Genomic DNA, 113,393 nt, shown 5'->3' on the forward strand with positions numbered 1-113,393 from the left:
AACCTTTCAGATGTGATCTGTGGGACCAGGGTGTGCATTCGGCGCACAAGAATCGTCCAGAACCGATACAAAAGGTGGTCAGGCCTCCAAAGAGGAGCTGATGCGGTCATGTCGGTCACCTTTCATGTACTTGGGCCGTTGGAAGTCCGATCGTCGGGACGGTCCGTCCGGATCTCCGGTAAGAAGCCGAAGATCCTGCTCGCCACGTTGTTGCTGGACACAGGCCGGATCGTCGGCGCCGACCAGCTGGTCGAGGTGCTCTGGCCCGACCGGCCGCCACGCTCCGCACAGGCGAACTTACGCACGTATGTCAGCTCACTGCGGACGGACCTCGGCGCCGAGCACTTACGCGGCGACGGTTCCGGCTACGCCATTGACGTGCCCGACGGAGCGCTGGACCTGTTGACGTTCGAGGAACTGGTCGCGCAGGCCCGCTTCGCCGACGCGCTCGCGCTCTGGCGCGGCGCGCCGCTGGCCGACCTGCCGGGCAGCCCGTTCTGGGACCGCCGCCTCGAACCGCTCAACGAGGTGCGCTTACGCGCCGCCGAGGAGCTGATCGGCCAGCGGATCGAGTGCGGTGACCACGCCGGGGCGATCACCCAGTTACGCGGGCTGCTGGTGGAGCATCCCTACCGCGAAGACCTGTGGAGCCGCCTCGTCCTGGCGCTGAATCGGGCCGGTAGGAAGGCCGAGGCGCTGCGGGCCTACGCCACGATCCGGGCCCAGCTCGTCGACGAGCTCGGCGTGGAGCCGGGCGCAGACCTGCGCCGCGCCCACGAGTCGATCCTGGCCGACGAGGCCCCGCCGGCCGCGCCCCGGCAGCTCCCGCCGCACTTGCCCGACTTCACCGGCCGGGCCGACGAGCTGGCCCTGCTGGCCAAGCCGTTCTCCATCGCGGTCATCTCCGGTTCGCCGGGGGCGGGGAAGTCGGCGCTGGCCGTACACGCCGCCCACGCCCTGCGGGACGACTTCCCCGGTGGGCAGCTCTACCTCGATCTCGACGGCAGGGAGCCGGCCGACCTGCTGGCGGAGGCGCTGCGGGCGCTCGGCGTCGAGACGGCTCCGCCGACGATCCACGAGCGGTCCGCGTTGTTCCGGTCGATGCTCGCCGAGCAGCCGATGCTCGTGCTGCTCGACGACGCGCTCGACGCGGCCCAGATACGACCGCTGCTGCCCGGGAACGACAGCGCCGTCATCGTGACCAGCCGGCGCCGGATCACGGAGTTACCCGGCGCGGTCCAGGTCGACCTCGGCGAGCTGTCCGCATGCGACGCGCTGACGCTGCTCGGCCGGATCATCGGTACGGACCGGGTGTCCCGCGAGCATGACGCGGCCCTGGCGATCGTGGAGGCGTGCGGACGTCTGCCGGTGGCCGTGCGGAGCGCCGGGTCGCGGCTGGCCGGCCGGCCGGGCTGGTCGCTCTCGGTGCTCAGGGAGCGGCTGGAGGACGACCGGCTGAGCGAGCTGAAAGAAGTCCGGGTCTGCTTCGACCGCAGTTACCGCCACCTGCCCGACGAAGCCGCCCGTACGCTGGGCACTCTCGGCCTCCTGGGCGCCCTGGCCCAGCCCGGCTGGGTGGTCGACGCCGCACTCGGCAGGCACCGCGCCGACGACGTCACCGACCTGCTGGTGGACGTCAACCTGCTGGAGCTGGTCGGCACGGACCCGGTGGGCCAGCCGCGTTACCGGGTGCCGGAGCTGATCCGCCGCCACGCGCTCGAACGCGGCTCCGACCGTACCGGCCTGACCAGGGTGCTGGCCGCCTGGACCGCGACCACCGAGCATGCCATGGCCCGCCTGCCCACCACCGTCTTCAGCCTCACCGCCGCCCGGGCCCCGCGCTGGCGGCTGCCCGAGCAGACGCTCGACCGCCTGACCTCGGACCCGCTGGGGTGGTTCGAGGCCGAGCACGAGACGCTGGTCGGCGCCGTGAGCGTGGCGGCTGAGATGGGACTGGCCGAGTCCGCCTGGGGACTGGCCGCCGCGATGGTCCCCTACTTGGACCTGCACTGCCATCTCGACACATGGGAGCGTACCCACACCGTCGCTCTCGGTGCTGCCCGCGCCTCGGGCGACACGTACGGCGAGGCCGCCATGCTGCGCGGCCTGGCCCAGGTCTCCCTCTACCAGGACCGCTACGAGGAGTCCATCGACGGCTTCACCCGATCCCGCCGGCTGTTTCACGAGCTGGGCGATCTGCGGGCGGAGGCGACCTCGATCTGCGGGCTCGGCGCGGTGAGCCAGTTCCGGGGCAGGCACGCCCAGTCGCTCGGGCACTTCAAGCGCGCCCTGGCCATGTTCCTGGCGGCGGACGACCCGCACGGCGAGGCGTTCGCCAGGCAGGCCATCGGCCGGGTCTGCCTCAAGTCGGGCGACCTGGCCCTGGCGTCGGAATCGCTGGGCCAGGCCATGCGGCTGGCGCAGGAGCTCGGCGACGCCCACCGTGAGGGCTGCGTCTGCCTGCAGATGGGCAACCTGCACAAGGCCATGTCCTTCCACCGGCACGCGCTCGACATCTTCGAGTCACTCGGGGACAGGCACTGCGGCGCGTACGCCCTCCAGAGCCTCGCTGGACTGCAGGCGGCCCGCGGGGAGTGGGCGCCGGCCTCCGCCGGGCTGGAGCGGTCGCTGGAGATCTTCCAGGCCCTCGGAGACCGGAGCGGGGAGGTGTCGAGCACGCAGATGCTGGGCGAGGTGCACCACTCGGCCGGGCGCACCGGGCTGGCCCTGGACTATCTCAACCACGCCAACGTGCTGCGACGCAGCCTGCCGGCCTAGGACTGAGGGCTGATTCCCGGTCTGAGAGCGCGGGGTTAGATCCGCGTGTCCAGGTCCGCGCGGATCACGGCGTACATCACGCCGTCATGCCACTCGCCCGCGCGGAAGCCGACTCCGCGCAGGACGCCCTCCCGGGTGAACCCGGCCTTCTCCAGCGCCCGCTGCTCGCCCAGGTTGCTGATCTCGGTCGTCGCCTGGACCCGGTTGACCGGCGAATGGTCGAAAAGGTAGCGCACCAGGAGCCGCTGGGCCCGCGTGCCGTTGCCCTTGCCGCGGAACTCGGGCGCCACGATGATCCCCATCTCCCAGCAGTAGGCGACCCTGGAGGTCAGCTGCTTGCTCCAGGTCACCAGGCCCACACGGTCGTCGCCATCGGCGACCAGCAGCAGGCCGCCATCGTCGTGGAGCATCCCGTTCTCCTCCCACCGCCTGCGCATGCCGTGGGGGTCCTGAAAGCCGTACCACTGATGGAGGCCCGTGCTCTCCGGATCGCTGATCAGCCGGTTGAGAAAGGGAAGATCGTCCTCAGTGGCGGGACGAAGCTTGATCGTCATGATCCAGACACTATGCGACGGACAAATCGCTTGAGGCGTGATCGCTGCGGTACTTCAGACAGTGCCTCCAGCGACTCCGCCGCGGTCGGGCGCTTGGCGGGAGAGTGGTCGAGCATCCGGCGCACCACGTCGGGAACGGCGGGCCCCTGGGTGTCGGCGCTGGTCGGCAGCTCACCGGAGAGCAACTGGTAGGCGATCACCCCGGCCGCGTAGACGTCGGAGGCGGTCGTCATCCTGTCGGGCCGCTCATGGCACTCGGGGGCCACGTAGTGGGCGTCGAGCACGTTGCCCAGCTCGTGGGCGACCGTGTAGTTGCGCGCTCCGGGCTTGGCGTAGTCGAACCCGGTCAGCACCGCGTGCCCGTCGGTCACCAGCACGCACGCCGGGCTCAACGCCCGGTGGATGACGCCGTTGGCGTGCGCGTGGGCCAGTCCGCGCAGCAGGTCCTGGATCACGCCGAGCCGCACGCCGGTGCCCAGGCGCCGGTGCAGCGCCTCGCCGTGCACGTCGTCGAGCACCAGCACGAACCGGCTCTCGTCGTCGATGGCGAAGAAGTCGCGCGAGCGCACCACGCACGGGTGCGGCGGGATGCGGGCCAGCGACTGGTAGGCGTTGGCGATCCGCTGCCGCTCGGCCGCCCGCGACGCCTGGTCGGCCAGCGGGTCGGCCTGGTAGACCCGGAGCAGCACGGTCTCGCTGCCCGGCAGCGTGACGTTGAAGGCCCGGTATTCGGTCACCTTCGCGTCGCCGCCGAGCTGCTCCTCGACCTCCCAGTTGCCGAACCTGGGCGGCGCGGTGCTCCGGCGTACCGTCTGGTTGAGGGCGTCGAGTATCGCGGTGAGGTACGGCTTGATGCGGGGGCTGCACCCGCGCCTGACCCGCGAGACGTCGCTCAGCGTGGCGAGCAGCCCGTCCAGGGTGGTGACGTTGACCGCGTCGCGCCCGGCCGGGTCGACCAGCTCGGCGTCGGGCGAGGTGAGGACCACGAGGCTGTCGACGTAGACGCGCTCCAGCTGCGTGTTCTTGGAGACCAGCAGCCCCTTCAGCGCCTTCGCGATGCCCCGCAGCTTCGTCGCGGGAGAGCCGAACGCCTCCCTGCGCGGCGGGAACCAGCGCGTCCCCGACACCTCGATCCGGCCGCGGGTGCCCTTGACGTCGACGACGACCAGCGAGTGGCCGGTCAGGACGAGCAGATCCACCTCGAAGACGTCGTCGCCGCGCGGCAGCTCGACGTTGTGCAGCAACAGCCAGTCGGCGGGCGCGTGGTCGCGCAGGTAGGAGATCACCCGACGCTCGGCGTCGTTGACCGGATGCCCGCCACCGACGATCTCTGCCATGGGCCAATCCTCCCACGTAACGCGTTGACAACCGCGCTGACGGCCTTCCGGCTCAGCGGGCGTGGCCAGGATGACGCCGGAGCCGCCCTCCGGCACGACCGCGACCAGCCAAAATTCGCGGACGGAACCCAAGCCCGGGGTGATCCTTGCTCAACCGGCTCGTTCGATCTGCCAATCATTCTCGATGCCTGGATAAATGAAACTCAGTTGACCGTGTACGGCGCACGTATATATGCCCTTCACCGGCGGGTGGCCGTGGAAAGTCGAATGCCAAGAAAATCAGATGCCCCCTTGACCCCGGCCAGGCGTTCTTGGGTTGCGATATCGACGGGCTGCCACGATGGTTATTGGCGGCACCTCACAGCCCTGCACAAACGACTAAGGCGCCGGGAATTCCGCGCCCATCAAACGGAGGAAAACAAACATGATCCGTCGTATTCTCGCCGGTGCAGCCATCGCGAGCGTCGCTTTCGGCTTCTGCGTCTCCGCGGCCTCGGCCGACGTCGACCCCACCCCCGGCAACAGCGGTCAGTCCGTCATGGGCCAGGCCACCCTCCTCGACGACATCACCGCGCTGAACGACTCGGCCAAGTACACGAACATCCCGGCCACCGCGAACATCCCGGCCACCGCGAACGTGGGGGACGTCAACCTCAACCTGCTGAACAACCACTGACGTCGCCCGCCGGACCGACGTCCGTGCGATCCGCATGAACCAGCTCCGTGGACACTCGCGAGGCCACGGAATCCGCTCGGATGCGCACCGAGCCGGAACGCCGAGCGGCCCGGGTCGCGATCACGACCCGGGCCGCGAGGTGCTCACTTCACACCATCGCCCACTCTTGGGGATAAAACGCCCTTTAGTCGTGCGAGGCAAAAGGCGCTTGATTCATCGGCGCCGACAATTAGCGACGTGATCATTGCGCACCCGCTTGGCAGCGCCTTTCTCGCCGATTATCGCGTGAACAAGTCGATCAAACTCCCGATGCGTACCCCCGCCTCGGCGGGGTGCCGGAATCCCTCGTCGGCTCCGATGCTGTAATGATTACGCCGGCCCACCCGGACACGGGTGAGATAGCCGGCCGCTTCCAGATCGGCCACGATGCCCTGGGCCGTCCGCTCGGTGATCCCCGCGGTGACGGCCACGTCCCGCAGTCGCTGGCGCGGATCTCTGGCCAGCTCCAGCAGCACCCGCGCGTGGTTGGTGAGGAACGTCCAGCGGGCGGCGGGGGAGGACTCGGGGCGGTTCATGACTTCACTGTAATACGCCTATTTTTTCGTGAATATCAGATGATGAAACATATTTCGTGTAATGTGAGACCGGGTTCCTGTCACATGCGGTGACGGTCATGACAAACCCCCAAGCGTGAGGTCTGATTGGGGGTGCGATGACAGCGAACGGCGAGACGGCCGACACGACGGAGCGCCTGCTGTACGAGGACGGCCAGCTGCGGGTCTTCCTGCGAGCCAGGTGCGAGGTTCCGGCGTTGGCACTCCGCGGTGAGATCGACATCACCAACAGCTGGGCCCTCGCCCAGACCCTGGCCAAAGCCCGCGAGAGCGGCGGCACGCACATCGTGGTCGACACGAGCGAGCTCACCTTCATCGACCTGTCGGGCCTGCGCGTGCTGGCCCTGCCCACACTCGACCCCGGCGAGCGCTGGATCCAGCTGCGCAACCTCACACCCTTCCAACAGCGGCTCCTGAGCCTGCTGGGCTGGTACTGACGCCGGGTCAGACGATCATCGCCGCCGAGGTGCCCAGGCCCCTCGGCCCGCCCAGCCGCCACTCGGGCGGCCGGTGGTGGCGGCGCACCGACACCTCGTCGTAGCGGCGGCAGCCGCGATGCCAGGCGAGGATGCCCGACATCCAGTTGCGCAGCTCCTCCGCGTAGCCGTTCAGAGCCGTGCGCGTCTCCTCGTCCAGGCCGTAGTCGTCGTACATGACCGGGAACTCGTGCGCGAAGACGTGCTCGAACTCCTTCATCCGGGACGTCATCAGGTCGGTGACGATGTCGAGCGCCGCCGGGTAGTCACAGCCGAAGAACTTCTGGACGACCAGCACGCAGTTGTGCACCTCGCCCTCGAACTCGATCTCCTTCTGGTACGAGAAGACGTCGTTGACCAGGGTGGCGTAGTCAGAGGCCGCGTGCTCCAGCGAGATCATCGGCCCGGCCCGGTAGACCTCTTCCGGGATCGCCTTCTCGCGGGCCAGGCGGCACAGGCTCATGGTCAGGTCGGAGCCGAAGGTCAGCCGCCGCATCTCGATGTAGTCGATGGGATCGGGCACGCGGTTCAGCAGCTGGTTGTCCAGCTCCCAGAGCCAGGAGGCGCACATGTTCTCGATGGTCAGGCGGAACTTGCGGCGCGCGTTCATGCTCATCTCCCCCGCCGTACGGGCCCACAGACCGGACAGACCGCGCTCCAGGGCGGTCATCGGCGACGGAGGGGCCGAGCCGTCGAGCGGCATGAAGGCGCCGAACCGGTCGACGGTGGCCCGGGCGGCGGCCAGGTTGCGGGTCCTGCCGAAGACGATGGGGAAGTAGTCGTCACCGTAGGTCCCCCAGGCCAGCCAGGCCGAGGCCAGATCCAGCTCCTCCGGCGTGCCGTCGGGATGGAGCCCGGAGGCGCACAGCGGGAGGTCGTAGTCGACCAGCTTCTCCTCGTCCCAGACGGCCGAGCCGGTGACGCCCGGCTGCGCTTCGAGTATCCCCATCTCGTGCGCCCAGACGACCAGGTTCCGGCGGGCGGCCTCCAGGTGGGGCGAGCTCCTGGCCTCGAAGGGCATGTAGAGGTCGGGGATCCGCGACGGGCCGACCGGCGTGCAGGGCACGTGCGTGTAGTTGCGGATCCGCTTCGCGCCCAGCAGGTCGATGATCGACGTCGTGCCCAGCGGCCGGCGGGTCGCGCGGTCGTTCATGTAGCGGCTGGAGCGCAGGTGCCACTCGTGGCCGCCCGACTGCCAGTCCTGCAGCCCCTTGACGTAGGCCAGCACACCCGCGCAGGAGAGCGGGTCCAGTCCCTGCTCGACGAAGAGCGGGCCGAGCTCGGTGAACACCGTGTGCTCGAACTGCTGCAGCCGCGAGGTGAGCAGGTCGTTGACGGTGTCGGCGGCCTCCTGCGTGCCGCAGCCGAGGAACTTCTCCAGCACGAGCACGCAGTTGCTGAGCTCGCCCTCGTCCTGGATCTCCCGCTGGTAGGAGAACAGGTCGTTACGCAGGTGCACCCCGTCGGCGAAGGTGTCGCGCAGCACCCGCATCGGCCGGGAGCCGGCGATGCGCGCCGGGACCTCGGCTCCCACGGCGTGCTCGACCAGCCCGGCCGACCACGGCGCCCCGCCGACCTTGCGCCGCATCTCGATGTACTCGATGGGATTGGGCACCCGGCCCGCGTTGATGTTGGACAGCTCCCAGAGCGACTCGTTCAGCAGGTTCCTGGTGCTCTCGGCGAAGCGCGCCCGCCAGTCGAGCGACCTGGCGGGGACCGTACGGGCCCACAGGTCGGCCAGCCCCGCCTCGACCGGATTGGTCGGCTCCGGCGTCGCGCACGACAGGTCCATCGGCATGAAGGCGGGCAGCCGGTCCAGGTACTGCTTGCCGCCCACGCGGTCGTGGCCGCGCTTGAAGGTCTCCAGGAAGTGGTCGTCGAAGAAGAAGACCCAGACGTACCAGTCGGTGATCAGCGAGAGCTGGGGGCCGTCGCAGTCGGGATGGGTGTTGCCGCACAGCAGCGCGTAGTCGTGGGCGTCGAGGTCGGCCTGCTCCCAGACGCCCGAGCCCTCCAGCATGCCCATGCCGCGCGCCCACTGCCTGGAGTGCGCGCGTGCCTCCTCGACGTGCGGGTTGAGCCGGGCCGGATAAGGCACATAGAAGTCCGGCAACTCGAACGGCTGCGCCATGGATCGGCTCATGAGCCCATCACCTCGGCGTTCTCGAGCAGGCCGAGCGCGTCGGGCACCAGGACCGCGGCCGAGTAGTAGGCACTGACCAGGTAGGACATGATCCCCTTCTCGTCGATGCCGGACAGGCGGACGCTGAGCCCCGGCTGGTACTCGTCCGGGATGCCGGTCTGGTGCAGGCCGATGACGCCAGAGTCCTCCTCGCCGGTCCTGAACGCGAAGATCGAGCTGGTGCCCTGCCGGCTGATCGGGATCTTGTCGCAGGGCAGGATCGGCACGCCACGCCAGGCCGTCAGCCTGCTGCCGTCGAGCTGGACGGTGTCCGGGTAGACGCCTCTCGCGGTGCACTGCCGGCCGAAGGCGGCGATGGCGCGGGGATGGGCCAGGTAATAACGGGTCTTCTTCCGGCGGCTGAGCAGTTCGTCGAGATCGTCGGGGGTAGGCGGTCCGCCGCGCGTGGAGACCCGCTGCCGGGGATCGACGTTGTGCAGCAGCCCGAAGTCCCGGTTGGTGATCAGCTCGTGTTCCTGGCGTTCGCGTAGTGCCTCGACGGTCAGCCGGAGCTGCTGGTCGAGCTGGTTCATCGGCTGGTTGTACAGGTCGGAGACCCTGCTGTGCACCCGCAGGACGGTCTGGGCCACGCTCAGCTCGTACTCGCGGGGGCTGAGCTCGTAGTCGACGAACGTGCCGGGGAGCACAGGCTCGCCGCGGTGGCCGGCGGCCAGCTCGATCGCGGCCTCGCCGTACTTGTTCTGCGGCCGGGCCCGCCGGCGCAGATGGGACTCGACCTGCGCACGGAAGGCCGGCGAGAATTCCATGACCGCGCGGAAAGCCGCTCTGGGCAGGACCAGCACCGTGCAGGCGGTGCCGGCCCTGAGCGTGTACGTCCACCGGTTCTCCGGTCCGGGTAGGTCGTTGCCCGTGTGGTCGCCGTCGGCCAGCGTCTCCCGCACGACGCTGGTGCCGTACGGGCCGCTCTGGAGCTTGTCGGCCTTGCCGTGCGCGATGAGCAGGAGGTCGGCCACCGGGCTGCCCTCCCGCACGATCGTCTCGCCCCGTGTGTACTCCCGCTGCTCGAACAGCCCCGCCAGCCTGGCGAGCAGCGGGCCGTCGGCAAAACCCTGCAGAAACGGCAGCTCGGTCAGGCTTGGCGGAAACACCTGATACTCCGCACCCGCGCTGATGAAGCCGACCTGGCCGCCGCCGAGCCGGTAGGTGAGCCGGCGGTTCACCCGGTAGGTGCCGGCGGCGGTCTGTACCCACGGAAGCGCCCGCAGCAGCCAGCGTGACGAGATCTCCCGCATCTGCGGAGCAGTCTTGGTCGTGGTGGCGAGCCGGCGTGCCGCCTCCGTGTCCAGGCTCTGCCTTGAGTCCCGCTGGTCCAATTCCGTCAACCGAAACACCGCCAATCATGAGGCCGGGCGAACCGATCCGCTCTCAGCTGCCGAGCGCGACGTCTTCGAGGATGCCGAGCGCGTCGGGCACCAGCACGGCCGCGGAATAGTAGGCGCTGACCAGGTAGGAAATGACGGCTTGCTCATTGATACTCATGAATCGCACCGACAGGCTGGGCTGGTACTCGTCCGGGATGCCGGTCTGGTGCAGGCCGACGACGCCCTGGTTCGCCTGCCCGGTGCGCATGAGCAGGATGGAGGTCGTCCGGGCGCCGGTGATCGGGATCTTGTTGCACGGGAAGATCGGCACACCGCGCCAGGCCGGGATGCGGTGCCCGTTCACCTCGCTGGCCTGCGGATAGATGCCACGCTTGCTGCACTCCCTGCCGATGGCCGCGATGGCCTGCGGGTGCGCGAGGAAGAAGGCGGGCTCCTTCCAGACGGTGGCCAGCAGGTCGTCGAGATCGTCGGGCGTGGGCGCGCCGTCGCGGGTGCGGATGCGCTGGCTGAGGTCGGCGTTGTGCAGCAGCCCGAACTCGCGGCTGTTGATCAGCTCGTGTTCCTGGCGTTCGCGTAGTGCCTCGACGGTCAGCCGGAGCTGCTGGTCGAGCTGGTTCATCGGCTGGTTGTACAGGTCGGAGACCCTGCTGTGCACCCGCAGGATGGTCTGGGCCACGCTCAGCTCGTACTCGCGGGGGCTGAGCTCGTAGTCGACGAACGTGCCGGGGAGCACGGGCTCGCCGTTGTGGCCGGCGGCCAGCTCGATGGCGGCCTCGCCATAGTCGTTCTGGGCCAGCCCTTCAGCGGCCCGCGTGCTCTGCAGGTGGGCGCGGAGCGCGGGGGACCGGTCGAGGACCGTCTGCAGGTCCCGCTGTGACAGCGTGAGCACGGTGCAGGCGGTCTTGGCCTTCGCGGTGAACTTCCACTGGCCCGGCTCGCCCAGCAGCTCCTCGCCGAAATGGTCGCCGTCGGCCAGCACACCGAGGGCCTGGTCGTCGTCGTACGCGCCGTGGCCGATCTTGACCACCCGGCCATGGGCGATCAGGATCAGCTGGTCGAGGGGGGTGCCCTCGCGGACGATCTCCTCGCCGGCCTCGCACTCGCGCTGGCTGAACCGGTCGGCGAGAGCCTGGAGGACCTCGCTGTCGTCGAAGCCGTGCAACTGGCGCAGCTCGGTGAGCTCCGCGGCGATGACATGGACGTCCGCGCCGCTGGTGGTGAACGTGATGCGACCGTCTCCCAGCGTGTAGGTCAGCCGGCGGTTGACACGGAAGACGCCACCGGAGGTCTGCACCCAGGGCAACAGCTTGAGCAGCCAGCGGGAGGTGATCTCCTGCATCTGCGGGGCGGTCTTCGTGGTCGTCGCCAGGTTCTTGGCGGCATCGGTGCTGAGGCTGAGCTGCTGGCCGTTGGCCTCGGTCGACTCGGTTGTTTCGGTCATGGTGCACCACCAATCTTCAGGGGTTTGCTAGCCGGGGTGTCGAGCGGCTCGGAGTTCGTGCGGGAGGGAGAACGTGAGGGTCTCTTCGGTCAGCGTCACCGGCTCCACGTCGGCGTAGCCGCGGGTGGCGAGCCAGTCCAGCAGCTCGGTGACCAGCCCTTCCGGGACCGACGCGCCCGAGGTGACGCCGACGGTCTCGACGCCGTCGAGCCACCGCTCGTCGGCGTCGCCGGACCGGTCGACCAGGTGGGCCGCCCGCGCGCCAGCGCTCAGGGCCACCTCGACGAGACGCCGCGAGTTGGAGGAGTTGGCGGAGCCGACGACGACGACCAGGTCGCACTTGGCGGCGATCCTGGTGATCGCCTCCTGGCGGTTCTGGCTGGCGTAACAGATGTCGTCGCTCGGCGGGTCGATGAGCTGGGGGAAGCGCTCGCGCAGCCGGGCGACGGCCGCCATGGTCTCCTCGACCGCCAGCGTGGTCTGCGACAGCCAGCTCATCCTGGCCGAGCCGCCGGTCGTCAGCTCGTCGAGCCGGTCCGGGTCGACCACGTGGATGTGGTCGGGCGCCTCGCCGACGGTGCCCTCCACCTCCTCGTGCTCGGCGTGGCCGATGAGCACGATCTCGTAGCCCGTGCCGGCCAGCCGTGCGGCCTCCTTGTGCACCTTGGTGACCAGCGGGCAGGTCGCGTCGATCGTGCGCAGACCGCGACGGTCCGCCTCCCCTTTGACCGCGGGCGAGACGCCGTGCGCCGAGAAGACGACCAGCGCGCCCTCCGGGACCTCGTCGAGCTCGTCGACGAAGATCGCGCCGCGACCGGTGAGGTCGTCGACCACCTGGGTGTTGTGCACGATCTGTTTGCGCACGTAGACGGGCCGGCCATAGCGTCTGAGGGCCTCCTCGACGGTGAGGATGGCACGTTCCACACCCGCGCAGTAGCCGCGCGGAGCCGCCAGAAGAACTCGTCCCATGATCTTCGCCCCTACCGGTCCCGGTGTGCGAGCTGGTCGGCCAGTACGGTCAGCGCCTCGCGCGCCTCGGAAGTGATCGGTGCCGCGTCGAGCGCCTTGGCGGCCTCGCGCACCCGCTGGTCGATCATGTCCTCGACCTCGGCCACCGCGCCGGTGGCGAGCAGGATCCCGCGTAGCTCGTCCGCCTGCTCCTCGGTCAGCTCCTGGTTGCCGTGCCAGCTGCGCAGGTACGCGAGCTGCGCGGGCGTCGCCCGGTGTACGGCATGCGCGAACAGGACCGTGTGCTTGCCCTCGCGCAGGTCGTCGAGGGCCGACTTGCCGGTGTCGGACGAGGAGCCGAACGTGCCGAGCACGTCGTCGCGGAGCTGGAACGCCTCGCCGAGCGGCAGGCCGAAGCTCGAGTAAGCGTCGAGCAGCGCGGGACCCGCCCCGGCCAGGGCCCCGCCGATCTGCAAGGGACGCTCGACGGTGTACTTGGCCGTCTTGTAGCGGATCACCGTCAGCGCCGCCGAGACCGTGGCCCCCGCTCGGAGCTGGCCGAGGATGTCCAGGTATTGGCCGCTGATGACCTCGGTCCGCATGGCGTCGAACACGTGGTGGGCGCCGTGCAGCCGGTCCGGCTCCACGCCGCACGACGACAGTAACGCGTCGGACCAGGCCAGGCTGAGCGCGCCGAGCAGGATCCCGCCGGCCTGGCCGAACGCCTCGGCACCCGGCCCCTCGTGCAGGTCGGCCAGGCTGCGGTGGATCGTGGAGCGGCCCCGGCGCAGGTCACTGCCGTCCATGATGTCGTCGTGGATGAGCAGCCCGGCGTGGCAGAGCTCGAGCGCCGCCGCCGCGCTGATGATCTCTTCGCAGTCGTCGCCGCCGGCTCCCCGCCAGCCCCAGTAGCACAGCTGCGGGCGGATCCGTTTTCCGCCGCTGAGGATGAAGCTCGTCAGCAACTCATAGGCCGCCACCACGTCGGGATCGGAGATGGGCGCGCGCCAGTCGTCCAGGAATCCATTGAGCCGTCTGTCGATGCGAGGTCCCACGGGGTCTTGCCATCCGCCGACCGCCATGCTGCTGGGCTCCTTCGGTAGAGCGTTCGCTACCAACAGTTAGTCATCGAATACGTAGGGTGTAAAGGGTCTTTTTGCTGGTTCCCCTCGGCCCGGTGCGACGGTGTAATGCCCGGCGGAGCGGGCAGGGCGAAGAGTTGTCATGGGTCCAGAAGCGCGGCCCGCGTGTTGACGTGGTCAACCCCGCGAAGACGAGGAGCTTGTGATGCGCACTCTGCTGGCCCAGTCCTTCACCCTCGATGACGTGACCGCGCTACGAGGTTCCGTGGCGGAGCGGGCGGCCGACTCCGGGCTGAGCGGAGCGCGACTGCAGGACTACGTCCTCGCCGTCCACGAGAGCCTCATCAACGCTGTGGAGCACGGCGGCGGGCGCGGCTACTTCACGTTGTGGACGAGCGACCGGATGCTCCGCTCGGAGACCAGCGACCAGGGCCCCGGCATCCCCGACGAGTACGTCGACGTGCGGCGGCGGCCCTCCGACGTCGCCTACGCCGGCCGGGGCATCTACCTCATCCGCACCCTGTGCGACGGCGCCGGCTTCCACACCGGCCCTACGGGCACCACGGTCCAGCTCACCATGTGGCTGCCGCGACTGGCCCACCGGGCGCCGCAGCGTGCGCCGCTGAGACGGATCAGGGTCACGGTCGCGAGCACGAGGGATCGGCACAACGGTTTTCGGGCGTAACTATTTATCGGACATCAACCAAATTTCAACCATGACCCAGCATGGTCATGCATCGTGGATACGCAACAACTCTCTCAAGAGTCAACCGATATCCCGGCTTCCCCTCCGGAGCCGGGGCTGGAGCCGGACCCGTCCGGCAGTGTCGTGAGCGTGCTGGAGCGCATCGGCTCCGTGGTCGTTCCCGTGGGCGTCGGGCTCTACGCGATGCTGCACCTGGGCATCGAGCAGATGTACTGGGTCTTCGACATCAATCCCGAGCAGGCGGGCATCGACCAGTCCGTCCTGCTCGGGCGGCTCATGGGCACGCTGATCATGCTGCTGCTCGTGCTGCTGCCCACGCTCGGGATCCTGGTGGCGGTGAGCTGGCTGCTCGACAAGGTGACGCGCGGTGCGGTGAACCGGGTCGTTCAGGGCCTCAGGCGACGGCCGTGGATCGCGGCGGTCATCGCTGCTGCCTGGTGCGGGGCGAGCTATCTGGGCATCATCTACCTGTTCACGTTGGAGATCTCGCCGCTGTACGTGCTGGGCGCCCTGGTGTTCGGGATCCTGGCGTTCGTGGTGCCGTTCCGGCTGCTGCGCCGCAAGCCGGTCGGGCGGGCCGGGATGAAGGTGCTCGTGGGCGCGTTCACCGGCATCGGGCTGGGCATGGTGCTCGTCGTCGGGCTCGTGCTGGGCGCGGGGGACGTGCGTAACACCGGCCAGGCCAACGACCTGCTGGGCTTGGTGGGGTTCCAGGACCAGTGGGTGGTGGTGAAGGACGGTGACGACAAGCCGCTGTACGACGGGCGCGACCTCATGCTGCTCGGCGAGAGCGACGGCGTGTACGTCTTCTACGACTGTGACTACATGACGACGTTCAGGCGGCCGGCGGAGTCGACGAACCTCGGGGACATCCGTCTCGATCCCGAGCGGGAGCCGGGCTACACCTGCGGGAGCCTGGTCAAGGACGAGGAGGCCAAGCCGAAGAAGGGTTGATCGGCCGGTCCGGTTTCATGCCGCGCCGGAGCCGCCGTTGCCCGTGAGGGGGCGGCGGTGGGGAGGCTCCGGCGGGGTCAGCGCGGCGGTGAGCGCGTCCTGGAGTGTGGGGTACACCGGCAGGTGCTCACCGATCCGGGTGATCTCGACGAGCCTGGCCGGCATGGACTGCAGTGCCGCCAGGCGGACGCTGCCGCCGTGCTGCCGGGAGTAGGTGTAGGTGCTGAGCAGCACCCGGAGCCCCGCGCTGTCGATGAACTGCACTTCCGCGAAGTCGAACACGAGGTGGTCGCCGGGCCGCTGGCGGCACTCCCGGACGAATTCGTCGAGCCTGCTCCAGTTGGTGGCGTCCAGCTCGCCGCCGACGGCGATCACCGTCACGCCGGGCAGGTGCTGGCAGGCGTACGTCAGCCAGGACATAAGGCGTTCCACCGGCGAGGTAAGTCTGCGATCAGCCGCGGCTGCAAGGGAGGATGGCTCGCCATGCCTGCACGATAGTCGTTTCGTCGCGGGATATCGCGGTGCGACGGATCGAACCCTTCCCTTTTTTCGAACGGCAATTTTAGCTATTTATCCGTTCAAAGCGGTGTCCAAGGCGACCCCAAACCTCGCGTAGAAAGCGTGTTTTGCGGAGATGCGGGGTATTTGTCCACTTTAAGCCCGGTCGGCGCGCCGGCCGGGCGGCGGACGAGACTCGGGGGGATCGCCGTGGCCATGCAAACAGAGATCCGCAGCCTGCTCGACAGTCGCGTCTTGGGCGCGGACGGTGAGGAGATCGGGAAGGTGGGGCAGGTCTATCTCAGCGACAGTACGGGCGAGCCCGAGTGGGTGACCGTACGCACGGGGCTCTTCGGGATGAAGCAGACGTTCGTACCGCTGATGAACGCCCGCCGGTCGGGGGCCGAGATCCGCGTTCCCTTCGACAAGGAGACGATCAAACAAGCGCCGAACATCGACGTCGACGGCCGTCTCTCGCTGGCGGAAGAGGCCAGGCTGTACCGCCACTACGGCATCCGGGCGTCGGGCATACCGTCCCAGCGCACGCCTGAGGCGCACGTCAGGGTGGAGAAGCGTCACGTACATCTGTACAAGTACGTGGAGCCCGAGATCGCCCAGGAGGGCATGCCGCTCGAAAGGGCCGCGACGGAGCCGACGCCCGTCGACTACCTGCGCAGCCTCAAGAGGAAGACACGGCCCCCCGAGAGGGGCCGGGGCCACCGGGAGCAGTTCGACGTGGAACAGGTCGACGTGGAACGGGGCGAGGCGGAGAAGGAGCGCATGCCGCTCGACAGCGGCGACGACCTCGGCGATCAAGACGAGCGCGACGACCTCGACGGCTTCGACGACCGGCCACCGCTGCGGTGACGACACGAAGGCCCAGGCCGGAAGATCGGCCTGGGCCTTCGTCATGTCCGCCGGGGAGACGGACGGGCAGGCGTTCGTCAGGAGACCGGCGGAAGTGTGGCCGTCAGTTGACGGGCGGGTAGGCGTTCCGGACCAGCTCCTGGAACTGGGCGGAGAACCACTGGCCGGACAGCGGCGCGTTGGGCAGCGCGCCCGTCAGGTTGTTGCCGTTGAGTTGGTTGCCGGTGTACGTGGGGTCGCACATCCGGTCGAACTTCTTGCCCTCGTCGTTCGGGATGTCCGTGCTGGCGCCGTCCGACTCGCCAGGCGGCTTGATCCACACGTAGGCGTCCAGACCGGCTTCGGGGTTGGCGGTCGGCCGCGCGCCGAGGCCCGCGCCGCTCTGGTTGCACCAGTTGCCGGCGTGGATGCGCCGGTCGATGCGTGACTGGTTGACGAAGGTGTCGAGGACCGTCGAGGTGCTCGGACCGGTCGGGCGGGCGCTGCCGCCCCAGCCGTTGCGCGAGGTGTCGATCAGCATGCCGAGCCCCGACCTGAAGCCCTTGGCGATCAGCGCGGTACGCAGGGCCTGGGCGAAGGACGACTCGTCCACGTACCAGTTCCAGTCGACCCACTTGGACTGCCGGATCGAGGTGCCGTTCACCGTGGTGTTGATGGTGAAATACAGCTCCTTGGTCGCGGAGGTGTTCGCGGTGTTGGTGATGAAACCGTCAACGCTGTCCACCCCGGCGCTGGCGCCGGCGACGGTGGAGTAGAAGAGGTTGACCGACGGGTTGAAGTTCGAGTCCCAGCCGAGCCAGGCGTGGTGGGCGGCGTCGATGTAGGTGTAGACGTTCGACATCGCGTGCAGCTTGTTCAGCGCGTACTGGACGCCCTGGACGTAGGCGCCGGTGGAGTTGGCCTCCGCGCACTTGGCGAAGCTCAGGTTGGTGACCAGGTTGGGCAGCGAGTCGGGCTCGATGATCGTGACGATCCGCAGGTTCGCGTACTTCGAGTCGCTCATGATGGCGGCGATCGGGTCGATGTACTCGCTCTTGTAGCGGTTGAGCCCGTTCTCCGCGACGAGCAGCTCGCCGTTGGAGGCCAGCGCCGAGCAGTCGCGGTTGGGCAGGTCGTAGATGACGAACTGGATGGTCAGCGGCGCGGAGCCGTTGGCGGCGTCCTGGGTGACGGCCGCGTCCAGGTGCGCCCGCAGGCCCATGACGGACGAGCTGCCGGCGATGGCGGCGATGCGGTCCAGCCACACGGCGGTGGAGGTGTTGGACACCGCGGCACCGCCCGGCTCGGCGGCGGCCTTGGCCTTCCAGTTGGCGTTGACGTAGCCGGTGGCGCCCGCGTACGGGTTGTCCACATGTCCGGCGGGCGGCGGGCCGTCGTCGTCGGCCTCGGTGGCGGTGACCGTCTTGCTGGTCAGGCCGGTGGAGGCGACGGTGAAGGTCCGCGTGCCGTTGGTGGTGTCGGAGTCCTGGGCCGCGGCGATGGTCACGGTCTGGGCGGTGTTCCAGTTGGCGGAGGTGAAGGTGAGCGAGCCGCCCGAGGACACGGTGAGGTCGGCGTCGCCGCTGCCGGCCGTGGAGGTGACGGTCAGGTTCGCGGACGGCTGGATGGCCGGCTTGACCGTGTAGGTGGCGGTGCCGCCTTCCGGAACGGTCACCGCGGCCGGGGTCACGACCAGCGACTGCGTCTGCGTCGTGTCGTCGTCGACCTCGGTGGCGTTGACGGTGGCGGAGGTGACGCCGGTCCCGCCGACGGTGAAGGCGGCCGTGCCGTTGGTGGTGTCCGCGTCCTGGGCCGCGGCCAGGGTCACGGTCTGGGCGGTGTTCCAGTTGCTCGGGGTGAAGGTGAGCGAGCCGCCGGAGCTCACGGTCAGGTCGGTGTCGCCGCTGGACCGCGTGGTCGCGACGGTCACGTTGGCGGTGGGGGCGGACGACAGCCTGGCGGTGAAGGTCGCCGTGCCGCCCTCGTTGACGGACACCGAGGTGGCGGAGGTGACCACCGAGGGTGTCTGTCCGTTACCGCCGCCACAGGTGACGTTGTTGACGGTGAAGGCGGCCGGGTTCGGGTTGGTGCCGCTCCACGTGCCGTTGAAGCCGATGTTGGTCGAGGCGCCGGTGGCGAGGTTGCCGTTGTACGACAGGTTCTGCCCGGTGACACGGGTGCCGGTCTGGCTCCAGTTGGCGCCCCAGCCGGTCGGGGTGTACTTCTGGGTGGTCGTGGGGAAGTCGAAGGCCAGCGTCCACGCGGTGAGCGGGTCACCGAGGTTCTTGAGTGTGATGTTCGCGGTGAAGCCGCCCTGCCCCGGACTCGTCGTCCACGTGTTGGGCGTGTAGGCGACGTCGCAGGCGACCGCGGCTTGCGCTGCCGTGGTCTGGCCGGCGACGAGCCCTAAGGCCGCCAGGCAGGCGGCGGTCGCGGTCACGGCCCATCTGCGCAGGCCGCGGTGGAGTTTCACGAGCAATCATCTCCAGGGAGCTAGGGCTGACGTAATGGGAGCGCTCCCATATTGAGCCGTGCTCACGGGTGTGTACAGGGTGTGGTGAAGCTCGGCGGGGTCGCTTACCCCGGCATGCTCGCCGAACGCCCCGGAAGGTCCATGAAACTTTCATGCCACGGCGCCAGGTGAGAGGAAATATGCGGGTTACCGGGACGGCATTCCGTTGACATCTCCATACAGCCACCCACAATCCACTTTGGGAGCGCTCCCATCCACTACTCCCATGGAGACCTCGTGTCGTACACAATGTTCGCGCGCCTGAGGAGGCGGCTCGCACCCGCTTTCCTCCTTGTCCTCATCGCCGGGGTGACCACCACGCTGACCGCCGCGCCCGCCAGTGCGGCCGTCGCCTGCGATGTGACCTACACCACCAACGACTGGTCGGGCGGCTTCACCGCCAGCGTCACCATCAAGAACGTCGGTGACCCGATCAACGGCTGGACGCTCGGCTTCACCTTCCCCACGACCACGCAGAAGCTCAGTCAGGGCTGGAGCGCCACCTGGGCGCAGACCGGCCAGGCCGTCACCGCCAAGAACCTCGACTGGAACGGCAACCTCGCCACCGGAGCCTCCACCAACATCGGCTTCAACGGCACGTGGAGCGGCACCAACCCCAAGCCGACCGCGTTCACCGTCAACGGGGTCACCTGCGCGGGTGCCAACCAGCCGCCGACCGTGGCGCTGACCTCGCCGACCGCCGGGCAGACGTTCGTGGCGCCCGCCACGGTGCCGCTCGCCGCGACCGCCTCGGACCCCGGCGGCTCGATCGCCAAGGTCGACTTCTACCAGGGCACCACGCTGCTGAACAGCGACACCGTCGCGCCGTACGCCTACAGCTGGCCGAACGTGCCCGCGGGCAGCTACTCGATCACCGCCAGGGCCACCGACAACCTCGGCGCCACCACCACCTCCGCGCCCGTCGGGATCACCGTGACGGCCGACTCCACGCCGGCGCTCGTGGTGAGCCCGACGAGCCTGGCCGTGCCGGAGAAGGGCACCGCGGCGTTCGGCGTGCGGCTGTCGCGGGCGCCCACCGGCAACGTGACCGTCGCCACCGCGCGGACCAGCGGTGACACCGACCTCACGGTCTCCTCGGGCGGCAGCCTGACCTTCACCACCGCCAACTGGAACACCGCGCAGAACGTCACGCTGGCCGCGGCCGACGACACCGACACGACCGCCGGCTCCGCCACGTTCACGGTGAGCGCCACCGGCTACGCCTCGGTCGCGGTCGCCGCCACCGAGGCCGACGACGACCTGCCGGGCGGCGACAACGAGTACGTCAGACGGTTCACCGAGCTCTACAACGAGCTGCACGACCCGGCCAACGGCTACTTCTCACCCGAAGGCGTGCCGTACCACTCGCTGGAGACCTTCATGGTCGAGGCGCCCGACCAGGGGCACGAGACCACGTCCGAGGCGTTCAGCTACTACCTGTGGCTGGAGGCGGTCTACGGGCAGGTCACCGGTGACTGGGCCAAGTTCAACACCGCCTGGGCCACGATGGAGAGGTACATCATCCCGGCCACGGCCGACCAGCCGACCAACTCCTTCTACACCCCGTCGAAGCCGGCCACGTACATCCCCGAGTCCACCTCGATCAACAACTACCCGTCACCGCTGGACACCAGCGTGAGCGTGGGCAGCGACCCGATCGCCAACGAGCTGAAGAGCGCGTACGGCACCGGCGACATCTACGGCATGCACTGGCTGCTCGACGTCGACAACACCTACGGCTTCGGCCGCTGCGGCGACGGCACCACCAAGCCCGCCTACATCAACACCTACCAGCGCGGCCCCGAGGAGTCGGTCTTCGAGACGATCCCGCAGCCGTCCTGCGACATGTTCAAGCACGGCGGGCCCAACGGCTACCTCGACCTGTTCGTCAAGGACAGCTCGTACGCCAAGCAGTGGAAGTACACCAACGCCCCCGACGCCGACGCGCGGGCCGTCCAGGCGGCGTACTGGGCCGAGACCTGGGCCAAGGCGCAGGGCAAGGAGTCGCAGATCTCGGCGTCGGTCACCAAGGCCGCGAAGATGGGCGACTACCTGCGGTACTCGATGTACGACAAGTACTTCAAGAAGCCCGGCTGCACCAGCCCGTCCTGCGCGGCCGGCACCGGTAAGGACGCCTCCAACTACCTGCTGTCCTGGTACTACGCCTGGGGCGGCGCGACCGACGCGAGCGCCGGCTGGGCGTGGCGCATCGGCTCCAGCCACAACCACTCCGGCTACCAGAACCCGCTGGCCGCCTGGGCCCTGTCGAACGTCGCCGAGCTCAAGCCCAAGAGCGCGACCGGCGTCACCGACTGGAGCACCAGCCTGACCCGCCAGATCCAGTTCTACAAGTGGCTGCAGTCGTCCGAGGGCGCCATCGCCGGCGGCGCGACCAACAGCTGGGAAGGCCACTACGGGACGCCGCCGACCGGTCTGCCCAAGTTCTTCGGCATGACCTATGACTGGCAGCCCGTCTACCACGACCCGCCGTCCAACCAGTGGTTCGGCTTCCAGGCGTGGACGATGGAGCGGGTGGCCGAGTACTACTACGCCACCGGCAACGCCGATGCGAAGGCGCTGCTCGACAAGTGGGTCACCTGGTCGCTGGCCAACACCACGATCAACGCGGACGGCACGTACCAGATCCCGTCCACGCTGCACTGGACCGGTCAGCCCGCGGGCGACTTCAGCTCGGCGAGCGGCATGCCCGCCGCCAACCCGGGCCTGCACGTGACGGTCGCGGACTACACCCAGGACGTCGGCGTGACCGGCGCCTACGCCAAGGCCCTGATGTATTACGCCGCCAAGGCCAACCACACGGCGGCCAGGACCACGGCCAAGGCGCTGCTCGACGGCGTCTGGAAGTACCGCGACGCCAAGGGCGTGTCGGTGCCGGAGACCAAGACGGACTACAAGCGGGTCGGTGACCCGGTGTACGTCCCGGCCGGGTGGAGCGGCACCATGCCGAACGGCGACCCGATCAACGCCAGCTCGACGTTCCTGTCGATCAGGTCCTTCTACAAGAACGACCCCGACTACGCGAGGGTCGACGCCTTCCTCAAGGGCACGGGGCCGGCCCCCGTCTTCAACTACCACCGGTTCTGGGCGCAGGTGGACGTGGCCGTGGCCCTGGCCGAGTACGGACGGCTCTTCCCCTGAGCCGTCGCTCCTGATCGCCCCGCCCCGCCGCGTCCTGCCACGTCGGCGGGGCGGGTCCCCATCGAAAGGCCGCCCATGAGAACACGACTCGCGGCGCTCGCCGCGGTATGTCTGCCTCTGCTCTTCCTCTCGGCGCCCGCGCACGCAGCCACCGGCATCCACGTCAGCGGCACGAAGATCCTCGAAGCGGGCGGCCAGGAGTTCGTCATGCGCGGCACCAGCCACGCGCACACCTGGTACCCCACGCAGACCAAGGCGTTCGCCGACATCAAGTCGCTGGGCGCGAACACCGTCCGGGTGGTGCTCAGCGGCGGCCGCTGGACCGCCAACGGCGTCTCCGACGTGGCCGACGTGGTCTCCCGCTGCAAGGCCAACCGGCTGATCTGCGTACTGGAGAACCACGACACCACCGGCTACGGCGAGCAGAGCGGCGCCTACACCCTCGACCAGGCGGCCGACTACTGGATCAGCGTCAAGAGCGCCCTGGCCGGCCAGGAGAACTACGTCATCGTCAACATCGGCAACGAGCCGGTCGGCAACAACGCCGTCACCCCCGACTGGACCACCGCCACCGCCAACGCGATCAAGAAGCTGCGCGCCAACGGCTTCGACCACGCGCTCATGGTGGACGCGCCCAACTGGGGCCAGGACTGGCAGAACGTCATGCGCAACACCGCCAGGACCGTCTTCGACGCCGACCCGAGCAAGAACACGATCTTCTCCGTGCACATGTACGGCGTGTACGACACCGCCGCGGAGATCACGTCCTACCTGGACGCTTTCAAGACCGCCGGGCTGCCGCTGGTGATCGGCGAGTTCGGCTTCAACCACTCCGACGGCGACCCGGACGAGGACACGATCATGGCCCAGTCAGTGAGCCGGGGCCTCGGCTACCTGGGCTGGTCGTGGAGCGGCAACGGCGGCGGCGTCGAGTACCTCGACCAGGTCACCAACTTCGACGTCACCCAGCTCACCTCCTGGGGGCAGCGGCTCTTCAACGGCGCCAACGGCATCGCCGCCACCTCGCGCGAGGCGTCGGTGTACGGCGGCACCACCACCGACCCGACCCCGCCCAGCGTGCCCGGTACCCCGGTCGCCTCCGGCGTCACCTCGACCGGGGCCACGTTGAACTGGACCGCCTCCACCGACAACGTCCGGGTGACCGGGTACGACGTCTACCGGGCGCCGGGCACGCTGCTCGGCCAGTCGGCGACCAACTCGATCACGCTGAGCGGGCTGACCCCCGCGACCGCCTACCAGGTCTACGTGCGGGCCAGGGACGCGGCGGGCAACGTGTCGGGCCAATCGGGCCAGGTCACCTTCACCACCCTCACCGGTGGTGGTGGCGGGGGCTGCACGGCCGTCGCGACCGTACAGAGCCAGTGGAGCAGCGGGTACGTCGTGCAGCCCGTGACCGTGACCAACACCAGCGGCGCGGCCAGGACGGGCTGGACGGTGACGTTCACGCTGCCCGCCGGGCACGTGCTCACCGGCTCCTGGAACGCCGCGGTGACGGTGAGCGGGCAGACCGTGACGGCCAGGAACCTGAGCTACAACGGCGCGCTCGGGCCGAACACGAGCACCGCCTTCGGCTTCCAGGCAAGTCGCCCGAACGGCCAGACGACCGTGCCGTCCGGCTACACCTGCGCGAACTGACCCCCGGACCGGCCGGTGCGGCGACCTCGCCACACCGGCCGGTCGACGCCGCGAATCGACCGGTAGACATCGACCGGTAGATGAGGAGGTGGTGCTTCAACCGTCACTGACGCAACCGTTCCATGACACCATCCCGCCCGGATGGCGTGGACGCGGCCGGCCGCGAGATCTCCTGCCCTGCCGGCCGCGTCCGCATGTGAGGCGACACCACCCGTCAGGCCGCCACCCGTCAGGCCGTCACTCATCGGGCCGCCACTCATCGGGCCGCCACTCATCGGGCCGTCACTCATCGGGCCGTCACCAGGGCGAACCTCCGGCGGGCCGCCTCGATCGCGTCGTCGTCGGCGAACTCGCCGAACGCCTCCTCGTGATACCGCTCGGGTATCACCTGCCGGACCCGCTCGGGGTAACCGGCGCCCGGCGTGGGCACCTTCACCAGCGGTGAGTCGCCGAGCCGGACGGCGATCGGGCCCGAGGCGCGCACCGACATGGCCCACCCGGTCCCCGGGCCGGTGATGGCGCACATGTGGCGGGCATAGACCCACTTCACCTGCGCCATCGTGGTCGCGTCCGCCGGGTCGTAGCCGAACGGGTCGACCGCGCACACGACGCGGCCCGCCTGCTCGCCGAACTCGTGCCCGTGTTCGTGGTGCTCGGCCGGCGTGGATCTCTCAAGGAGGTCCGTCACCTGAGCGCCGAGCTGAGCGCGCAGCTCGGACCGCCCCGCCTGGTGCAGCCCCGCGAACAGGGCCACACCGGCGACGGGGATCAGGGCCACGACGGCGATCGCCGCGGCCCTTCTCGTCCGCACTTCGTCAAGCATCCGCATGACCTACGGGCTGGTGCAGGTCAGCGTGGGCGCGGGGCTGGGGACGGTGCCCGTGGCGTTGAACCCGAACGAGGTGGTCGCGTTCGCCGCGAGCTGCCCGTTGTAGGAGGCGTTGGTGACCGCGACGTTGGGCGGTTGCCCGGTCAGCACGCCGTTCCATGGAGACCCGTCGAAGCCCTGTCCTCCGGTGTAGGTCCACTTGACCGTCCAGCCGTTGATCGTGCTGGTGGCGGTGTTCTTGACGGTCACGGTGGCCTGGAAGTGCCCCGGCCAGCCGGGGTTGGCGGTCGCGCTCCAGGTCGCCGCGCAGGCGCCGGGAACCGGGGTCGGGGTGATGGTCGGAGTGGGAGTGCCGCCCCCGCCGCCGGGGCCCACACCGGTGACCTCGCCGTTGCCGCCGTCGAAGACGACGTCGGCGCAGCTGAAGAAGTTCTCGGCGCTGTCGGAGCGGACCCAGCGGGTGTAGATGATGTGCCGTCCGGTCTTGCCGGACGGGAGCTGGGCGTTCCAGTAGTAGTAGTTGAGCGCGCCGGGCCCGCCGGTCTTCGGCGGGTTGGAGACGCTGCCGAACGACTCCAGATCGGACCACTTGAGCGGGGCGTCCGGGTTCCAGCCGTTCTTGGTGACGTAGTAGTAGAACGTGCCGGGGTGTTCGGCCCAGTTGCTGTGGCGCATCGTGATGGAGGCGCCCGAGGTCAGATGGGTCTGCGGCCAGTCGGAGCGGACGGCGTTGTAGGCGGTGAAGTCGTACGGGCCGCCGGTGCCGCCGCTGCACAGTTGCCCATCGGGGATGTAGCCCGTGGTGCGGCCGGCGGCGTCGGAACGGAGCACGGCGAACCAGTTGTACAGAGGCGTGGCGCCGCTCTGCGCGACGGCCGCCCCGCAGGCCGGGTTGTAGGAGATGATCTGGCCGTTGTCCCTGAGCCCGTCCTGCCAGCACAGGAACGTACGGGCGCCGGGGAACATCGTGACACCGTGCGCCTGCGCCTGGGGAGCCATCAGGGCCGAGGCGAGCAGGGTCGCGACCAGAGCGGCGGCGAAGGCCGCCGACCGGATGAATCTCATGGGGAATCCCTTGTTCGGTGCGACAGAGACCCCGCCCACGACCTGCCCGCCCGGCAGCTAAGCGGATTGAACCACGCGACCACCGGGCCGACAACGCGGCGTGAAACTTTCACGCCGTCGCGGCCGGGGTTTGCCTGGTCGCTCGGCTCGACGCGGACTGCGGTGCGGGCAGGTGCTTGCCGGGGGACCGCACCGGCCGTGATGCTGCGTGTGGGAGCGCTCCCAATCCTCCTTGTCAGAGAAGCGGGAGCAACATGCCATGAGGCGCGTGCACATCCACCTGATCATCGCGGCCATCGGTTCGATCCTCGCCGCGGGACTGTTCGCCGTTCCGGCCCAGGCCGCCCCGGTGATCTGCGGAAAGCTGGACTCCATCGGCATCCAGGGCGACAAGTACATCGTCCAGAACAACGTCTGGGGCGCCGACACGGCGCAGTGCCTCGACGTCAACCAGACCGCCCCCGGTTTCACGGTCACCCAGGCGGCGCACAACAAGCCGACCAACGGGGCGCCCGCCTCCTACCCGTCCATCTACGCGGGCTGCCACTACGCCCTCTGTACGACCGGCAGCGGCCTGCCCATGCGGACCAACGCGAGCGGCTTCGGCAACCTGCGGACCAGCGTCAGCATGAGCTACCCGAGCGCGGGCACCTGGGACGCGGCCTACGACCTGTGGTTCGACCCGACCCCGCGCACCGACGGGCAGAACACCGGGGCCGAGATCATGGTCTGGCTCAACAAGCAGGGCTCCATCCAGCCGGTCGGCTCGCCCGTCGGCACCGTGAGCCTGGCGGGCGGCACCTGGCAGGTCTGGTTCGGCAACACCGGCTGGAACGTGATCTCCTACGTCCGCACCTCGGCGACGTCCTCGCTGGACTTCGCCATCGACACCTTCTACGCCGACGCGGTCAGCCGGGGGTACGCCCAGCGGGCGTGGTACCTCACCAGCGTGCAGGCCGGGTTCGAGCCCTGGGTCGGCGGGACGGGGCTGGCGGTCAACGCGTTCTCCTACACCACCTCGGGCGGCGGCACAGACACGACGCCGCCGACCGCGCCGTCCGGCCTGACGGCGTCGGGCACCACGTCGAGCGGCACGAACCTGTCGTGGACCGCCGCCACCGATTCCGGCGGCAGCGGGCTAGCCGGGTACGACATCATGCGGGCGACCGGCACCGGCGCCTTCGCCACGGTCGGCACGAGCACCACCACCTCCTACGCCGACAGCGGCCTGAGCCCGAGCACGACCTACCGCTACCAGGTGCGGGCCCGGGACGGCGCGAACAACGTGTCACAGGTGTCGGGCACGATCAGCGTGACCACCCTGTCCGGTGGCGGCGGGGGCGGCTGCTCGGCCGTCGCGACCGTACAGAACGCCTGGGGGAGCGGCTACGTCGTGCAGCCCGTGACCGTGACCAACACCGGCACGGCCGCGAAGAGCGGCTGGACGGTCACGTTCACGCTGCCCGCCGGGCACACCGTCACGGGCTTCTGGAACGCGAGCCTCACGGTCAGCGGGCAGACAGTGACGGCCAGGAACCTGGCGCACAACGGCACGCTGCCGCCCGGCGGGAGCACCGCCTTCGGCTTCCAGGCGAGCCGGCCCGACGGGAACACTCAGGTGCCGTCGGGGTACGGCTGCGGCTGAGCGCACGCTGAGGGGTACGGCCCGGCCGTACCCCTCAGCCGTGGGCGGTGGCGATCTCGTCCAGGCGGGCCTGGAGCTCCGTACGGCAGGCCGGTGTGAGGCGGCCTTCGCGTTCGCGGTCGGCGAGTTTGCGCTTCAGTTCCGCCATGCCCGGCTCGATGGGGCCGGGAGTGTCGAGCACCCGCCGCAGGACCTGCTGGAGGTCCAGCGTGACGTCCTGGTCTGTGGCGCGACAGGTCTCGCCGCCCGCCAGCGTTCCGTGGAACCCGTCCACCGCCTGCCGGATCGTGGCCGAGCGCCGGCCGGACGGGCGCTCGGTGGGGGTGGCTTTCACGTACGGCCCCGTCGTGACGGCGGTATCGCCGGGTGATCGCGTGGCAGCCGTGGCGTTGGCCGAGAGTTGCGGGCCGGTCGTGGTGTCGGCCGAGAGCTGCGGGTCGGTCGTTGCGTCGGCGGATAATCGCGGCGCGCCCGTGGTGCTGGGGGAGAGTTGCGGGCCGGTTGTGGTGTCGGCGGACAGCCGGGGGGCGTCCGTGGTGCCGGGGGAGCGTCCGAGGGTGGCCGTGGCCTCGGTGGAGGAGCGGGGGGTGACCGGGATCCCGGCGGAGGGCCACGGTGGCGTGGGCAGCACGCCGACCGGGCGGTTGAGCCACAGCAGCGAGGACAGCACGATCACGCCCGCCCCGGCGACGGCGAGGCCGCGCCGTACCTGCCGGCCGAACGCGGCGTTCGCGAGCGCGGTGGCCAGGGAGTCCGCGATCGCCGCCGCCGTCGGCCGCCGCTCGGGGTCGTGCGCCAGGCAGTGCCGGCACAGCGTGGCGATGCCGTGCGGCGCGCCGGTCACCCGTGGCGGCGGCGACGTACGGTGGGCGGCCTCGATCTGCTCCCAGGTGGTCTCCGGGTAGGGCGTACGGCCGGTGAGCATGGCGAACAGCAGCACCCCGAGCGCGTACACGTCGACCGCCGGGTGGGTGGGGGCGCCGGCCAGCCGTTCGGGGGCGACGTAGGGCGGGGTGCCCCGGTCGTCGTCGGGGTCGCCGGCCGAGGCCGCGATCCCGAAGTCGAGCAGCTTCGGCCCGGACGCCGTGAGCAGCACGTTGTCGGCGGTGACGTCCCGGTGGACCAGGCCGCGGGCGTGCCCGTCGCGCAGCGCCCGCGCCAGGCGCAGCGCGATGGCGGCGGCCTCGGTCCAGGGCAGTGGCCCCTCGTCGATGCGCTCGCCGAGCGTGGTGCCGTCGAGCAGCGGCATCACCACGTACGCCGCCACCTCGCCGTCCTCCGTCACGGTCTCGCCGTAGTCGTAGATCTCGATCACGTCCGGGTGGAGGAACCGGGCGGCGGCGCGGGCCTCGCTGCGTACGCGGACGCGCTCGCCGAGCCCGGCCTGGAGCGAGGCGGTCAGCACCTTGACCGCGACCAGCCGGTGCAGCGACTGGTCGAAGGACCGCCAGATCACCGACATGCCACCGTAGGCGAGGGGGTCCAGCAGCAGGTATCTGCGGGCCAGGACGTCCCCCGGGTCAAGCCGACTCACGGATGACCAGTTCCGTGGGGAGGACGGGGTCGATGCCGGTCGTCCCGGCCAGCAGCAGCCGGGTGGCGACCATGGCGAGCTCCTCGACCGGCTGCCGGACCGTGGTCAGCGCCGGGACGGTACGCCGGGCGACAGGGGCGTCGTCGAAGCCGATCACCGCGACGTCCGCGGGGACCCGGCGACCGGCGCGGCGCAGGGCCTGGATCGCGCCGGCGGCCATCAGGTCGGAGGCGGCGAAGACCGCGTCGAGCCCGGGGGCGTGGCGCAGCAGCCACTGCATGGCGTGCGTGCCGGAGGCGGCGGTGAAGTCCCCGTAGGCGACGGGCACCTCCGTCGCCCCGGCGGCGCGCAGCGTACGGGCCAGCCCGTCGAGCCGATCTCGGGCCCCCGGAAGCGACGGCGGGCCGCCGATGGCGGCGATCGCCCGGCGGCCCGACAGCAGCAGGTGTTCGGCTGCCTGCCGGCCGCCGTCCTGGTTGTCCACGTCGACGTAGGGCAGCTTGAGGTCGTGCGGGGGGCGGCCGATGTTCCGCACCGGCACGCCCGAGGTACAGAGCTTGATGGCCAGGGGATGGCGTTCCCTGGCGCCGATGAGGAGCACCGCACCGCCCAACTCGGGGAGCGTGGACGCGGTCGGGGTCACCGTCGTCACCATGAGCTGCGTGCCGTCCTCGGCCAGTACGGCACCGGCGGCCGACAGCAGTCTGGCGTAGTAGGGCTCGGAGAACAGGCGGGGTAAGTGGTCGCAGACCACCGCCGTGACCCCGGCGGCCGGTCCCCTGGCCACCGATCCCCTGGGTGCGCGATGGCGCACGTATCCCATGCGGGACACCGCGTCGTAGACCTGCCGGCGGGTCGAGGTGGCGACCCGTACGGAGCCGGTGAGGACCCTGGAAGCCGTCGCGGGCGATACCCCCGCTTCGGCCGCTACCTGTGCCAGTGTGGGCTGCTCAAACATGGGAGCACCTCGCGGAAGATCCTGGGAGCGCTCCCACGTTACCAATGTTTCGCCGCTGTTAACAGGGCGATTTGACAGTGTTGTCAGCACGAGGCCCGCGAGCACTGCGTGCGCGCGGGCCTCGGAACGACGTATCGGCTAGTGGGGGAGGGTGTCGTCGATGATGGGGTTCTGCGGGTCCGTCTCGGTGTCTTCGTCCGGCGTCTGCCGTACGGGAGCGCAGCCCTGGCCGCAGCCGCCGAAGCGAGCGGAGTTGATCGGCGTGAACGGGGTGGGATCGATGTCCTTCAGCGCCACCAGCATGGTGTCCTTCCAGATCGGCCCCGGCACGCTCGCGCCGAACACCTCGCCGAAGTGTTGACCGCCGATGGTGACGTTGTTGAGCTTGTACTTCTGGGCACCCCGGATGTCGCCGATGCTCACCGCGCCGGCCAGGTCGGGGGTGAACCCGGCGAACCACGCGGTGGCCTGGGCGTCGGTGGTGCCGGTCTTGCCCGCGGCGGGCCGGCCGATGCCGCCGACCTTCGACATCGTGCCCTTGGTGAACACCCCGCTCAGGACGTTCGCCGTGGCGTCCGCGACCTCGGGGTCGAGCGCCTGGCGGCACTGGGGGTCGTACTTCTTGACCTTGCCGTCGCGGTCGGTGATCTGGGTGATGGCCATCGGCGCGCAGTATTTGCCGCGGGCCCCGATGGCGGCGTAGGCGTTCGCGACCGTGATCGGGTCCATCTCGTTGATCCCGAGCGTGAAGGTCTCGTATTCCTGCAGCCTGCCGCCGTCTGCCCGCTTGATGCCCAGCGACTGGGCGGTCTTGATGGTGTCGCAGAGACCGACGCGCTGCTCCAGCGTCAGGAAGAAGGTGTTGACCGAGCCCCAGGTGCCGGTCTGCAGTGACTTGAAGCCGGTGCCGCCCTCGTCGTTGGTGACGGTGTGTGACGGGTCGCCGATGTTCTCGCCCTTGCAGTTCTTGAACGAGGAGTAGTAGGGGGCCCGGTAGCCGCTGCCGACGGTGAAGCCGTCGTTGATCTTCATGCCCTTCTTGAGGGCGGTGATCAGCGTGAACGTCTTGAAGGTCGAACCGGGCTGGAAGCCGGTGCCGCCGCCGTGGGCCACGTCGGCCACCACGTTGAGCGACAGTTGGTGCTTCCGCTTGGACGTGCCGTACTGCCTGCTGACCGCCATCGCCTTGATCGCCCCGGTGCCCGGCTGGATCAGGGCCTCGCTGGCGATCGGGTTGTCGGTGGCGAAGACGTGCTTCTTGATGGCCTTGTCGGCCGCCGCCTGCATCTTGGGGTCGATCGTGGTCTTGATCTGCAGGCCGCCCCGGCTGAGCAGCGCGGTGCGGATCTTCTGTGTCTTGCCGAAGATCTTGTTCTTGATGATCTCGTTGCGTACGTACACGCAGAAGTAGGGGTATTTGCTGGCCTCGCAGCCGCCGGGCAGCGGGGTGCCCTTGTACCCGAGCTTCTTGGCCTTGGCCTCCTCGGCCTCCGCCGGGGTGATCTTGCCCAGCTCGGCCATCCGGGCGAGGACGACGTTACGCCGGTCCAGCAGGCGCTGCCGGTACTTCTTGCCGAGGTTGGGGTCGGTCTGGTTGGGGTCCTGCACGGCTCCGGCCAGGGTCGCGGCCTGCGCCAGGCTGAGCTCGGAGGCGTGCACGCCGAAGAACCGCTTGGCCGCGGCCTCCACCCCGTAGGCGCTGGCCCCGAAGTAGGCGATGTTCAGGTATTTCTCAAGGATCTGGTCCTTGGTGTACTTCTCCTCGATCGCCATCGCGTAGCGCAGCTCGTTGAGCTTGCGGCCGTAGGTGGCCTCCAGCGCCTTGTTCTTGTCTTCCTCGGTGGTGGCGTTGTTGAGCAGCACCTGCTTGACGTACTGCTGGGTGATGCTGGAGCCGCCCTGCGCGACCCGGCCCGTCCCCAGGTTCTTCGCCAGGGCGCGGATCGTGCCCTCGATGTCGATCGGGCCGTGTTCGTAGAACCGGTAGTCCTCGATCGAGATGATCGCCTTCTTCATGACGTCGCCCATCTCGGCCAGCGGGATGACGTCACGGTATTGCTCGTAGAACTGGGCGATCTCGTTGCCCTTGGCGTCCAGGATCTCGGTCTTCTCGGCAGGCGGGGGCTCCAGAAGCTCGGCGGCCTTGAGATTGAGCTCTGCGGAAGCGGTCTTGAACAGCGCCCCCGCGCCGCCCACGGCCGGCAGAGCGATGGCGGCCACCAGCACACCCGCGGCCGCTCCCGCTCCGGCCAGCCGCGCGATACTCCTGGTAATCACGTGGATCCCCCTATTGCTATTAGGATTCATCCTATAGGCATTAGGTAGCGGGGCGGACGATGCGTAAGAGACTAACGCGGCAAACGACGATAGACGGCGCGATCGCCTATGCCGACGAGCACGGCATCGACGCGCTGTCCATCAGCGCCCTGGCCCGCCACCTGGGGGTGGCCGCGCCCAGCCTGTACGTCCACCTGCCCGGCGGGCTGCGTGACCTGCGGATCGCCCTGTCCGTCAAGGGCCATCGCGACCTCGCCGACCGCTGCCGCCGCGCCGCCACCGGCCGGTCGGGAGCCGATGCCCTGCGTGCTCTTGCCCACGCCCAGCGAGCATATGCACGCGAGCACCCGGCCCTGTACGCGGCCACCACCTTCGCCGTGGACGGCTACGACGACGATGAGGTACGCACCGCCGCCGACGAGGCGGCGGCCGTCACCACCGACATCCTGGCCGTCGGCGCGCTGACCGGAGCGGCCCGCGTGCACGCCGCCCGGGGCATCCGCAGCGCGGTCCAGGGGTTCTGCGCGCTGGAGGCGGCCGGGCTGTTCGCGCTGCGGGTCTCGGTGGACGACAGCTTCGCCTGGCTGGTGGACGCGCTGGTGACCAAGACCATGGAGGCCACCGCGCTGTCCACGGGGGCCACCGCCGTTTGGGAGAGTGGGCCTCAGTCGACCTGATGGGAGCGGCGGTGACGGCCCCCGTCGCGAGCTCCCCTGGTAGGAAAGTTTGGGGTGGTCAGGGGTGCTTTGTCGAGTATTTCGAAGATTCTGAAAGTGCTGCCACCCGCCCTGGCCGGTGTGTGACACCTGAGGCTTGATACTGGGGAGATGGCGATCCTCATCCCGGTCCGGCGCATCGGCCGCCGCGAGTTCGACTTCGCGCGCCAGGTGGCCGTCATGGCGATCGTGAACAGGACGCCCGACTCCTTCCATGACCGGGGCCGGACGTTCGAGCTCGCCAGAGCCGTCGAGGCGGCGCGGGCGGCGGTCACGGCGGGTGCCGACTGGGTGGACGTCGGCGGTTTCGCGTTCCGCGGGGACCAGGACGGCATCGGCGTCGGCGAGGAGATCGACCGGGTGGTCCCCGTCATCGCCGAGATCAGGGGTGTGACGGACGCCGTCATCTCGGTCGACACCTACCGCGCCGAAGTGGCGCAGGCGGCCCTGGCGGCCGGCGCCGACGTCATCAACGACACCAACGGGCTGCGCGAGCCCGGCATGGCGCGGGTCGCGGCGGAGAGCGGCGCGACCGTGATCGTGACCCACAGCCTCGGTGGCCCGGGGAAGGCGGTCGCCAAACCGTCGTACGGGGACGTCGTGGCGGAGGTCGCGGCGTTCCTGCGCGAGCGGGTCCGGTTCGCGCTCGACGCCGGCATCCACGCCGAGCGGATCATCATCGATCCCGGGCACGACCTGAACAAGAACACCTTCCACTCGCTGGAGCTCACGCGCAGGCTCGACGAGATCACCGCGATCGGCTACCCCACCCTGGTCGCCCTGTCGAACAAGGACTTCATCGGTGAGACCCTCGGCCGCCCGCAGCAGGAGCGGACAGAGGGCACGATCGCCGCGAACGTGATCGCCGTCCTGCGGGGCGCCCGGATCCTCCGCGTGCACGACGTGCCCGCGGCGGTCGCGGCCGTGCGGATGACCGAGGCCATCCTCGGCTGGCGCGCGCCGATCGCGCCCCGGCATAACCTGTGAAGGTGGAGGGCCTCACATGACAGAGCGCAAACCAGGCGGAATGAGCTTCGAGTCGTGGATCGACCGGCAGATCCGCGAGGCGACCGAGCGCGGCGAGTTCGACAACCTGCCCGGTGCCGGCAAACCCCTTCCCGACCTCGACAAGCCGTACGACGAGATGTGGTGGATCAAGCAGAAGGTGCGCAGCGAGGGCCTGTCGATGCCGCTGCCCCCGACGCTCGCCCTGCGCAAGGCCGCGGAGGAGGCGCTCGCCGAAGCCGCTGGCGCCAGGTCGGAGACCGAGGCGCGGCGGATCGTCGAGGAGATCAACGCCAGGATCCGCGAGGCCATCAGGACCGGACTGCAGGGCCCGCCGCTCAACCTGATGCCCTACGACGTCGAGCGCGTCGTCTCCGAGTGGCGGGACCGTCAGGGCCGTTAGCGCGTCCAGTAGCTGTCGTTGATGGGCTCGCGGCTCAGCAACTCGGCGAACAGGTCCTCCCATAAGGGCATCACCGAGTCGGCCTCGTAGTTCCCGGCCGTCCGCCTGGCCGCCGCGCCCATCCGCAGCCGCAGCGCCTTGTCGGACATCAGCCGGTCGAGGGCGCGGGCCAGCGCGCCGACGTCCCCGGGCGGCACCAGCAGCCCGTCCTTGCCCGAGGTGAGCACGTCGGCGGGCCCGGTGGGGCAGTCGAACGCGACGACCGGCAGCCCGTGCCCCATCGCCTCGATCATCACCATCGGCAGCCCCTCGAAGCGGGACGAGAGCGCGTAGATCGAGGCCCCGGCCAGCTTCTCCGCCAGGCGATCCGTCCGGCCCATCAGCTGCACCCGGTCCTCCAGGCCGAGCTCGGAGACGAGCGCGACCAGCTCGGCCTTCCTGGGACCGCCGCCGTAGACGCGCAGCCGCCAGTCGGGATGCCGCTCCGCCGCCTTCTGGAAGGCCGGGATGAGCAGGTCGAAGCCCTTCTGCTTGACCAGCCGCCCGGCCGCCACCACGACCGGGTTCACCTGCTCGGAGACCTGCCCTGTCGCCTGCACGGCGTTGGGGATGCGCACGATGGGCGTGCCGGGCAGCAGGATGCGGTACTCGACCTGGTTCGTCTTGGTCAGCACGACGATCGCCTCGAACCGGCCGTAGTAGCGGGCGATCTCCCGCTTGATCGTCTCGGGGTAGGCGCTCAGGTTCATGTGGTCCTGGGCGACGCATATGACGCTTTTGGGGGTACGGCGGGCGGAGATCAGGTTGAGCGCGGGCCGGGTCGTGACCAGGATGCCGCCTTCGAGGCCCGAGACGTAGTCGATGACCGCTTTCTCCACCCGTTCGGTGAAGTAGTCGGCGGCGAACTCCCCGAAGGGCACGATCTTGCCGCGCATCCGCCGCCACAGCCTGCGGCCCAGCGAGTCGGCCGGGACGCCGGCCCGCTGGTCGGCCAGGGGCACCAGCGTCACCCGGGGGTCGACGGGGAATTGCGGCCTGTCCTTCCGCCGCACGGCACTGGCGATCTCCACCTCGTGCCCGAGCGCGGCCATCGCGTTGGCCTGGGTGATCACGGTGCGGATCGTGCCGCCCTGACCGTAGGCATGCAGCAGCAGATAACGGATCTTCATGAATATCCCCAGCTCCGGCACATGGCCCGGAGCGTCTCGGGCACCTCCTCAGGTGCGGGAAGGTCGCGGCCCGGCTGCACGCTGCCGGAGCGGATCTTGTCCTGCCAGTCCCCGAGGCCCTTCTTGAGCACTCCGGGCCGGCCGTAGGCGAGCATCTCCCGCTCCCACGGGACGCTCAGGAACTCGCAGATGGATCTCGTCTCGCGTTCGGGGTCCGCGGTCAGGTCCTCATAGCGCACGGTCAGGCCGGTGAGCCCCTTCCTCGCCCGCTGCACCGCCTTCATGTAGCGCAACGCGTCGGCCGCGGCCTGTTCGCGGTCGCGTTTGTCCGGGTCGGCCTCGTACCAGGAGGCGGCGATGGAGGCCGGATGGCGCAGCAGGAAGATGAAGCGCGCGTCGGGCCAGCAGGTGGCGATGCGCTGGTAGGCGAAGGCGTTGGCCGGGGTCTTGTCCGCGATGTGCCGCTTGCCGCTGCGGACCAGCTCGCGGTGGAGCACCCGGTCCCAGAGCAGATGCTCGAGATCGCACCGGTTGTGACCGAGCGCCGCCATCGACCGCTCCGCCAGCGACGTCCCGAACTCCACCGCGAGCCGGCGCACGTGCAGTTCGTGCGGGGCGTGGATCAAGGAGTGGGCGTCGAGCATCGAGCGCAGCAGGGTGGAGCCCGATCTGACCGGAGACAGGATGAACACCGGCTCGCGCAACAGCCTGTCGGCGGGGTCTGCGGGCGGCCGCGCCGGGCTCTCCGGAGCCGCCTTTCTGACCCGCGAGAACTGGACGCCGGCGTATTTGCCGAGCGCCTCGTTGAACTTGTGCTGCCAGGTCATGCGCTTGGAGGTTACCCAGCGTTCCTGGCAATTGGCTGGCAGCGGGCGTGGCGTTCCTTGGCAGGTAAACGACTGTTACCTACAGTAGTCGAGCAAGATCGCTGATCCGGCCCTAACCGCGGCGATGCCGGCGGGTCCCTCTGGGACGACTGAACGTCCGGCGGCCAATACCGGCCCGATGTCCGCACCGCGGGCACCGGGCCGGTGGTCTTCGCGCAGGGTGAAGAGCGCGTTAACTCCGGTGCAGCAGCGGATGATCGCCTGTGGGCGGGCTGGTGAGCGGGCCCGGCGAAGGTACGTACGCGCCATAGGGTCGCATCCGCAGGCGGACGAGGAGGAACCCGATGGCGCGCGATTACCCCACATCGGTGCCCTACCGGGCGGGCACCGACGGCTACCACACGTTCCGGATCCCGGCGGCGGTGGTGACCCGGGCGGGCACGATCCTGGCGTTCGCCGAGGGGCGGCACGGCTCGGCCGGAGATTCGGGCCACATCGACATCGTGCTCAAGCGGTCCACCGACGGCGGTGCCACCTGGGACGGGCCGCGGGTGGTCGCCGCGGAACCGCACAAGGGCACAGCGGGCAACCCGGCCCCCGTCGTGACCCGCGACGGGCGGATCGTCCTGGTGTTCGTGCGCAACGGGCCCGCCGCCACCGAGGAGAAGATCAGGCGCGGCCAGGTCGCCGCCGCCGACGGCCGCCGCGTGTACGTCCAGTCGAGCGACGACGACGGCGTCACCTGGTCGGCGCCCCGCGAGATCACCTCCAGCGTGAAGCAGCCGAAGTGGCGCTGGTACGCCACCGGCCCCGGCCACGCCCTGGAACTCGGGCGCGGGCCGCACGCGGGCCGCATCGTGGTCCCCGCCAACCACTCCCTGCCCCCGGCCGGCGCCGACAACGGCACGGAGGGCAAGTACAACGGCGGCCACTCCCTGCTGAGCGACGACGGCGGCGCCTCCTGGCGCATCGGGTACGTCGACGGCAACCCCGACGGCTACCTCAACATCAACGAGTCCACGGCCACCGAGCTGCCGGACGGCCGGGTCTACGTCAGCTCCCGCACCGACTCCACCGCTCCCGGCAACCGGGCCGACGCCTACTCGGCCGACGGCGGTCAGACGCTCGACGCCCCGTTCCGCCCGCAGGCCGGACTGGTCTGCCCGGTGGTGGAGGGCAGCGTGCTGCAATGGGATGAGCCGGATGTCCTGCTGTTCTCCGCCCCAGGGGTGCCTGACGCCCGAGCGGTGATGACGGTGCGGGCGAGCACGGACGGCGGTGTCACCTGGCGGGCCGTGCACACGGTGTCGGGCCTGCCCGCGGCCTACTCGGACCTGGTCAGGGTGGACGCGGACACGGTCGGGCTGCTGTACGAGACCGGCGACACCAGCCCTTACTCCACCATCGCCTTCCGCCGCGTCCCCATCGGCGAGCTCACGACCCCGTGACCCAGCTCTCGAGCCAGGGCCGCAGGATCGGCAGGACGTTGGGGGCCTGCATCGCCTGCGTGTGGTCGAGGCCGTCGAGCACGCGCACCTCCCAGCCGAGCGATTCGAGCTCGGCCCGCCGGCCGATGATCGGTCCGGCGATGTCCACGGTCACGCCGCCCCACCGCTCGCTGTATTCGATCTTGTCGGCCGAGCCCGCGAAGCACAGGCGCGGGCAGCTCAGGTTCGCCTGCGCCGCCTGGTCGTCGAAACCCCGCAGCTCCTCGTAGAGGGTGACGAACTGCCGGGTCTGGGCCTCCGTCAAGGTCACCTCGACGGAGTCCCAGTCGAACACCTCCGTCGGCTCTTTCTTTTGCTGTGGCGCCGGGCTCTGGCCGGACATCTCGTGGGTGACCATGGTCACGCGGAGCATCTCCGCGTAGGGTCCGCCGAGCGGCGGGTAGCCGCCCATGACGAGCGCCGACAGCCGGTCGGTCCTGATCGCCAGCTGCAACCCGCTGAGCGCGAGCCACGAGTAGCCGTAGTAGGTGAACCGGGCCGCGTCCACGGCGTCGGCCACCGCGAGCAGGTCGGCGGCGACGTTGGCCGGGGTCAGGGTGTCCGGCTTGGGGGTGGACATGACGTGGCCCTCGTAGTCGAAGGCGACCACCCTGAAGGCGTCGGCCAGGCCGTCGATGAGGGACCGGCCGAGTGCGGGGTCGACGCCCCACTCGCGCATCGCGTCGGCCTGGGCGCCTTCGACCGGCACCGGGTTGACCGGCAGCAGCAGCGTCGGGCCCTGGCCGTGGACCGCCAGTTCGATGGTGCTTCCGTCGTGCAGTTTCGCCTCGGGCATCGGGGCTCTCCTTCTAACTCCATACGCCGTAAACCAATGCTTTCCGTACAATAGCTTATGCCGTAAGGAGATGACACAGGGGACTTGGACGGCAGGCTGATTCCGCAGTACGCTCAAGCATTCCATTATTCGGAATTTGCTAGGAGTGCTCATGGCCGAGACCCAGTCACCGGTGGGCAGCGTCGACCGCGCCCTGCTGATCCTCCAGGAGATCGGCAAGCACAGCCGGGGGGTGACGCTCGACGAGCTGGCCACCCGGCTCGGCCTGCCGAAGAGCTCGCTCCACCGGCTGCTCGGCGCGCTCAAGCACCGCGGGTTCGCCGCGCAGCCGGAGCCCAGCGGGCCGTACTTCCTCGGCACCGAGATGCTCGCCACGGCCTTCAGGTTCTACGAGACCATGGACCTGCGCACGCTGGTGCGCCCGTTGCTGCTGCGCCTGAGCGAGGAGTTCACCGAGACGGTGCACATGGCCATGCTGGACGGCGGCGAGGTCGTCTACCTCGACAAGGTCGAGGCGGTGCGGTCGATCACGATGACCTCTGTGGTCGGCGGGCGCAACGCGGCCCACTGCACGGGCGTGGGCAAGGCGCTGCTGGCCTGGACGTACCCGACCGACGAGGCGATCAAGGCGTGGGCGGAGCGCTACGGCCCGCTGGCGACCAGGACCCGCAACACGATCACGAACCCGGCCAAGCTGGCCACCCATCTCGACCAGGTCCGGCAGCGCGGCTACGCGCTCGACCTGGAGGAGAACGAGCCGGGCGTGCGCTGCGTGGCGGCCCCGCTCTTCCTGGGCCGGACGGCTCCGGTCGCGGCGGTGAGCGTGACCGCGATCAAGGACAGGATGTCGCCGGCCCGGCTGGAAGAGGTGGGCCACACCCTGCGGCGGGCGGTGGACGAGCAGGTCTGACGGGTTGACAGCCCGATCTTCCCGATGATCTGCTGAGAGTCTGGAATGACGTTCTGACATGCGGAACAAAGGAGTACCGATGGAGGTCGTGCCCGTACCGCACGCGCGGCTGGGTGAGGGGGCGCGCTGGGACGAGCCGACGGGGACGCTGCTGTGGGTGGACATCCCGGCCGGCCTGGTGCACCGGCTCGACCCGGCCGACGGCTCGCACGAGTCGATCGACGTGGGGCAGCCGGTGGGCGTGGCGGTTCCGCGTGCCTCCGGCGGGCTGGCGCTCGCCGTCAGGGACGGCTTCGCCGTACACGACGGGGCGCTGACGGTCGTCGCGCCCGTGACGGCGGCCGAACGGCCGGGGAACCGGATGAACGACGGCTCGTGCGACCGCGCGGGCCGCTTCTTCGCCGGGACCATGGCCCAGGACGACACCCCCGGCGCGGGCGCGCTCTACCGCCTCGGCCCCGACCGGCGCAGCGAGCGGGTCGTCGACGGCGTCTCGATCTCCAACGGCGTCGCGTGGAGCCCCGACGAACGGCTGCTCTACTACGTCGACACGGTCACCGACCGGGTGGACGTCTTCGACTACGACCCGGAGACCGGCCAGCTCGCGGACCGCCGGATGTTCGCGGTGCTCCCGCAGCCCGACGGCCTCACGGTCGATGCGTCGGGCCACGTGTGGGTGGCGCTGTGGGGCGGCGGCAAGGTGGTCCGCCTGCGGCCCGACGGCCGGCTCGACCTGACGGTCGAGGTGCCCGCCACCAACGTGACGAGCTGCGCCTTCGGCGGCCCCGACCTCGACATCCTGTACGTCACCACCGCGTGGGACGGCAGCACGGGCGGCGAGCTGTGGCGCCGGCGCACCTCGTTCACCGGCCTGCCCGCCAACCCGTACCGCGACCTCAGCCCTTGACCGCGCCGGTCAGCGCCTGGACGAACCGGCGCTGGCCGAACAGGAACACGCCCAGCACCGGCAGCGTGGTCAGCACCGTGCCCGCCATGATCGCCGGCCAGTCGGCCCGATGCTGGCCCTGGAAGGACGTCAATCCCACCTGCACGGTGTAGTTGGCGTCCGAGTTGATCACCACCACCGGCCAGAAAAGATCGTTCCAGGCGGTGATGAACGTGATGACGGCCAGCGCGGCCAGTGCCGGCCTGGCCACCGGGAGCACCACCTTGAAGAACACCGCGAAGCGCGAGCAGCCGTCGATCCGCGCCGCCTCCTCCAGCTCCCTCGGGAACGACTGGAAGAACGAGGTCATCAGGAAGATGCCGACCGCCGAGCTGAGCTGCGGCACGATGAGGGCGCCCAGCGTGTCGGTCAGCCCGACCTTGTTGAAGATCAGGAACGTGGGGATCACCGTGAGCTGGAAGGGGATCAGCGCGGTGGCGATGACCAGGACCAGCGTGACCTTGGAGCCGACGAACCTGATCCTGGCGAACGCGTAGCCCGCCAGGCTGCAGAGCGCGAGCTGGGCCAGCACGATGGCGCCCGACACGATCACGCTGTTGAGGAACCAGCGGGGGAAGTTCGAGCCGTTGAGCACCGTGCGGTAGCCACCCAGGTCGATACCCTCGGGCCAGAACGGTGGCGGGAACCGGTTGAGCTCGCCCTGGGTCATCACCGAGCTGAGGATCATCCAGACGAACGGCAGCACGGTCACCACGGACATCGGCAGCAGCACCAGATGCCACTTGCTGGGCAGACGGAGCTTGTTCACGTCATGACCCCCTTCCTGCGGGCGATCAGGAAGCCGCCGACGATCAGCACGAGGGTGCCGGCGAACAGCACGTACGCCACGGCCGCGCCGTACCCGGCGGTGAAGTAGGTGAAGGCGAGCTGCCAGATGTAGTAGACGATCGTCACGGTCGCGTTGGCCGGTCCGCCCTTGGTCGTGGTCATGACCAGGTCGAAGAACTGCAGCGCGTCGATCACGCCCCAGATCGTGAGGAAAACCGTCATCGGCCGTACGGACGGCACGATGATGTGCCGGAACGTGGTCCACCGGCTCGCCCCGTCGATCGAGGCCGCCTCCAGGATCTCCTTGTTGATCTCCTGGATCGCGGCCAGGTAGATCACCACCGCGAAACCGAACCGGGTCCAGAAGAAGATCAGCGTGAGCACGTACATGGCCTGTGAAGGGCTGCTCAGCAACCCCTGCATCGGCAGCCCGAGCTTGACGAGCAGCCCGTTCATCATCCCGAAGTCGCGGTCGAAGATGTAGCCCATCAGCAGCCCGGCCGAGGTCGCCGAGGCGATGTAGGGCACCAGGAAGCAGGTCCGGTAGAACCCGATCCCGCGTACCTTCCGGTTCAGCAGCACCGCCACGAGCAGGCCCGCGATCAGCGACGCCGGGATGTAGAGCACGACGAGCAGCCCGGTGTTGCGCAGCGCCTGGAAGAAGACGGGGTCCGCGACCAGCGCCCGGTAGTTCGCCAGCCCCACGTTCTGTCCCGGGGACTGCAGGTCGGAGTCGGTGAAGGACAGCGCGAGCGCCCACACCATGGGGATCAGCGAGAAGCCGAGGATGATCAGCGAGGCGGGGCCCGCGAAGGACCAGCCGGCGACGTTGTCGGCGAGCTTGCGGCGGTCACGCGGCTGCCGGTGACCGGTGGCCGTCCGGCTCAGGGCCGGCGCGGTGCTGTTCATGACCCTGGTACGGCGAGCGCCGCGTCGGACTTGGCCGCCGCCTCGTCCAGGGCCGTCTTGGCGTCGGCCTTGCCGAGCAGGGTCTGCGCGATGGCCTCGGCCACGAAGGCGGAAACCCGCGGATATCTGGTCGTCGGCGGCCTGACCCGCTTGGCGTTGGCCAGGTTGGCGGAGATCACGTCTATCCCCGGATATTTCTTGAGATAGTCCTGGTAGCCGGGCAGCTTGGTGATGGACTCGCGGATGGGCAGCGAGCCGGTGTCCTTCATCCATTCGAGCTGCTGGTCGGCCGCGGTCAGCCAGGTCAGGAACGTGGCGGCGGCCTTGACCCGCCGCTCGTCGTGCTTGAACACCACCCAGTTGTCGGGTCCCGAGACCGTCTCGTGGTTGCCGTTCGTGCCGGGGAGCTGGGCGACGCCATAGTCGACCTTGGCGGTCTGCAGGTCGGGCAGCACCCACGGGCCGGACAGGAACATGCCGAGCCGTCCCGACTCGAACAGCTTCTGACCCTTCTCGGCCGGGCTGGAGTCGAGGTAGAGCGACTTGTCGTCGACCGCCATGCCGCGGAGCAGGCCGAGCGCCTGTTGCCCGGCGGCGGAGTTGAAGACGGCCTTCTTGTGGTCGGGGGAGAGCACGTCGCCGCCCGCCTGCCAGATCAGCGGCCACAGGCCCCAGACGGCCTCCTCGCCGCCGCTGATCGCCCAGGTGGTGCCGAAGGTGCCGGACGCGGCGTCGGTGGTCTTCTTGGCGATCGCCCGGAAGTCGTCCCAGGCCCAGTCGGGCTTCGGCGCCTCGACCCCGGCCTTGGCCAGCAGCTTCTTGTTGTACAGGACCACCATGTTGTCGACCACCGCCGGGAAGCCGACGACCTTGCCCTCGACGGTGGCCGCCGCCCGCTCGCTGGACCAGAAGTCCGCCCAGCCGACGGCCGGGTCCTTCGTGTACGCCGTGAGGTCGGCCGTCTTCGGGTTCCTGGCGAGGTTGGGCGCCCAGGAGCCGTAGAGATAGGCGATGTCGGGATAGGCGTCGGACGTGAGCGCGGCGGTGAGCTTGGGCAGCATGCCGTCGGCGGTCGCGGCCCCCGGCTCGATGTTCACCTTGATCTCGGGGTGGCCCTGGTTGAACTGGGCCACCAGCTTCTCGATCGACTTGGCGGCGGCATCCGTCTGGCCGTGCCAGATGGTGAGCTGCACCGGCCCGGTCGCCTGTTCCTCGGCGGCCGACCCGCAGCCGGTCGCGACCAGGGCGACGGCCGCGACGGCGGCCAGGACGTTTCTGTTGATTCCGGCGCGGCCGGCGCCGATGAAGACGATGCGTGCCATGGGGCTCTTTCCCTCCACAGAGCACGGCGGGCATGAGGCCCACTGCGTGCGGTGAGTATAGCCACCTATCCACGATACAGACTAGCATTCCGTTATACGGAATGCGCTGATGGGGCGGCTTGCTCGGCGTTGTATGCCTTTTATGCGGAATTCTCGATGTCGAGACAAGATTGACAAGATGCGATCTTGCCCGATTTCCTTGATGTCGGAATAACATTCCGCTATTCGGAATAGAAGGTGAGTGTATGGGCAACATGCGATCGCTCTTCACCCGGTCCGCTGTGGCCGCGGCCCTGGTCATCGCCCCGGTGATGGCCTTCGGCGCCGCCGCGTCGGCCGACGCCTCAGCCACCGCCTCCGGGACCGCCGCACGCGCGGCGGTCTGGCAGCCGCCGCTGCAGAGCCGCTGGCAGTACCAGCTCCAGGGCAACTCCGCGTACCCCTCGACCGGCGGCGTCAACGTCGACATCTGCCAGGTCCCGCAGAGCGGCGGCGCCTGCGTGAAGCCGACCGTGTTCGACATCGACCTCTACGCGGACGCCGACGTGGTGGGCAACAACTCCATGCTCAACACCGGCGCCGTCACCGCCATCCACGCGAAGGGCGCCAAGGCGATCTGCTACGTCGACGCCGGGTCGATCGAGGACTTCCGGCCCGACTACCAGACGTTCGTCGACTGGGACAACGCCCACGGCAACTCCCTGCTGGGCAAGCCGTTCAGCGACGAATTCCCGAACGAGCGCTGGGCCAACATCAACAACGACCAGGGCCAGCGCGACTTCCTGCTGACGATGATGGCGGCCCGGGTCGACAAGTGCGTCCAGGCCGGGTTCGACGGCGTCGAGTTCGACGTGGTGAACGCCCACGAAGAAGGCAAGTCGGTCACCGGCTGGACGGTCACGCCGGCCACCCAGCTCATTTTCAACCGCGCGCTGGCCGCCATCGGTCATGCCAAGGGCCTGTCGGTGGCGCTGAAGAACGACCTCAGCCAGGTGTCCGACCTGGTGGGCGACTTCGACTACGCGGTCAACGAGCAGTGTTTCGAGTTCGACGAGTGCGGGGAGCTGACCCCGTTCATCCAGGCGGGCAAGCCGGTGTTCCAGGTGGAGTACCTGACCTCGCCGTCCAAGTTCTGCAGTAAGGCGGCAACACTCAACGTCAACGCCATCAAGAAGGCGACCGACTACTCCCTCAAGGATCTGCCCTACAAGCCCTGTAGGTAGCAAGCCGCGGTGGCCCTGCCCGCGCGGGGCCACCGCTTCACGCCACCGGGTTGGCCAGCGTGCCGATGCCCTCGACGCCCACCTCGACGGTGTCGCCGGGGTTGAGCGAGCGCCTCGGGTCCATGAACTCGCCGCAGCCCCACGGCGTGCCGGTCAGCACGACGTCGCCCGGATCGAGGGTGAAGGCGCGCGAGCAGTAGGCGAGCAACTCGGCGATGCCGAAGAGCATCTCGGCGGTGCTGGAGTCCTGGACGGTCTCGCCGTTGACGGTGGTCCACAGCCGCAGCGACTGCGGGTCGTCGAGCTCGTCGGGCGTCACGATGGCCGGGCCCAGCGGGCAGAAGGTGTCCAGGCTCTTGCCACGGGTCCACTGCCCGTCGGCGAACTGCAGGTCGCGCGCGGAGACGTCGTTGGCGACGGTGTAACCGGCCACGCCCGCCAGCGCCTCTCCCGGGCTCGCGCGGCGCAGCGGCGTCCCGATGACGGCGGCCAGCTCGACTTCCCAGTCCACCCGCTCGGTCAGGTCGCCGTCGATGACGATCGGCTCGCCGGGGCCGATCACGCTGGACGGGAACTTCGCGAACATCAGCGGCCGCGCCGGCTTGTCCGTGCCGGCCTCGCGGATGTGGTCGAGGTAGTTGAGCCCGATCGCCACGATCTTGCCGGGCCGCACCGGCGCGTCGGCAACCGCGTCGGGCAGTGGCCGGGCCGCGGAACCGGCCAGCCGCCGCATCTCATCGGGCCCCTCGGCCAGCACCGCCCGCATCGAGGTGCCGGGTGGGACGTCGAGGGCGTACCAGAGCTCATCGCGCTGCACCGCGGCGAACCGGGTCTCGCCGACCCGTGCCGTGCCGAGTCTCATGTCTGCTCCATTCTGCTATACGGAATGCTATTCCGAATTACTGAAAGGACATCAGCAACCCTGAGCACGTGTCAAGAGTCCTTTGGAACATTCCAGGCCTTCAGCTCGGCGTCGGCTGATTTTCCGAATGGCAGAACGCCCCTGCGTATGGCGGAACCAGTGCTACCTTCGGAGCGGAGTGGCGACAGAGGAGGGCATCATGCGCGGACTGGCCGGGAAGCGGGTGCTGATCAGTGGTGGCAGCAGCGGCATCGGCGCCGCCACCGCCCGCAGATTCCTGGAGGAAGGCGCCCGGGTCGTGCTCGGCGGCCTGAGCGAAGCCGAAGTGGACCAGGCGGTGGCCGACCTCGCGCCGCTCGGCGAGGTGAGCGGGCTGGCGGGTGACGTCAGTTCGGCGGACGACGTCACCCGGCTGGTGGACGGCGCGATCGCGACGATGGGCGGCATCGACGTCCTGATCAACAACGCTGGCATCGCGTGGCGCGAGCCGTTCCTGGAGATCACGCCCGATCACTGGGACCGGATCGTCTCGGTGAACCTGCGGGGGATGTTCCTGGTCGCCCAGGCCGTGGCCAGGCATCTGGTGGAGCGCGGCTCCGGCGGGGTGATCCTCAACATGTCGTCCACGAACGGGCTCGGCGGAGAGGCCGATTACGCGCATTACAACGCGTCCAAAGGCGGCGTGCTTCTGCTTTCCAAGACAATGGCCGTGGAGCTCGGAAAACACGGGATCCGGGTTAATTCCCTTTGTCCTGGATATATCAAGACTCCATTGAATTCTGCGATCTCGTCCGGACTGGCCGACGATTTCGTGTCGGCGTACGAGCGCGACCACATCCCGCTCGGCCGGGCCGGGCTGGCCGAGGAGGTCGCGGCCGGATACGCCTTCCTGGCCTCGGATGACGCGTCCTTCATCCACGGCACCGAGCTGGTCATCGACGGCGGGCAACTCGCCATCATGTGAGGCATTTTCTCGGCAATCGCCGCCAATTAAACCGCATGGACTTTCCCGCTGATCCGCGATCTCATATCCCCGCTGGTATCACCGAGCGGGGAGAGGTCAATGCGGAGAATATTGGGAATTACCGCGGCTTTCGCGGTCACGATCGGCCTTGCCGCCGTGCCCGCAGCCACGGCGGCGAGCGCCCCACCGCGGGCCGTGGAGATCACCCGCTTCCTCGGCGAGCAGCGGCTGCCGCACAAGATGCCCTACGCCGGCACCACGGTCGGCGGCCTGTCCGGCATTGACCGCGACCCGCGCACCGGCACCTGGTACCTGATCTCCGACGACCGTGGCCGCTACGGCCCGGCCCGCTTCTACACCGGGCGTCTCGACATCGACCCTTGGACCGGCGCCTTCACCGGGGTGCACCTCACCTCGGCCAACACCCTCCTGCGCCCCGACGGGAGCACCTACCCCCCGTACGGCAAGCCCGAGTCCGCCGACCCCGAGTCCATCCGCTACGACCCGTGGACCCGGCGGCTGCTGTGGGGCGACGAAGGCGACCGGCCGGACGCCGGTCACCCGGACATCCCGCTGTCCGGCCTGTACGTCCACCGGGCCAACACCCAGGGGCGGCAGACCGACGACCTGCCGATGCCCGCCAACCTACGCATGACCGGCACGGACAACGGCCCCAGGCGTAACTTCGGCATCGAGGGCCTGGCCGTCACCCCCCGCGCGATCACGGCCATGACCGAGGGCCCGCGGTTCGAGGACGGGGAGCCGCCGACCGTCGAGCACGGCGCGGAGGCCCGCCTCACCGTGTGGGACCGTTTCGGCGGCTCGCCGCGCGCCCAGTACGTCTACCGCGTCGACCCGCTGCCCACCGCCCCCATCCCGCCGACCGGGCACACCGACAGCGGGGTCTCGGAGATCCTCGCGATCGACGACCATCGGTTCCTGGCGCTGGAACGCTCCTGGCTCGAAGGCGTCGGCTACCGGGTGAAGCTGTACGAGATCGACCTGAGCGGTGCCACGAACGTGCTGGACAGGGACAGCCTGTTCACCGGCGATCCCTACCGCGCGGTGTCCAAGCACCTGGTCGCCGACCTCGACGAGGTCCGGACGCCGGTACAGAACCTGGAGAGCCTCGCCTGGGGACCGCGGCTGCGCACCGGCGAGTGCACGCTGGTGATCGGGTCCGACGACAACTTCGACACCGAGGAGACGACACAGTTCTTGGCCTTCGCCACCCGGACCTGCTGACACTTCGCAAAACAATGAAGCGGCAAGGGAGTCCTGGTCACCCCAACTAGCCTGGCGTTTCATGACGTACGGTCCACAACAGCCACAATTCCCGCCACAGCCGTTCAACGTCCCCTATCCCCAGCAGCAGCCTCCCGCCTTCGCGCCGCCTCCCGTGGTGATCGACGTAGGCGGGGACGCCAAGGTGAAGGCGCTGATCGGCGGCTCCGTGGCGGGGGTCATCGGGCTCTTCACGATCGTGTCGACGCTGACCGGCCAGGTGACGGGCGGCGGCGGGGCCACCGTCGTCGCCGGGCTGTTCGGGCTGCTCTTCCTGGCCATCGGCGCCCTGCCGATCATCACGTGGCGCAAGCTCAGCCGCCCCCGCAAGCTGGTCTTCGACGGCTACGGCGTCCGCTGGGACGATCCGCAGGGCAAGCCGTGGTCCGCGCCGTGGGCCGAGCTGGCGGGGGTGGGCATCTCGCGCACCCAGCAGCGCCGCGTCAAGCTCGCCGACTACATCATGCGCAAGGTCATGGTGCGCCTGGACCTCTTCCCGGCCGACCCCGGGTTCCGCGCCCGCCACCCGGAGCTGGAGCACCTGTGGGAGTTCCACACGGTCAAGAACGGCTACCGGCTCCCGCTCGGCTCCAACCCCAAGTACATCCCGGTCATCGAGCAGGCGATGCGGCAGTATCGTCCCGCGGCGTACCTGGGCATCCGCGACGAGGGTTTCATGGTCGGCCTGGTCTAGAGGCCGCCCCTCAGCGCGGGCGGGAGAGGCGGTGGGCGGCCAGGAGGAGAGAGAGCAGGCCGACCGCGGCGGTGACGGTGAGCTCCATGAGGACGGGCGAGTGAACGGCGGCAGGCTCCTGCGGCGCGAGGTAGGGGGCGATGGTCCGCCGGAGCAGGTCGACCACGTAGGTGAGCGGGTTGGCCACCATGAGCGCGGTCAGCCAGCCGGGCAGGCCCCCCATCGGGAACAGCGCGCCCGACAGGAACGTCATCGGCGTCAGCGTGCACCCCATGACCGCGTGGAAGGTCGGCGCCGGGGCGATGACCACGGCCAGCAGGGTGACGAACGCGGTCATGGCGAACGCGAGCAGCGCCATCTCGGCGACCAGCCGGATCATCAGCTCGGGCGCGTACGGGATGTGCGCCGGCCCCGCCAGGCCAAGGACGAGCACACCCTGGAAGGTGGCGACCGTGGAGCCGCCCGCGCACCGACCGGCCAGCAGACTCACCCGGTGGACCGGCGCGACCAGCATCTCTCTGAGGAAACCGGCCTCGCGGTCGACCGCGATGGAGGCGCCGATGGCGATCGCGGGCGCCTGGACGGTCATCATCAGCACACCGGGAAACAGGTAGGTGAGATAGCCGCCGCGGATCGGCAGCATGGCGGCGAACCCGGTGCCGAGCACCAGCAGGTAGACGACCGGCTGGGCCAGCGCCATGAGCAGGCGGGCCGGGTTGCGGACGGAGTGGAGCAGCTCCCGCCGCCACACCACATGGGCGGCCCGCGCCTCCCACAGGAGCCGGTGCAGGACACGTGACGAGATGGTGAGGCCGGCGCTCGCGGTCACGGCGACACCTCCGAACGCGCCGCGCCGTCCAAGGTCCGGCCGGTGTAGCGCAGGAACACCTCGTCCAGGCTGGGCCGGCGTACCTCGATCGAGTGCACGGGCACCCGGAGCACGGTGCACACCCAGGGGATGGCGGTGGCCGCGTCGGTCACCTGGACGTACAGGCCGTCCGGCCCCCACGCGCTGGCCAGGCCCAGGTAATCGGAGAGCGTGGCGGCCGCGGCCTGGTCGTCGCCGGTGCGCAGGTGGATGCGGTCCGTGCCGATCAGCCGTTTGAGCGCGGCCGGCGAGTCGTCGGCGACCACGCGGCCCCGGTCGACCATGGCGATGTGGTCGCAGCTCTCGGCCTCCTCCAGGTAGTGGGTGGTGAGGAAGACGGTGATGGACCGGCGGTGGCGCAGCTCGCGCAGGTGCTCCCAGATCTCCGCGCGGGCCTGTGGATTGAGGCCCACCGTGGGCTCGTCGAGGAACAGCACCCCCGGCTCGTGCAGCAGCCCGCGGGCGATCTCCAGGAGGCGTCTCATGCTGTCGGACAGCTTGCGGGCCGGCGAGTCGCCGAGGCCGGTCAGTCCCACGAGGTCCGCGGCCTCGGCCACCCGGCGGCGCGCGTCGTGCTTGCCCAGGCCGTACAGCGTGGCGTGGAAGGCCAGATACTCGCGGACGGTCAGGTCCGTGTCGACGGTCGGCTCCTGGAAGACCAGCCCGATGCGGCGGCGTACCTCTTTCGGGTCGTCGCGTACGTCGATGCCCGCGACGAGCGCCCGGCCGCCGCTGGGGCGCAGCAGCGTGCAGAGCATCGAGATCGTGGTGGACTTGCCCGCCCCGTTGGGTCCGAGAAAGCCGAACATCTCGCCGGCCTCGATGTTCAGGCTGATCCCGCACACCGCGCGCATGCCCTGGTAGGACTTGCGCAGTGAGCGGGTGTGGATCGTCCCCGGCCTCATGGCGCGGTGGTCGGGGCCGCGACGGTCATGATCGGCCGGTAGTAGCCGGCCGGGTAGGGCTCGCCGACCGGCTGCCCGTTCACCTGCACCCAGGCGTGCGCGCGGAACGGCTCGACGCGCACCCCCGCGCACCAGGTGGGCCAGGTGCCCCGCAGCCGGCACAGGATGGCCGTCGCCAGCGAGCGCTGCAGGCAGGCGGGCCCGGCGCAGCGCGCGCTCACCGCCACCACGTCGTCCCTGGCGGCCAGGGCCTGCGCGGCCGTCGCGGCGACGGCGCCGCGCCGGATCACCTGCAGCACGCACCGGATCCGGTACGGCGTGAGCGCGGCCAGCGCCCGGGCCGCGGCGACGGCAAGCAGCGCCGCGGGGGTCCGGACGAGCGGCGGCCAGGCGCGTTCCTCGGCTGTCATTGGGTGGCTCATGACATCACCAGTCCCGCTCGGCGCAGGGCCGCCAGCAGGTCGGCGACATCGCGGTCCGCCTGCTCGGCGGAGAGCCCCTGGTGGTCGCCGGTCAGCCTCTTGGCCACCTCGCCCGGAGCTGCGCCGCAGAGCAGGGCGCGCAGAACCAGCGTGGCGGTGGCGTTGAGCTGCCAGTAGCGGCCGGTGCGCTCGTCGAGCAGCACCATGCCGTCGATGGAGTGCGCGGCGGACACGTCGCCGCGCAGGCTGAAGGGCATCACGAATCTCCCGTGGTCATGGCCGGCATCCAAAGGGGGGTCAGTGAGCGCAGCCATATCTCGCAGGCCAGCGTCTGCGACAGGGGGCCCATGACATGCGGGAGCGGGTGCACGCCGAGCAGGGCGGCACGGAGGGCGCCGGGGTCGATCAGACCGAGCCGGCCGAGCTCCGACGCGTCGAACAGCTCCAGCACGCCGTCACGATGGCGCCGCCATCCGGCGTAGAAGTCGGCGCTGTATTCGCCCTTGGTCGGGCGCTCCAGCAGCTCGTACGGCACGATGCCGGCCATCGACGCCGCCAGCAGCGGCTTGCAGCGGCCGAGGCCGGCGCGCTGGTCCAGCCGCACCGACAGCGCGGCCTCGATCACGGCGTCATCCAGGTAGGGCGCGGCGTACGGGAGCCCCAGCCGGGAGGTGGCCTGGTCGATCTGACGCAGCCCGGCCCCGCCGGCCCGCGCGTAGAGCAGGGCCTGGTGCTGGGCGCGCCGCGGCGACAGCGGCGCAGGCTGCCCGGCGGCGATCCCGGCCAGCACGTCGCGGGCCGCGTTGACGGCGCCGGGAGTGGCCCAGGGCGGCATGCGCAGCGGTGGTCCCCATGCCATCGAGTGCGGGTCCGGGGCCGCGGGCGCGGCGCGCAGCTCGGCGGCGCAGCGGCCCAGCCAGGCCGGGTGGCCGGTGCGATCGGCTGTCGCCCGCAGCATCCGCCACCAGGAGGTCCGCCACCGGGCCCGGCGGGCGCGCAGGTGCGCGGGCGCGCTGAACGGGCGCTCTCTGACCAGGTCGTGGAGGTAGGGCGGAAGGGGGGAGAACAGCTCGTCGCCGCCGACCCCCATCAGGTGCAGCCGGGAGCCGGCGGTGCCCAGCCGCCAGGCCAGGTCGGCCAGCCGTGCCGTGTCGCGGACCCAGCCCGACGGCTCCTCCATCGCCGGCTGGGACTCGGTCAGGCCGGCGAACCACAGCGGGAGCTCGTCGTTGCCGATGACGAGGTGCGTGGCCGCGGACAGGGCGGTGGCCGCGCGGAAGGCCCAGGCCGGGTCGTCGTTGCCCGGGTCCATGCCCTCGCAGTGCACGGTGATCAGGCTTGCCGGGCCGCGGGCGGCTAGGAAGCAGAGACTGGTGGAGTCGAGTCCGCCGGACAGGTCGGCGCTGATCGTGCCGCCGTCCGCGGTGCAGGTGTCCACGGCGCCGGTCAGCGCCGCGCGGAGAGCGGTCGCCCCCTCGGCCAGGGGCAGGGTTGGTTCGGGGGGATACCACCAGGTGCGGACGCGGGTCGTGCCGTCGGGTTCGATCAGCAGGGTCCGGTCGGGGGGCAGGCAGGTGACGTCGCGCCACACGCCGAGGTCCTGCAACGGGGCGACCACCCCGCTCGGGAGCAGCCGCGTGGCCAGCACCTGCTCGTTGATCCGTCCGCCGGTCGCCCAGGCGAGCACGTCGGAGCGGCTGGCGGCCACCGTCACACCGCGTACGCGGGCGTGGAAGATCCGCCGCACGGCCGAGGCGGTGCCGCGCACCGCCGTCCTGCCGTCGATCGAGGCGGTCAGGTGGAAGCTGCCCGCCAGCCCCGCGACGACCTGTTCGATCCGCTCGATGTCGGAGATCCGATCCAGCCGCAGCGCCAGGTCGGTGGCGGTGACCGGACAGCGCCCGAGCACCGCCACCCGCGCCGCTCCCACGGCCGCCAGACGGAGCTGGTGGCCGGGCCAGTCGCCGATCAACCACGGCCGCCCGGAGGCGTGCTCGATCACCTGACCGGCCCTGGGGAGCAGAACTCCTGCCGCGGCAAGACCTGCTTCACCGTCGGGCAGCACGGCGAACCACATCTCGCCTGGCACTGTCGCTCCCGCCCGTCAGCCGGAGAACCACTGAAACGGATGGGGGGACCAGTCGATGACGAAGCCCGACGGGTGACCGCACGTGAGATCGGCGAAATCGCCGACCTCAACCAGGGCGGGCGGCTCGTACGCCGCTGGTGCGTGCATGACCCTTCTCCTCTCAGAGATGATGGCCGGACACGACCTGTCTACCTATCCGCCATCGTCACTGACAGTAGCTATTTGGTTACTAGTAGCGATGACCATGGTCACGGTTTCTGTGCCGCCCCGCTACTGGTCGCAGCGGATTGGGGACGGGCACGCAGCGCATCTCGCCGCCGTCGGCGCCGAGCCAGCGCAGCAGCAGGTTGGCCTTGGCGGGCACGTGGGAGGCCGCCAGCAGGGCGCGGATCCGCACATGGTCTCCCGCGTAGCCGGCCAGCAGATCTCTGGCCCGCGCCCACAGCTCCCCGCCGAGGCCCACGTGGCGCTCCTCGATCGCCCCGGCGATCTCCCACAGATTGTTGGTCACCAGGCAGGAGACCAGCCGCTCCCAGCCGTAGGCGGCGCTGACGCCCGGGACTTCGGGGTGCCGGTCGGTGACCAGCTTGACGCCCTCGTGGTCGCGGAAGATCGCCTGTGCCGGGGTTCCGGTGGCGTCCACGCCGACGAGCACGTTCTGCAGGTGGCACTCCAGGACCAGGCCGTGGCGCAGGTACGCGTGCAGGACCGGTGGTACGACGTGCTCGAGGTAGCGCTGCCACCAGGTGAGGGCGCGGTCCTCGTCGAGGCCGTCGAGCGGGTTGCCGGGGAAGCCTTCGCCGATCCCCGCCGCCAGCAGTGCCGTCAGGCCGGGCCGCAGGTGCGCGCCCAGGCCGTCGCGTACGATCACCGCCAGCGCCTCGCCGCCGTCGCCGAGGTCCACGGTGCGGTAACCCCGGTCGGACAGCACGGACGGTCTCGGCAGGTGCGCGGGCAGGTCGTCGAAGACCGCGCGCAGCAGGCCGTCGATCGTGGTCAGCCGGCGCAGGTCGTGGGACCACAGGCGGCGGACGTCGTTGGTGATCCGGACGTCGAGGCTGAACTTGCAGAACAGGTCCGCGTCCGGCAGGTACACCGTGCGCAGCGACGAGGTCGGCACGGCCACGATGCTCTCGCCCAGATACCGCAGCCGCCCGTCGCGCAGGGCGGGCGGTCCGCCCAGTAGCTCCAGTTGCCAGGGGTGGGCGGGCAGCAGGAGGCCGCCATCGGGTGGCGGCGGGCCGAGCCCGTCCAGCGCTGTGGGGTCGCCCTCCTGCAGTACGGCCTCGGGCGGCACGCCGAGCAGGGTCAGCGGGAAGCGGGCGCGGGCCTCGGGCGCGTAGGGGAGCCAGGAGTCCGGGCCGAGCCCGCCACGGGCCTTGGGCGCCGGGTGGTAGCGGTGCCCCGCCACCAGGGCCTGCTCGGACCGCAGGAACAGCTCGATGGGCGAGGTCCGGGCGGCCGGGAACCGGGCGGACAGCAGGGTGGCGACGACGTCCCTGCTGTGGCGGATCTCGCCGGCGAGGGTGCCGTTGGAGACACCGGTGTACGCGGTCAGCTCCTCGGCGGTCAGTGCCACCAGGGGGTCCAGGGACAGGGGGAGCCAGCCGCCGGCCGTGTACAGGGCGGGGTGCCCGGGGTAGCGTCCAGCGCGTACCCGCAGCAGGTGGCCGGTCGTCGGCAAGCGGTAGAGCCGGTGGCCGTCGTCCTGGCCGCTTTCGGGCCTGGCCACCTCGCGGACGAGGCAGTTGAGGAGAGCTGTCACCGTGAGAGCGTCGGCGCGGTCGCCGTCCGGGCCGGACCGTAGGGTCGCCTGCGCCGCGTCCGGTCCCTCGGGATGGCGTGTCATCGCAGGCCCCCTCACCACTCGTATCGGCGACCATACACGGGGTAACTACCCGTTATGAGTATTGATTTGGAGGATCCCCCTCAAGGTCGGGCAGAAGCCGAATTTGCCGCAGAGCTCGCGCGAATCCGGCCCGGCCTGGCCGCCGCCTACGCCGAGGCGCTGCCTGGGGCGCGATCCACCGTGCTCGGGCTGCTCTGGCGGGGGCTGCTGTACGAGCCGGTGCCCGGGCTGGTCGGTCGGGAGTCCGCGCTCGGGCGGATCCGGTTGTCCGACGGGCGGCTGCTCACCGGGCCTCGCCGGTCGCCGTACGACCTGGAGGTGGGCGAGGACGCGGCGGTGCTGCTGGACGGGCGGGTGTACACGCGGCCGGGCGAGCTGGTGGCAGCGCTCGGCCTGCCCGGGGCGGCGCGCTTCGGCGCCGACCTGGAGCGCAGCGTCGCCTCACTGGCCCTCGCCCGCGCCGGAGCAGGGACGGGAGCAGGGACGGGAGCAGGGACGGGAGCGGGGACGGGGCTGGATGAGCGGTCGCTGGAGTGGTTCGAGCAGAGTGTGGTGGACGGGCATCCATACCATCCGTGCTGCCGTAACCGGCCCGGCGTGTCGGTGGCGGAGCAGTTGGCGTACATGCCCGAGCACCGCCCCGTGGTCGACCTGGACCTGATAGCGGTGCCGGTGTCGCGGTGCGTGGTGGTCGGGTCGTGGCCCGACTGGCTGCGCGACATCGACCGGCTGCTGCTGCCCGCCCACCCGTGGCAGAGCAGGCATGTGCTGCGCGAGCTCGGGTTGCGGCCGCTCGTGGCGGGTGGGATCCCGGCCCGGCCGCTGATCTGCGTACGCACGCTCGCGCCCGTCGGCGGCGGGCCGCATCTCAAGACGGCGTTCTCCACGCGGATGACGTCCAACGTGCGCGACATCTCGCCGGGCTCGATATGGGACAGCGCGCCGCTCTCGGCCATGCTGGTGGACCTGGCGCGGCGGCTGGACGGAGGGCTGCGGATCACCCGCAACCTGGCCGCGGCCTGCGCGGTGGTGAACGGCGAGCCGAGCGCCGACCTGGCGGTCCTGCTGCGCGAGTCGCCGTCGGAGTACGCGGGCGCGGGGGAGACCGTGGTCCCGGTGGCGGCCCTCATCGTCCGGCCCCCGAACGGTGGTCCGCCCCTGATCGGCGGCCTGCCGACAGGCGGTCAGCCGGGTGCACGACCGCCGCGTGCCGCCGGGCTGGGGTGGCTGGCGGAGTTCGCGCGGCTGGCGTGGGGGGCGGGGCTGCGGCTGCTGGCGTACGGCGTGACGTTGGAGGCGCACGGGCAGAACCTGCTGGTCGTCCTGGACCGCCGCGGCCGCCCGCTACGCCTGGTCTACCGGGACCTGGCCGACATCAGGGTCAGCCCCGCGCGCCTGCGCCGTAACGGCCTGACGCCGCCGCCGCTGAGCCCGCGGCTCATCACCGACGATCCGGGCGAACTACACGCCAAGCTGTTCGGCTCGCTCGTCGGCACCACGTTCAGCAGCCTCGTCTCCGCCCTCGGTCAGGGCGACCGGGAGGTGGAGGCGCGGCTGTGGGCGGCGGTGGCGGCGGCGGCCGTCCAGGTGTTCGACGACCTGCCCGCCACCGGCGACACCCGCGCCGACCGGGCGGCGCTGTTCGGCACGGAGCTCCCCGTCAAGGCGCACACGGTGATGCAGCTCGACGGCGGCCCCGCGGGCGACCGCTGGGCCCGGTTCCCCAACCCGCTGTCACAAACCTGACCCATCACACGTCGAACGCCACCGGCACCCGGGCTCCGGTGCGGGCCGATTCCAGGGCCGCCGCCACCATGGCCAGGCTTCGGATGTTGTCGTGGCACTCTCCCTGCGGAGCCTGCCCGGTACGCAGCCCGGTCAGGAACTCCTCCAGCCCCTCAGCCAGCCCGCTGAACCGGCGCCGCCCCGGGTATCGGTCCGGCTCCGGCGGGTGCCGGCGTGCCTCGTGCCCCTTGACCGTCTCCACCGTCGGCCGGCCCTCGCCGTCCCAGCGTGCCGTGCCGTGCGCTCCGGCGGCCCGCCAGCTTCCGGTCCAGGACGTCGCCTGGCCGGGCGCGGACCAGCTCCCCGTGAACGTGTAGCGCAGCCCGCCGGTCATCTCGAAGATCGCCGTGGCGGAGCAGGCGCCGGAATACCAGGTCCACGGCGGCCGGAACGACTCGCAGTAGGCGCTCACCGGATCGGCCCCCGACACCGCGCGGGCCGCGTCGAACAGGTGGATGGCCATGTCCTGTAACAGGGGATGCTCCAGCGCGGACAGGAACGGAGGCCCCTCGTACGGCATGAAGAACTCCGAGGTCAGCAGCCCGAGCGGCCCGAGCTCGGCCACCGTCCGGCGGAAGGCCACCAGGTTCGGCAGGAAGCGGCGGTTCTGGTTGACCGCGAACAGCCGCCGCGCCCGGTCCGCCGCGCTCACCATAGTGCGCGCCTCGTCCAGCGTGATCGACATCGGCTTCTCGCTGAGCACCGACACCCCGCGCTCCAGGGCGGTGACGGTCACCTCGCGATGCGCCTCGGGGACGGTGCAGTTGACGATGAAGTCGGGCTCCTCGCCGTCGAGTACGGCGGTGAGCGAGGCACTGACGGGCAGCCCGTCCAGGCCGAGGGTCGCGGCGGCGGCGCGGGCGCGCTCCTCGGCCACGTCCACCCAGCCCACCAGTTCGGTGCCGGGATGGGCCAGCAGCTCCGGCGCCCACTGGCCGCCGATGAACCCGGCGCCGACCACCACGGCCCGCAGCGGACGGTCCTCGTCGAGAGTGATGAAGGTCATGCGGCTCCTACCAGGTGATGGGGGTGTGCGCGTTCCGCAGGGGGTCGCCGACGCCGGACGGGGGTGCGGCCCACAGCACCGCGTTGGCCAGCACGCGCCGTACGTCAGGGTGGTGGTAGACCGGGTGCCCCTGGTCGCCGGGGCTGAAGTAGAAGATCCGGCCCAGGCCACGGCGGTAGCAGCAGCCGCTGCGGAACACCTCGCCGCCGCTGAAATTGCTGATGAAGACCAGCTCGTCGGGCTCGGGGATGCCGAACGGCTCGCCGTACGTCTCCTGCTCGCCGATGACCAGCGGGCGCGGCACGCCCTCGGCGATGGGGTGGCCGGGGGTGACCGTCCAGACCAGTTCGCGCTCGGCCGCGTCGCGCCAAGTGAGCGAGCAGGTGGTGCCCATCAGCTTGCGGAAGATCTTCGAGTAGTGGCCCGAGTGCAGCACCAGCAGGCCCATCCCGCCGAGCACGCGCTGATGCACCCGCTCCACTACCTCATCGGACACCTCCTCGTGGGCCATGTGCCCCCACCAGGTGAGCACGTCGGTCTCGGCGAGGTCCTTCTCCGACAGCCCGTGCTCGGGGTCCTCCAGGATCGCGGTGCGCACCCGTACGCGGTCGCCGAGCCGCTCGGTCAGGCCGGCGGCGATCGCGCCGTGAATGCCGTCCGGGTAGCGCAGGCGTACGTCCTCCTCGCGTGGCTCGTGGTAGTTCTCGCTCCAGACCGTGACCTTGACCGGCATCCGCTTGCCTCCCCGAGGGGCCGTGTGGCCCTCTGACGTCGTCGACTCGCTGTCGCACCTGGTTCTCGCCGCTCTCGCGGGCGTTGAAGCCACTGTCAGGTAGGCCAGTCCTTCGGCTGCGCTTTGTGGCCTTTTTAGTGAAAATAGAAGACTATTTCAGTGAAATTACGTCGATCCGGGGCGGTGGTCAATGCTCTACATTGAGGGGCGATGAGACGGGAACTGGGCCGCGCCACCCTCAAGGAGGTGGCCGAGCGCGCCGGGGTGTCCATCGGCACGGCGTCCGCTGTCTTCTCCGGCAAGTCCTGGGTGTCCCCGGACACCGGATCCGCGGTACGGCAGGCGGCCGAGGAGCTCGGCTACCGGCCGCGGGCGCGCCGGGCCGCCGCGGAGAGCGGCATGATCGGGTTCGTGTCCTGGGCGACCGACATGTTCTCGCCGGCCAACCCCTACTACGGCCCCGTCCTGTTCGGCGCCCAGCAGGCGTGCGCGGAGCTCGGGATGTCCATGACGTACGAGGTGGTCCAGCCGGACGCTGACCGGCTGCCGCTCTGCGTCGAGCGCGGCCAGGTCGCCGGGCTGCTGATGCTGAGCCTCGCGCCCGACCGCGCATACCTGCGCCGGATCCTCGATGCGGGCGTCCCCTGCGTGCTGCTCGAACACGCCGTCGAGGAGCTGCCCGTCGACCACGTACGCCACGACGACGAGACCGGCGGCTACCTCGCCACCCGCCACCTGCTGGAGCTCGGGCACACCGGCCCGCCGCCCGCCGTCATCACCGCGGACGACCGGATCGTCCCCGCGGCCCGGCGGCTGGCCGGATACCGCCGGGCGCTCGCCGAGCACGGCCTGCGTCCGGACCCCGCCTACATCCGGCGCGGCGACTTCAGCTTCGAGACGGGTTACGAGCAGATGGCCGCCCTGCTCGCGTTACCGGTGCCGCCGACGGCGGTGTTCTGCGCCAACGACGAGTCGGCGCTGGGCGCGCTCGACGCGATGCGCGACCGCGGCCTCCGGGTGCCGCACGACATCAGCGTGGTCGGGTACGACGACGTGGCCATGGCCGCGCGCGCCGCGCCGCCGCTCACCACGATCGCGGCCGACAAGGAACTCCTGGGCGCGCAGGCGGTCTGGCACCTCGCGCAGCGCGTCCGGCGGCCCGGCATGACGAGCAGGGACACGCAGATCGCCGTCGAGCTGGTCCGGCGGCAGTCCACCGCGCCGCCGCCGGCCCGCTGAGGCCGGGCGACCGCTTCCGCGCGGGGGTCAGGAGGGTTGCCCATACCAGTCGATGCCGTGGCGACGCAGCCACTCGACGTCGCGCTCCTGGACCTCCGGGTTGACCTTCCCGGTAGGCATGTGGGCGCCGCCCCTGCCGCCGAAGTGGGTGGCGAGCTCATCGCCGACGTCGAGGACGACCTTCTCGTAGTCGGGCTGCCAGCGCATCAGCGTTCGCCTGCCGCATTCCGGGCACAACCATTCTTCGGTCCCTGAGTCGGAGACCCCGACCATGACCATCTCGTGCGTCGCAGTCACCGCGCACTCCTTGTCTTCACCGAGCGTTTACCCGGTGATTCGTCCTGTATTCGAAGCCCGCCGGACATAACTTCGTGGCGATTTCAAGGAGTGGATCCAGGTAAACTCCGCCGACTGGCGAATGGTCACGCCGATCGCTGCGTCAGCCGATAACGCGACGGCGGGATCCCGTAGCGGTCGACGAACGCCTGCCGCAGTGTCTCGGCCGTGCCGAAGCCGCAGCGGGCGGCCACACCGGCCATGGGCAGGGAGGTCGAGGCCAGCAGGTGGGCGGCCGCCTCCGTGCGGGCCTGCCGGACGTACCGGCCGGGGGTCTGCCCCAGGTTCTTGAGGAACAGCCGGGTCAGGTGCCGCTCGCTCACGCCGGCGCCGGCCGCGAGCGTGGCGGTGGCCAGGTCGGCGTCCAGATGGCCGGTGACGTAGTCGGCCACCTGCCTGACCAGGCTGTCGGTGTACGGCGGCGCGACGGTGAAGATGCTCATCTGCGCCTGGTTGCCGGGCCGTTGCAGATAGGTCACCAGGCTGCGGGCCACCTTCCTGGCGAGCTCGGCGCCGCTGTCCTCCTCGATGAAGGCCAGCATGAGGTCGAGGGCGCTGGTGACGCCGGCCGCCGTGCGGACGTTCCCGTCGCGGATGAAGATGGGGCCGGGATCGAACGTGACCGCGGGGTACCTCTTGGACAGGTCGTACGCCCACTCCCAGTGCGTGGTCACGCGCCGGCCGTCCAGGAGGCCCGCCGCGGCCAGGACGCCGGCTCCCGTGCACACCGACGAGACGCGGCGGCTCTCGCGCGCGAGGCGGCGGACGTGCGCCAGGATCAGCCGGTTCTCCGCCGCGTCCAGGTGGCCGATGCCACCGGTGACGACGATCGTGTCGAGGGGTCCGGTGACGCGTTCGAGGACCTCCTGGCCCTGCACGATCAGGCCGGTGCCGCAGGTGATGGGGTGGCCGCCGGGCGTGGCCAGCCGGACTTCGTAGAGGGGGAGGCCGGCGTGGTCGTTCGCCGTCTCCAGGGTGCTGGTGACGCAGGCGATGTCGAGCAGCGACGCCGCCTCATAGCCGATGACGACCATCCGCCGTACGGTCATGGCCAGACCCTACGTCGGACGGACCGGCATCCCAAGATTCCAGACCTACTGATTTCCCTCCTTTGCCGGTGGAGGCGGAGGAACGGCACAGTTGCCACATGACGCAGAGATCATGGGGCCGCTTCGCCGGGCACTACGTGGAAATGGTCATCGCGATGTTCGTCGGGATGTTCGCGCTCGGCTTCCTGCTGGACGCCGTCGGGATCAGTCCGTCGTACGAGCGGGATCCCGAGCTCGCCTACCTGCTCATGGCCTTCGACATGTCCGTCGGCATGGCCGCCTGGATGCGCTTCCGAGGGCACGGCTGGGCCGCCACGCTGGAGATGTGCGCCGCCATGTTCGTCCCGGTCGTGCCGCTGTTCCCGCTGCTGTGGATGGGGGTCATCGACGGGATGGGGCTGATGATGGCCGCGCACGTGGCGATGTTCCCGCTCATGCTGCTGGCGATGCTGCGGCGGCGCGACGAGTACACCCACGCCCACGCCCACTGAACCGGCTGGCGTTTTGAGCAAGCGTTTGGTTTGATCACGGTATGGACGACCGCGAGATCGCCGACCGCCTCCAGATCGCCGACGTGCTGGCCCAGTACGCCCGCGCCGTCGACTCGGGCGACTGGGACCTGCTCGACGAGGTGTTCACCCCTGACGCGGTGATCGACTACACCACGGCGGGCGGCATCCGCGGCACGCGGGCCGAGATCAAGACCTGGCTCGCCGACGTCCTGTCCGGCTGGCCAGGCCGGCTGCACCTGATCGGCGCCACCGGGATCGTCTTCGAGTCCGGCGAGGCCCGGGTGAGCGCGGCGTTCGCCGACACCCTCGCCCCCTCGCGCGAGCTGGTCTCCGCGGACAGCAAGGGGCTGATCCAGGGCGGTGGCTGGTACCACCACCGGATGGTGCGCACCGCCGACGGCTGGCGGAGCCGCGAGCTCGTGGAGGAGCAGTCCTGGCGCACCATCCGCTGAAACGGCCCCGGCGGTCGCTCAACGCGTGTTGATCAGCATGGCGCCGGTGCTGCCGCGGGGGGTCAGCCTGGCCGCCTGGTCCTCGAACGGGGGCACGCTCTCGCCCTCGATCAGGGCCAGCAGCCGCTGGGCGGCGTGCGCGCCGTACGCCGGGATGTCCCGGGTGAGCGCGGTGAGCGGCGGGCGGACGACCTGGGACAGCGGGGAGTCGTCCCAGGCGACGATCGACAGGTCGCGCGGCACGTCGAGCCGCATCTCCTGGGCGACGGACAGGCCCGCCACCGCCATGATGTCGTTGTCGTAGACGATCGCGGTGGGCCGGTCCGCCGAGCTGAGCAGCCGCCTGGTCGCCCTGGCGCCCTCCTCGCCGGTGTAGTCGGTGTGCACGGTCACGTGTTCGGCCGCGCCCGCGCACGACTCCGCGAACGCCTGGTCGCGCACCGCCGTGTGGACCAGCTTGGACAGTCCGGCGACCCGGGCGATGCGGCGGTGCCCGAGCGCGATGAGATAGGCGATGGTCTCGCGGATCGCCTCGCCGTCGTCGGACCAGACCGCGGGCAGCGAGCCCGACGCGGCGGGGTGGCCGATCACCACGACCGGCAGACCCAGTTGCTCCATGGCGGGCACCCGGGCATCGGAGTAACGCAGGTCGACGAGGAAGGCGCCGTCCGTGCGACGCTCGCCCCACCAGCGCCGGTACACCTCTATCTCCTGCTGGTGGTCGGTGACGACCTGGAGCATCAGGGCGTACGAGCGGTCCGCCAGCACGCTCTCGATGCCGCTGATGAGCTCCATGAAGAACGGCTCGACGCCCAGGAAGCGCGCGGGACGGCACAGCGCGAGCCCCACGGTGTGGGCCCTGGCGCCGTTCAGCGCGCGGGCGGCGCTGTTGGGCTGCCAGCCGATCTCCTCGGCGATGGCGACGATCCGCGCGCGAGTCGCCTCCGACACCCCCGGCTGCCCGTTGAGCGCGTAGGAGACGGCCACTTTGGAGACTCCCGCACGGCTGGCGATGTCGGCGATCGTCGGTCGCTTCACGAGGCCTCCTTGTGAACCGGTTATCTGCCCACACTCTAGGACACGCACACCGTATGACCGGCAGCGATTTCCCAGGGTCGGAGCTGCGGTCAGAACGACTTATCCGGTTCAGGAAAAGTTGTCGTCCGGCGGAGGCATAGCGGGACAGGCCGCATGGCGTCTGAGGGGTGATATCAACCCCTTGGAGGTGGTCGTGGACGCCGTGGACGAGCAAGGCTTCCGCGAGTTCGTCTCTGCGCGCTCTCCCGCCCTGATGCGGCTCGGCTTCCTGCTCACCGGTGGTGACCAGCACGGGGCCGAGGATCTGGTGCAGAGCGCGCTGGCGAAGCTGGCGGTGAAATGGCAGCGGGTCGACGCGCCCGAGGCGTACGCCAGGCAGATCATGTACCGCCAGCAGGTGAGCTGGTGGCGCGCGGCCGGTCGGCGCGGCGAGGTGGTCCAGGCGACCCCGCCCGACCTGCCGGGAGCGGACCGCACGCATCAGAGCGAGCTGCGCATGGTGCTGCGCGGCGCGCTGGCCAAGCTCACCGCGAAGCAGCGCGCGGTGCTCGTGCTCCGCTACTTCGAGGACCTGCCCGACCACGCGGTCGCCCGCGAGCTCGGCTGTTCGGTCGGCACGGTCAGAAGCACCACGCACCGATCGCTCGCCCGGCTCCGGCTGATCGCCCCCGAGTTGGCCATGGAACTGGAGGCCGCCACATGACCCGACTGCTGCGCGACACCCTGGAGGAGTGGGCCTCGGAGGCCCGGGTCCCGCACGACCTGGCGGACCGGGCGCTACGGAGGCGTGCCTGGCTGCCCATCGGCGCGAGTGTGCTGGCGGCCGGGCTGGCGGCGGCCGTCGCGGTGTTCGTCACCGGGCTGCACAGCGAGAACACAACGGTACGGCCCGCGACGGGGGTGAGCGTCCCGGTCAGGCCGACGGCGACCTCGACCGAGTTGCAGGCCGACCCCGACAACGCGCCCCCGAAGAAGCTGGTTGCGGCCGGGAACGTCGCCGTCTCCGCGTACTGGACCACCAAGGTCGAGGAGCTGCCCGACAAGTGGGAGCGATTCCGCCGGACCTGGTCGCTCTACGATCCGCGCACCGGAGGCTACGAGCAGACCTCGTGGGCCTGGGCCGACGTGGCGCCGGGACTCCAGCTCGCCGCGGTGGTCGAGGGCGACCTGATCGGCAAGCGGGTGGGCATCCTCGACATGAACACCCGGCAGGTCCTGGCCTGGATCAGCCTGGAGCACGCCGTCGGGTCGGTCGTCTGGTCGCCTGACGGCACCAAGATCCTGGCCACGGCCTATTCCGCGTATCCGGACGAGCAGGAGAAGCTGGGGATCGGGGGCGGACATCTGCGCGCCAGCCCGCGGACCGGCTACTACATCATCGACGTCGCCACGGGTGAAGCCCACTACCACGCGCTCGCGCCGATAAGCGACGACGCGTCGCCGAGCAACATCAACGCACGTCAGGATCTCGGCTGGAGCCTGGACGGGTCGATGCTCTGGGAGCCCACCGACACCATGCCGGACCGGCTGTGGCTCGATCTCGACGGTAAGCGGCGTGAGGCGCCCACCGGTGATCAGTACGTCGACTACACGGGCAGGTCGAAGGTCTCGCCCGACGGCAAGCTGCTTCTCGGCGGCGACGGCCTGCCGACCAGCATCACCAACCGGTTCGGGGTGGTCGTCGGCAGGCAGAAGGTGCTCCGGCTCCTCGCCTGGGCCGACGACGACAACGTGGTCGCGCTCGGCTGCGCGGGGAAGTGCGGGAACGAGTTCGACAACGGCCTTGTGCTGGTCAGCGTCGACGGCTCGCGGATGACTCAGCTCACCGCCACCCGTGACAGGGGCAACGAGGAATGGAACTGGGTCCTCACACCCAGGAACTGACGTGACGATCAGGACGTCGTGAAATCCTCGACGTTCTCCTTGGTCGCGACCTTCACCGGCACGGCCACGGTCTTGTCGATCTCCTCACCCTTGGCGGCCCTGACCGCGGCGGCCACCGCCTGCTGGCCGATCATCGCGGGCTGCTGGGCGACGGTGGCGTTCAGCGTGCCCGCCTGGACCGCCTTCAGGCCGTCAGGGGTGCCGTCGAAGCCGACGATCTTGACCTCCTTGCCGGCCTTGGCGCCCAGGGCCTTGATCGCGCCCAGGGCCATCTCGTCGTTCTCGGCGAACACGCCGTTGATGCCGGGGTGTGACTGGAGCAGGTTCGTCATGACGTCGAGGCCCTTGGTCCGGTCGAAGTCGGCCGGCTGCTGGGCCACGACCTGGATGTTCGGGAACGCCTTGATCCCCTCGGTGAAGCCCTGACCGCGGTCGCGCGCGGCGGACGTGCCGGCCACGCCCTGCAGCACGACGACCTGGCCCTTCTCGCCGAGTTGCTTGGCCAGTTCCTCAGCCCCCAGCTTGCCGCCCGTCACGTTGTCGGAGGCCACGGTCTGCGTCACCTCGGCCCCGTTGACGCCGCGGTCAGCCGCGATGACCGGGATGTTGGACCGCTGCGCCGCCTTGACCGCGGGCGCCGCCGCGTCGGAGTCGACCGGGTTCAGGATGATCACCTTCATGGCCTGGCTGGCGAAGTTCTGGACCTGGTTCACCTGCTGGGAGGCGTCGTTCTGGGCGTCGGTGACGGTGAGCGTGGCGCCGAGCTTCTGGGCCTCGGCCTGCGCGCCGTCACGGAGCTGGACGAAGTACGGGTTGTTCAGCGTCGACACCGACATGCCGATCTTGATGTTGGCCGCCGCCGACGGGGCGGCGGAGCTGGTGGAGCCTGGCTGGCCGGACGAGCCGCAGGCGGTGAGGCCGAGTGCGAGAGCGGCGCCGGCTATGACGATTGCGGGAATCCGCATGATCTATCCCTTTCCTATGACATTCCCCTGCGCCGCAGTGTGTCGACGAGGACCGCGAGCGCGATGACCACGCCGATCACGACCTGCTGCCAGAACGCCGAGACGGAGAGCAGGTTCAGGCCGTTGCGCAGCACGGCCAGGATGAGCGCGCCGACGAACGTGCCGAGCGCCCGGCCCTTGCCGCCGGACAGGCTGGCGCCGCCGATGACCACGGCCGCGATGGCGTCCAGTTCGTAGCCGGCCGCGGCCTGCGGCTGGGCCGAGGCCAGGCGGCTGGCCAGCACGATGCCGGCGACCGTGGCGAACCCGCCGGACAGCGCGTACGTGATGAGCAGCTGCCGGCTGACCTTGATACCCGACAGCCGGGCGGCCTCCTCGTTGCCGCCGATGGCGTACATCGCGCGCCCCGCGTAGGTCCGGTTGAGGATCACGGCCGCGATGACGCCCATGACCAGCATCACGATGACGGGGACCGGCAGGTAGGTGCCGATCGTGTCGCCCAGGTGGGTGACGGCGTCCGGCATCGCGATGGGGCTGCCCTGGGAGATGACGAGGGCCAGGCCGCGGGCGATGCCGAGCATGGCCAGCGTGGCGATGAACGGCGGCAGCTTGCCGTACGCGATGAGCACCGCGTTGACCAGGCCGCACGCGACGCCGACCGCCAGCGAGACCACGGTGGCCAGCGGCCAGGGCAGGTGCGCGACGCTGGCCGTCCACGCCAGGGCGATCGCGGAGAGCGCGGCGACGGAGCCGACCGACAGGTCGATGCCGCCGGTGACGATGACGAACGTCGAGCCGAAGGCGAGGATCGCGGTGACGGCCGCCTGGACGCCCACGTTGAGCAGGTTCGTCACGCTCAGGAAGTCGGACGACAGCAGCGACAGCGCCACGACCAGCACGACGAGCGCCGCCAGCGCGCCGTTCTCGGCCAGCCAGGATCGCCGGAGGAACACGTTACTTGGCACGCGGACCCTCCACCTCGGTGACCGCCAGTGCCATCACGCCGTCCTGCGTGGCCTCGACCGCGGACAGCTCGCCGACCAGCCGGCCGCGCGCCATGATCAGGATCCGGTCGCTCATCCCGAGCACCTCGGGCAGATCGCTGGAGATCATGAGCACCGCGCGCCCCGACGCCGTGAGCTCGTTGATCAGCTGGTAGATCTCGACCTTCGCGCCCACGTCGATGCCGCGGGTCGGCTCGTCGAGGATCAGCACCCCCGCGTCGGCCTCCAGCCACTTGCCGATGACGACCTTCTGCTGGTTGCCGCCGGAGAGCGTGCGAACCTCCTGGCCCAGGCCGGTCATCCGGATGCCGAGCTGTTCCGCGACCTTCGCGGCGTCCCGGAGCTGGCCCTTCCGGTCGACGAACCCGGCGTGGGTGGCCTCGCGCAGGGTGACCAGCCCGAGGTTCTCGGCGATGTCCGCGCCCAGGACCAGCCCTTGGCCCTTGCGGTCCTCGGGGACCAGTCCGAGGCCGGCCTCCATGGCCGCGTGCACGTCCCCCGGCGCCGGGCGCCGGCCGCGCACGGTGACCTCGCCGGTGTCGTACCGGTCGGCGCCGAAGATCGCCCTGGCGACCTCGGTACGGCCGGCGCCCACCAGCCCGGCCAGCCCGACCACCTCGCCGGCCCGTACCTCGAAGGAGATGTCCTCGAACACACCCTTGCGGCCGAGCTTGGTGACCTTGAGCAGCGGCTCGCCCGCCTGACCGCGCTCGCGCGGGAAATGCTGGTCGATCGGGCGGCCCACCATGAGGCGGACCAGCTCGTCCTGCGGGGTGTCGGCGGGCACCTCGGCGACGGACCGGCCGTCGCGCAGCACGGTCACACGGTCGCCGATCGCCGCGATCTCTTCGAGGTGGTGGGTGATGAAGATGATCGCCACGCCCTCCTCGCGGAGCCGGCGGACGATCGAGAACAGCTTCTCGACCTCGCCGGTGGTGAGCACCGCCGTCGGCTCGTCCATGATCAGGACGCGGGCCTGGAGGGCGAGCGCCTTGGCGATCTCCACCATCTGCCTGCGCGCGATGCCCAGCAGGCCGACGGGCGTACGCGGATCGACGTCCACGCCCACGCGCGCCAGCAGCTCCGTGGCCTGCTCGTGCATCTTCTTGGTGTCGACGAAGCCGAACCTGCGCGGCGGCCGGCCCAGCGACAGGTTCTCGGCCACGCTGAGCTCGGGCACCAGGTTGAACTCCTGGTAGATGGTGGCGATGCCGAGCCGTTGGGCGTCGCCGGCCGTGCGGATGTTCACAGGGTGCGCGTCGAGCAGCACACGGCCCTCATCAGGGTGGTAGGCGCCGGAGAGCATCTTGATCAGCGTGCTCTTGCCGGCGCCGTTCTCCCCCAGCAGGACGTGTACCTCACCGGAGCGCACGGTCAGGTCGACGCCATCGAGCGCGAGCACGCCCGGGAAGCGTTTACGCAGGCCCTCGGCCCTGAGAAGCTCCACCATCAGATGGTGTCCGTCCGTCGCGCCGATGAACAACCAAAAGCGCAGGTAGAACGGCAGGGCTTTACCAGGAAAGTACCAGTCTGGGGTAAACCGCCCCGGTGGTCAGTCCCGCGCCAGCCTCGGTACGAGCCTGAGTGCGTTTCCCGTGTAGACCTGCTCCAGCACATCACGCGGCAGGTCGAGACCGGAGATCGTCCAGCGCCCCATCAGCGGCGGGTCGTCTGGCGAGTGGGCGAACGCCTCGTCGTCGGTCTCCATGAACCGGAAGTGGGTCCGGTAGACCTCCCGGTCCGGCGGGATCTCGTCGGTGCCGAACAGCACCCGGCTCGGGTGGCGCAGCATCAGCGCCCGCGTCGCCCTGGGCTGGCGGCCCAGCTCGGCGATGCGGGCGGCGATGTCGATGTGGAAGTTCGGGTACGTGTCGAGCAGCCGGCTGGCGAAGCCCAGGTTCTCCGGCCAGCAGCCCGCGTGCACGCCGATGACCGTGGTGGCGGGATGTTTGGCGATCATCGCCTCCATCGCGTCCATCAGCCGCTCGAACGGCGGGAACTCCGGCCCCGAGAAGTTCCAGTCCGGGCGGGCGGTCAGCAGTTCGAGCCGCTCGTTGCGCTCGTCGGCGGGCTCGAAGAAGGCCACCGGGTCGGCGGTGTGCAGCGCGATGGGGATGCCCGCCTCGCCGGCGGCCGCCCATAGCGGGTCCAGCCGCGGGTCGTCGAGCATCACCAGCTCGCCGCGGTCGTCGCGGACCCGCAGGCCGACGTCCTTCCAGACCTTCAGCCCCGCCGCGCCCTCGGCCACCGAGCGGCGTAACTGCGCGGCCAGCCGCTCGCCGAAGCCCGGTTCGGCGGTCTGTGCCCAGTCGACGTGGCAGAAGGTGGCGAACCTGCCGGGGTGGGCCGCGTCGTAGCGCTCGATGTTCTCGGCCAGTTCGGCGCCCCAGCGGCCGTCGAGGTTGACCATGCCACGCAGGTTGAGCTCGTCCATCAGGTCGATCAGCGCCGGGACGTCCTTGACCATCCAGCCCCCGTCGTCGCTGAGCCACCGGCCCAGGTGGATGTGGGCGTCCACGGCGGGCACGGCGGCGCGGTCGACCTGGTGGACCGCGACCCGCAGTTGGGACACTGGCCGGTATCGGGACAGCGGCGGGTCGGCAGGGCACATGGCTGCTCCTCGATCAGTCGCGGATGCCGGCGGGCAGCAGGTCGCCGTGGGCCGCGATCAGCTCGTCCACCAGTTCGCGGACCTTGCGGACCGGCAGTGTGGCGGCGGTGTTCGGGTCGAGCAGCGCGGCCTGGTAGACGTGGTCGCGCCGGCCTTCCAGCGCCGCCTTCACGGTCAGCTCGCTGACGTTCAGCATCGTCCGGTTGAGCGCGGCGACCTGGGCGGGCAGCTCGCCGATCCGCATCGGCTGCACGCCGGCGCGGTCGACGTAGCACGGCACCTCCACGCAGGCCTCCTGCGGCAGGTTGGAGATCAGGCCGCCGTTGCGCACGTTACCGTGGATCATCCGGCCGGTGCCGGTCTCCATGGAGTGGATGGCCAGCGACGCCAGCTCCTCGCCGCGCTCGATCGGGACGCCGGTCCCGGCCGCCAGCGAGCGTTTGTACGACTCGTACTCGTCGAAGCCCTCCGCCAGCCACTCCAGGTAGATGTCGACCGGGATGCGGTAGCGCTCGACCTCTTCCTCGTGGGGCAGGAACCAGGGCAGGTACTCGGATCCATGCTCGCTCGACTCAGTCGGGAAGTAACCGAAATTTCGGTACACCTCCACGCGGACACGGCGGGCCAGCTCGGGATCGCTCTCGATCAGCGCGTCGAGCCGCTGGTACAGGTTCTCCCCGCCGCGCTCGAAGCGCAGCACGAACGCCTGGTGGTTCACCCCCGCCGTGACGAACGAGATCTCCTCCTCCGGTACCCCGACCATGCCCGCCAGCGTCCGCTGGGTGTCGCGCGCCGCGTGGCAGACGCCCACCACGTTGCGGAACGGCGTGCCCGCGTAGACCGCCCACGGGATCATCGACATCGGGTTCGTGTAGTTGAACAGGGTGGCGTCCGGCGCCAGTTCGGCCAGGTCGTTGCCGATGCCGACCATGACCGGGATCGTCCGCAGGGCACGGAAGATACCGCCGATGCCGAGGGTGTCGGCGATGGTCTGCCGTACGCCGTACCGGGCGGGGATCGCGAAGTCACGCTGGACGGCGGCCAGGCCGCCGACGGCGATCTCGTTGATCACGTAGTCGGCGCCGTCGAGCGCGGCCCGGCGGTCGGCGTGCGCCTCGATCTTCGCGCCGATGCCCAGCTCACCGACCATCCAGGTGGCCATGGCCTCGGCGGTGGCCAGCCGGGCCTCGTCGATGTCGTGCAGCACGATCGTGGAGGCGGACAGCTCGGGGAAGGTCAGGAGGTCGGACAGGAGATTCTTGGCGAACGTGATGCTGCCGGCGCCGACCAGGACGATGCGGGCCATGGGTTTCTACCTCGATTCCGGGGTGAGCAGGGCTTTTATGGGAAGGGCCTGCCCATGCATGAGCTGGGTGAAAATGTCGGCGCCTTCGTCGAGGGGGTAGCTGTCGACCCAGGTCAGGTCCCATCCGCTGACCAGGTCGATGGCGGCGGCGAAGTCGGTGCCCGTGTAGGCGAAGGAGCCGAGGACGCGTTTCTCGGTGCGTACGAGGTCGGCGGCGTCGAAGGCGGCGGCGGGGTCGGCCAGGCCCAGCCACACCGTCACCCCGCCGGGCCGTAGGTGGGCCACGGACTGCTCGCGGGTGGCCGGCGCGCCGACGGCGTCGAAGATGACGTCGTATTCGCCGGTCAGTTCGGTGCCGGTGGTGGTGGCGCCGAGCCGGGCGGCGGCGGCCAGCCGCTCGGGTGAGCGGTCGGCGACGTGGATGGACGCGGCCTTGCCGGTGTGGGCGGTGTGCAGGCAGGTGAGTCCGATGGCGCCGGCGCCGATGATGGCGACGCGGGCGCCGGCGGGATGGCCGGCCAGGCGCCAGGCGTGCACCGCGTTGGCCAGCGGTTCGATGATGGCGGCCGCGGTGGGGTCGATGCCGCCGGGCAGCGGGATGACCGCGGCGGCGGGGACGGCGACGCGCTCGGCGTAGCCGCCGGGCCGGTGGATGCCGATGATCTGCCGGTTCCGGCAGATGTTGGGTTGTCCCTGGGCGCACAGGTCGCAGGCGCCGCAGGACAGGATCGGGTTGACGACGACGGGTCGCCCGTCGTCCGTGTGGCCGGTGAACTCGTGCCCCATGATCAGCGGCGGTGTCCGGAAGCCGGGTCTCTTGACACCGTGCAGTTCGCTGCCGCAGATGCCGGAGGCGGCCACATGGACGAGCACCTCGCCGGCGCCGACCTCGGGCTCGGGCGCCTCGCGCAGCTCCACCACGCCCGGACCGGTGAACACCAGGGCCTTCACGCGAGCCTGCCGATGGTCGAATGCTGGCGTCTCATAGAGCTCCTGTCTTGATCGCATTCCGTATTACGGAATGTCATTCCGAATCAGCGATAGCAGATCATTGCTGGGAAGGGGATGTCAAGAGGTTGGCGGAGCCGAGAGTGGCTTTTCGCCTGTTTTGGGCTATTCCGAACAATGGAACATCCCACCACAAAGCAGAATCGTGAAACTTTCACCGATATGCCGATACTTTCAAGCGTCAAGCTGCTGAAACGACCCCGAGCTGGAGCGGGTCTTGACCCTGAAGCTGCTGCTCCATAGCGTCCCGATGGATCGAAACTTTCGGGATCGGAGGTTGGGCGCCTGTGTTTGTCTTCAGATCTCTCACCGCGGTGGCGGCGCTGCTCGTCGTGTTCCTGCTGCCGACCACCCCGGCGGACGCGTCGGCGCCGCTGCGCGTGCACGCCGCCAGTCGCGGCAAGTTCATCGGCGCCGCGCTGGCCACCACCCCGCTGGCGAACGAGAGCCAGTACCGCACCATAGCGGCCACCGAGTTCAGCCAGGTCACCGCGGAGAACGCGATGAAATGGGACTCGACCGAGCCGAGCCAGGGCCAGTTCAACTTCTCCGGCGCCGACCAGATCGTCACCTTCGCCACCCAGAACAACCAGCAGGTCCATGGGCACACGCTCGTCTGGCACAGCCAGACGCCCGGCTGGGTGCAGAGCCTCGGCGCGACCGCGATGCGCTCGGCCATGCAGAACCACATCAGCCAGGTCGTCGGCCACTACGCGAACAACGCGACCGTGACCTCCTGGGACGTGGTGAACGAGGTCTTCGACGACAACGGCAACATGCGCACCTCGTTCTGGTACAACACGCTCGGCCAGAGCTACATCGCCGACGCCTTCCGCGCGGCCCGCGCCGCCGACTCCAACGCCCGGCTGTGCATCAACGACTACAACGTCGAGGGGATCAACGCCAAGAGCACCGCGATGTACAACCTGGTTTCGTCGCTGCGCCAGCAGGGCGTGCCGGTCGACTGCGTGGGCTTCCAGGGCCACCTCGCGATCCAGTACGGCTTCCCGAGCCAGGTCCAGCAGAACATGCAGCGCTTCGCCGACCTCGGCGTCCAGGTCAGGGTCACCGAGCTGGACGTCCGGATGATCATGCCCCGCGACGCCACCAAGGACGCCACGCAGGCCACCTACTACCGCGACGTGGTCAACGCCTGCCTCGCCGTCACCGCCTGCGCCGGGATCACGATCTGGGGCTTCACCGACAAGTACTCCTGGGTGCCCGACACCTTCTCCGGCCAGGGCGCCGCGCTGATCTACGATGCCTCCTACCAGCAGAAGCCCGCGTACACCGCCGTGCACGACGCGCTGGCGGGCGGCACGAGCACCGACACCACGCCGCCGACCACGCCCGGCACCCCGGCCGCGTCGAACGTCACCGCCAACTCCGCCACCCTGACCTGGACGGCGTCCACCGACTCCGGCGGCAGCGGCCTGGCCGGCTACAACGTCTACCGCGAGCAGGGCACAACCGATCCACAGCTCGGGCAGAGCACCACCGCCTCCATCACGCTGACCGGGCTGAGCGCCGCCACCCAGTACCAGGTGTACGTACGAGCGCGCGACGGCGCGGGCAACCTGTCCGGCAACTCCGCCCTGGCCACCTTCACCACCACCACCGGAGGGGGCGGCAGCGGGCCGTGCACGGCGACCGGCACCGTGCAGACCCAGTGGGCCGGCGGCTACGTGGTCCAGCCGGTGACCGTCACCAACACCGGCTCCTCGACGATCAACGGCTGGACGGTCACCTTCACCCTGCCCGCCGGCCACACCCTGAGCGGGTCCTGGAACGCCACGCTGACCAGCAGCGGCCAGACCATCACCGCGAAGAACCTGGGCTACAACGGCACCCTCGCCCCGGCCGCCGGCACCACCTTCGGCTTCCAGGTCAGCCGCCCGTCAGGCGACACCGCGACACCGTCCGGCTACACCTGCGCGTCCCCCTGACCGCCTCGATCAGTGACGGGGGAGCGGCCCCTTCGGTGCCGCGCCCCCGTTCGCACCGTCCAGACTCCGGTCAGTGATCCACACCTCGGCGACCTGCCTGTTAGCGTTATCGCGGAGGTGGTGATCCGGATGGCTGGGGGATCGGACGGCAAGGCGCGCACCAGGCCCGCCGTGCTCGGCGACGTGGCCGCGCTGGCGGGCGTCTCGGCGATGACGGTCTCGCGGGTGCTCAACGCGCCCGACCGGGTCCGCGCCGAGACCCGGGAGCGCGTGCTGGCCGCCGTGCGTGAGCTCGACTACTGGCCCAACTCGGCTGCTCGCCAGCTGGTCACGGGCCGTTCGGGCGTGCTCGGCGTGGTCAGCATCGACACCACCCTGTACGGCCCGGCCTCCACCCTCTACTGCATAGAGCAGGCGGCCCGGCTGGCCGGCTACACCGTGAGCATCGCCAGCCTGAGCCTGCTCAACCGCAAGTCGATCGAGGAGGGCGTGCACCGCCTCCGGACCCAGTCCGTCGACGGCGTGGTCATCGTCGCGCCCCACGAGTCGGCGGTCGACGGCCTGCGTTACCTGCCGCCCGATCTGCCGGTGGTGGCCGTCGACGCGGGCAAGGACGTCCCGGTGCCGGTGGTCATGGTCGACCAGCGGGCGGGCGCCGCGCGGGCGACCCGCCACCTGCTGAGCCTCGGCCACGAGACGGTCTGGCACGTGAGCGGGCCGGTCGACTGGATCGACGCCAGCGGCCGGATCGAGGGCTGGCGGGGAGTGCTGGAAGCCGAGGGCCGGCCGGTGCCCGAGCTGTTACGCGGTGACTGGAGTCCCCGCTCGGGCTACCAGCACGGCCGGCGGCTGGCCGCCGACCCGTCGGTCACGGCCGTCTTCGTGGGCAACGACCAGATGGCGCTGGGCGTCCTGCGCGCGATGCGCGAGGCCGGGCGCCGGGTGCCGGAGGAGGTGAGCGTGATCGGCTTCGACGACATTCCGGAGGCCGCCTACTACTGGCCCCCGCTGACCACGGTCCGGCAGGACTTCCGCGAGGTCGGCAGGAGCGCCTTCCACCTGCTCCTCGACCGGATGGCGGGCGCGGAGAAGGAGACCCAGCGGCTGGTGGAACCCGAGCTCGTGGTCAGGGAGAGCACGGGCGCCAGCCGTACACGGTGATCAGCCGAGGCGGATCACGTTCCATGAGACAGGAGGCAGCAGCACGCGGAGCGGATCGTGCTGGACGTCCGGGTTCGGCCGGGGGGCGACGGTGTCCGGCGCCTCGGCCGTGTTGCGGGCGTAGACGTCGGGGCCCGACAGCGTCGTGGCCTCGACGATGCGGCGACCGCCCAGCGACCGCGCGTCGATCTCCAGCGACAGCGGCTGGTCGGTCGAGCGGTTGACGGCGAAGATCACGGTCTCGTCGCCGGAGTGCGTGGCGACCGCGTGCAGCAGCGGCACCTCTCCATACTCCTTGGTGTCGTGGCTCGGAGAGGTCGCCTCGACGCGGAGCACGTCGCCGGCGGCGTACCGGGACGCCTGCGCGAAGGGGTGGAAGGTGGTCTGCCTCCACGCGGACCCGCCGGGCGAGGTCATGATCGGCGCGATCACGTTGACGAGCTGGGCCAGCGAGGCGGAGGTCACCCGGTCGCTGTTGCGCAGGAGGGTGATCAGCAGGCCGCCGAATGCCACCGCGTCCGCCAGGTGGTAGTGGTCCTCCAGCAGCGGCGGCGCGACCGGCCAGTCGCGCGGCGGCTCGGCGGCCTGGAAGCGGGACAGGTACCAGACGTTCCACTCGTCGAACGAGAGGTTGATCTTCTTGCGCGACTTCAGCCGGGCCCCGACGTGGTCGGCGGTGGCCACGACCGAGGAGATGAAGTACTCCATGTCGGTCGAGGAGGCCAGGAAGCTGGCGAGATCGCCGTCCTTCTCCTCGTAGTAGGCATGGCAGGAGACATAGTCGACCACGTCATAGGTCTCCTCCAGCACCGTGGCCTCCCACGCGCCGAAGGTCGGCATCGACGAGCCCGAGCTGCCGCAGGCGACCAGCTCCAGCTCGCCGTCCATCGTGCGCATGGCGCGGGCGGTCTCGGCGGCCAGCCGGCCGTACTCGCGGGCGGTCTTGTGGCCGGTCTGCCACGTGCCGTCCATCTCGTTGCCCAGGCACCACATCCGGATGCCGTGCGGCTCCTTGGCGCCGTTGGCGATGCGCAGGTCCGACAGCGTGGTGCCGGACGGGTGGTTGCAGTATTCGAGCAGGTCCAGGGCCTCGGCGATGCCACGGGTGCCGAGGTTGAGCGCCATCATCGGCTCCACCCCGGCCTTGCGGCACCAGCGGACGAACTCATCCACCCCGACCTCGTTGGTCTCGGTGCTGTGCCAGGCCAGGTCCAGCCGGCGGGGCCGCTCGGCGACCGGCCCGATGCCGTCCTCCCAGCGGTAGCCGGAGACGAAGTTGCCGCCCGGATAGCGGACCGTGGACACGCCCAGCTCGCGGGTCAGGTCGAGGACGTCTCGACGGAAGCCGTCCGCGTCGGCGGTCGGGTGGCCCGGCTCGTAGATGCCGGTGTAGACGCAACGGCCCAGATGCTCCACGAACGTGCCGAAGGTACGGCGGCGTACCGGGGCCACGCGGAAGGCGGGGTCGATGGTGAGATGCGCTTCGTGCACTGTGCAGACTCCTCGAAAGTGATTCCTAAATTGTTAGCGCTCCCATAGCCCGGGTCAAGGGCTCTTGACAGCTCCGGTGTTACCGCAAACACTCGGGTAACCCGAAAAGAGGCTGCTCATGGAAGGTCCCTCATCCGTCTCCCGCCGACATCTCCTCGGCGGCGCCCTCGCTCTTCTCGGTGCCGGCGCGGCCGGCTGCGCGATCCCCATCGGCCTGGGCTCGGCCCAGCGCCGGGTCCGTTACTGGCACTTCCTCGGCGCCAGTGACGGCATCATCATGAACCGGATGGTCGGCGCGTTCGCCAAGGCCAATCCCGACGTCTTCGTCGAGGAGAACGTGCTCGCGTGGGGCGAGCCGTACTACACGAAGATCGCGATGGCCGGAGCGGGCGGGCGCTCGCCCGACCTGGCCACCTTCCACCTGGCCCGCCTGTCCGGGATCGGCGCCGGCCGGATACTCGACCCGATCAACGTCGACCTGCTCGCCAAGAACGGCCTGCGGGCCGCCGACTTCAGCCCGCCCATCTGGGAACGCGCCCACATCGACGGCGAGCTGTACGCCGTGCCGTTCGACGCGCACCCCATGGTCCAGTACTACAACACCGACATCTCCCGAAAGGCCGGCCTGCTCGGCGCCGACGGCAAGCTGAAGCCGACCACCGGGACCGACGAGCTGCTGACCATGCTGCGCACGGCCAAGGACACGCTCGGTGGCAAGCCGCCGCTGGTCTTCGACGCGCTCGGCCTCGGCACCGTGGGCCCGTGGCGGGTGTGGGAGTCCCTGTACGCGCAGAGCGGCGGCACGCTGGTGTCGGACGACGGCGCCCGGATCACCCTCGACGACGCCAAGGCGCTCGACGCGCTGCGGTTCATGCAACTGCTCGGCAAGGAAGGGCTGTGCAGCTCGCGCACCGACTACGGCGCGTCCGTGGCCGCCTTCACCAACGGCGAGGCGGCCTTCCTGTGGAACGGCGACTGGGAGACCACCGGACTGAAGGAGCGCAAGACGCCGTTCAGCATGGCCCGCTTCCCCAGCGTCTTCGGCAGCGGCGCGGCCCAGGCCGACTGCCACTCGTTCGTGCTGCCGCACCAGCGCAGCCGGGATCCGGAGACCGAGGCGGCCACCTACCGGTTCATCGCCTACCTGGTCAAGCACAGTGCCGACTGGGCGGTGGCCGGGCACGTGCCCGCCTACCTGCCCGCGCTGGAGGAGCCCTCCTACCTCGCGCTGCAGCCGCAGTCGGAGTACCGCTCGGTGATCACCGAGGTCGCCCTGGATCCGAAGGTGTGGTTCGCCGGGTCCGCGTCGCGGTTGTGGATCGAGTTCGGCGGCGCGTTCTCGCCGGTCATCAGCGGGTCGAAGACGCCCGAACAGGGCCTGGAGACGGCCAAGCAGGCGCTGCGCCGGCTCATGTCAGCCCCCAACCCCTTCCCCACCAAGGAGGGATGATGGCCGCCACCGTCGCCGCCCCCGTCGCCACCGCTCCCGTCTCCCAGATTCACGTACGGCGCCGCTGGACCCAGCACGGGCTGCTGTTCGTCGCGCCCTTCCTGCTGATCTACGTCGTCTTCCTGGTGTGGCCGACCGTGCTCGGCTTCCGCATGAGCCTGTCGAGCGTCAACATCGCGGGCGGCAACAACGAGCTCGTCGGGTTCGCCAACTACGCCGAGGCGTTCAGCGACCCCAGGATGTGGCACTCGCTGTGGAACACGTTGGTGTTCACCGTGCTGAGCACCATCCCGCTGGTGCTGCTCGGCCTGGGATTCGCCCTGCTGGTGCACAACCTGCGCTTCCTGCAGTGGCTGTGGCGGCTGTCGTTCTTCGGGCCGTTCCTGCTGCCGTCGGCCGTCATCGCGGTGCTCTGGCTGCAGATGATCTACCCGCCCGACTACGGCCTGCTCAACGGCACGCTGGGCACCCATGTCCTGTGGCTGGGCGACCCGGACGTGGCGATGTGGTCGATGGTGCTGACCACCGTCTGGTGGACGGTCGGCTTCAACTTCCTGCTCTACCTCGCCGCCCTGCAGTCGATCCCCCAGCATCTGTACGACGCCGCCGCGATCGACGGCGCGACGGCCTGGACCAAGCTGCGCTCGATCACGCTGCCGCTGCTCGGCCGGACGACCGGGCTCATCGTGGTGCTGCAGCTCCTGGCGTCGCTGAAGGTCTTCGACCAGATCTACCTGATGACGAACGGCGGCCCCGAGGAGGCCACCCGGCCGATCATCGAGTACGCCTACGAGGTCGGCTTCTCCGGCTACCGCATCGGCTATGCGTCGGCCATCACCTACATCCTCTTCGTCCTGATCGTCATCGTGTCGCTGGGGCAGCTCCGGCTGCTCCGCAAGCGCGAGGAGGCCCTGTCATGACCAAGCGGTTCAGCCCCTCCCAGATCATCCTGCTGGTGATCGCGGCGGCGCTCGCCATCGTCTGGATCGCCCCCATCGCCTGGGCCGTCGCCACCTCGCTGAAGCCCGAGTCCGAGACCACCAAGCTCCCGCTCCAGTGGTTCGGCAGCGAGCTCACCCTGGACGCCTACCGGCTGGTGCTGGCGACCGGCGGCATCGTCAAGTGGGCGATCAACTCGACGGTCACCGCGGTCGTCGTCACCTTCATGACCGTGCTGTTCTCGGCGATGGCCGCGTACGGCTTCGCGCGCACGCAGTTCCGCGGCCAGCGGGTGCTGCTGGCGGTCATCCTGGCCGGGATCATGGTGCCGCCGCAGGTGCTCATCGCACCGCTGTTCGCCGAGATGGTGTCGTTCGGGCTGGTCGACACCTGGTGGGCGATCATCCTGCCGCAGGTCGCGGCGCCGCTGATCGTGTACATCCTCTACAAGTTCTTCCAGGACGTGCCGCTGGAGCTGGAGCAGGCGGCCTTCGTGGACGGGGCCGGGCGCTGGCGCGTGTTCTTCACGATCGTCCTGCCGCTGTCGCGCCCGGTGCTCGCGGCCGTGTCGATCTTCACCTTCATCACGACGTGGAACAACTTCCTCTGGCCGTTCCTGGTCTCCACGGACCCCAACACGATGACACTCCCGGTCGGCCTGGCCAACGTGGTGCAGGGCACGTTCGGTCTCCGGTACGCCCAGATCATGGCCAGTGTCGTGCTCGCCGGGCTGCCGCTGCTGGTCGTCTTCGTCCTCTTCCAGCGCCAGATCATCCGGGGAGTCGCCCATACCGGCCTCGCCGGTCAGTGACATCATCAGTCCTTATGCGCTTCCAGCATTCGGACCGGATGTGGGCCGACCACCCGGAGCTCGCGGTCGGCGTGGTCTTCGCCACGGGCATCACGCCGGACGCCGAGCCGGGGGTCGGCCGCTACAACGCCGTCGCCGAGGCCCGGCTCGCGACCGGCTCGGAGTCTGAGCTGCCGGAGATCCAGGCGTGGCGGCGGACCTTCTCGAAGATGGGGCTCAAGCCGACCCAATACCGCTGCGCCTCGGAGTCGCTGCTGCGGCGCTTCAGGAAGGAAGGGTCGCTGCCTTCGATCCATCCTCTGATCGACCTCTGCAACGCGGTCTCGCTCGCGTACGCGATTCCGGTGGCCGTGTTCGACGTCGCGGAGGTCTCCGAGAGCCTGGAGGTACGGCACGCGGCCGGCGACGAGCGCTACCTGACGTTCTCGGGTGAGACCGAGCACCCCGAGCCCGGCGAGGTGATCTTCGCCGACGCCGCCGGTCAAGCCCATGCCCGGCGCTGGACGAACCGGCAGAGCGGCCGCTCTGCCGTACGGGACAAGACCACCACCGTGCTGGTCGTCGCCGAGGCGCTGCACGACACGGCGGCGGCGGACGTCCGCGAGCTCACGACCACGATCGCGGACGAGCTGAGCGCCCTGTGGGCCGCGAAACCGGAGTCCGCGCTGCTCAGCCCGTCGTCGCCGAGGTTCGAGTTCGGGGTGTGACGTCGGGCGCGCCCACCATTGACGAGTTGTCAGTAGGGAGTCTGATGACTGAACCCACGCCTGACCTGCGGATCGACCCGTCCACGGCGACCACGGCGCAGGAGTTCATTCGCAAGCTGAACGAACTGCGAACGTGGGCCGGACAACCATCGCTGGAACGGCTACGGTCGATCAGCACCACCCGCGGCACCATGGTCAGCGCGCTTGCCCCGGCCACCACATCGGAGATCCTGAACGGCAAGCGGCTGCCCCGCCTTCCACGCCTGGCCTTCGTCGAGACCTTCGTCCAGGCATGCCTCGCCGTACGCGGGAAGGCGGCATCCGCGATCGCGGCGGAGGTCGAGGAATGGGGCCGCGTGTGGCGCCGGCTGGCGGCCGCCGATCGCGCCACGCGTGACCTGGGCGCGAATATGGGTGGGGACCCGGTTTCCGGCGCCGGGCGACCGGCCCCGGCGCAGCACGACGCCCCGCAGCAGTTACCGACGCCGGTGGCGGGGTTCACCGGCCGTGACGGGGAGTTGGCCGAACTCGACCGCCTCTACGCCGGCGCCGCTGATCACCCGGCGCTGGTGGTCGTCTCCGGAACCGCTGGCGTAGGCAAGACCGCGCTGGCGGTGGTCTGGTCCCGGACGATGGCCGGCCGGTTCCCAGGTGGCCAGCTTTATGTGGATCTGCGCGGCTACGATCCGGCGGCGCCGATGTCGGCAGGTGCGGCGATGGAGCACATCCTGCGCTCGCTCGGCGCCGAGAAGCTGCCCGCCGATCCCGACCACCGTGCGAGCCTCTACCAGCGCATGCTCGCTGAGCGTGCGCTGGTGCTCGTGTTCGACAATGCCAAGGTGCCCGGCGCCGTCCGGCCGCTGCTTCCCCGGAGCGGCGGGCACCTGGTCGTGGTCACCAGCCGCGACAGCATGGCGGGCCTGATCGCCCGCGAGGGGGCCCGTCGCCTCCTGCTCGGGCCGCTGTCCGACGGCGCCGCTACCGATCTGCTACGCGGGCTGATCCAGGCCGAGGACGGCACCGTCGGCGAAGCGTCCTGCGCCGAGTTGAACCACCTGTGCGCCGGCCTGCCGCTCACCCTGCGCGTCGCGGCCGAACGCCTGTCCTTCAGCCCGAGCACCACGCTGCTGGACCTGATCGCGCAGCTCCGGAGGGAAGACACGCGGCTGGACCTGCTGGACGCCGGCGGCGACACCGGCGCCGGCCTGCGCGCGGTCCTGAACTGGTCCCTCAAGGCCCTGCCGGCCGCGGCGGCTCGGCTCTTCCGCCTGCTCGGGCTGCTGCCCGGCGCCGACTTCGACGTCCACGCCGCCACCGCACTGGCCGATACGCCGCTCATCGAGACCCGCAGGATTCTGGAGGTTCTGCACAGTGGCCATCTGATCGAGGAGACGAGCCGGGGCCGTTACCGGCTCCACGATCTGCTCCGCATGTACGCCGCCGAGCAGGTCTCCGCCCTGGAGAGCACGTCTGGCCAGGCGGGCGCGCTCACCCGTCTGCTGGATTGGTACGCGCACTCGATTCAGTCCGCGGTCGAGGCGGTGGAGTCGTTCCGTCCCCCTTTTCTCCCGCCCGCCCAGTTCGACCTGCCCGCATCGTCGCTGTCGTTCAGGGCTGCCGACGCCGCGTGGGAGTGGCTGGCGGCCGAGCGCGTCAACCTGGTGGCGGCGGTACGGCTGGCGGCGGCGACAGGCAGGGCGGAGCACGCCTGGCGCATCTGCGACAACCTGGCCTGCTTCTTCTACCTGCAAGGCGGGGACGAGGACTGGATCGACCTCCACCAACGGGCGCTGGCTGCCGCCAGGACAGGCCACGACGCACTCGGCGTCGCCGTCATGACGACCGGCCTGGCCTCCGCGTACGGGATCCAGGGCCAGAGGGAACTGGCGTTGGAGCACCGGCTCCACGCGGTCTCCCTCTACCAGCGGATCGGTTTCCGCCACGGAGAGGCGGTCGCCGAGGTCTTTCTCGCTGACGCCTACTTCCGTCGGGGAAGCCTCGCCGAGGCGGAGAAGCACTGCGTGCGCGCTTACACGCTCGCCAGGACGCATGGCGACTACTTCGCGGAGATCCTCGCGCGATGGGGGCAGGCCAGGGTCCACTCCAGGACCGGCCGTCACGCCCAGGCGTGGACCGTCCAGTTGGAGCTGCTGGAACTCGCCGAGCGCACCGGGGCCGAGCAGAGCCGGGTGGCCACCCAGGTGGAGCTGGCCACGACCTATCTGCTCGCGAGCGAGCTCGCCCAGGCCATGACCCACTTCGACCAGGCGCTGCAGGCCAGCCGGCAGATCGGCGACCGGATCAGTGAGGTGCGCTGCCTGACCGGACTCGGCGCGGTGTGGACGCAGCGCAGAGACCCCGAGCGCGCGGTACGTCTGCACGAGCAGGCTCTGGCGCTGAGCGAGCGGCTCTACCTGACGATGCTGACCGCAGAGGTGCTCCAGGAGCTGGCTCAGGCTCACGATGCCTCGGGCAACCTGCCCGCGGCCGACCTCTGCCGCCGGCGGGCGGAAGAGGTCGCCGAGCACAGCGGATGACGCTGGTGATCGGTTGGCCCACCCTCACATTACCTTCTGCTGGTAGGGGTTGATCTTCCGGAGGAGCGGAGACAAGATCTAGTCGGCGTGGTTTCGCTGGTTCAGCCTGGGAGGTCGGACCGGGAGGTCGGATGGGTCTGCCCAATCTCACACGTGAAGGTGCCCGGCGGCGGGCCGAGCTCTTGGAGATCAAGTCCTACAGGGTCCAACTCGAGCTTGATGAGGGGGATGCAGAGGGATTTGGGTCGGTCGCGGCCATCAGGTTTCGGTGCCGGGAGGCGGGGGCGGCGAGCTGGATCGATCTGGTGGCCGAGGAGGTCGTGGAGGCCGTCCTCAACGGTAAGCCTCTGGACGTGTCGGGATACCGGCCTGAAGAAGGTATTGTGCTGCCTGATCTGGCCGAGGACAACGAGCTGGTGGTTCGGGCGCGCTGCGGCTATTCGGTTGCGGGCGAGGGACTGAACCGGTTCGTAGACCCGGTCGATCAGGCCGTCTACCTCTATACGCATTTTGAGCCCGCATACGCCCAGCGGATGTTCGCTTGTTTCGATCAGCCCGATCTCAAGGCCGAACACGAGCTCACAGTCATAGCGCCAGCGGGCTGGAAAGTGGTCGGCAATACTCCGGTCGAGTTCTCGCAGCCGACGCCGCAAGGCATGACCAGGCATGTTTTCGCCGCTACCCCACGGATCTCCACCTATCTCGTGGCATTGATGGCCGGCCCATGGGCGGAGTGGCACGACACCCATCACGACGAGTCCGCCACGATTCCGCTAGGGCTCTACTGCCGTGCCTCGCTGGCTCCTCACATGGACGCCGAGCGCCTGTTTACCGAGACCAAACAGGGTTTCGCCTTCTTCCATCGCACGATCGGCCTCCCGTACCCGTTCGGCAAGTACGACCAGTGCTTCGTCCCCGAGTTCAGCGCCGGTGGAATGGAGAACGCCGGATGCGTCACGCTGCTCGACGAGCTGGTGTTCCGCAGCCGGGTCGCCGAGGACAGCTACGAGCGCCGCTGCGGTGCGCTGCTCCACGAGATGGCGCACATGTGGTTCGGCGATCTGGTGACCATGCGTTGGTGGGACGACCTGTGGCTGAACGAGTCGTTCGCGACTTTCGCGGGTGTGCTCGCCCAGGCCGAGGCCACCGAGTACCGGCACGCCTGGACGTCTTTCGCCTCCATGGAGAAGGCGTGGGCCTACCGGCAGGATCAGATGCCGTCCACCCATCCCGTGGTTGCCGATGTCCCGGACGTGCGGGCCGTCGAGCTCAACTTCGACGCCATCAGCTACGCCAAAGGCGCGAGTTTGTTACGGCAGCTCGCCGCCTACGTGGGCAGGGAGTCGTTCTTCGCGGGGCTGCGCTCCTACCTCACCGAACACGCATGGGGTAACGCCTCGTTGTCCGACCTTCTCCGTGCTCTGGGTAAGGCCTGTGGCCGGGATCTGTCGTGGTGGAGCGAACAATGGTTGGAGAGCATCGGGCTCACGACGCTGCGGGCCGAGTTCGCCCTCGACGTTGAAGGCCGCTTCATCCGCTTCGCCGTAACGCAGAGCGAAGCCCGGCCCGGCGGCGGCGAACCTCGCTGTCTGCCAGTGGCGATCGGGATCTATGCGGATGACGGCACCGGTGGCCTGGTCTGTACCCACCGGGTCGAAACGGACGTCGCAGGCCCGCGCACCGAGGTGCCCGAAATGGTGGGAGCACCAGGTGGAGGTCTGGTGCTGCTCAACGATGACGAGGTCGCCTACTGCCAGACGCGCCTCGACCCCGGCTCGCTCGCCACTCTCGTCGAGCGGATCGGTGACATCACCGATCCGCTCGCCCGCACGATGTGCTGGTCCACAGCCTGGGAGATGACCCGGGACGCCGAGTTCAGGGCACGTGACTTCGTCAAACTCGTCCGGCATGGGCTGCCCGCCGAAGCCGACCCGGGAACCGTCGGCCTCCTGCTGCAGCGTGCGCACACCGCGCTCGACGCGTATGGCGACCCGGCGCGGGCGAGGCCCGGTTGGCGTGAGCACATCACGTGGCTGATGGACCAGGCCACGGCGGCAGAACCAGGCTCGGACCGCCAACTCGTCCTTGTAGGCGCGATAGCCGTAGCCGTGCTCGACGAGGACCAACTCGCCACGGTGCGAGGCTGGCTGGGCGGTTCATCGCCGCTGCCCGATCTCGCGCTCGACGGCGAGCTGCGCTGGCGGCTCACGCAAGCCCTTGTCGCGCATGACCAGGCAGGAGATCGAGAGATCGGCGCGGAACTGGAGCGCGACGCAACCTCGCTCGGAAGACTCCATGCCGAGCGGACCCGGGCTCTGATGCCCTCGCCGCAGGCCAAGGAGGAGGCCTGGCAGAACGCCTTCCGAGGCGACCTGCCCACCGCGGCCGCCGAGTCCCTCGCCTCCGGCTTCTCCCACCCGGCCCAGCGAAGGCTGCTCGAGCCGTTCGCCCCCCGGTACTTCGCCGAGATCGCAGACGCGTGGACAAGATGGGAGAGCGGCGGTGGGCGCCAGCTGGCGATGCTTCTCTTCCCCTCCTGGGCGGCCTCCACCGAGACGGTCGCGGCGGCCGACACCTGGCTCGCCGAGCATCCCCACCCGCCGTCCCTGCACAGACTGGTAGCCGAGGGCAGAGATCGGATGGTCAGAATGCTCAAGGCCCGCGCTTTCGACCAAACGGCCTGACCGCACCGGAATCAGCCGTGGGCGCCTGCCTCCACCTGGTCGGGATCACCGAGCCAGGTCGACACGCCTTCCTCAAGGGCTTTGAGGTCATGGTCGCCATCCGAGGCCCACGCGACATGACCGTCGGGACGCACCAGCAGCGCCGGCCCGTCCGAAGACTCCGCGTGGATGAGACGCCCGCGCCGCCCCTCGGCGGCCGAGGCCAGAGTGGCCGGGCCTACGAGGACGGCCTGCCCGTGCCGCATCACGTCATCGAGCCTCCCCCCGCCTGCCAGGTCGAGGTCGGGAGCACTGCGGCCGACGAGCGGGTGGTCGCCCGGCAGATCGTACCGCTGTGAGGTACCGGTCAGCTTCGTCACCATGTGGGTGGCTCCGTCCGGGGTGCCGAGCAGATCCCCCATGATCCTCCGCAGGGATTCAGTCCTCGGATCCAGCCGCATCAGCGCGATCTGCGCGCGAGTCCAGTCCAGCACCCACGCACCAACCGGATGCCGCTCCCGCGTGTAGGTGTCGAGCAATCCGCTCGGAGCCCAGCCGCGCACCGTCGCGGCGAGCTTCCAGCCGAGGTTCATCGCGTCGCCGATCCCGAGGTTGAGCCCCTGCCCGCCGAACGGGGAGTGCACATGCGCGGCGTCACCCGCCAGAATGACCCGCCCCTTCACATAGGTGCTCGCCTGACGGGCGTTGTCGGTGAACCGGGTCGCCGTCTCGATCGAGGCCACCGTGATGTCGGTTCCCGAGACTCTCCGCAAGCTGGCTTGGAGCTCCGACGGCGTGATCGGGCTGTGCCGGTCGTCGGGCGGACCGTCCATCTCGACCGTGAGGATCCGGTTGGCCAGCGGGGTGTAGACATAGAAGCCTGTCCCGGTGCGGTTCCAGCCCGCGCGCAGGACCTCCGGGTTCTCGAACTCCGCCAGCGCCTGCCGTCCGGTGATCTCAGGGTCGGTTCCCGGGAAGTCGAAACCGGCGCTCCCGCGCACCATGCTGCGGCCGCCGTCGGCACCCACGAGCCAATAGCAGCGCAGACGCTCGCCAGAGGCGAGACTCACGTCAACGCCGTCCTCGTCCTCGGTGAAGTCCGTCGGCTCCGCCCCCCTGCGGAGATCGACCCCGAGGTCGACGGCGTGTTCGGCCAGGATCCGCTCCAGCGTCTGCTGGCTGAGGGGCAACATGTCGCGCGGCATATCGGGCCCGCCGAAGCGCGGATCGCCGTATTCGACCTGGTCCCTCGGGATGGTAAGGCCCGCGAAATGGCCGGCGGCGTTCGCGAACGCCGGATCGGGCGGTGGCAGCGGGCGGCGCCGGGTGGCCAACGACGCCAGGACGTTCCGTGTGTGGAGTCGCTGCGCCTCGAGCACCCTCGGAAGCAACCCACGCCTGCGCAGGGCTTCCACGGTCGAGATGTGAAGCCCGAATGCCTTGATCGTCTGATCGGTGTCGTATCTGCGTTCGGCGACCATCACCCGCACCCGCGCCAGGGCCAGTTCGCAGGCGACCATGAGGCCGACTGGCCCACCCCCTACGATTATCACGTCAAAATGCTCGGAGAACCGCGCAGCGACCGATTTCATGTTTCCGACGATACTTGCGACACCTTGCCTGCCACAATGCGCAATGGCACAATGGTTCCGCAGGCCACGAAAATACGACATTGACGTGTGCGCTAACCGCGGAGGCCCGATGAGCGCCGATATGGCACTCCACCAGAAGATTATTTCCATGGCGGACCTGGTCACTCCTATGGCGGTGCGAGCAGCGGTCACCCTGCGCATTGCCGACCACGTAGGCACAGGTCAGCTGCCTCTTCAGGAGCTGGCGCGCCTCACTGCCACTATGCCGAGGCCGCTCGAAAAGCTGCTAAAGCACCTGGTGACCCTGAATATCCTGAGCCAAGATGGCGACCTTTATCAGCTCACCGAACTAGGCGCGGCGCTGCGTCGCGAAAATGGCCGTTTCTGGCCGTTCGAATCGCTGGACGTCGAGGGGCTAATGGGCCGGACAGAATTGTCGGCAATTCATCTCCTTCACACTTTGAGGACCGGTGAGTCGGTCTACCACGGTATGTATGGGACCGATCTATGGGCCCATGTCAATGAAGTGGGGAACGTCGAGGACGAGTTGTGGTCGCACGCGGTGCCGCCGGGCTTCGACATCGAGGTGGTCACCAGGCATCCCTGCTGGAAGGAGGCCCGCACGGCGGTGGACGTCGGCGGCCACACCGGCGCTCTGGCGGAGGTGCTGATCTCTGAATACCCGGCGCTGCGGGTGACCGTCCTGGATCTGCCGGTGTTCGCGAACGTGGCACAACGCCGCTTCAGCGCAGCCGGGACCGCCGATCGCGCGACCGCGGTGGGCGGCAGTTTCTTCGACCCGCTGCCCGAGGGCGCCGACGTCTACCTGCTGTCGGCCATCCTGGCCGACTGGGATGACGCCGACGCCGTGCGGTTGCTGCGCAACTGCGCCCAGGCCGCAGGTCCGCAGGGCAGGATTCTCTTGTCCGAGGTCTGCCTGAGCGAACGCGTCCGGGCGGTCGACACCGGTATGGCCCTGTGGCTGGAGGCGGTCATGGCCGATCCCGACAGAACCATCGACGATCTCACCGCACTCGCCGCCGAAGCGGGGCTGGAGACCGGAAGAGTCGATGAGGCGATGACCCGTGTCGCCCTCGAGCTGCGTGTCCGGTAGCACCAGCGTCATCCCGCCACCAGGCTCTGCAGCAGCGCGAGCCCGACCAGAAGCGCGGGTCCGCGGGCCAGCTGGCGCACCAGCCCCACTGGGGTCGGGCCGAAGACTCCGAAGTCGATCAGGCCGCCGCTGTAGTCCATGGGCGGTCTGGTCGCCACCCGGTAGCTCACCGCGACCGCGCCCACGGCCGAGATCACCGCGGCGATCGGAGGGATCCCCGAGATCACGGCGGTCACCGTCACCCAGATCACCGCGCCCGCCGCCGGGACCACCAGATGGGCGGCGGTGAGCAGCCGGTCCGATCCGCCGAGCGTCCGGCGGATCGCGGGCGAGCGTGAGACGATCCGCAGCCCTCCGGCGAGCCGGTCGACGGCCAGGAACGCGATGATGACCTGCAGGGCCGACAGAAGATCGGACACCCCGCTCATATGCGCCGCGTAGGGGACCGCGATCAGCGCCGCCCAGATGAACAGACCGGTACGGCCGCGGCGCACCCGGGCAAGATCGGCCCGCACCAACGCACCGAACCGGCCTCCCCTGATCGGCGCCGGACGCACCCTGGCCACCCTGCGCGCCCGCCGCTCAAGCACGACAGGCCAGAACAGGGTGGCGTCGAGTGACATGATCGACGCCCGGGTGGCGTTCGCCAGCTCCACCCCGGACGACAGGGTCGACCGCGAGACCGAGCCGAGGCCGCGCCGACCGAGGACGACCACGACCAGGAGCAGGACGACGACCATCAGCAGCGCACAGGCCTGGTACACCACGGAATCGAGCCGCTCAGGGCCCGGCAGCGGATCACCGGGGTGCGCGATCAGCGCGACCACCCCGGCACCGAAGATCGCGCATGCCACGGCGTTGAGCCACTGCTGCACCCGGGCGACCGACCGCAGCCGGGCCTGTGCCCAGACGCACACGCACGTCACGGACGAGCCGATGGTGGCCCACGACACGAGCCACGGCACGGCCGGGACGGGAAGCCCGGCCGCCGCGGCAAAGGCGACGCCCAGCAAGGTGCTGGCAATGGCGCCGACCGCCGTCGCGAGAGCGAAGCGGCCGAGGAGGAGCCGCCCCCGGTCGACCGGTGTGCTGAACAGCCAGGTGCGCTCGGGCGCATCGACATGCAGTGGCCCGAACGCCAGCAGCGCCTTCGCCAGGAACACGAGGCACAACGCCATGACGACGACCGCCATCGACCGCACAATCTCGATCGAGGCGAGCGGCTCCTTGCCCGCCGTCCCAAGCCCGGCGCCAACCAGCCGGACGGCGACAGTCCCGGGAACCATGAGGTAGAGGAGCCGCTCGAACAACAACGACGCCGTGAACGCCGTAGGCGGTCGCGTCCTCCTGGCCCGGACCCATCCGCGTAGTTCGGCCGCGCTCGGCGTCGCCCGCATGGTTTCGGTGACCCTCATTGCACGACTTCGATGATCCGGTCCGCGACGGCGTCGATCAGCTCGCGGTCATGGGAGGCGAACAGAATGCCCACGCCCGCGGCCTTCTCCGCACGCAGCCGGTCGGCCAGCCAGGCCCGGCCCTGGGCGTCCAGCCGCTGTTCGGGCTCGTCCAGGACGAGGACGCGGCGCGGTCGCACCATGCAGGAGGCCAGGCCCAGCCGGTGCCGCTGGCCGCTCGAGAGAGTGACAGGCAACTGATCGGCTGCCCGGGCCAGGTCGAGGTCTGCCAGGATCGCCTCGACCTCAGCCTCAGGGTCAGCCGTTCCGTGCGCCCACGCGTAGAGCCGAAGATGATCGACCACCGACAGGTCGGGGAAGTAGTCGACGTCATCGAGCAGGCAGGCCATCGCCGCCCGCACCACGGGATCTGACTCGAAGAGCTCTTCCCCGTCCAGTGTGATCTGGCCTTCGTCGATGTCCTCGCAGCCGGCGACGCACTTCAGCAGCGTCGACTTCCCCGAACCGTTCGGCCCGGCGACGGCCAGCGCCTCGCCGGGACGCAGTGAGAAGCCCACCCCACGCAGGATGGGCATCCCACCGTAGGACTTGCTCAGCCCTGTGACCTTGAGAACCTCCGTCTGCCCTGCACTCTCACCGAGATCTTCGCCGGATTTCTGAACGGCTTTCACAGTGCTCACCTCGTCACGGTTTCACAGCCCTCAGCAGCAGGCGTAGGAACACGTGAACACCTCACTGCACGTGGTGAACGTCAGCATGAAAATGGGGACGCCACCGGCCTGGCGGCGCATCGTCTGCGCGAGCTGGAGCAGCCGCTGACGCTCGACCGAACTGCCGCCGATCTCGCCGGTGAAGAACGACATCATCCCGTCGACGGCCGCGTCGATGTCGACTTCCTCGCCTTTGACGAACGCCGCACCCGCTCCGATGAACTGGTCGATGCCGAGAATTCCGGCCATTGAACGCTCGAGCTGGGCCATGAGTTCCGGCAGGTCGGGCCTCTGCTTTTCCTTCTCAGACTCCACGGGGTGATGTCTCCTCTACGGAAGCGAGGCCGGACGCCTCAGGACGGTGCGGGAGCGGTAACAGCGGCGACACGATCGCCGGATCGAGCCTGCGCAGCGCGCTGTGCGCTACCCCGGCCGCGCCGAGCATGAGTCCATGCCCCGCAGGCCAGGTCAGATCGTCGTGGTAGGCCATGAGCGAGTGGTGGGTAAGCTCCCGGGCCATCCGATCGCGGTCCGGCGACGCGAACTCCGCAGGGAAGAGCGACAGCGCGTCGGCGATACCGGCCGCTCCGTGGCAGAGGCAGCTGTCGTAGATGAGCTGCGGAAACGATTCTCCGATGCGTGCCGTCTTGGCGAAGGCGATCCGGGCGTCCTGGACCACCTCGGCGGGCGCCTTGTCGCCGGGCAGAAGCAGAGCCGTGCGGGCGAGCCCGATCCCGGGAGCCCCATAGCACCAGTCGTGCCGGTAGACGTCCGGTTCCAGACGCGGATCACCGTTCTTGCCGCGTTCCTGGAGGGAGCGGACGTCTCGCCAGTCGCCCTCGGTCTGGTCGAACCAGTGCCTCTCGTAGCGGAACGCGCGCTCGGCGGCGTCGAGGAAGCGCTGTTCTCCCAGCACGCGGCCCGCCTCGCCCAGCGCGAGCCCGCAGCCGGAGGCTCCGTGGGCAAACCCGATGAAGCCCATCTCGTCGCCGCGGAGCGCGTCGAGCCAGCAGAGCCCGTCCGCCGCGTCCTCAGTGCCCAGGCGAACGAGCAGGTCGCCCAGGCGGCCGACCAGATCTTGGCCCCCGAGCGCATCGGCGCCCAGCATCGCGATCAGCGCACCGGCCACGCCCTCCACCACATCAGGGGAGACAGGGCCGTCGGCCGCGAGCAGCCGCTGCGCCGACTGGATAACCAGCGCGCAGCCGTCCTGGGCCAGATCGGAGTCGCCGAGGGCCTTCCCTGCCAGCACCACAGCCAGGCCAGCGCCTGAGACACCGCTGTACAGACCTTCGCCAGGCAGGCCGGCCGCAATGTCCAGCGTCTGGCGTGAGGCTGCCAGAGCGAGCTCGGCATGAGACCGGTCGCCCGTTTTGTCTGCGAGATGGGCGAAGAACAACGCCATCCCGGCGGTACCGCCGTAGAGGTCGGCCTCCATGGGCGTCCAGACGCTCCGGCCACCCTCGTCCTGATGGGGCTTCAGCCAGGTGCACCGATCGCCCTGGACCAGCGCGCCGCGGGCGATCCGGGCGGCGATGCGATCCACCTGACCGAGAAGGTCGTAGTCGGACGGAGCAGCGGGCGCGACCGACCTTTGCGCCGGGACGGCCGTCAGCTCGCCGACGACCGTCTCCAGCACCGCCTCGCTCGCGTAGGGCGTGTCCAGCGACCTGCCTGCGTCTGCGAACCAGTTCGCGACGTACTCCAGCCGCTCAGCAGGTTCGGTGCGGCCCTCGACGAGCGCTTGGATCGCACCGCCCGCGATCGCCTCGCAGACGAACATGCCGTAGCTGTTGCCGCCGCCGGGGTCCTCGGCCAGCGCCAGGCCGAGGCCGACCTTGCGGGTCAGCGCGGGGACGTAGGGCCGCATGTTCGGCAGCAACCGGGCATGGATCTCCCGCAACTTCGACCAGGCCCGCACCAGGTCCAGATGGCCCATATAGAGGACGGCCGTGTCCGCGCGATCGAGGTATTGCGCGTCGGCATGTATGACCTTGAACTCGTAGCAGAGCCCAAGCTCACCCAGTTCCCGCGAGAGCAAGGAGACGAGTCCGATCGCTCCGCCTGCGGTCACGTTCCAATAGAGGCGGACGAGCCGCTGCCCGTCGGCGGACGGCGGGCCTGCGGGGCCGCGAAACAGCACGAAGCCAGGCGACTTGGTGATGGAGATGTACGGTCGGCGCACTTCGATCGTGTCAGGCGGAGAGCCGTCCAGATCCAGCCGCACCAGCACGCCGTCAAGGTCGATCGCCGGCTCGCCGCGGAACTCGCCCACGGGCCGCGTGACCACCCGGGGCGGGACGTCACCCGCCGCGTAGACCGCCGCGTTGATGAACCTGGCGGACCGGCTCGACGGGAGGCCCTCCAGCATGGACTCGCGGAACGCCGCTAAATCCTTGCGCGGCCACCCGAACAGGTAGAAGCCCCGGTAGAGGAGCCGGCTGAGGAACGCGCCGGCCGCCTCCCGCATCATCTCCGCTTCTGGCAACGGGCGGATCGTGTCCACCACGTCGCCGAACCAGGCCAGCTCATAACCGCTGGAGACGGTTCCGGCTGCGAGTGCGGCCCCGGCCGCATTTCGGTACTCAGCCGACATCGCTCAACGCCAATCCGAAGAAGGTCCGGGCGGCGACCTCGGGGTTCTGGTGGAAGTTCGCCGCCATCTGCATCAGTTGCCGTGCGGTCACCTGCGGCGTGTTGCGCTGGTGGGTGTTCTCGATAGCGAAGTGCACCAGCCTCGCGGCGCACCAGGTCATCAGGTCCGACAACCCGGCCTTGCGCAGATCGAGGGAACCGGTGAGCGCCACGAGATAGCCGCCGAGGAAGACGTGGGCGAAGTCCCTGATCTCCCGCATGCCCGCGACCGCGGCCTCGTTGGGGACGACCTGCTCATTCCACGGCACCCAGAGGTCGGGGTCGGTCAGCCACCACACCAGGCGTTCGGAGAGCAGACCCGCGATATCCCAGCGCCGGTCGCCCCAGCCGCCCATCTCCCAGTCGATCAACACGGGCTCGTCGTCATCACGGAGAAGGATGTTGTCTCCGCGCAGGTCGTTGTGGGTGACCACCTCGGGGGTCCAGCGTTCCGTCACCGTCGCGAGCAACGACATCAGGGTGTCGTTCGCCTGGACAGTGCGGATGACCTCCAGCGACGCCGGGCTGTGGAACTCCACGGAGTCCAGCGTCGGATAGCCGCAGCGCAGGATCGGGGGCGGCGGCTTGTCGTCCAGGCCGAGGTCGCCCTCCAACCGGTGCAGACGGGCCAGGACGGTGCCGATGCCCAGCGCGAGGGCCGTCCGGCGTTCTGGCTCGTCCCCGTTCACCTCTCGCGGGGACTTGCTTTCGACGAACTCGGTGACGAGCAGACCGGTCTCCTCTTCATAGGCGAGGAACCCCGGCAGGTGCGGAGTGAAGGCGGTCGGCTGTAGAGCGCGGTAGACCGCCGCCTCCTGGCGCATCGACTCGCGCGACTCGGCCGTCGTGCCCTGCTTCACCACCCATCCGGCGCTACCCAGCCGGACGATCAGGCACCGGCAGCGGCGGGACTCATCGGTGATCGTGAGACGCGGGTCCGCCGCCTGCTCAGGGCGCAGCGCCCCGCACGAGATGAGGATGCGGATCGCGGCCACCTCGTCGAGCACAGGTAGCCCAGCCGTGAAAGCGGTCTTGCGGGGGACGTCGTGTTCAGGATGGACTAATGCTGTCAAAACGACCCCTCAGCAACAGGCTAAAGAACAGCTGAAACCGGCTGTACATGCTGAAACGCTGACCGTGATAGCAACGAATCCGCACTGGGCCTCCACCGCCTGTGCCAGTTCGACAATTCGCTTGCGCTCGTCCGCGCCGCCATATCCGTCACCGTGCAGGAAACGCATCATCACCGCGGCGGCCTCGTCCAACTCAAGGTCCCCACGGATGAATCCTCGCGCAGCCGATACAAAGTCGGCCATTCCGTCAATGGACTCGAGTTCCTGTTTGATCTGCTCGAGTAGATCCGGGGCTTGATGGATTTTCTGTTCAGAAGACATCAGCCGACATTCCCCAGGTGATGATTGCGAAACCGAGGGATCCGCCCTGATAAATTCCGGAGCGGATCCCGGCCCGTCGTCATGGTCATACGGCGGGGTGCTGTTCATGCCCCTAGCAGCAGGCCCATGAGCAGCTGAAAGCGGGCGTACAGGCGGTCACGGTGGTGACCACGGACACCCAGCTGCACTTGGCCTCAATGGTCTGGCCCAGCTGGATAATCCGCTCCCGCTCTTCTGCGCTCTGGCAGATGTCGCCTTGGAGGAACGGGGTCATCACTTCCATCGCCTGCTCAAGGCAGAACTCACCCTTGATGAATCCTTCGGCGGCGGCAGTGAATTCGGAGAAGCCGTCGATGCCCTGCAGGGCATCGGCGAGTTCCCTCACGGTCGGTGGTTCGGACGACTGGTCGACGACGGGGGACGGCTCGTTCGTAACGGAAATCGACATTACTCACCTCCGCTGCCTAACCAATCATTGCTGCCTGTCAAAAGTCAATCGATACTGCCTATCAAAAACCATTCGATCTTGAGCCGATTTTCGCTCATGGCCACCTTGGGGCACCAGGGCCACGGTCGGCAACAGTCGCATTACCGCCGGTAAGAAATCCCTGAGTTCCCTGACGGGTTGAGGGTATGCGGAAGGTCTCTTCAGATACCAGAACATGCATGGATCCAAAGACGAGCGGCGGCTTTCTGCAACGTCAGCGCACATCTCTCCGTGTATTTACTTATGGGCCCTTCAGTGCTTCAGTGGAAGTCGGTGGAATCCACGATTGCACCTTATGGCGGAATCTGGTAAATTCCGCCACCCCGATTTCGGACCTAACGCGTAACCGTCCAATGACAGCCAGTCGGCGAGCAACTCCGTTTGCTCGGGTCCACGTTCAGGAGGATGACACTCCTCTCCGGGGACCGCACGGCGCCGTCGCCGGCCTGGACCAGATGGCTGATGAAGCCCTCGGCCACCTGCCCGCGTCGTCCCCGCTCGAACAGGCTCTGGAGGAAGGACCTGAAGCGCGTCGCCAGCACGAGCCCGGCTGACGTGGCCGCGGAACCGTTGGCGGCGTACGCCTGGAACAGCGGAATGATCGCTTCCCGCCCGGCTTCCGACTCGCCCATCACATGCGCCGAGAAGGGCACCGCGAATGCCTCGATGAAGTCGACGGGCGGTCGTCGCATGCCGTCGAGCAGTTCGGAAAGGCAACGCTTCCGGTTCGCTGCTCACATGCCGAATGACAACACCGGTCTCGTTCGATTGCCATCCGCCGAATGAAACCGAATGAAACCGAAGAACCTCGAATTTGAACTGTGTGGTTAATGGCGCGAGACCGCCCTGTCCGGCCCGGCGCAGGCGGCTACGTGGCACTGGTTCGGCCCCTATGGCGCGGTCGAATGCCAGTACCGCGCGCAGCACGGCCGGCCCGCCATCCCCACCGGCAAGCTCATCCTGGACGCACTGGCCGGCATCCGGCTGATCCCGGGCACCGGCCAGTCACCCCCCCCCGACCCACCGACCTCCAACCATCTCCTGGACATCGATCCACGAGACCTCCGCTGAAGAACACTCACATGCGGACCACGGGGCTAGCGGGCATGGCGGTCAAAGCAGCTTGTCGAGGGTGATCGGCAGGTCGCGGACGCGCTTGCCGGTGGCGTGGTGCACGGCGCTCGCGATGGCCCCCGCGACGCCCGTGATGCTCACCTCGCCGATGCCGAGCAGGCCCAGGGGCATGGTCGGGTCGGGATCGTCCAGGTAGTGGATGTCGATCGGCGGGATGTCGGCGTGCACGGGGACGTGGTAGTCGCCAAGACCCGGGTTCATCACGCGCCCGGTGCGCGGGTCGACCAGCGTCTCCTCCGACAGCGCCATGCCGATCCCCATCACGATGCCGCCCCGGAGCTGGCTGGCCGCCGTCTTCGCGTTGATCACCCGGCCCACGTCGAACACGCCGAGCCAGCGCGACACCCGCACCTCGCCCGTGTCCTGGTCGACGCGCACCTCGCAGAACTGGGCGCCGCACGCGGCCTTGACCCAGCGCCGCTGGTCGCTGAGGAACTTCGCCATGAACCTGACCTGCCCGGCCACCGCCCCCAGGCCCGATTCAGCCCCGGCCACGCCCTCGACGTACGGTCGCCCCGCCCTGGACAGGATGGTCTCGTAGCTCTCGCCGGCGTCCGGCCGGTCGAGCCGGTAGAGCCCGCCGTCCCTGGCCTCGACCCCGGCGAGCCGCTGCCCGCGCAACGGTGAGTCGCCGGAGCGCTTGGCCAGGGCCAGCACCGCACTCTTCAGCTTCTCGCAGGCCACCAGCAGGCCGGCCGCGATGCTCGCGGTCTGCGCGGAACCGCCCGCCATCGGCCCGGTCGGCAGGTCCGTGTCGCCGTACTCCACCTGGACCGCCTCAAAGGGCACGCCCAACTCGTCGGCGGCGATCTGCGCCTGCGCGGTCGCGCCGCCCATGCCCATCTCCTGGAAGCCGCAGCGCACCACGACCGTGCCGTCGGCCGAGAGCCGCGCGGTGACGTTGGCCGTGAACTGCACCGACGGGTGGTAGGCCGTGGCCACCCCCATGCCGACGAGCCACCTGCCGTCGCGCATCGAGCCGGGCTCCGGCGTGCGCTCGGCCCAGCCGAACCGCTCGGCGCCCAGCGCGTACGCCTCGCGCAGCATCCGGTGCGCGAAGCGCTTGCCGTCGAGCGGGCTGCGCGCGGGCTCGTTGCGCATCCGCAGCTCGATGGGGTCGACGCCGAGCTCACTGGCCAGCTCGTCGACCGCCGCCTCCAGTGCGAACGTGCCGATGGACTCGCCGGGCGCGCGCATGAACGTGTTGGGGATCAGGTCCATCTCGACGAGGTGCTGCTGGAGGAGGATGTTCTCGGCGTCGTAGAGGTGTCCCGAGGCGCGGGTGACCCCCTCGGGGCCGCCGCCCGCCTTCCCGGTCCTGGTGATGCTGGTGTGGATCAGCGCGGTCAGCTTGCCGTCCCGGTCGGCACCGAGTGCGACGCGCTGGGCCGAGGGCGTGCGCCCGCCGACCGTACGGTAGACGCCCTCCCTGGTCAGCATCATCCGCACCGGCCTGCCGGTCGCCCGGGCGGCCAGCGCGGTCAGGATCGTGCCCGGCCAGATCAGGCCCTTGCCGCCGAAGCCGCCGCCGACATACGGGGAGGTCATGCGGACGTTCCGCTCGGGGATGCCGAACCTGAGCGCGAGGTGCTTGCGCATCCACGCGATGGCCTGGCTGCCCTCGTGGACGGTCAGCCGGTCGCCGTCCCAGACGGCCGTGGTCGCGTGCGGCTCGATCGCGTTGTGGTTGTGGGGCGGGGTGGTGAAGCGCAGGTCCACCGACACCGGTGCCGCCGCCAGCGCCGCCTCCGCGTCGCCCTTCTTGCTGCTGCCCGACCCCAGCATGCTGTTCTTCTGCGGCTTGGCGTTCGCCTGCTCCGCGGCGAAGTCCACCGCGGCCGGGAACTCCTGGTAGGTCACCTCGACCAGGGCCGCGCCGCGCCGCGCCGCCTCCAGGCTCTCCGCGACGACGACCGCCACCGGCTGGCCGTCCCAGTGCACCTCGTCGGTGTTGAGGTAGTTGACCGACGTCGGGGAGACCATCGTGCTCAGGTCGAGCATGCTCTGCGCGGCCGGCGGCTTCAGCACGGGCGCGTTCAGGTGGGTGATCACCGACAGGACGCCCGTCACCGCCTCGGCCGCCTTGACGTCGATGCCGGTGATCCGGCCGCGCGCGACCGTCGCGTGCACCAGGGCGGCGTGGGCGAGGTCCGGGTACGGGAACTCGGCCGCGAACCGGGCCTTGCCCGTTGTCTTCTCCGGGCCGTCGACCCGGTCGATCCCCTGGCCGACGGCCCGCTCGCGCGGCGGGCTCTGCGTCTCGATGGTGGTCATGCCGTCCCCCTGTCGCTGAGCCGCCGCAGTGTCGCCACGATCGTCCGTTGGGCCAGCTCGATCTTGAAGGTGTTGTCCGGCCGGCCGACCGCCGGCTCCAGCTCCGCCTCCGCCGCCCGGCGGAACGACTCCTCGGTGGCCGGGGCGCCGAGCAGCACCGCCTCGGCCTGGCGGGCCCGCCACGGCTTGGCCGCCACCCCGCCGAGCGCCAGCCGTACCTCCGTCACCACCCCGTCCGTGACCTCCAGCGCGGCGGCGACCGACACCAGGGCGAACGCGTACGAGGCCCGGTCGCGCACCTTGCGGTAACAGGAGGGCGCCGTCAGCTCCGGCACCTCGACCGCGGTGATCAGCTCGTCCGGCTCCAGCGCCGTCTCCAGATGCGGGGTGCCGCCGGGCAGCCGGTAGAAGTCGGCCAGCGGCACGCGCCGCAGGCCGCGCACGCTCTCCACCTCGACGATGGCGTCCAGCGCGGCGAGCGCGACGCACATGTCCGAGGGATGTGTGGCGATGCAGTCGTCGCTCACGCCGAGAACGGCGTGGTTGCGGTTGAAGCCGCCGATCGCGTCGCAGCCGCTGCCGGGCTCGCGCTTGTTGCAGGCCGCGGCGCCGTCGTAGAAGTAGGGGCACCGGGTGCGCTGCAGCAGGTTGCCGCCCACGGTGGCCATGTTGCGCAGCTGCGCCGATGCGCCCGCGAGCAGCGCCTGCGACAGCAGCGGATAGCGGGTCCTGATCAGCCGGTTGGCGGCCAGGTGGCTGTTGCGCACCAGCGCTCCGACGCGCACGCCGCCGCCGGGCAGCTCCTCGATCTCGGTCAAGGGCAGCCGGGTGATGTCGACCACCGTGTCGGGCTGCTCGATGTCCTCGCGCATCAGGTCGACGAGGTTCGTCCCGCCGCCGAGGAACTTCGCGTTGGGCTCCGCCGCGATCACGCGGACGGCCGTCGCCACGTCGGGGGCGCTGATGTACGCGAACGGCTTCATCGCGCCACCTCCTTGATGGCCTCGACGATTCCGTTGTACGCGCCGCAGCGGCACAGGTTGCCGCTCATGCGCTCCCTGATCTCGGCCTCCGACAGCCCGGTGGCTCCCCGCTCGGTGTCGGTGACCGCGCTGGGCATCCCCGCCCCGTGCTCGGCCAGCATGCCGATCGCCGAGCAGATCTGGCCGGAGGTGCAGTAACCGCACTGGAAGCCGTCGTGCTCGATGAACGCCTGCTGGAGCGGGTGCGAGACCCCCTCGATGGTGGTGATGTCGCGGTCCTCGTACTGCACCGCGAGAGCCAGGCAGGAGTTGATCCGCTCGCCATCGGCCAGCACCGTGCAGGCACCGCAGGCGCCCTGGTCACAGCCCTTCTTCGTGCCGGTCAGGTCGAGTCGCTCGCGTAGCGCGTCGAGCAGGCTGACCCATGGTTCGATATCGAGCGAGCGAGTTATGCCGTTCACCCGCATACGCAGCGTGACCACATGTCCCTCCGGGTGGGTTCGCGTCATATGGGGTGACGTTAACAGGACGGCGTAATCTTAACAAGAGAACGATGTTTCGTTATCTTGCTCGTATGCTTGGCTCGGAGATGACACGATCGGTATTCGTCCGGGCCAGGCGTCCGGAGCACAAGCAGCAGCGGCGCGAGGCCATCCTCGCCGCCGCGCGGCAGCTTGCCATCGAGGTCGGGGTCCGTAACGTCAGCCTGGGCGGGGTCGCGACGGCGGTCGGGCTGGCGAAATCCAACGTGGTGCGATATTTCGGGACCCGGGAGGAGATCTACCTCGAACTCGCCGTCGAGGAGTGGCTCGCCTGGTCGGACGAGGTCGTCGCCCGGCTCGCCACGGCCGCCTCGCCCGACGACGTGATCGCCGCGCTGGTCGACACGTTGACCGAGCGGACGCTCTTCTGCGACCTGCTGGGCCACGTCTCGATCACGCTGGAGCACAACATCTCGGTCTCGGCGGCCCGCGCCTTCAAGCGCGCCATGATCGGTACGGTCGACGACCTCGGAGCGCGCGTCGCCCTGGCCTACCCCGGCCTGACCACCGGCGAGGGGATCGAGCTGACCGGGGCGGCGGCCGCGCTTGCGGGCGTGCTCTACCCGATGGCGAACCCGCCGCCCGCCCTGCGGGAGCTCTACGCCCAGGACCCGGACATCGCGGCCCGCTGCCTGCCGTTCCAGCCCACCATGAAGCGCATGCTCGCCGCCCTCGCCGTCGGACTGCCCACCCAGCGCTGACCACACGACCCAGGTCCGCGCCCGACTGTTCGCGCCCGACCGCCGGGCGGTGGCGGTCGGGCGGGTGGGTGGGTGGTCAGGGGGTGGCGAGGGCCTCGGTCGGGGAGAGGCGGGAGGCGCGGACCGCCGGGTAGAGGCCGGCGACGGCGCCGATGGCCAGGGTGGCGGCGAGCCCGCCCGCTGTCGCCCACCCCGGGATCACCGCGGGCCAGCCCTGGTACAGCGCGTACCCCATCGTGACCCCGGTCCCGATGAGCACCCCGCCCGCCCCGCCGAGCGCCGAGAGCAGCAGCGACTCGGCGAGGAACTGCGTGCGGATCTGCCCCCGGGTCGCGCCGAGCGAGCGGCGCAGGCCGATCTCCGAGCGCCGTTCCAGCACCGAGATGACCATGGTGTTGGCCACCCCGACGCCGCCCACGAGCAGCGCGACCGCCCCGACGCCCAGCAGCAGCCCGGTGAACGCCTGGCTGGTGGCCTGCTTGGCGGCCAGCGCGTCGGACGGGCGGGAGACGTCGATCTCGTTGGGCGCCTCCGGATTGGCCGTGCCCGCCAGCACCGAGCGGACCGACTCCAGGCTGGCCTCCTCCGTGCGGGTGTAGAGAGTCGTCGGGTACCCGTCGAAGTCCAGCTCGGCCTCCGCGACGGGCCAGCCGACCAGCACCGCGGTGTCCAGCTCCTCGGCGAGCGGCACCGGGTCGAGTACGCCGACGACCGTGAACCGTTTGCCGCCCACGACCACCTGCGTGTCCGGCCCCGCCGCGCCCACCCCGAGCCGCTGGGCCGCGCTCGACCCGAGCACCGCGGCCGGGTAGCGCTCGGTGGCCGTGTTGAGCCAGGTGCCGCTGCGCAGCGTCGCGCCCACCGTGGCGGGCAGGTCGAGCCGGGCGGCGTAGGTGTTGAGGCCGTTGGTCTGCGCCTTGGGCACCTCCTCCGACCGGTAGGCCTTGGCGTCGCCGACCTTCCCGGCCGCCGAGACGGCCTGGACCGGCCCGATCCGCTCGATCATCGCCTCGGCCTCGACCGGCATCTTGGCCTGCTCGCCCATCAGCGTATGCCCGGAGGAGACGGTGAGCAGGTTGGTGCCGAGAGCCGAGAGCGTACGGTCGAGCTCGGCGCCCGATGAGGACGAGATGCCGACCACGCCGATCATCGCCGCGATGCCGATCGCGATGCCGAGCGCGGACAGGAACGCCCGCAGCGGGCGGGTCCGCAGGCCGACGGCGCCGACCCGCAGCACATCGCCCGGCTTCATCCTGGCCGGAGTCAGCTTCGGCAGTCTCGCGTGCTCGATGACGGCTGCCATCAGGCCACCTTCTCTTCGGCCGCGGAGTCGGAGACGATCTGGCCGTCGCGCATCCGTACCTGCCGGGGCAGGCTCGCGGCGATCTCCCGGTCGTGCGTGATGATCACGATGGTGGTGCCGGCCGCGTTCAGATCGTGCAGCAGGTCCATCACCCCGGTCCCGGAGACGGAGTCCAGCGCGCCGGTCGGCTCGTCGGCCAGGAGCAGCGGGGGATCTCCCGCCACGGCCCTGGCGATGGCCACGCGCTGCCGTTCGCCGCCGGACAGTTCGTGCGGCTCGTGGTCGAGGCGGTGGCCGAGCCCGACCCGCTCCAGCGCGGCCGCGGCCCGCCGCCGTCGTTCGGCCCGCCCGATACCGGTGTAAACGAGGCCGTCGGCCACGTTGTCGACCGCCGGGACCTTGGCGGCGAGGTGGAAGTGCTGGAAGACGAAGCCGATGCGGGTCGCCCGCAGCGCGGAGAGCTGGCCGTCCGACAGTTTCGCCACGTCGTACCCGTCGATGCGGACGGTTCCTGAGGTCGGGCGGTCGAGCGTGCCGACGACGTTGAGCATCGTCGACTTGCCCGAGCCCGACGGGCCGACGATGGCGACGAGCTCGCCGCGCTCGATCTCCAGGGACACCTTGTCGAGCGCGGTGACCCCGCCGGAATAGGAGCGGGTGACGTCCGTGAGGGAGATCATCGGGGCATCCCGACGCTCATGCCCTCGGTGAGGCCGTCGCCGGAGATCTCGACCCGGCCGCCAGAGAACAGACCAGTCTTCACACCGACATAGCGGGACTTGCCGCCTTCGACGACCTCCACGCCGTACCCGCCTTCCTGGAGCGCCACGAGCGCGGCGATCGGGACGGTCAGCACGTTCTTGCGCTTCGAGGCCGTGAAGGTCACGTCCACCGCGGCCTTGTCGAGGCCTTTGGCGGCCTTCTGCGTGCCGAGGGAGATGAGCGCCTCGACGCGCGTCTCGGGATCCGCGCCCTGCCCCTCGCCCGGCTCGATGATGGTGGCGACCTCGGTGACCTTGCCGGACACGGTCTTGCCGCCGGGCAGCGTGATCGACGCCTTGGCGCCCTTCTTCGCCACCCGCTGGTCCTCCGTCTCCAGCTTGACCGTGATCACCTTGTCGGTGCCGGTGTAGGAGAGCACCTTCTGGCCCGGCGCGGTGGGCTGGCCGGCCTCGGCCTCCAGGCTGTCCACGCGTACCTTGCCGGCGGCGAAGACGACCCGGCCGAGCTCGACGACGCCCGTCTCGTCGAGGTTCCGGTCCTCCTGCCACTCTCTGACCGCGTCGGCCGTGGAGTCGGTGTACTCGTCGTCCACGGTGAAGCCGTCGTAGCCGAGGGCCTTGAGGTTGCGTTCGAGCTGCTCGACGTCCCTGCCTTCGGTGCCGATCCGCAGGTCGCGGTAGGCGGGCGTCCTGCCGTACATCAGCACCACCGGCTTGGTGTCGAGCCGGTACAGGGACTTGCCCCTGGTGATCGTGTCGCCGCTGTCCGGCAGCCAGGTGACCGTGCCCGGTTTCCTGCTCACCGCCGTCGTGGTCGGGCCGTAGCCGAGATCGCCGTCGGCGTCCAGCGTGTCGAGCAGCGTCTGCCTGGTCACCGTGGTGGTGGCGGGCGGCAGAGCGCTGACCGTCTTGTCCGTCGTACGGTCGCCGCCCAGGAGGCCCAGGCCGTTCACGGCCACGCCGGCCGTACCGATGACGGCTACCGCGACGAGCAGGCCCGCGACCCGCCTGCCGCGACCGCGGCGGCGGCGGGGGCGATCCCCGCCCGCCGCCACCTTGTCGTCGAGGGTGGCCGTGCCCATCAGGAGCCGCCCTGGCCCATCATCCCGGGCATGAACTCCTTGCACTTCTCCTGCGCGGTCTTGAAGTCCGGGTCCTCGCCGGCCGCGCTGTCCATGCGCAGCATGCCGCCGTCAGGGTCGGGGAAGGCCTCGACGCCGTTGTCCCGCATGCACTGGGAGTACTTGCGCATCTGCTCGGCCATCTTGGGGTCCACCTTCCCGCCCGGCCCACCGCCGCTCGGCGCGAATTCCTTGCAGGCCTCCTGGGCCTTCTGCGCCGTCTCCGGGGAGATGCTGTTGTCCATCTTGAGCATGACCCCCTTGCCGGGCTCGGGGTCGTCCATGGGGACGCCGTGCTCGCGCATGCACTGGGCGAACTTGAGCCCCTTCGCCGCCCGGTCCTCGCCGGCCGAGGCACTGGGGGCGGCGGCCGGTTTGCCGCTGCTCACGGACGCCACGTTGGCGCCGCCTCCCTCGTCCGCGCCGCATCCGGTCAGGGCAAGGGCCAGTGCCAGCGGGATCGCCGCCAGGATGCCTCGTCGCATGTTCTTCTCCTCGTACGGTGGCCGGTCCGTTCCGCCGGCCATGTGAGACGAATGCAATCGGGCGGCGCGTTTCCCCGGCGTTTCCACCGGTGCTAACGCCGAACAAACAACGCATCCGGCACGATCACCCCTGTACATGACAGAAGAGACAGGGGCCGCGATGCGCGTGTTGGTGGTCGAGGACGAGCGCATGCTCGCCGACGCGATAGCCGAGTGGCTGCGTGACGAGACGCACGCGGTCGACACCGCGCACGACGGGGAGGCGGCGCTGCAGCGGCTCGCGGTCAACGACTACGACGTGGTCGTCCTGGACCGCGACCTGCCGCGCGTGCACGGTGACGACGTGTGCAGGGAGCTGGTCGAGTCCGAGTCGACCGCGCGGGTGCTGATGCTCACCGCCGCCGCCGAGATCGGCGACCGGGTGACCGGGCTCTCCCTCGGCGCCGACGACTACCTGTCCAAGCCGTTCGCCTTCCCCGAGCTCGCGGCCCGCGTCCTGGCGCTCGGGCGGCGCTCGCGCCCCGCCGCGCCGCCGGTGCTGCGGCGGGCGGGGATCACCCTCGATCCCGCGCGCCGGGAGGTGTTCAGGAACGGCAGGTACGTGCCGCTGTCGAAGAAGGAGTTCGCCGTGCTGGCCGAGCTGCTGCTCGCCGACGGCGGCGTGGTGTCGGCCGAGCACCTGCTGGAGAAGGCGTGGGACGAGCACGCCGACCCGTTCACCAGCGCGGTGCGCCTGACCATACTCAAGCTGCGCCGCAAACTGGGGGAGCCGTCGGTGGTGGAGACCGTGCCGGGCGTGGGGTATCAGATTCCATGACGGCTCCCACGCTCCGCGGCCGGCTCACCCTGGTGTACGGCACGCTGTTCTTCGTCGCGGGACTGACGCTGCTCGGCGTCACGTACTTGCTGTTCAACCAGCAGCTCCAGCAGAAGACGGTATCCATCATCGTCAGAGGCCAGGGCCCCGGCTCGCTGGAGCGCGACACGGCCATGAACTGGATGAAGCAGCAGGAGACCCTGCTGCGCGGTGCCGCGACCACCTCACTGCTCACCCAGGGAGCGATCGCGCTGGTCGTGGTCGGCGGCGCGGCGTCAGGAGTGGGGTGGGTGGTCGCCGGACGGGTGCTCACGCCGCTCCGCCAGGTGACCGAGACCGCGCGGCGGATCGCCGCCGCGCCGGTCGCCGAGCGTGGCCTGCACGAGCGGATCGCCCTGAACGGCCCGGCGGACGAGGTGAAGGAGCTCGCCGACACCTTCGACACGATGGTCGAACGGCTCGACCACTCCTTCGACGGGCAGCGCAGGTTCGTCGCCAACGCCTCGCACGAGTTGCGCACGCCGCTCACGCTGAACCGGGCGCTGGTCGAGCTGGCCATGCACCGCCGTACGGCCTCGGCCGACGTCAAGCAGCTCGGCGAGAGCCTGCTGGAGATCAACGCCCGGCACGAACGGCTCATCTCCGGACTGCTGCTCCTGGCCCGCGCCGAGCACGAGATCGGTGACCGGTCGCCGGTGGACCTGGCCGATGTGGTGTCCCACGTGGTCGCGCAGGTCACCGCCGAGGCCGAGGAGACGAAGGTCACCCTGCAGGAGGCGGCCGGCCCCGCGCCGACCAGCGGGGACGCGATGCTGCTCGAACGGCTGGTGCACAACCTGGTCGAGAACGGCATCCGGCACAACACCGACGACGGCACCGGCTGGGTGCGGGCCGTCAGCCGCATCGCGCACGACGGCCGCGTCGAGGTGGAGGTCAGCAACACCGGGCCCGTTGTGCCGCCCTACGAGATCCCGGCGCTGTTCAAGCCCTTCCGCCGGCTCGGGCCCGATCGTGTGGTCACGGCGAAGAGCGCGGGGCTGGGGCTGTCCATCGTGCGGTCGATCGCCCTCGCGCACGGCGGCGAGGTCTCGGCCCGTCCCCGCGAAGGCGGCGGCCTGATCGTGACGGCCACCCTGCCGCGCCAGGGCTCGGCCTACCACTAGACCCGGGCCCGCTCACTGGGCACTGCCCGGCGTAGCAGAAGGCGGACTTGCCTCCGATGTGGATGGAGAGCTGGGATTTCCTGAACAACCCGCGCTGGGCGTGAACATTGGCGCGGCGCGTCGGCAAGCGAGCTGACGCGGAACGCGACGTCCATTTCGAACACCGGCAGATCAGCTGAAATTCAGCGAGAAAACGTCATTGGCCAAGGCGCTGGTATTCTGCGCCCCACGGACCCCCTAGGGTCCCTATGATTTTCCTCCAGGGCCCCTATGCATTCCCTAGGCCATGTGCGCGGCTGACCAGCGATGGTACGAAAGCGTTCGTGACCAAGCGAAAAATATTATCCCTGACATCCAGCAGAATTCTCGGCGCGGTCGCGCTCACCGCGAGCCTGGCGACCGCGGCCCCGGCGGGCGCGACACTTGCGCCGGTCTGGGACCACCTGTCCTTTCCCTACGGATACACCGAATCCGTGAAGCAACTCAAGGAACTCAACGATGTCGCCGCGCTGAGCGGCACCCAAGCTTGGGCTGTGGGGCAGGTGCGGATGGAGGGCTGGCCATACCCGCCGCCGGGTGTGGTCTGCCCCGACCTGTTCCGCTGGAACGGTCAGACATGGGTGAACGACCGGCCGGATAACACCTGCCGGGGCGCGCTGACCTCGGTGTCGGCCGCCGCGGCGAACGACGTGTGGGCCACCGGTTCGACCATCGCCTACCACTGGAACGGTACGGCCTGGACCCTCACTCCCTACCCGACCGAACAGAACAACCCTTTCTACCTTGATGACGTCGCCGCGGTGGGCGGCACCGCCTTCGCGGTCGGCAGGTCCTACCAGTCGAGCGGTGAGGTTTCCACGGCGGGCGTGATCCGCTGGGACGGCACCGCCTGGCAGAAGATGAGCCTCCCGCCGCTCGCGGGCAACACCGACCTGAGCGCGGTGCATGCTCTGGCGCCGGACGACGTCTGGGCGGTCGGCACCACCAACCGCTACGGGCCGAGCGCCGATGCGCACACCCTGGTGCTGCACTGGGACGGCCACACCTGGTCCCGGCTGCCGGATCCGCCGAAGCAAGCGCTGGTCGAGACCACCCTGGACGCGGTGGCCGCGCGGCCCGGCGAGGTGTGGGCGGCCGGTCAGCGGACCACCTACGAGGCCAACGGCATTTCGGTCAAGAAGCGCGAGGCGTTCGCCATGCGTTGGAACGGTAGCGAGTGGACGGTGACGCCGACCCCGGCGACCACCGGCTGGTACGGATCCTCCATCACCTCGCTGGCCTGGAAAGGCACCGAGGTGTGGGCCGGAGGCAGCGGGCAGGACGACGACACCGCGCGCAGCGTCGGCGTGCTGCTGCGCTGGAACGGCACCGCCTGGCAGCAGGCGCCGAAACCGCCGCTGCTCGACGACTACCGGATCAAGCAGCTCGGCGCTGTGCCGGGCGGCGTCCTGTGGGCCACCGGCTACGGCACTCGGGAGACCGACGAGCACGCCAAGGGCCAGTTCCTGGCCCGGGTCACCGGCTGAACCTTCTTTGGTCGGACGCCGGGAGCCGCGCCAGCTTTGTGAAGTACGGTTGAGTCAACTTTAGTTCGGTCAAGTATACTTCGACTTATGCGGAAGCCTCAGCATGTGTTCGACCGTGAGCGAGAGTGGGCGGGCCTGGTCTCGTTCGCTTCGGAAGTGGGCCCGGGAGCTCGGCTCGGTGTGGTGAGCGGCCGCCGCCGCCAAGGGAAGAGTTATCTCCTGCAGGCCTTGGCGAGCAGCATGGGCGGCATCTACTTCCCCGCGCTCGAGGTGACGGAGGCGGTGGCGTTGCGCCTCTTCGCGGACGAACTGATCCGATTCACCGGCGCGCCTGTTCCGGCCTTCCGCGATTGGATCGACGCCATCCCCTACCTCTTCAGTGTCGTGCGCGATCGGGCGGCGCCTGTCGTTTTTGACGAGTTTCCGTATCTTGTCAAGGCATCCCCAGAGCTTCCCTCGATCATCCAGCGGGAGTTGGGTCCTGGCGGCTCCGGAGCCGCCAGCACGGCCAGGGTGCTGCTCTGCGGTTCAGCGATGTCGGTGATGGGCGGTTTGTTGTCCGGTACGGCTCCGCTACGCGGACGCGCGGGACTGGAAATGGTCATCAGGCCCTTCGACTACCGCCAGGCCGCCCGCTTTTGGGGGATCAGCGACCCCCATCTGGCGGCCCAGGTCCACGCGGTGGTGGGTGGGACACCGGCCTACCGGAAGGAGTTCGTCCGTGGCGATGTCCCGGCCGGGCCGGCGGACTTCGACGACTGGGTGATCAGATCTGTGTTGAACGCCGAGGTCCCGTTGTTCAGGGAGGCCCGCTACCTGTTGGCGGAAGAGACGGAGATTCGCGACCCGTCGCTCTACCACTCCGTCCTTGCCGCCGTCGCCGACGGCAACACGACGTCAGGGGGAATCGCCGGCTACGTGGGGCGGAAGTCCAACGAGATCGCGCACCCGCTCCGCGTCCTGGAAGACAGCCATCTCCTGGTCAAAGAGCGCGATCTCTTCCGGCCGAACCGCAGCTACTACCGGGTGGCTGAACCGCTCATCACGTTCTATCAGGCGATCATGGTCAGGGAGTGGGCGCGGTTGGAGCGCGGGGACGCGGCGACGGTGTGGCGGGGCAGCAGGGCACGCTTCCTGTCGCAGGTCGTCGGCCCCCATGTCGAGGTGCTCTGCCGTGAGTACGCCCTGCATGCCGATACCGCGGCTGGTGAGGTGGGGAGTGGTGTCGTACCCGATCCCGCCAACCGCACGCAGATCCAGGTCGATGTCGCTGTTCTGGCGCCCGCGGATCACGGACGCCCGCGACGGGTTCTCTCACTGGGCGAGGTCAAGTGGGACAGGGCCATGGGAGCCGAGCATGTGGCCCGGCTCCGGCGCGCGCGCGATCTGCTCACGGCAAAGGGGTACGACACCCGTGACACGGTGCTCACGTGTTATTCGGGCGCCGGATTCACCCGGGGACTCGGCGCCGAACCAGGGAGCGACGTGCACCTGATCACACTTGACGACCTCTACGCTTGATCCTCGAGGGGGCTCTCCAGTTCCGGGATGATCACCGTATCGCTCAGGGGCGCGGGCCGAAGCCCTGGTCGGCGAGCCAGGTGGCGCAGAGGCCCGGCCAGGCGGACGCCGCCGGTTCGTCCTGGGCGAGCCCGAGCCCGTGCCTGCCCTCGGGGAAGACATGCAGCTCGTACGGCGTGCCGACGCGGCCGAGCGCGTCGGCGAAAAGCAGGCTGTTGGCAGCCGGGACCCCTTGATCGGCCGCCGTGTGCCAGAGGAACGTCGGCGGCGTCTCGGCCGTCACGTTGAGGTGCGCGGACAGGGCCGTCGCCTGCTCCTCGGTGCCGTCAGGGCCGAGCAGTTGCCGGCGAGACCCGGAGTGCACGCGCGACCCGGTGAGGTCGATGACCGGGTACCCGAGGATGACGGCATCGGCGCGGTCCCCCTCCTTCGAGGTGGCGAGGGTGGCGGCGAGATGGCCCCCCGCGGAGAACCCCATGACGGCGACCCGCCCGGCCCCCCGCTCCCGGACGACGCGCACCGCCTGGCGCAGGTCGTACAGCGGAGCCGGATGCAGCGGCACGCGCCCCGGCTCGTCCCCGGCCACCCGGTATCGGAGCACGTAGGCGTCGATGCCCAGCGTGACCAGCCAGCGGGCGATGTCCGCGCCCTCGTGGTCGGCCAGCCTGGCGTAACCGCCGCCGGGACACACCACCACCGCGCCCGTGGCCGGGCCGTCCGCGGCGTACAGGGTCAAGCTCGGCGACTCAGCGGTGGCCGGGCCGGGCGGAGTCCCCGGCCAGAGGGGAACGTCGATCATGCCTGGGGACTCTACTCCCCGGAAAGGTTAGGAAACTTTCCTAAAATGGTTGACCGAGGCTCGTCAGGCTCGTTGGATGAGCGGTCATGACCCCCCGTATCATCGCGACCGCCGCACTTGTCGCATCCCTGGCCTTACCGCTGCCCGCTGCCGCCGCCCCAGCGACCTTCGCCCACCCCGGAGTCCTGCTCGGCCGGGGCCAGCTCGACTTCATGCGTACCAAGGTCAACGCGGGTACGCAGCCGTGGAAGTCGGCCTACGACCAGCTGATGGGCCACTCGCTGGCCTCGCTCACCCGCGCCGCCAAGCCCCGCGCCGTCGTCGAGTGCGGCCCCTACTCCAACCCCAACAACGGCTGCACCGACGAGCGCCAGGACGCGCTCGCCGCGTACACGATGGCTCTGGCCTGGTACGTCACCAGGGACGGCAAGTACGCCCAGAAGGCCATCGAGATCATGGACGCCTGGTCCGCGGTGATCAAGGACCACACGAACAGCAACGCGCCCCTGCAGACGGGCTGGGCCGGGTCGGTCTGGCCACGGGCCGCCGAGATCATCCGCTACACGTACACGAGCTGGCCGAACGTCGACCGGTTCGCCACGATGCTGCGCACCGTCTACCTGCCGAAGGTCATCAACGGCTCCAACAGCAACGGCAACTGGGAGCTGAGCATGATGGAGGCGGCCGTCGGCATCTCCGTCTTCCTGGAGGACCGGACGAGCTATGACAAGGCGATCACCAAGTTCCGCGGCCGGGTGCCGGCCTACGTTTACCTCAGCAGCGACGGCGCGCTGCCCAAGGGCGCACCCGGCAGCGGCCTCGACACCCGCGACGAGCTCGTCAAGTACTGGCAGGGGCAGACGACCTTCGTGACCGGTCTCACCCAGGAGACCTGCCGCGACTTCACCCACACCGGCTACGGGATCTCGGCCATCTCCCACGTCGCCGAGACCACCAGGATCCAGGGCCAGGACCTCTACCCGGAGGTCGGCGAGCGGCTCAGGCAGGCGCTCGGCTTCCAGTCGAAGTACCAGCTCGGCGCGGCCGTGCCCTCCTGGTTGTGCGGCGGCAGCCTGAACCTGGGCCTCGGCCCGGTCACCGAGGTCGGCTTCAACCAGCTGCACAACCGCCAGGGCATCCCGATGACGAACACCCAGACGCTCACCGAGCAGCAGCGTCCCGCCGGCACCAACCAGCTCTTCGTCGCCTGGGAGACCCTCACCCACGCGGGCGATTAAGCCTTTCCTTAGGTGAGCGTTGACAACGCCGCCGAGCAGGAGTCGGCTGAGGGCCCACCACGAGCGAGGGGGTGTCCGGATGCAGGTTCCAGCGCCGTTGGAGTACGAGCGTGCCACCAGCGTCGACCACGCCATCGGGCTGCTGGAACGGCTCGGCGGCTCGGCACGGCTCATCGCGGGTGGCCACAGCCTGCTCCCGATGATGAAGTTACGGCTCGCCACCCCCGAATATCTGATCGACATCAACGACCTGCACGCCGAGCTCGGCTACATCAGGGTCGAGCCCGGCCAGGTCCGTATCGGCGCGATGACCAGGCATCGCGAGCTGCTGGAGTCGGCCGAGCTGGCCACGACGTTTCCGATCTTCGGTGACGCCGAGCGGGTCATCGCCGACCCGGTCGTCCGCAACCGGGGCACGTTGGGCGGCTCGCTCTGCCAGGCCGACCCGTCGGAGGACCTGTCGGCGGTCTGCACCACGCTGGGCGCCAGCTGCGTGATCCGCAATCGCGAGGGCGAGCGGGTCGTGAGCATGGAGGAGTTCTACCGGGGTCCGTACGAGACCGCGGTCGAGGACGCCGAGATGCTGGTCGAGATCCGCGTACCGATCCGGCCCAACGGGTCCAGCGCGTACGAGAAGGTCGAGCGGCGGGCCGGCGACTGGGCGATCGTGTCGGCGGGCGCGGCCGTGTGGCTGGACGGCGACGTGATCTCCGACGCCCGCGTCGGGCTCGCCGCGGTCGGCCCGAACACGACGGGCATGCCCGCCGTCTCCGACGCCCTGCGCGGCAGTGAGCCCTCCGAGGCGGTCTACGAGCAGGCCGGAGAGCTGGCCGCGCAGCACTGCGACCCGGTCACGGACATGCGCGGCAGCGCTCTGTACAAGCGCCACCTCGCCAAGGAGCTCACCAGGAGGGCACTGCGCCGCTCCGTCGCCCGGCTCAGAGAAGGGGTGTGACGTGCGCGTATCGATGATCGTGAACGGTGAGGAGGTCACCCGGGAGATCGAGGGGCGCCTGCTCCTGATCCACTTCCTGCGCGACCACCTCGCGCTGACCGGCACCCACTGGGGCTGCGACACCAGCAACTGCGGCACCTGCGTCGTCTGGCTCGACGGCGAGCCGGTCAAGTCGTGCACCGTGCTCGCGGCCATGGCCGGCGGCCACGAGGTGCGTACGGTCGAGGATCTCGAACAGGACGGCAAGCTCGACCCCGTCCAGCAGGGCTTCATGGAGTGCCACGGCCTGCAGTGCGGGTTCTGCACCCCCGGGATGATGATGACGGCCAGGGCGCTGCTCGACCGCAACCCCGACCCCTCCGAGGGCGAGATCCGCGAGGCGATCTCCGGGCAGATCTGCCGGTGCACCGGCTACGCCACCATCGTCCGCTCGGTGCGCTGGGCCGCCGCCCAGGAAGCCCAGGAAGCTCAGGAGGCGACCTCGTGACCAGCACCGAACACCGGCCCGCCGGATTCGTCGACAACGACCAGAAGCCGCTCGGCCACGGCCGGATGCTCCGCAAGGAGGACCCGCGCTTCATCCGCGGCCGGGGCCGCTACGTCGACGACGTGCAACTGCCGTCGATGCTGCACCTGGCGATCCTGCGCTCTCCCGTCGCGCACGCGCGGATCGTGAGCATCGACGTCAGCGCGGCGCAGGCGCACCCGAAGGTCAAGGCGGTCGTCACCGGCGCCGACCTGGCCGCCCAGGGCCTGGCCTGGATGCCCACGCTCTCCAACGACGTGCAGGCCGTCCTGGCCACGGACAAGGTCCGGTTCCAGGGCCAGGAGGTCGCGTTCGTGGTGGCCGAGGACCGCTACTCCGCCCGCGACGCCCTGGAGCTGATCGACGTCGAGTACGACGTGCTCGACCCGGTGATCGACGCCCGCAAGGCGCTCGACCCCGGCGCGCCGGTCATCCGTGACGACCTCGACGGCAAGACCGACAACCACTGCTTCGACTGGGAGACGGGTGACGCGGCGGAGACGGCCGCGATGTTCGACACGGCCGACGTCGTGGTGAGCCAGGACATCGTCTACCCGCGCGTACACCCCGCGCCGATGGAGACCTGCGGCTGCGTGGCCGACTTCGACCGGGTCGAGAGCAGGCTGACCCTGTGGTCGACGACCCAGGCGCCGCACGCTCATCGCACGCTGTACGCGCTGGTCGCCGGGCTGCCCGAGCACAAGATCCGGATCATCTCACCCGACCTCGGCGGCGGTTTCGGAGGCAAGGTCCCGATCTATCCCGGTTACGTCTGCTCGATCGTCGCCTCGATCGTGACCGGCAAACCGGTGAAGTGGATGGAGGACCGCGCCGAGAACCTCACCAGCACCGGCTTCGCCCGCGACTACATCATGCGCGGCGAGATCGCGGCCACCCGCGAGGGCAAGATCCTGGCCATCCGGACGAACGTGCTGGCCGACCACGGCGCGTTCAACGGCGTCGCCGCGCCGACGAAGTACCCGGCGGGCTTCTTCGGCGTGTTCACCGGCAGCTACGACCTGCGGGCCGCCTACTGCAAGATGACCGCCGTCTTCACGAACAAGGCGCCGGGCGGGGTCGCGTACGCCTGCTCGT

101 protein-coding genes (1 of these 101 only partly in view) are annotated in these 113,393 nt (G+C 69.7%); 43 read left to right on the forward strand and 58 right to left on the reverse strand.

Annotated elements, in window-relative coordinates:
• Positions 1-138: 138 nt before the first annotated feature.
• Positions 139-2,778 carry a BTAD domain-containing putative transcriptional regulator gene (locus tag ACGFNP_RS50170; RefSeq protein ID WP_358320384.1) on the forward strand — a complete coding sequence of 880 codons (2,640 nt, stop codon included), beginning with the start codon at positions 139-141 and terminating at the stop codon, positions 2,776-2,778.
• Between the two features lie 35 nt (positions 2,779-2,813).
• Here the strand turns inward: ACGFNP_RS50170 and ACGFNP_RS50175 are convergent, their stop codons facing one another.
• Complete coding sequence (locus ACGFNP_RS50175) at positions 2,814-3,332, reverse strand: GNAT family N-acetyltransferase (protein ID WP_393330375.1); 519 nt, start codon at positions 3,330-3,332, stop codon at positions 2,814-2,816.
• Positions 3,329-4,669, reverse strand: a complete 1,341-nt coding sequence (locus ACGFNP_RS50180; protein WP_358320377.1) for an NERD domain-containing protein — start codon at positions 4,667-4,669, stop codon at positions 3,329-3,331. The genes ACGFNP_RS50175 and ACGFNP_RS50180 overlap by 4 nt, the downstream gene beginning before the upstream one ends.
• 424 nt (positions 4,670-5,093) lie before the next feature.
• On the opposite strand from ACGFNP_RS50180, the gene ACGFNP_RS50185 reads away from it, so the two are divergent.
• Positions 5,094-5,345 (forward strand): hypothetical protein, encoded by a 252-nt coding sequence (locus tag ACGFNP_RS50185; protein WP_358320374.1) that lies wholly within the window; start codon positions 5,094-5,096, stop codon positions 5,343-5,345.
• 278 nt (positions 5,346-5,623) lie between these two features.
• On the opposite strand, the gene ACGFNP_RS50190 is transcribed toward ACGFNP_RS50185, so the two are convergent.
• The gene (locus ACGFNP_RS50190; protein WP_358320373.1) at positions 5,624-5,920 is read right to left on the reverse strand and encodes a helix-turn-helix domain-containing protein; all 297 of its coding nucleotides are present in this window, start codon (positions 5,918-5,920) and stop codon (positions 5,624-5,626) included.
• A 137-nt stretch (positions 5,921-6,057) separates the two neighbouring features.
• On the opposite strand from ACGFNP_RS50190, the gene ACGFNP_RS50195 reads away from it, so the two are divergent.
• Positions 6,058-6,396: an STAS domain-containing protein gene (locus ACGFNP_RS50195; protein ID WP_358320371.1), complete on the forward strand. Its 339-nt coding sequence runs from the start codon at positions 6,058-6,060 to the stop codon at positions 6,394-6,396.
• A gap of 7 nt (positions 6,397-6,403) precedes the next feature.
• On the opposite strand, the gene ACGFNP_RS50200 is transcribed toward ACGFNP_RS50195, so the two are convergent.
• From ACGFNP_RS50200 to ACGFNP_RS50220, 5 genes are read right to left on the reverse strand one after another with little or no spacing between them, the layout of a single operon-like run.
• Entirely contained in the window at positions 6,404-8,578 is a 2,175-nt protein-coding gene (locus tag ACGFNP_RS50200; RefSeq protein ID WP_393330379.1) for a germacradienol/geosmin synthase, read from the reverse strand.
• A complete protein-coding gene (locus ACGFNP_RS50205; protein WP_393331169.1) occupies positions 8,575-9,951 on the reverse strand; it encodes a family 2B encapsulin nanocompartment shell protein in 1,377 nt (458 codons plus the stop codon). Before ACGFNP_RS50205 ends, ACGFNP_RS50200 begins: the two co-directional genes overlap by 4 nt.
• A 52-nt stretch (positions 9,952-10,003) precedes the next feature.
• Positions 10,004-11,401: a family 2B encapsulin nanocompartment shell protein gene (locus ACGFNP_RS50210; protein WP_358320365.1), complete on the reverse strand. Its 1,398-nt coding sequence runs from the start codon at positions 11,399-11,401 to the stop codon at positions 10,004-10,006.
• Positions 11,402-11,428: 27 nt separating this feature from the next.
• Positions 11,429-12,370, reverse strand: a complete 942-nt coding sequence (locus ACGFNP_RS50215; RefSeq protein ID WP_358320363.1) for a 4-hydroxy-3-methylbut-2-enyl diphosphate reductase — start codon at positions 12,368-12,370, stop codon at positions 11,429-11,431.
• 11 nt (positions 12,371-12,381) lie between these two features.
• Positions 12,382-13,431, reverse strand: coding sequence for a polyprenyl synthetase family protein (locus tag ACGFNP_RS50220; RefSeq protein WP_358320361.1), 1,050 nt, complete (start codon positions 13,429-13,431; stop codon positions 12,382-12,384).
• 205 nt (positions 13,432-13,636) lie between these two features.
• Between ACGFNP_RS50220 and ACGFNP_RS50225 the strand changes: the two genes are divergently transcribed.
• On the forward strand, positions 13,637-14,116 hold the full coding sequence (locus ACGFNP_RS50225; protein ID WP_358320358.1) for an ATP-binding protein: 480 nt from the start codon (positions 13,637-13,639) through the stop codon (positions 14,114-14,116).
• A gap of 150 nt (positions 14,117-14,266) precedes the next feature.
• Complete coding sequence (locus ACGFNP_RS50230) at positions 14,267-15,091, forward strand: hypothetical protein (RefSeq protein ID WP_393330384.1); 825 nt, start codon at positions 14,267-14,269, stop codon at positions 15,089-15,091.
• Positions 15,092-15,106: 15 nt separating this feature from the next.
• Here the strand turns inward: ACGFNP_RS50230 and ACGFNP_RS50235 are convergent, their stop codons facing one another.
• A complete protein-coding gene (locus ACGFNP_RS50235; RefSeq protein WP_393330387.1) occupies positions 15,107-15,511 on the reverse strand; it encodes an STAS domain-containing protein in 405 nt (134 codons plus the stop codon).
• A gap of 294 nt (positions 15,512-15,805) precedes the next feature.
• On the opposite strand from ACGFNP_RS50235, the gene ACGFNP_RS50240 reads away from it, so the two are divergent.
• Positions 15,806-16,456: a PRC-barrel domain-containing protein gene (locus ACGFNP_RS50240; protein ID WP_393331172.1), complete on the forward strand. Its 651-nt coding sequence runs from the start codon at positions 15,806-15,808 to the stop codon at positions 16,454-16,456.
• A gap of 103 nt (positions 16,457-16,559) precedes the next feature.
• Here ACGFNP_RS50240 and ACGFNP_RS50245 read toward each other — a convergent pair whose 3' ends face one another.
• Positions 16,560-18,908, reverse strand: a complete 2,349-nt coding sequence (locus tag ACGFNP_RS50245) for a glycoside hydrolase family 6 protein (protein ID WP_358320350.1) — start codon at positions 18,906-18,908, stop codon at positions 16,560-16,562.
• A 276-nt stretch (positions 18,909-19,184) separates the two neighbouring features.
• Here ACGFNP_RS50245 and ACGFNP_RS50250 point away from each other — a divergent pair, with 276 nt between their 5' ends.
• Together ACGFNP_RS50250 and ACGFNP_RS50255 are read left to right on the forward strand one after the other, a co-directional pair.
• On the forward strand, positions 19,185-22,106 hold the full coding sequence (locus ACGFNP_RS50250) for a glycoside hydrolase family 48 protein (protein WP_393330390.1): 2,922 nt from the start codon (positions 19,185-19,187) through the stop codon (positions 22,104-22,106).
• 75 nt (positions 22,107-22,181) lie between these two features.
• Positions 22,182-23,762 carry a cellulase family glycosylhydrolase gene (locus tag ACGFNP_RS50255; RefSeq protein WP_393330393.1) on the forward strand — a complete coding sequence of 527 codons (1,581 nt, stop codon included), beginning with the start codon at positions 22,182-22,184 and terminating at the stop codon, positions 23,760-23,762.
• A 286-nt stretch (positions 23,763-24,048) separates the two neighbouring features.
• Here the strand turns inward: ACGFNP_RS50255 and ACGFNP_RS50260 are convergent, their stop codons facing one another.
• Together ACGFNP_RS50260 and ACGFNP_RS50265 are read right to left on the reverse strand one after the other, a co-directional pair.
• Positions 24,049-24,585 (reverse strand): hypothetical protein, encoded by a 537-nt coding sequence (locus ACGFNP_RS50260; RefSeq protein ID WP_393330396.1) that lies wholly within the window; start codon positions 24,583-24,585, stop codon positions 24,049-24,051.
• Positions 24,586-24,594: 9 nt separating this feature from the next.
• Positions 24,595-25,656 (reverse strand): lytic polysaccharide monooxygenase, encoded by a 1,062-nt coding sequence (locus ACGFNP_RS50265; protein ID WP_393330399.1) that lies wholly within the window; start codon positions 25,654-25,656, stop codon positions 24,595-24,597.
• Positions 25,657-25,915: 259 nt separating this feature from the next.
• Here ACGFNP_RS50265 and ACGFNP_RS50270 point away from each other — a divergent pair, with 259 nt between their 5' ends.
• Positions 25,916-27,301 (forward strand): cellulose binding domain-containing protein, encoded by a 1,386-nt coding sequence (locus ACGFNP_RS50270; RefSeq protein WP_358320336.1) that lies wholly within the window; start codon positions 25,916-25,918, stop codon positions 27,299-27,301.
• Positions 27,302-27,335: 34 nt separating this feature from the next.
• On the opposite strand, the gene ACGFNP_RS50275 is transcribed toward ACGFNP_RS50270, so the two are convergent.
• The 3 genes from ACGFNP_RS50275 to ACGFNP_RS50285 form a co-directional block, all read right to left on the reverse strand.
• Positions 27,336-28,835, reverse strand: a complete 1,500-nt coding sequence (locus ACGFNP_RS50275) for a protein kinase (protein WP_393330403.1) — start codon at positions 28,833-28,835, stop codon at positions 27,336-27,338.
• Positions 28,822-29,793 carry a LacI family DNA-binding transcriptional regulator gene (locus ACGFNP_RS50280; RefSeq protein ID WP_358320331.1) on the reverse strand — a complete coding sequence of 324 codons (972 nt, stop codon included), beginning with the start codon at positions 29,791-29,793 and terminating at the stop codon, positions 28,822-28,824. The genes ACGFNP_RS50275 and ACGFNP_RS50280 overlap by 14 nt, the downstream gene beginning before the upstream one ends.
• Positions 29,794-29,931: 138 nt before the next feature.
• A complete protein-coding gene (locus ACGFNP_RS50285; RefSeq protein WP_358320328.1) occupies positions 29,932-32,070 on the reverse strand; it encodes a transglycosylase domain-containing protein in 2,139 nt (712 codons plus the stop codon).
• Positions 32,071-32,129: 59 nt separating this feature from the next.
• Here ACGFNP_RS50285 and ACGFNP_RS50290 point away from each other — a divergent pair, with 59 nt between their 5' ends.
• The 3 genes from ACGFNP_RS50290 to ACGFNP_RS50300 all read left to right on the forward strand — a co-directional run bounded on the left by ACGFNP_RS50290 (position 32,130) and on the right by ACGFNP_RS50300 (position 34,194).
• Positions 32,130-32,747 carry a TetR/AcrR family transcriptional regulator gene (locus ACGFNP_RS50290; protein ID WP_393330407.1) on the forward strand — a complete coding sequence of 206 codons (618 nt, stop codon included), beginning with the start codon at positions 32,130-32,132 and terminating at the stop codon, positions 32,745-32,747.
• Between the two features lie 150 nt (positions 32,748-32,897).
• On the forward strand, positions 32,898-33,773 hold the full coding sequence (gene folP, locus ACGFNP_RS50295) for a dihydropteroate synthase (protein WP_393330410.1): 876 nt from the start codon (positions 32,898-32,900) through the stop codon (positions 33,771-33,773).
• 16 nt (positions 33,774-33,789) lie between these two features.
• A complete protein-coding gene (locus ACGFNP_RS50300) occupies positions 33,790-34,194 on the forward strand; it encodes a DUF1992 domain-containing protein (protein WP_214643457.1) in 405 nt (134 codons plus the stop codon).
• On the opposite strand, the gene ACGFNP_RS50305 is transcribed toward ACGFNP_RS50300, so the two are convergent.
• Both ACGFNP_RS50305 and ACGFNP_RS50310 read right to left on the reverse strand, forming a co-directional pair.
• Positions 34,191-35,363, reverse strand: a complete 1,173-nt coding sequence (locus ACGFNP_RS50305) for a glycosyltransferase family 4 protein (RefSeq protein ID WP_393330414.1) — start codon at positions 35,361-35,363, stop codon at positions 34,191-34,193. The genes ACGFNP_RS50300 and ACGFNP_RS50305 overlap by 4 nt on opposite strands.
• Positions 35,360-36,190, reverse strand: a complete 831-nt coding sequence (locus tag ACGFNP_RS50310) for a sulfotransferase (RefSeq protein ID WP_358320317.1) — start codon at positions 36,188-36,190, stop codon at positions 35,360-35,362. Before ACGFNP_RS50310 ends, ACGFNP_RS50305 begins: the two co-directional genes overlap by 4 nt.
• Before the next feature lie 344 nt (positions 36,191-36,534).
• Between ACGFNP_RS50310 and ACGFNP_RS50315 the strand changes: the two genes are divergently transcribed.
• Positions 36,535-37,638 carry a sialidase family protein gene (locus tag ACGFNP_RS50315; RefSeq protein WP_358320314.1) on the forward strand — a complete coding sequence of 368 codons (1,104 nt, stop codon included), beginning with the start codon at positions 36,535-36,537 and terminating at the stop codon, positions 37,636-37,638.
• Here ACGFNP_RS50315 and ACGFNP_RS50320 read toward each other — a convergent pair.
• A complete protein-coding gene (locus ACGFNP_RS50320) occupies positions 37,625-38,473 on the reverse strand; it encodes an alpha/beta fold hydrolase (RefSeq protein WP_393330417.1) in 849 nt (282 codons plus the stop codon). The two genes, ACGFNP_RS50315 and ACGFNP_RS50320, sit on opposite strands and share 14 nt — an antisense overlap.
• A 151-nt stretch (positions 38,474-38,624) precedes the next feature.
• Here ACGFNP_RS50320 and ACGFNP_RS50325 point away from each other — a divergent pair, with 151 nt between their 5' ends.
• Positions 38,625-39,383: an IclR family transcriptional regulator gene (locus ACGFNP_RS50325; RefSeq protein ID WP_358320308.1), complete on the forward strand. Its 759-nt coding sequence runs from the start codon at positions 38,625-38,627 to the stop codon at positions 39,381-39,383.
• 79 nt (positions 39,384-39,462) lie between these two features.
• Positions 39,463-40,290 (forward strand): SMP-30/gluconolactonase/LRE family protein, encoded by an 828-nt coding sequence (locus tag ACGFNP_RS50330; RefSeq protein ID WP_358320305.1) that lies wholly within the window; start codon positions 39,463-39,465, stop codon positions 40,288-40,290.
• On the opposite strand, the gene ACGFNP_RS50335 is transcribed toward ACGFNP_RS50330, so the two are convergent.
• From ACGFNP_RS50335 to ACGFNP_RS50345, 3 genes are read right to left on the reverse strand one after another with little or no spacing between them, the layout of a single operon-like run.
• Positions 40,280-41,098 (reverse strand): carbohydrate ABC transporter permease, encoded by an 819-nt coding sequence (locus ACGFNP_RS50335; RefSeq protein ID WP_358320302.1) that lies wholly within the window; start codon positions 41,096-41,098, stop codon positions 40,280-40,282. The two genes, ACGFNP_RS50330 and ACGFNP_RS50335, sit on opposite strands and share 11 nt — an antisense overlap.
• A complete protein-coding gene (locus tag ACGFNP_RS50340; RefSeq protein ID WP_358320299.1) occupies positions 41,095-42,027 on the reverse strand; it encodes a sugar ABC transporter permease in 933 nt (310 codons plus the stop codon). The genes ACGFNP_RS50335 and ACGFNP_RS50340 overlap by 4 nt, the downstream gene beginning before the upstream one ends.
• Entirely contained in the window at positions 42,024-43,349 is a 1,326-nt protein-coding gene (locus ACGFNP_RS50345) for an ABC transporter substrate-binding protein (RefSeq protein WP_393330423.1), read from the reverse strand. Before ACGFNP_RS50345 ends, ACGFNP_RS50340 begins: the two co-directional genes overlap by 4 nt.
• Before the next feature lie 245 nt (positions 43,350-43,594).
• Here ACGFNP_RS50345 and ACGFNP_RS50350 point away from each other — a divergent pair, with 245 nt between their 5' ends.
• Positions 43,595-44,572, forward strand: a complete 978-nt coding sequence (locus ACGFNP_RS50350; protein WP_393330426.1) for an endo alpha-1,4 polygalactosaminidase — start codon at positions 43,595-43,597, stop codon at positions 44,570-44,572.
• Between the two features lie 37 nt (positions 44,573-44,609).
• On the opposite strand, the gene ACGFNP_RS50355 is transcribed toward ACGFNP_RS50350, so the two are convergent.
• Positions 44,610-45,434, reverse strand: a complete 825-nt coding sequence (locus ACGFNP_RS50355; RefSeq protein ID WP_393330429.1) for a fumarylacetoacetate hydrolase family protein — start codon at positions 45,432-45,434, stop codon at positions 44,610-44,612.
• A 199-nt stretch (positions 45,435-45,633) separates the two neighbouring features.
• Between ACGFNP_RS50355 and ACGFNP_RS50360 the strand changes: the two genes are divergently transcribed.
• The 3 genes from ACGFNP_RS50360 (at position 45,634) to ACGFNP_RS50370 (ending at position 48,376) form a co-directional block, all read left to right on the forward strand.
• Positions 45,634-46,398: an SDR family NAD(P)-dependent oxidoreductase gene (locus ACGFNP_RS50360; RefSeq protein WP_393330431.1), complete on the forward strand. Its 765-nt coding sequence runs from the start codon at positions 45,634-45,636 to the stop codon at positions 46,396-46,398.
• Positions 46,399-46,497: 99 nt separating this feature from the next.
• Entirely contained in the window at positions 46,498-47,643 is a 1,146-nt protein-coding gene (locus tag ACGFNP_RS50365; RefSeq protein WP_393330433.1) for an esterase-like activity of phytase family protein, read from the forward strand.
• Between the two features lie 61 nt (positions 47,644-47,704).
• The gene (locus ACGFNP_RS50370) at positions 47,705-48,376 is read left to right on the forward strand and encodes a hypothetical protein (RefSeq protein ID WP_393330436.1); all 672 of its coding nucleotides are present in this window, start codon (positions 47,705-47,707) and stop codon (positions 48,374-48,376) included.
• Positions 48,377-48,386: 10 nt separating this feature from the next.
• On the opposite strand, the gene ACGFNP_RS50375 is transcribed toward ACGFNP_RS50370, so the two are convergent.
• The 7 genes from ACGFNP_RS50375 to ACGFNP_RS50405 all read right to left on the reverse strand — a co-directional run bounded on the left by ACGFNP_RS50375 (position 48,387) and on the right by ACGFNP_RS50405 (position 54,509).
• Positions 48,387-49,205, reverse strand: a complete 819-nt coding sequence (locus tag ACGFNP_RS50375; protein ID WP_358320280.1) for an ABC transporter permease — start codon at positions 49,203-49,205, stop codon at positions 48,387-48,389.
• Complete coding sequence (locus tag ACGFNP_RS50380) at positions 49,202-50,149, reverse strand: ABC transporter ATP-binding protein (protein ID WP_358320277.1); 948 nt, start codon at positions 50,147-50,149, stop codon at positions 49,202-49,204. The genes ACGFNP_RS50375 and ACGFNP_RS50380 overlap by 4 nt, the downstream gene beginning before the upstream one ends.
• Entirely contained in the window at positions 50,146-50,571 is a 426-nt protein-coding gene (locus tag ACGFNP_RS50385) for a lasso peptide biosynthesis B2 protein (RefSeq protein WP_393330440.1), read from the reverse strand. Before ACGFNP_RS50385 ends, ACGFNP_RS50380 begins: the two co-directional genes overlap by 4 nt.
• Positions 50,568-50,828, reverse strand: a complete 261-nt coding sequence (locus tag ACGFNP_RS50390; RefSeq protein ID WP_358320271.1) for a lasso peptide biosynthesis PqqD family chaperone — start codon at positions 50,826-50,828, stop codon at positions 50,568-50,570. The genes ACGFNP_RS50385 and ACGFNP_RS50390 overlap by 4 nt, the downstream gene beginning before the upstream one ends.
• Positions 50,828-52,660 (reverse strand): asparagine synthase-related protein, encoded by a 1,833-nt coding sequence (locus ACGFNP_RS50395; RefSeq protein ID WP_393330443.1) that lies wholly within the window; start codon positions 52,658-52,660, stop codon positions 50,828-50,830. The genes ACGFNP_RS50390 and ACGFNP_RS50395 overlap by 1 nt, the downstream gene beginning before the upstream one ends.
• 15 nt (positions 52,661-52,675) lie before the next feature.
• A complete protein-coding gene (locus tag ACGFNP_RS50400) occupies positions 52,676-52,807 on the reverse strand; it encodes a lasso RiPP family leader peptide-containing protein (RefSeq protein ID WP_358320265.1) in 132 nt (43 codons plus the stop codon).
• Between the two features lie 82 nt (positions 52,808-52,889).
• Positions 52,890-54,509 (reverse strand): IucA/IucC family protein, encoded by a 1,620-nt coding sequence (locus tag ACGFNP_RS50405; RefSeq protein WP_393330447.1) that lies wholly within the window; start codon positions 54,507-54,509, stop codon positions 52,890-52,892.
• A 54-nt stretch (positions 54,510-54,563) separates the two neighbouring features.
• On the opposite strand from ACGFNP_RS50405, the gene ACGFNP_RS50410 reads away from it, so the two are divergent.
• Positions 54,564-56,255 carry an IucA/IucC family protein gene (locus tag ACGFNP_RS50410; protein ID WP_393330450.1) on the forward strand — a complete coding sequence of 564 codons (1,692 nt, stop codon included), beginning with the start codon at positions 54,564-54,566 and terminating at the stop codon, positions 56,253-56,255.
• 4 nt (positions 56,256-56,259) lie between these two features.
• Here ACGFNP_RS50410 and ACGFNP_RS50415 read toward each other — a convergent pair whose 3' ends face one another.
• Positions 56,260-57,300, reverse strand: a complete 1,041-nt coding sequence (locus ACGFNP_RS50415; protein WP_393330453.1) for a Gfo/Idh/MocA family protein — start codon at positions 57,298-57,300, stop codon at positions 56,260-56,262.
• Positions 57,301-57,307: 7 nt separating this feature from the next.
• Positions 57,308-58,033, reverse strand: coding sequence for a ThuA domain-containing protein (locus tag ACGFNP_RS50420; RefSeq protein WP_358320255.1), 726 nt, complete (start codon positions 58,031-58,033; stop codon positions 57,308-57,310).
• Between the two features lie 210 nt (positions 58,034-58,243).
• Between ACGFNP_RS50420 and ACGFNP_RS50425 the strand changes: the two genes are divergently transcribed.
• A complete protein-coding gene (locus tag ACGFNP_RS50425) occupies positions 58,244-59,272 on the forward strand; it encodes a LacI family DNA-binding transcriptional regulator (protein ID WP_393330457.1) in 1,029 nt (342 codons plus the stop codon).
• A 27-nt stretch (positions 59,273-59,299) separates the two neighbouring features.
• Here the strand turns inward: ACGFNP_RS50425 and ACGFNP_RS50430 are convergent, their stop codons facing one another.
• Complete coding sequence (locus tag ACGFNP_RS50430; protein ID WP_358320249.1) at positions 59,300-59,569, reverse strand: hypothetical protein; 270 nt, start codon at positions 59,567-59,569, stop codon at positions 59,300-59,302.
• 125 nt (positions 59,570-59,694) lie between these two features.
• On the reverse strand, positions 59,695-60,657 hold the full coding sequence (locus tag ACGFNP_RS50435) for a helix-turn-helix domain-containing protein (protein WP_358320245.1): 963 nt from the start codon (positions 60,655-60,657) through the stop codon (positions 59,695-59,697).
• Positions 60,658-60,755: 98 nt separating this feature from the next.
• Here ACGFNP_RS50435 and ACGFNP_RS50440 point away from each other — a divergent pair, with 98 nt between their 5' ends.
• Both ACGFNP_RS50440 and ACGFNP_RS50445 read left to right on the forward strand, forming a co-directional pair.
• Positions 60,756-61,148, forward strand: coding sequence for a hypothetical protein (locus ACGFNP_RS50440; protein ID WP_358320242.1), 393 nt, complete (start codon positions 60,756-60,758; stop codon positions 61,146-61,148).
• A gap of 41 nt (positions 61,149-61,189) precedes the next feature.
• Positions 61,190-61,621 (forward strand): nuclear transport factor 2 family protein, encoded by a 432-nt coding sequence (locus ACGFNP_RS50445; RefSeq protein WP_393330462.1) that lies wholly within the window; start codon positions 61,190-61,192, stop codon positions 61,619-61,621.
• 18 nt (positions 61,622-61,639) lie between these two features.
• Here ACGFNP_RS50445 and ACGFNP_RS50450 read toward each other — a convergent pair whose 3' ends face one another.
• Positions 61,640-62,659, reverse strand: a complete 1,020-nt coding sequence (locus ACGFNP_RS50450) for a LacI family DNA-binding transcriptional regulator (RefSeq protein ID WP_393330465.1) — start codon at positions 62,657-62,659, stop codon at positions 61,640-61,642.
• 193 nt (positions 62,660-62,852) lie between these two features.
• Between ACGFNP_RS50450 and ACGFNP_RS50455 the strand changes: the two genes are divergently transcribed.
• Together ACGFNP_RS50455 and ACGFNP_RS50460 are read left to right on the forward strand one after the other, a co-directional pair.
• Positions 62,853-63,362, forward strand: coding sequence for a SigE family RNA polymerase sigma factor (locus ACGFNP_RS50455; RefSeq protein ID WP_358320235.1), 510 nt, complete (start codon positions 62,853-62,855; stop codon positions 63,360-63,362).
• Positions 63,359-64,543: a hypothetical protein gene (locus tag ACGFNP_RS50460; RefSeq protein ID WP_358320233.1), complete on the forward strand. Its 1,185-nt coding sequence runs from the start codon at positions 63,359-63,361 to the stop codon at positions 64,541-64,543. Before ACGFNP_RS50455 ends, ACGFNP_RS50460 begins: the two co-directional genes overlap by 4 nt.
• A gap of 8 nt (positions 64,544-64,551) precedes the next feature.
• On the opposite strand, the gene ACGFNP_RS50465 is transcribed toward ACGFNP_RS50460, so the two are convergent.
• From ACGFNP_RS50465 to ACGFNP_RS50490, 6 genes are all read right to left on the reverse strand, one after another.
• Positions 64,552-65,508 (reverse strand): substrate-binding domain-containing protein, encoded by a 957-nt coding sequence (locus ACGFNP_RS50465; protein ID WP_393330468.1) that lies wholly within the window; start codon positions 65,506-65,508, stop codon positions 64,552-64,554.
• A gap of 14 nt (positions 65,509-65,522) precedes the next feature.
• A complete protein-coding gene (locus ACGFNP_RS50470; protein WP_358320228.1) occupies positions 65,523-66,473 on the reverse strand; it encodes an ABC transporter permease in 951 nt (316 codons plus the stop codon).
• Positions 66,463-67,959 carry a sugar ABC transporter ATP-binding protein gene (locus ACGFNP_RS50475; RefSeq protein WP_393330470.1) on the reverse strand — a complete coding sequence of 499 codons (1,497 nt, stop codon included), beginning with the start codon at positions 67,957-67,959 and terminating at the stop codon, positions 66,463-66,465. Before ACGFNP_RS50475 ends, ACGFNP_RS50470 begins: the two co-directional genes overlap by 11 nt.
• A gap of 105 nt (positions 67,960-68,064) precedes the next feature.
• Complete coding sequence (locus tag ACGFNP_RS50480) at positions 68,065-69,123, reverse strand: amidohydrolase family protein (protein ID WP_393330473.1); 1,059 nt, start codon at positions 69,121-69,123, stop codon at positions 68,065-68,067.
• 13 nt (positions 69,124-69,136) lie between these two features.
• Positions 69,137-70,429: an alpha-galactosidase gene (melA, locus tag ACGFNP_RS50485; RefSeq protein ID WP_393330475.1), complete on the reverse strand. Its 1,293-nt coding sequence runs from the start codon at positions 70,427-70,429 to the stop codon at positions 69,137-69,139.
• Between the two features lie 6 nt (positions 70,430-70,435).
• On the reverse strand, positions 70,436-71,380 hold the full coding sequence (locus ACGFNP_RS50490; protein ID WP_393330477.1) for an alcohol dehydrogenase catalytic domain-containing protein: 945 nt from the start codon (positions 71,378-71,380) through the stop codon (positions 70,436-70,438).
• A 344-nt stretch (positions 71,381-71,724) separates the two neighbouring features.
• Between ACGFNP_RS50490 and ACGFNP_RS50495 the strand changes: the two genes are divergently transcribed.
• Together ACGFNP_RS50495 and ACGFNP_RS50500 are read left to right on the forward strand one after the other, a co-directional pair.
• Entirely contained in the window at positions 71,725-73,383 is a 1,659-nt protein-coding gene (locus tag ACGFNP_RS50495) for an endo-1,4-beta-xylanase (RefSeq protein WP_393330480.1), read from the forward strand.
• Positions 73,384-73,512: 129 nt separating this feature from the next.
• On the forward strand, positions 73,513-74,544 hold the full coding sequence (locus ACGFNP_RS50500) for a LacI family DNA-binding transcriptional regulator (protein ID WP_358320211.1): 1,032 nt from the start codon (positions 73,513-73,515) through the stop codon (positions 74,542-74,544).
• Here ACGFNP_RS50500 and ACGFNP_RS50505 read toward each other — a convergent pair whose 3' ends face one another.
• On the reverse strand, positions 74,545-76,035 hold the full coding sequence (locus tag ACGFNP_RS50505; RefSeq protein WP_393330483.1) for an alpha-N-arabinofuranosidase: 1,491 nt from the start codon (positions 76,033-76,035) through the stop codon (positions 74,545-74,547).
• Between the two features lie 118 nt (positions 76,036-76,153).
• Here ACGFNP_RS50505 and ACGFNP_RS50510 point away from each other — a divergent pair, with 118 nt between their 5' ends.
• The 6 genes from ACGFNP_RS50510 (at position 76,154) to pepN (ending at position 85,163) form a co-directional block, all read left to right on the forward strand.
• Entirely contained in the window at positions 76,154-77,485 is a 1,332-nt protein-coding gene (locus ACGFNP_RS50510; RefSeq protein ID WP_393330486.1) for an extracellular solute-binding protein, read from the forward strand.
• Positions 77,485-78,405, forward strand: coding sequence for a sugar ABC transporter permease (locus ACGFNP_RS50515; protein ID WP_358320203.1), 921 nt, complete (start codon positions 77,485-77,487; stop codon positions 78,403-78,405). Before ACGFNP_RS50510 ends, ACGFNP_RS50515 begins: the two co-directional genes overlap by 1 nt.
• Positions 78,402-79,235, forward strand: coding sequence for a carbohydrate ABC transporter permease (locus tag ACGFNP_RS50520; protein ID WP_358320200.1), 834 nt, complete (start codon positions 78,402-78,404; stop codon positions 79,233-79,235). Before ACGFNP_RS50515 ends, ACGFNP_RS50520 begins: the two co-directional genes overlap by 4 nt.
• Before the next feature lie 14 nt (positions 79,236-79,249).
• On the forward strand, positions 79,250-79,942 hold the full coding sequence (locus ACGFNP_RS50525; RefSeq protein ID WP_358320197.1) for a phenylalanine--tRNA ligase beta subunit-related protein: 693 nt from the start codon (positions 79,250-79,252) through the stop codon (positions 79,940-79,942).
• Between the two features lie 44 nt (positions 79,943-79,986).
• Positions 79,987-82,479 (forward strand): ATP-binding protein, encoded by a 2,493-nt coding sequence (locus ACGFNP_RS50530; protein WP_393330490.1) that lies wholly within the window; start codon positions 79,987-79,989, stop codon positions 82,477-82,479.
• A 131-nt stretch (positions 82,480-82,610) separates the two neighbouring features.
• Positions 82,611-85,163 carry an aminopeptidase N gene (pepN, locus tag ACGFNP_RS50535; RefSeq protein ID WP_393330492.1) on the forward strand — a complete coding sequence of 851 codons (2,553 nt, stop codon included), beginning with the start codon at positions 82,611-82,613 and terminating at the stop codon, positions 85,161-85,163.
• Positions 85,164-85,174: 11 nt separating this feature from the next.
• On the opposite strand, the gene ACGFNP_RS50540 is transcribed toward pepN, so the two are convergent.
• Complete coding sequence (locus ACGFNP_RS50540; protein WP_393330495.1) at positions 85,175-86,815, reverse strand: FAD-dependent monooxygenase; 1,641 nt, start codon at positions 86,813-86,815, stop codon at positions 85,175-85,177.
• Positions 86,816-86,843: 28 nt separating this feature from the next.
• Here ACGFNP_RS50540 and ACGFNP_RS50545 point away from each other — a divergent pair, with 28 nt between their 5' ends.
• Positions 86,844-87,848, forward strand: a complete 1,005-nt coding sequence (locus tag ACGFNP_RS50545; protein WP_393330497.1) for a methyltransferase — start codon at positions 86,844-86,846, stop codon at positions 87,846-87,848.
• Positions 87,849-87,856: 8 nt separating this feature from the next.
• Here ACGFNP_RS50545 and ACGFNP_RS50550 read toward each other — a convergent pair whose 3' ends face one another.
• The 11 genes from ACGFNP_RS50550 to ACGFNP_RS50600 form a co-directional block, all read right to left on the reverse strand.
• The gene (locus ACGFNP_RS50550; RefSeq protein WP_393330500.1) at positions 87,857-89,263 is read right to left on the reverse strand and encodes a DUF6297 family protein; all 1,407 of its coding nucleotides are present in this window, start codon (positions 89,261-89,263) and stop codon (positions 87,857-87,859) included.
• Positions 89,260-89,838, reverse strand: coding sequence for an ATP-binding cassette domain-containing protein (locus ACGFNP_RS50555; RefSeq protein WP_393330503.1), 579 nt, complete (start codon positions 89,836-89,838; stop codon positions 89,260-89,262). Before ACGFNP_RS50555 ends, ACGFNP_RS50550 begins: the two co-directional genes overlap by 4 nt.
• Before the next feature lie 126 nt (positions 89,839-89,964).
• Complete coding sequence (locus ACGFNP_RS50560; protein WP_358320177.1) at positions 89,965-90,288, reverse strand: hypothetical protein; 324 nt, start codon at positions 90,286-90,288, stop codon at positions 89,965-89,967.
• Positions 90,278-92,569, reverse strand: a complete 2,292-nt coding sequence (locus ACGFNP_RS50565) for a lanthionine synthetase LanC family protein (protein ID WP_393330505.1) — start codon at positions 92,567-92,569, stop codon at positions 90,278-90,280. Before ACGFNP_RS50565 ends, ACGFNP_RS50560 begins: the two co-directional genes overlap by 11 nt.
• Positions 92,559-93,680: a phosphotransferase family protein gene (locus ACGFNP_RS50570; protein ID WP_393330508.1), complete on the reverse strand. Its 1,122-nt coding sequence runs from the start codon at positions 93,678-93,680 to the stop codon at positions 92,559-92,561. Before ACGFNP_RS50570 ends, ACGFNP_RS50565 begins: the two co-directional genes overlap by 11 nt.
• A gap of 9 nt (positions 93,681-93,689) precedes the next feature.
• Positions 93,690-94,109 carry a hypothetical protein gene (locus ACGFNP_RS50575; protein WP_393330510.1) on the reverse strand — a complete coding sequence of 140 codons (420 nt, stop codon included), beginning with the start codon at positions 94,107-94,109 and terminating at the stop codon, positions 93,690-93,692.
• A gap of 4 nt (positions 94,110-94,113) precedes the next feature.
• The gene (locus ACGFNP_RS50580; RefSeq protein ID WP_358320165.1) at positions 94,114-94,449 is read right to left on the reverse strand and encodes a hypothetical protein; all 336 of its coding nucleotides are present in this window, start codon (positions 94,447-94,449) and stop codon (positions 94,114-94,116) included.
• 374 nt (positions 94,450-94,823) lie between these two features.
• On the reverse strand, positions 94,824-95,180 hold the full coding sequence (locus tag ACGFNP_RS50585) for a hypothetical protein (RefSeq protein ID WP_393330514.1): 357 nt from the start codon (positions 95,178-95,180) through the stop codon (positions 94,824-94,826).
• 421 nt (positions 95,181-95,601) lie between these two features.
• A complete protein-coding gene (locus ACGFNP_RS50590) occupies positions 95,602-97,896 on the reverse strand; it encodes a xanthine dehydrogenase family protein molybdopterin-binding subunit (protein ID WP_393330516.1) in 2,295 nt (764 codons plus the stop codon).
• Complete coding sequence (locus tag ACGFNP_RS50595) at positions 97,893-98,879, reverse strand: FAD binding domain-containing protein (protein WP_393330519.1); 987 nt, start codon at positions 98,877-98,879, stop codon at positions 97,893-97,895. Before ACGFNP_RS50595 ends, ACGFNP_RS50590 begins: the two co-directional genes overlap by 4 nt.
• The gene (locus ACGFNP_RS50600) at positions 98,876-99,388 is read right to left on the reverse strand and encodes a 2Fe-2S iron-sulfur cluster-binding protein (RefSeq protein ID WP_358320154.1); all 513 of its coding nucleotides are present in this window, start codon (positions 99,386-99,388) and stop codon (positions 98,876-98,878) included. Before ACGFNP_RS50600 ends, ACGFNP_RS50595 begins: the two co-directional genes overlap by 4 nt.
• A gap of 80 nt (positions 99,389-99,468) precedes the next feature.
• Between ACGFNP_RS50600 and ACGFNP_RS50605 the strand changes: the two genes are divergently transcribed.
• Positions 99,469-100,122 (forward strand): TetR family transcriptional regulator, encoded by a 654-nt coding sequence (locus ACGFNP_RS50605; protein WP_358320151.1) that lies wholly within the window; start codon positions 99,469-99,471, stop codon positions 100,120-100,122.
• 76 nt (positions 100,123-100,198) lie between these two features.
• Here the strand turns inward: ACGFNP_RS50605 and ACGFNP_RS50610 are convergent, their stop codons facing one another.
• The 4 genes from ACGFNP_RS50610 to ACGFNP_RS50625 are packed head-to-tail and all read right to left on the reverse strand — an operon-like array spanning position 100,199 to position 103,753.
• Positions 100,199-101,425 (reverse strand): ABC transporter permease, encoded by a 1,227-nt coding sequence (locus ACGFNP_RS50610; protein WP_358320149.1) that lies wholly within the window; start codon positions 101,423-101,425, stop codon positions 100,199-100,201.
• Positions 101,425-102,105 (reverse strand): ABC transporter ATP-binding protein, encoded by a 681-nt coding sequence (locus tag ACGFNP_RS50615; RefSeq protein ID WP_393330523.1) that lies wholly within the window; start codon positions 102,103-102,105, stop codon positions 101,425-101,427. Before ACGFNP_RS50615 ends, ACGFNP_RS50610 begins: the two co-directional genes overlap by 1 nt.
• A complete protein-coding gene (locus ACGFNP_RS50620; protein ID WP_393330526.1) occupies positions 102,102-103,229 on the reverse strand; it encodes a peptidoglycan-binding protein in 1,128 nt (375 codons plus the stop codon). Before ACGFNP_RS50620 ends, ACGFNP_RS50615 begins: the two co-directional genes overlap by 4 nt.
• Complete coding sequence (locus ACGFNP_RS50625; RefSeq protein ID WP_358320140.1) at positions 103,229-103,753, reverse strand: hypothetical protein; 525 nt, start codon at positions 103,751-103,753, stop codon at positions 103,229-103,231. The genes ACGFNP_RS50620 and ACGFNP_RS50625 overlap by 1 nt, the downstream gene beginning before the upstream one ends.
• Positions 103,754-103,913: 160 nt before the next feature.
• Here ACGFNP_RS50625 and ACGFNP_RS50630 point away from each other — a divergent pair, with 160 nt between their 5' ends.
• The 4 genes from ACGFNP_RS50630 (at position 103,914) to ACGFNP_RS50645 (ending at position 108,780) form a co-directional block, all read left to right on the forward strand.
• A complete protein-coding gene (locus tag ACGFNP_RS50630; RefSeq protein WP_358320136.1) occupies positions 103,914-104,570 on the forward strand; it encodes a response regulator transcription factor in 657 nt (218 codons plus the stop codon).
• Complete coding sequence (locus ACGFNP_RS50635) at positions 104,567-105,733, forward strand: HAMP domain-containing sensor histidine kinase (protein ID WP_358320133.1); 1,167 nt, start codon at positions 104,567-104,569, stop codon at positions 105,731-105,733. Before ACGFNP_RS50630 ends, ACGFNP_RS50635 begins: the two co-directional genes overlap by 4 nt.
• Positions 105,734-106,056: 323 nt before the next feature.
• Positions 106,057-107,259, forward strand: a complete 1,203-nt coding sequence (locus tag ACGFNP_RS50640; protein WP_393330530.1) for a hypothetical protein — start codon at positions 106,057-106,059, stop codon at positions 107,257-107,259.
• Between the two features lie 240 nt (positions 107,260-107,499).
• Complete coding sequence (locus ACGFNP_RS50645) at positions 107,500-108,780, forward strand: ATP-binding protein (RefSeq protein WP_393330533.1); 1,281 nt, start codon at positions 107,500-107,502, stop codon at positions 108,778-108,780.
• A 43-nt stretch (positions 108,781-108,823) separates the two neighbouring features.
• Here ACGFNP_RS50645 and ACGFNP_RS50650 read toward each other — a convergent pair whose 3' ends face one another.
• Entirely contained in the window at positions 108,824-109,579 is a 756-nt protein-coding gene (locus ACGFNP_RS50650) for an alpha/beta hydrolase (protein ID WP_393330536.1), read from the reverse strand.
• Positions 109,580-109,665: 86 nt separating this feature from the next.
• Here ACGFNP_RS50650 and ACGFNP_RS50655 point away from each other — a divergent pair, with 86 nt between their 5' ends.
• The 4 genes from ACGFNP_RS50655 to ACGFNP_RS50670 all read left to right on the forward strand — a co-directional run.
• Positions 109,666-110,817 carry an alginate lyase family protein gene (locus ACGFNP_RS50655; protein WP_393330539.1) on the forward strand — a complete coding sequence of 384 codons (1,152 nt, stop codon included), beginning with the start codon at positions 109,666-109,668 and terminating at the stop codon, positions 110,815-110,817.
• Positions 110,818-110,896: 79 nt separating this feature from the next.
• Positions 110,897-111,772 (forward strand): xanthine dehydrogenase family protein subunit M, encoded by an 876-nt coding sequence (locus ACGFNP_RS50660; RefSeq protein WP_358320119.1) that lies wholly within the window; start codon positions 110,897-110,899, stop codon positions 111,770-111,772.
• A gap of 1 nt (position 111,773) precedes the next feature.
• Complete coding sequence (locus ACGFNP_RS50665; RefSeq protein WP_393330542.1) at positions 111,774-112,259, forward strand: (2Fe-2S)-binding protein; 486 nt, start codon at positions 111,774-111,776, stop codon at positions 112,257-112,259.
• Positions 112,256-113,393: the 5' portion of an aerobic carbon-monoxide dehydrogenase large subunit gene (locus tag ACGFNP_RS50670; protein WP_358320116.1), read on the forward strand. 1,253 nt of this gene lie beyond the right edge of the window; only the first 1,138 of its 2,391 coding nucleotides appear in the window; its start codon is at positions 112,256-112,258; its stop codon lies off the right edge, out of view. The genes ACGFNP_RS50665 and ACGFNP_RS50670 overlap by 4 nt, the downstream gene beginning before the upstream one ends.

The sequence above is a fragment of the Nonomuraea sp. NPDC049269 genome (genome assembly GCF_043197155.1).
In the GTDB taxonomy this organism is placed as follows: domain Bacteria; phylum Actinomycetota; class Actinomycetes; order Streptosporangiales; family Streptosporangiaceae; genus Nonomuraea.

Bases quoted from the DNA above. Each gene is read 5' to 3' on its own strand.
- ACGFNP_RS50620 (WP_393330526.1), bottom strand. From the start codon at position 103,229: ATGGGCACGGCCACCCTCGACGACAAGGTGGCGGCGGGCGGGGATCGC.
- ACGFNP_RS50340 (WP_358320299.1), bottom strand. From the start codon at position 42,027: ATGAACAGCACCGCGCCGGCCCTGAGCCGGACGGCCACCGGTCACCGG.
- ACGFNP_RS50565 (WP_393330505.1), bottom strand. From the start codon at position 92,569: ATGTCGGCTGAGTACCGAAATGCGGCCGGGGCCGCACTCGCAGCCGGA.
- ACGFNP_RS50625 (WP_358320140.1), bottom strand. From the start codon at position 103,753: ATGCGACGAGGCATCCTGGCGGCGATCCCGCTGGCACTGGCCCTTGCC.
- ACGFNP_RS50645 (WP_393330533.1), top strand. From the start codon at position 107,500: ATGGGCGGCATCTACTTCCCCGCGCTCGAGGTGACGGAGGCGGTGGCG.
- ACGFNP_RS50415 (WP_393330453.1), bottom strand. From the start codon at position 57,300: ATGACCTTCATCACTCTCGACGAGGACCGTCCGCTGCGGGCCGTGGTG.
- ACGFNP_RS50305 (WP_393330414.1), bottom strand. From the start codon at position 35,363: ATGAAGATCCGTTATCTGCTGCTGCATGCCTACGGTCAGGGCGGCACG.
- pepN (WP_393330492.1), top strand. From the start codon at position 82,611: ATGGGTCTGCCCAATCTCACACGTGAAGGTGCCCGGCGGCGGGCCGAG.
- ACGFNP_RS50515 (WP_358320203.1), top strand. From the start codon at position 77,485: ATGGCCGCCACCGTCGCCGCCCCCGTCGCCACCGCTCCCGTCTCCCAG.
- ACGFNP_RS50585 (WP_393330514.1), bottom strand. From the start codon at position 95,180: ATGCGACGACCGCCCGTCGACTTCATCGAGGCATTCGCGGTGCCCTTC.
- ACGFNP_RS50655 (WP_393330539.1), top strand. From the start codon at position 109,666: ATGACCCCCCGTATCATCGCGACCGCCGCACTTGTCGCATCCCTGGCC.
- ACGFNP_RS50390 (WP_358320271.1), bottom strand. From the start codon at position 50,828: ATGCCCTTCAGCCTGCGCGGCGACGTGTCCGCCGCGCACTCCATCGAC.
- ACGFNP_RS50355 (WP_393330429.1), bottom strand. From the start codon at position 45,434: ATGAGACTCGGCACGGCACGGGTCGGCGAGACCCGGTTCGCCGCGGTG.
- ACGFNP_RS50435 (WP_358320245.1), bottom strand. From the start codon at position 60,657: ATGACCGTACGGCGGATGGTCGTCATCGGCTATGAGGCGGCGTCGCTG.
- ACGFNP_RS50440 (WP_358320242.1), top strand. From the start codon at position 60,756: ATGACGCAGAGATCATGGGGCCGCTTCGCCGGGCACTACGTGGAAATG.
- ACGFNP_RS50350 (WP_393330426.1), top strand. From the start codon at position 43,595: ATGGGCAACATGCGATCGCTCTTCACCCGGTCCGCTGTGGCCGCGGCC.
- ACGFNP_RS50590 (WP_393330516.1), bottom strand. From the start codon at position 97,896: ATGACCACCATCGAGACGCAGAGCCCGCCGCGCGAGCGGGCCGTCGGC.
- ACGFNP_RS50410 (WP_393330450.1), top strand. From the start codon at position 54,564: ATGAGTATTGATTTGGAGGATCCCCCTCAAGGTCGGGCAGAAGCCGAA.
- ACGFNP_RS50525 (WP_358320197.1), top strand. From the start codon at position 79,250: ATGCGCTTCCAGCATTCGGACCGGATGTGGGCCGACCACCCGGAGCTC.
- ACGFNP_RS50260 (WP_393330396.1), bottom strand. From the start codon at position 24,585: ATGCTTGACGAAGTGCGGACGAGAAGGGCCGCGGCGATCGCCGTCGTG.
- ACGFNP_RS50180 (WP_358320377.1), bottom strand. From the start codon at position 4,669: ATGGCAGAGATCGTCGGTGGCGGGCATCCGGTCAACGACGCCGAGCGT.
- ACGFNP_RS50660 (WP_358320119.1), top strand. From the start codon at position 110,897: ATGCAGGTTCCAGCGCCGTTGGAGTACGAGCGTGCCACCAGCGTCGAC.
- ACGFNP_RS50225 (WP_358320358.1), top strand. From the start codon at position 13,637: ATGCGCACTCTGCTGGCCCAGTCCTTCACCCTCGATGACGTGACCGCG.
- ACGFNP_RS50385 (WP_393330440.1), bottom strand. From the start codon at position 50,571: ATGAGCCACCCAATGACAGCCGAGGAACGCGCCTGGCCGCCGCTCGTC.
- ACGFNP_RS50315 (WP_358320314.1), top strand. From the start codon at position 36,535: ATGGCGCGCGATTACCCCACATCGGTGCCCTACCGGGCGGGCACCGAC.
- ACGFNP_RS50545 (WP_393330497.1), top strand. From the start codon at position 86,844: ATGAGCGCCGATATGGCACTCCACCAGAAGATTATTTCCATGGCGGAC.
- ACGFNP_RS50255 (WP_393330393.1), top strand. From the start codon at position 22,182: ATGAGAACACGACTCGCGGCGCTCGCCGCGGTATGTCTGCCTCTGCTC.
- ACGFNP_RS50465 (WP_393330468.1), bottom strand. From the start codon at position 65,508: ATGCGGATTCCCGCAATCGTCATAGCCGGCGCCGCTCTCGCACTCGGC.
- ACGFNP_RS50265 (WP_393330399.1), bottom strand. From the start codon at position 25,656: ATGAGATTCATCCGGTCGGCGGCCTTCGCCGCCGCTCTGGTCGCGACC.
- ACGFNP_RS50200 (WP_393330379.1), bottom strand. From the start codon at position 8,578: ATGAGCCGATCCATGGCGCAGCCGTTCGAGTTGCCGGACTTCTATGTG.
- ACGFNP_RS50190 (WP_358320373.1), bottom strand. From the start codon at position 5,920: ATGAACCGCCCCGAGTCCTCCCCCGCCGCCCGCTGGACGTTCCTCACC.
- ACGFNP_RS50420 (WP_358320255.1), bottom strand. From the start codon at position 58,033: ATGCCGGTCAAGGTCACGGTCTGGAGCGAGAACTACCACGAGCCACGC.
- ACGFNP_RS50425 (WP_393330457.1), top strand. From the start codon at position 58,244: ATGAGACGGGAACTGGGCCGCGCCACCCTCAAGGAGGTGGCCGAGCGC.
- ACGFNP_RS50510 (WP_393330486.1), top strand. From the start codon at position 76,154: ATGGAAGGTCCCTCATCCGTCTCCCGCCGACATCTCCTCGGCGGCGCC.
- ACGFNP_RS50580 (WP_358320165.1), bottom strand. From the start codon at position 94,449: ATGTCGATTTCCGTTACGAACGAGCCGTCCCCCGTCGTCGACCAGTCG.
- ACGFNP_RS50185 (WP_358320374.1), top strand. From the start codon at position 5,094: ATGATCCGTCGTATTCTCGCCGGTGCAGCCATCGCGAGCGTCGCTTTC.
- ACGFNP_RS50610 (WP_358320149.1), bottom strand. From the start codon at position 101,425: ATGGCAGCCGTCATCGAGCACGCGAGACTGCCGAAGCTGACTCCGGCC.
- ACGFNP_RS50215 (WP_358320363.1), bottom strand. From the start codon at position 12,370: ATGGGACGAGTTCTTCTGGCGGCTCCGCGCGGCTACTGCGCGGGTGTG.
- ACGFNP_RS50445 (WP_393330462.1), top strand. From the start codon at position 61,190: ATGGACGACCGCGAGATCGCCGACCGCCTCCAGATCGCCGACGTGCTG.
- ACGFNP_RS50195 (WP_358320371.1), top strand. From the start codon at position 6,058: ATGACAGCGAACGGCGAGACGGCCGACACGACGGAGCGCCTGCTGTAC.
- ACGFNP_RS50400 (WP_358320265.1), bottom strand. From the start codon at position 52,807: ATGCACGCACCAGCGGCGTACGAGCCGCCCGCCCTGGTTGAGGTCGGC.
- ACGFNP_RS50360 (WP_393330431.1), top strand. From the start codon at position 45,634: ATGCGCGGACTGGCCGGGAAGCGGGTGCTGATCAGTGGTGGCAGCAGC.
- ACGFNP_RS50175 (WP_393330375.1), bottom strand. From the start codon at position 3,332: ATGACGATCAAGCTTCGTCCCGCCACTGAGGACGATCTTCCCTTTCTC.
- ACGFNP_RS50575 (WP_393330510.1), bottom strand. From the start codon at position 94,109: ATGAACAGCACCCCGCCGTATGACCATGACGACGGGCCGGGATCCGCT.
- ACGFNP_RS50280 (WP_358320331.1), bottom strand. From the start codon at position 29,793: ATGTTTGAGCAGCCCACACTGGCACAGGTAGCGGCCGAAGCGGGGGTA.
- ACGFNP_RS50600 (WP_358320154.1), bottom strand. From the start codon at position 99,388: ATGACGCGAACCCACCCGGAGGGACATGTGGTCACGCTGCGTATGCGG.
- ACGFNP_RS50290 (WP_393330407.1), top strand. From the start codon at position 32,130: ATGCGTAAGAGACTAACGCGGCAAACGACGATAGACGGCGCGATCGCC.
- ACGFNP_RS50650 (WP_393330536.1), bottom strand. From the start codon at position 109,579: ATGATCGACGTTCCCCTCTGGCCGGGGACTCCGCCCGGCCCGGCCACC.
- ACGFNP_RS50635 (WP_358320133.1), top strand. From the start codon at position 104,567: ATGACGGCTCCCACGCTCCGCGGCCGGCTCACCCTGGTGTACGGCACG.
- ACGFNP_RS50615 (WP_393330523.1), bottom strand. From the start codon at position 102,105: ATGATCTCCCTCACGGACGTCACCCGCTCCTATTCCGGCGGGGTCACC.
- ACGFNP_RS50550 (WP_393330500.1), bottom strand. From the start codon at position 89,263: ATGAGGGTCACCGAAACCATGCGGGCGACGCCGAGCGCGGCCGAACTA.
- ACGFNP_RS50605 (WP_358320151.1), top strand. From the start codon at position 99,469: ATGACACGATCGGTATTCGTCCGGGCCAGGCGTCCGGAGCACAAGCAG.
- ACGFNP_RS50530 (WP_393330490.1), top strand. From the start codon at position 79,987: ATGACTGAACCCACGCCTGACCTGCGGATCGACCCGTCCACGGCGACC.
- ACGFNP_RS50325 (WP_358320308.1), top strand. From the start codon at position 38,625: ATGGCCGAGACCCAGTCACCGGTGGGCAGCGTCGACCGCGCCCTGCTG.
- ACGFNP_RS50370 (WP_393330436.1), top strand. From the start codon at position 47,705: ATGACGTACGGTCCACAACAGCCACAATTCCCGCCACAGCCGTTCAAC.
- ACGFNP_RS50500 (WP_358320211.1), top strand. From the start codon at position 73,513: ATGGCTGGGGGATCGGACGGCAAGGCGCGCACCAGGCCCGCCGTGCTC.
- ACGFNP_RS50210 (WP_358320365.1), bottom strand. From the start codon at position 11,401: ATGACCGAAACAACCGAGTCGACCGAGGCCAACGGCCAGCAGCTCAGC.
- ACGFNP_RS50460 (WP_358320233.1), top strand. From the start codon at position 63,359: ATGACCCGACTGCTGCGCGACACCCTGGAGGAGTGGGCCTCGGAGGCC.
- melA (WP_393330475.1), bottom strand. From the start codon at position 70,429: ATGGCCCGCATCGTCCTGGTCGGCGCCGGCAGCATCACGTTCGCCAAG.
- ACGFNP_RS50365 (WP_393330433.1), top strand. From the start codon at position 46,498: ATGCGGAGAATATTGGGAATTACCGCGGCTTTCGCGGTCACGATCGGC.
- ACGFNP_RS50595 (WP_393330519.1), bottom strand. From the start codon at position 98,879: ATGAAGCCGTTCGCGTACATCAGCGCCCCCGACGTGGCGACGGCCGTC.
- ACGFNP_RS50330 (WP_358320305.1), top strand. From the start codon at position 39,463: ATGGAGGTCGTGCCCGTACCGCACGCGCGGCTGGGTGAGGGGGCGCGC.
- ACGFNP_RS50310 (WP_358320317.1), bottom strand. From the start codon at position 36,190: ATGACCTGGCAGCACAAGTTCAACGAGGCGCTCGGCAAATACGCCGGC.
- ACGFNP_RS50235 (WP_393330387.1), bottom strand. From the start codon at position 15,511: ATGTCCTGGCTGACGTACGCCTGCCAGCACCTGCCCGGCGTGACGGTG.
- ACGFNP_RS50520 (WP_358320200.1), top strand. From the start codon at position 78,402: ATGACCAAGCGGTTCAGCCCCTCCCAGATCATCCTGCTGGTGATCGCG.
- ACGFNP_RS50300 (WP_214643457.1), top strand. From the start codon at position 33,790: ATGACAGAGCGCAAACCAGGCGGAATGAGCTTCGAGTCGTGGATCGAC.
- ACGFNP_RS50220 (WP_358320361.1), bottom strand. From the start codon at position 13,431: ATGGCGGTCGGCGGATGGCAAGACCCCGTGGGACCTCGCATCGACAGA.
- ACGFNP_RS50380 (WP_358320277.1), bottom strand. From the start codon at position 50,149: ATGAGGCCGGGGACGATCCACACCCGCTCACTGCGCAAGTCCTACCAG.
- ACGFNP_RS50480 (WP_393330473.1), bottom strand. From the start codon at position 69,123: ATGTGCCCTGCCGACCCGCCGCTGTCCCGATACCGGCCAGTGTCCCAA.
- folP (WP_393330410.1), top strand. From the start codon at position 32,898: ATGGCGATCCTCATCCCGGTCCGGCGCATCGGCCGCCGCGAGTTCGAC.
- ACGFNP_RS50320 (WP_393330417.1), bottom strand. From the start codon at position 38,473: ATGCCCGAGGCGAAACTGCACGACGGAAGCACCATCGAACTGGCGGTC.
- ACGFNP_RS50345 (WP_393330423.1), bottom strand. From the start codon at position 43,349: ATGGCACGCATCGTCTTCATCGGCGCCGGCCGCGCCGGAATCAACAGA.
- ACGFNP_RS50555 (WP_393330503.1), bottom strand. From the start codon at position 89,838: ATGCCCATCCTGCGTGGGGTGGGCTTCTCACTGCGTCCCGGCGAGGCG.
- ACGFNP_RS50540 (WP_393330495.1), bottom strand. From the start codon at position 86,815: ATGTCGTATTTTCGTGGCCTGCGGAACCATTGTGCCATTGCGCATTGT.
- ACGFNP_RS50405 (WP_393330447.1), bottom strand. From the start codon at position 54,509: ATGACACGCCATCCCGAGGGACCGGACGCGGCGCAGGCGACCCTACGG.
- ACGFNP_RS50630 (WP_358320136.1), top strand. From the start codon at position 103,914: ATGCGCGTGTTGGTGGTCGAGGACGAGCGCATGCTCGCCGACGCGATA.
- ACGFNP_RS50240 (WP_393331172.1), top strand. From the start codon at position 15,806: ATGCAAACAGAGATCCGCAGCCTGCTCGACAGTCGCGTCTTGGGCGCG.
- ACGFNP_RS50270 (WP_358320336.1), top strand. From the start codon at position 25,916: ATGAGGCGCGTGCACATCCACCTGATCATCGCGGCCATCGGTTCGATC.